This is a genomic window from Streptococcus sanguinis (assembly GCF_050222175.1).
Classification (GTDB): Bacteria; Bacillota; Bacilli; order Lactobacillales; family Streptococcaceae; genus Streptococcus; species Streptococcus sanguinis_M.
This window is the reverse complement of the sequence record NZ_CP071420.1, coordinates 2,015,563-2,130,905: the sequence shown is the minus strand read 5'-3', so window position 1 is coordinate 2,130,905 and position 115,343 is coordinate 2,015,563. Positions and strand designations below refer to the sequence as shown.

Below are 115,343 nucleotides of genomic sequence, written 5' to 3'. Positions count from 1 at the left end.
ACCATTAACATGGGGCATATCGGTGCCAATGAAGGCTTCTATGTTCGCTATCGTGTCAACTTCCCTACAGTTCCGGCTGATGGAACACTCTTCCCGAACGAAGCAATCATGCGAGCAGATAATATTGAAGAGCAAAAATCTTCGGTTGCTGTCCGCTACCAACGTGCAAACGGCTATGCACATGGAGATGTCTATGGTGTGCAGGTGACTAAAAAAGACGAAGCTGGTAAAGCCCTAGCAGGTGCTGAATTCACATTATACGATGAAGATGGTGTGACAATTGTTCAAAAAGCAACCAGTGATGCTAATGGGATTGCTTCTTTCAGCAACTTGATTAAGGAGCATTATCTGATTAAGGAAACCAAGGCACCAGAAGGTTACCAACTGTCAGATGAAGAGATTCAGGTCAATGCCGCTCAGCTCAAGAATTATGGTTCTGGTATTATTTACAAAGACTTTACCAACCGTAAGGCATTGATTACCGCTTCAGGTACCAAGACTTGGAATGATGACAATGATAAAGATGGCAAACGTCCAGACAAGATTACCGTTCGTCTCTATGCAAATGGCGCCGAAGTCGCTCATAAAGAAGTTGGTCCGAATGATAAGGGTGAGTGGAAGTATGAGTTCACTGACTTGCCAGCGACTGGTGAAGATGGAAAAGATATTGTCTACTCAGTTACTGAAGACCGTGTTTATGGTTATACAGCTACTGTTGATGGTATGAACATTACCAATACACCAGTTCCAGGAGTTCCGCAGCCGCCGAAACCTAGCTCGGACAATAGCTCTAAGAGCAGCAGTAGTAGTTCCAGCTCTAGCTCAAGTAGCAGTAGCACGACTTCTAGCTCAAGCAGCACTACAGGAAGCACTGTTGTGATCATCGAATCAGATAATGGTACTGGCGGAGGAAATGCCTCTAATGTTGGAACCAAGAAAGTTCTCCCTAAAGCGGGTGAGAATGCTAGCTGGATCATGATTGCTGCTGGAGTAGCTCTAGTAGGCTTGGTAGGCTTCATTGTCTTCCGTGCGAAGAAGAAATAAATTTCATCTCTGTTCCCTTAAGGGACAGAGATTTTTTACTCCAAACCCGGATTAGCAGTAGCCGTTTTTTAGAAAGCAAAAAAGTGCTTTTTTTACAATCAGTCACTATCTTGTATCCTTTTGTTAATCAAGACTGTGATGTTCCGTAATATAGTTGTTTTAAAATAAAAAGCAACTAAGATGTTTCCTAGAACAAATTAGTTGCTCAGAACTACGGGGAAGGCCGCTTTGATGTGCAAGCGTGAAGTACATCAAAACTTGATATATATAATCTTTCTTAATTCCTAAACCAAAAAAATTATAAGACATCCTTAGGAATATGCTCGGTGTGTGATCATCTTTATCAGGTTTTCGTCAAACTTATTTTGTTTTAGTCTTCTCTCGTAGTTTTTTCTATGTGATGCCCCTCCTTTCTTTTTATCTAAAGGAAGGGGATTTTTTGTGGAAATTTTCTAGAGGATTATATGTATGCGTTTTCAATTATCTTCTTTTCTGTTATACTTGTACTAGAAATCTGAGGAAAAGATTCACTCAATTTGAGGAACCAACATTTGGAATAAGGAGATATAAAAATGTCAGAGGAACTATTGAAAGAGACAGTTGTTGAACTGAGTATTGCGGATAATTGGGAAGAGGCAAAAATGGAGTGGACAAAAGCAGAACTTGTAAAAATTGATGCTGATAGAAAACAAAGTTGTTTATGTGGTCATAAAAGCCTCAAGAAAGTATTTGCTATTACTAGGAATGATGGCTCTGGTATAGAGCTTTCTCCAATCGGTTCTTCCTGTATTGAGAAGTTTGAAAATGAAGAACTAACTAAAAGTATAAAGAGAGCAGAAAAAACTTATAAATTAAAAAAGAATCTAAAGTTTGAAGATCTTCGTGAAGTGATGGATGAAGAGATGCTGGAAGATTTTTATAGTAAGGGTTATTTTAAAGAGGATAAAGAAAATGAGTTTAATCCATGGAACGATTATATTCTTTTTAAAATGGCTTTAAGCAGAAAAAATGAGGAACGTCAGTTGGCGTATAATAAGATTGAGCGTATCATTTATGTCATAAATGATTATCTTCATCCAGAACTCAATGAAATATTTGATATTGAAAGCTACAAAGAAAAATTGAAACAGTGGAGAGAGGAGGCGAAGCAAGAGGAGCAGGAGGCTGAGAAGAGGAATAGAATTGCTAAACAAAAAGAAGAGGATAGGCTTGCTCGGTTGCGGGAACAAGAGGAAATTGAACGGAAAAATAAGTTAGAAGAGGAAAGGAAATTAGAGGAGGAGCGGCTCCAAAGAGAAGAGGAAATGAAGCTGCTAAAACGGAAGAACCTTTATGAGAGCTATGAAGAATTAAAAAAATGGCTACAACAACAAGGAAACAATATAAGAAGCGAATATGAAGAAAAGCTGAGTAATTTAACAGATCTTGCTGAAAAAGTAAAGGTATTAAAGGATCTAAAACAATCAGAATTGAAGCAATCCCAAGAAGAAGCAAAGAAAGATGAAGAGCTGGTATTAGAGGCATTAGAAATGAGGGAAAAGGTAAAGGCTCTATATTCAGTCACTCCTAGAGCTAGGAAATGCTTGGAATACCTAGATGCTAATGTACATACAAATAAAGGACACTTGAACTATATGACAAGATTTTTAAAAGAGATAGAGGAAGGGAAGCTGTGATATACGTTTTAAAATTGAGAAAGATTCGAATAACCAATAAAAGTACAAACAAAAAAGCCCTGAAACCAAGGCTTTTTCTTATCTATTTCTATGCCCCCTGCAGGGATCGAACCTGCGACCCACGGATTAAGAGTCCGCTGCTCTGCCAGCTGAGCTAAGGAGGCAATAGAAAAAGCTGTATTGGTGCCGGACCTTCACGATTTGTATTGAACCCGCGCAATTAAGCAGGTGGGCAACTCGCTCTAACTGAAGCTGCTTCCGCGTGACACGGCTTGCATGCTGTTAGAAGTCTTTTGTTTCCCTAATAATACAAAAAATAGTCGGTCAACACTTAAGTGTGAAGTCGTACACCACAGCGTTTCTATAATTATAATACCATAAATTTTGAAAAATTCAAGAGAAAAATGTGATTTTTTGCAAACGATGTCATCATTTTTTTAAGTCGTCAATCTTATCCTTGGTCATTCCAAGGGCCCGCTCGTATTTGCCATTCTCAGTATAAGTGAAATAATTGGCGTCTTTTATCTTGTCGGGCAGATAGTCCTGCTTGACCCAATTGCCAGGATAGGAGTGAGGGTAGAGATAGTCCTGTGCGTTGCCCAATTCCTTGCTGCCGGCATAGTGTCCGTCGCGTAAGTGGCGGGGAATGGGGAGGTTTCCATTCTTTCGTAAGTCAGCTAAGGCCTTGTCCATGGCTAGGTAGGCTGAGTTGGACTTGGGCGATAGAGCCAGATCAATAACAATATTGGCAATAAGGATGCGAGCTTCAGGAAAGCCGATCCGCTGAGCTGCTTCTAGAGCTGTGACGGTATGGACTTGAGCGTTAGGATTTGCCAGACCAATATCTTCGTAAGCGATAACGGTCAAGCGTCGAGCTAGGCTAGGCAGGTCTCCTGCCTCAACGAGGCGGGCTGCGTAGTGGAGACTGGCATTGACATCGGAGCCGCGGATGGACTTCTGCAGGGCAGAGAGAACATCGTAATGGCCGTCTCCATCCTTATCCATGGTGATATAGCTCTTTTGCAGGCTGTTTTCCATCACATCGAGCGTGATGTGGCGAATACCCTTGCCATTTTCTGGGGTAGAGAGTACGGCTAGGTCCAGTGAATTATAAGCGGAGCGCAAGTCTCCGTTAGTAGAGATGGCAATAAAATCCAGAGCTTCATCATCTAGTTCCACTGGGAAATCAAATCCTCGTTCCTTATCCGTCAAGGCTAGCTGAATGGCCGTTCGGATGTCGTCATTGCTGAGGGGCTCTAGCTCAAATATCTGAACCCGGCTTCGGATAGCAGGGGTGACAGAAAAGAAAGGATTTTCTGTCGTCGCTCCAATCATGATGACTAGACCGCTTTCTAATAGCGGTAGCAGGAAGTCTTGCTTGGTCTTGTCCAAGCGGTGAATTTCATCTAGCAGGAGCACCAGTCCGCCGGAAAACTTAGCCTCCTCAGCGATTTCTTGCAGGCGCTTCTTGCTATCTACGGTGGCGTTAAAGGTCCGAAAGGCGAACTTGGTTGTGCCGGCAATAGCCGAGGCGATGGAGGTCTTGCCGATGCCGGGTGGCCCATACAGAATCATCGAGGACAGGCGGTTGGCTTCAACCATGCGGCGGATGATTTTTCCAGGTCCGACCAGATGTTGCTGGCCGATAATCTGATCAATGTCAGTAGGCCGCATGCGCAGGGCTAGGTTTTCTGGCATAAGATTTCCTTTCTGCAAGTGTTTTTCTTGGCTTTTTGTGTTACTATTGTAGATAGTAATATTTTATCACAATGAAAAGAGGAAATCATGGCTAAGTACGGTTTTTTGGAGATATTGGACGAGGAAATGGGAAAGAGCTTTCCTTTTGACTATGAGATAAACTGGGACAAGAAGAATCACGCAGTCGAGGTCGCCTTTCTCCTTGAGGTGCAAAATCCAGGCGGGATTGAGACGGTTGATGCTGAGGGCAATGCCTCGGCTGAGGATATTTACTTTGAGGAAGCCGTGCTTTTCTATAATCCGGTCAAGTCTCGTTTTGAGGCCGAGGACTATCTGGCTGCCCTGCCCTATGAGCCGAAGAAAGGGCTGTCACGGGAGTTTCTAGCTTATTTCGTGGATTTCCTAACCCAAACAGCTGAGTCTGGCCTCGATGCGCTCATGGACTTCTTAGCAGATCCAGAGGCAGCAGAGTTTGAGATGGCTTGGAATGCTGAGGCTTTTGAAAATGGCAGAGCTGACTTGACTGAGACAGACTTTTATCCTTATCCGAGGTACTAGGAGGCGCTTATGGAAAATGCAGAAGGACTAGATTTGCTGTACAAACAGATGGAATTTTCAGGCTGCAAGATCGCCTTGATCTGTGATGATAAGCTACTGACTATCTTGCGAGACGATATTTCAACCATTCCTTGGCCCGATATGTGGGAGTTGCCGGGCGGTGGCCGCGAGGGTGAGGAGACGCCTTTTGAATGCGTCCAACGAGAGGTTTTTGAAGAGCTTGGTTTGAAGCTTGAAGAAGCTGCCATTGTCTGGGCTAAGGAATATCAAGGAATGCTTGATCCTGACAAAACTTCTATTTTTATGGTGGGAACCATCACTCAGGAAGATTTTGCCAGTATTGCCTTTGGCGATGAGGGGCAGGCTTATCAAATGATGGATGTGAGCCAGTTTTTATCTGATGACAAGGTTATTCCGCAGCTGCAGAGCAGGTTGAGCGATTATTTGGAGGTGCGATCATGATTTATATTGAGCGGGCAGGAGCTGAGGATTTAGAGACCATTATTGCTATTCAGCGAGCGAGTTTTAAGGCCGTTTATGAGAAATATCAGGATCAATACGACCCCTATCTGGAGGAGCGTGAGCGGATTCGCTGGAAACTGGTTGAGCGGCCCAATAGTTTTTATTATTTTGTCAAAGACGGCGAGAAGATTCTGGGCTTTATTCGATTGAATACAAATGACGAACAGACAGCAGGCTGGATTGGAACAGTAGCGATTTTGCCACAGTATCAGAACAAAGGATATGGTTCTGAGGGGCTCGGTCTGATTGAGGAGGCATTCTCCACCATTACGCAATGGGATTTGTGTACGGTTTTCCAAGATAAAGGCATGGTCGCTTTTTATGAGAAAAACGGCTATCATCAGACCCATATTGAGCCCGAAAAAGAAGGCATGGATATGGTTTACATGACGAAGACAATGAAATAAACAAAGAAAGGATTGTTCAGTTAAATTTCTAAACTGAACCCGCCCTAAACACTGTGTCAAAAAAGATAAAGTTCTCTTATACGCAAGCGTCGTCAGAGAATTTCCTATTTTGGCTTTGTGTTTTACGGGCTTGGTATTTTAATGATGGATACTTGGCAGGAATTAACGATTGAAGTGAAGTGTGAGGCGGAGGAGGCGGCCTCGAATATTCTGATTGAACTGGGCAGTCAGGGTGTGGCTATCGATGACAGCGCAGATTATCTGGGGCAGGTTGACCACTATGGTGAGCTTTTTCCAGAAGTTGAGCAGAGCGAGCGAATCAAGATTACTGGCTACTATCCGGATTCTGTGGATATAGAGGCTGTTGCGGCCCAGGCCAATGAGCGACTGGCTGAGCTGGATGGTTTCGGATTGGAGACGGGAGATATTCAGCTGACTCGGCAGGAACTGGCTGAGGAAGACTGGGCGGATAACTGGAAGAAGTACTTTGAGCCGGCTCGGATCACCCATGACTTGACTATTGTGCCGTCCTGGACGGACTATGAGGGAACAGCTGGTGAGAAGATTATCAAGCTGGACCCCGGTATGGCCTTTGGTACAGGCACTCATCCGACGACCAAGATGAGCCTCTTTGCGCTGGAGCAGGTCTTGCGAGGCGGAGAAACGGTGTTGGATGTGGGTACAGGCAGCGGAGTTCTCTCTATTGCTAGCTCACTCTTGGGGGCCAAGGACATCTACGCCTATGATTTAGATGAGGTAGCAGTGCGCGTGGCGCAGGAAAATATCGAGCTCAATCCAGGTATGGAGAACATCCATGTGGCACCGGGTGATCTTCTCCGAGGCGTAGAAATCGAGGCGGATGTCATTGTTGCCAACATCTTGGCCGATATTCTCATCCATCTGACAGAGGATGCCTACCATCTGGTCAAGGATGAGGGTTATCTGATTATGAGTGGGATTATTTCTGAGAAGTGGGAAATGGTGCGCGAGTCAGCAGAAACGGCAGGATTTTTCTTGGAAACGCATATGATTCAGGGCGAATGGAATGCCTGTGTCTTTAAGAAAACGCAGGACATTTCAGGCGTGATAGGTGGTTAGATGCAGCAGTATTTTATAAAAGGAAATCCTCAGTCCCCTCTGGTGGTTACGGATAAGGACACGGCCAAACATATGTTTTCAGTCATGCGGCTCAAAGAGGGCGACCAAGTCACACTGGTCTTTGATGATGGCGTGAAACGACTGGCTCGGGTGCTAGACCCCAGTCAGCAGAGTTTGGAAATCTTGGAAGAGCTAGCAGACAATACCGAGCTGCCGGTTCAAGTGATCATTGCTTCAGGTTTTCCCAAGGGGGATAAGTTAGAGTTTATCACCCAGAAGGTAACGGAGCTAGGAGCCAGTGCTATCTGGGCTTTCCCAGCGGACTGGTCGGTGGCCAAGTGGGATGGCAAAAAGCTAGCTAAAAAGAGTGAAAAGCTAGAGAAAATTGCTCAGGGAGCAGCAGAGCAGAGCAAGCGCAATCTGATTCCTGAGATTCGGTTCTTTGATAAAAAGGCAGACTTTCTGGCAGCCTTGACAGACTTTGACCGCATCATCGTGGCCTATGAAGAATCGGCCAAAGAAGGAGAATCTACAGTTCTAGTCCGAGCTCTGTCGGGCTTGGCAGCCGGCGCAAAAGTGCTCTTTATCTTCGGACCGGAGGGCGGTCTCTCGCCAGATGAAATAGCAGCCTTTCGCCAAGCAGGGGCTGTGTCAGCTGGTCTAGGTCCACGTATCCTGCGAGCTGAAACCGCTCCGCTTTATGCCTTGACCGCAGTCAGTGTTTTGTTGGAATTGAGCAAGGACAGTCTTTAAAAAGTAAAATCAGCAGCCAAAATAGCTGCTGATTTTTTAATTATTGTCTTTCTCGTTTTTTGAAGGCGAAGATTCCTGCAAGTCCAGTCATGACAAGTCCCAAGAGTCCGAGAGAGGACGTCTTTTCTCCAGTCGCTGGGAGCCTTTCTGCTCCTGCCTGTCTGTGGGACGCTTGCTTGTTCGTGCTAGGGTCAACAGCAGTCAAGACAGGGAAGTCTACTTTGCTATGCTGCAGGTTGGTTGCTTCGACTGCGATAGTCGGAGAGCTTGGTTGCTCAATAGGAACCGCTTCAGTTTTCGGTGCGACGTAGACGAATTTGTATTCGCCGAATCCTTCTTGGGCTGATGCCGCTAGATAGACGATATCTCCGTCAGTACCAATCAAGTTCTTGGCCTTATCAGCTGTCAGGAAGCGCAGGTCCAGTCCCTTGATGGTATCAGCGAAATGCCAGTTCTGATCTGCACTTGGATTGATATTTTTGACAGCCAAGATATAGTTGATGATAGCTTGGCGGTTTTCCAGATTGAGGAGACGATTGAGGCTGGCTTCTCGAACACCAGGGAAGTTGCCGTTAGACCGGTAGTTGTTGGTCACGACGATAAATTCCTGATTGGGGTCAATCTCTTTGCCTTGGTATTTTAGATTACGGACCCGGCTGGCATTTGGGTTGGCCAGTTTGCCTTCGCGGTCGTATTTGTTCGGCTGGGTAATGTCAAACTCATAGGTAACACCGTCGATAACATCAAAGTTATAAGTCCGGTAGTCAGTATTGACCAGATTTTGCGGTTGGCTATTGTTAGGGTCAATGGTATTGAACTGGCCAGCTGACATTTCCAACCATTCTTTGAGCTGGGCACCGTTGACTTTGAGGATAGCAGTCACATTATCATAGAGATAGAGGTCTGCTACGTTCTTGATGGCAATAGGACCAGCTGGAATGTCTGTGTAGGCCGTTGCATCTCCGCGAGTTCCTGCCTTGAAAGGAGCTGCTGCAGACAGGATAGGAAGATTGGCTTCAGGCGTGCCAGCAAGCTCTTGCTTAGCATACCAAAGCTGAGCATTGTTGACGATTTGCACGGATGGATCGTCTTTGACCAGAGCGAAGTAACTAGTGATTGGTGCAGTCGTGGTGCCGACTTGCTGGCGGACATAGTTGATAGTTCCTTGGTGGGATTCTTTAGCAATATCAACGACGCGCTGATCTGCTACATTAGACTTGGTATCTACCTTGCGGATAGAGCCTTTGCTGTCAGTGACTTTCCATTTGCCGTCGGTATAGTTCAGCTTGAGGTCAATGACGCCCAGATGGTCGCCGTATTTTCCAGCCATGGTTACTGGAGTGCCGTTGATTTTACCGTTGACACCGTCTACGCCAGGGTATTTTTCGTAGAATCCAGTTCCATTTCCGCTTGGAAATTCTGCGTGAGAGTGGCCCGTTACAACAGCATCCACACCTGGCAGGCTGGCGATTTGATAGCCTTCATTTTCCTCGCCTTTTTCATACTTGTCATCTCCGATACCGGAGTGAGAAAGCACCAAAGTGATGTCTGCACCAGCCTTGCGCATCTCAGGAATGATGTCTCGAATGGCCTCAACAGAATCGCGAACGACCACTTTTCCTTCTAGGTTTGCCTTATCCCAGTTGAGAATCTGCGGCGGTACAATCCCAGTCACACCAATCTTGACGGTCGTCAAGCGTCCCTGAGTATCCGTAAAGGTCTTTTCGATGATTTTGTAAGGCTGATAGATGAATTTGCCAGTCGCTGGATCCAGCACATTGGCATTGACAATAGGCAAGCCAGCTGTCTCAATCACGCGGTTCAGATAGTCCAGGCCGTAGTTGAACTCATGATTGCCTAGCGTACCAGCTTCAAAGCCCAGAGCCTGTAGAGCAGCATACATAGGGTGCTGCTCGCCCTTCTCCACAGGATTCACAATGGCCTTGTAGGTTCCAAGCGGCGTTCCTTGGATGGTATCGCCATTGTCAACTAAGAGGACGTTCGGATTTTCTTTCTTGGCCTTCTCGATTAGCACGGCTGTTTTAGCCAGTCCTAAGGTCTCCACCGGCTTGTCCTGATAGTAGTCGTAGTTGACCAAGTTGGTATGGAGGTCGGTCGTTGCCAAGATACGAACATCGACAGTCTGTCCCTCCACGGGTTTAGTATCCTCAGTAGCCGCGACATTGCGAGCCATAGCCATCAGAGCATCAGCGTTTCCGCTGGCATTTTCTGGGGAAATAGCAGAGCTAGGATCCGTGCTCTCTGTTGTCGCAGTAGCTTCAGTAGGATTTGCAGCAGTCGTTGGTTTTGCTTCCGCTGCGCTGCTTTCTACTGGGGCAGGATTAGCAGTGACTGCTGGAGCATTCTCATCAGCCTGAACAGCATTTACAGCTGCCGCAAGAGCCGCTGCACTCAAAAGCACAACCGTTTTTTGAAGGGATGATTTAGACATAATATCTCCTTTGTTAAAATGAATTTCAGACTTATATTATACTATATTAAAGCGCTCTCATCAAGAAGGAATTTCCAGTTTAGAGCTTTCATTCTTTCTAATATTGGTTTGAAAATACTGAATGAAGACATTAGCAGATAAGCGAATGATTAGATGGAGGTAGAATAAAATAGAACTTTAAAAAATTATGGTACACTATACAGTGACTGAAATAAGTTACTTTGTTAAGCATAATAATCAAGGAGAATATCATGAAAAAGCGGATTTTTCTCAAAATATTACTTTTAGGGGGAGTCATGATAGGATTAATAGGATGTGGAGAAAAGAGGGGCAGCCGAGATTGGATTGAGAATAAGGTAGCGGAAGTGAGTCGCGTCTATCCAACTGAAAATCTATTTGATTTGTTTAAGCAATTTCCGGATGGGTTTAAAGTAGAGCAAGTGTATATCAAACGTGGGACTTATCTTATCGAAATGTCTTTACAAGGGGATAGTAGCAATCACACAATTTCTGGAGTGTTAACCAAGACACGGGCTTCTGATGATATTACTGAAAAGCCAGAAGAAACAATAAGGGTGGATTATATAGATGGGAAATTTATCTTTTCTGATAAGGAGAAAGCGAAAGAATTATGGCCTTTTGATGGATTCTTATTTCAAAAGTTAACGATTAATCAGTCTTTTCTATCTTCTTTATCTATGAAATCCCAAAGTTATAATGGCAACAACGGGGCCTTCGATATTGATTATTCGGTTCAAAATCAAACTATCAATCATTATTTTCACAAAAATGAAAGAGAGCAGGTAATTTTAGGTTTTGGAAGCTCAAACCGAAACGACAATTATTACTATTATTCAGTAACTGTCAACTACGACAATGTTTATTCATTTAGAGAAACTGTGTCAAATTAAGAGGAGATAAAAAATTGTTAACAGTGACATTCTTACGTTAGATGCTTCAAATTTAGCATGTTATCTATTTTGATAAAATCATTGTTAGGAACAACTGTCTCACTGCCTTGTATCCGCTTTCGTATTTTGGTATAATGGTGATGAACTCACTTAGGTAAGTCGGAAAGGAAAATAAAACGGAAAAAATCAGACTGCCTAAGCTGAGAAGCGTATCTGCATTCTTTGCCTGATAAGGAGAGGAGGTTCGCCATGACTATGTCTGCCTTATTTGAGTTGTTTGTTGCCCTTTTAGGTGTGGCATCTACTTGCTACCTTGTCTACGCTTATTGTCAATTTATCAAGGAAGAAGTTCATCACTTTCTTCACCACAACCCGCCCGTTTAAGGCGGGTTTTTGCTTTTGGTAAAATGGTTTATACTATATAATGAAACTGATAGAGATTGAGGAGTGTTTATATGTCTAAGAGAAGAAATAGGATTATGGGACTTATTGGCATAAGTGTACTGATATTGCTGGGAGTAGGCCTATACCTAGCTCATAAAACTCATGAATTTCAGAATGAGATGACAAGAATTGTCCACAGTAAGAAAGTGAAGAATCTAATAGAAAAGAAATTTAAAAAATTAGATTCTCATGCTTTAACGGATAAGGGGAAAATTCAATCCTATAAAATTGATGATAGAAGCATTCGTCATAATCCAATGGGAGGAATTATGTTTGATATTATCATTAATGATGACCCTGATATTGTTGGGTCAACAGGCCTTAGAAAATATGGAGAGAATGAGGACATACGAACTGTTGGTATGGATAGGTCAAAAGGTCTTCAGAAGTTGCTAGGGGAGTAATGGCCAAAGAGTCATAAGGAGATTTCTTTTTTTAGAGGTGAATACATGAAGAAAAAACATAAAATTATCTTATCGGTTATCAGCTTGTTTGTGGCTGTTTGCATTGGAGTAGGTCTCTACCTAGCTCATAAAAATCAAGAATTTCAAAATGAAATGTTCAGGATTGTTCACAGTGAGGAAGTGAGGGAGTTGATTGAAGAAGATTTAAAAAGAAAAGATCCTAATGCGTTAACAGACAAAGGGAAGATTCGCTCTTATAAAATTGATGATAGCTCCATTAAGCATAATCCGATGGGAGGAATTATGTTTCATATTATCATTAATGATAGTATAAGTATGGTTGGGAAGACTGGTCTTCGGATGGATGGTGAGAATGGGAAAATTCGTACGGATGGTATGACTGAATCAGCTGGTTTGCGGGCGTTGTTGGAAAGTGACGACAAGTGATTCAGTATTCTAGTTGTAGCGAAAACCTCTTGCTCTAATTGGAATTGCAAAACCTATACCACATACTAAATTATAATAGTCGTAGGAGTGTCTCATGAAGCAAAAACATAAAATTATCTTATCAGTTGTCAGTTTATTTTTAGCTCTTTGTCTGGGAGGAGGAATATACTTGACTCACAAAAATCAAGAATTCCATAATGAGATGACAAGGATTGTTCACAGTGAGGAAGTGAAGAATTTAATAGAAAAGAAATTAAAAAAATTAGACCCTCATGCTTTAACGGATAAGGGGAAGATTCGCTCTTATAAAATAGATGATAGCTCCATTAAACATAATCCGATGGGAGGAATTATGTTTAATATTATCATTAATGATAGTATGAGCATGGTTGGGAAAATGGGAATTCAAAAAGATGGCGGAAGTGAGCAACTAAGCTCAGTAGGTATGGATGAATCAGTAGGTTTGCAAGCTTTGGTAGGGGAATGATTCATAAATAGTTAAATGCTTAATTGGCTGAAACACGAGTTCACACTAAATATTAACTTTGACCATGAGAATGCTCTTCACCTCAAAAAGTAAATTTGAGATGATTTTATTAAAAGGAGACTTACAATTTTGAAACAAACGATTTTTAATGCTTCACTAGAAGAAAGTATGAACCTAGTAACGGACAAGTATATTAAAACTTCACTAGAGGATTTTAATGAAAAAGGTTATGGGAAAAAGATTTTGGGATTTTTTACAATGCAATTTTTTCTATTTTTATTCTTTCTTCTAAGTATTTCTCTTGGTTCTAAAAAATTGCAGTTTTTCTCATTGAATATAGGCTTAATAAACGGTATTGTATTTTGTTTAGGATTTATCATTCTTTTTTCCTACTTAAATGATGTGAGGAAAATAAAGAATCAGTCAGTTCTATCTTACTACTATTTCAATAAGTGGATGTATCTTATGATTACAATCCTCTATACGCAATTTTTAGTAATAGGAATATCAGGTGCAGGAATGATATTAGGTGGAATTTTATCTAGTGTGTTGTATACTTCCTTTTTCATCATCTTTTTTATTGGATTATTTCAAAGCTTCCAGAGAAACACACTTGAAATTTTGTATAAACAGCGAATTTATTCAAATCCAACGGCTGATTTCATCAATCGCTTTGTTTCATTTGCTAAAAAGTACGGCGGGCTCATTATGTTAATATCAATTATTTTACGTATTGTTTTTCCAAATTCTGATAGTATTCAACAAGATGAAATTATTAATTCAATTGGGAAGGCCATTATTCCAATATTTTTTCTTCCCTTTATTTATTTTGGGTATGCTTTAGCAGTTGACAATTTCCAAGGTTACTATCTTCAAAAATACTTAGAAGATTACCGACAACTATCAGGATACTCTGTTGAAGAATGGTATGGAAAAGATTCTCAGAGATATAAGAAATCACTGAATCAGAAAGATTAGTCTCTTCGTTTTTTAACAGAAAGCTATCGTTGGATAATTTTAGATTTCACCTCACCCCGCCCGTTTAAGGCGGGTTTTTATATGAACCGTCTTCTAGGTTTTCATATCGGGCTAAAAGTGATAAAATAGTAGGCAGGAATTGGAGAGACGAGATGCCAAAAGAAGTGAATTTGACGGGCGATCAGGTATTGGCCCTTACGAGAAAATATCTGGCTGCGGAGGATGTGGCCTTTATACAGAAAGCTTTGATCTATGCGATTGACTGTCACAGTGGGCAGTTTCGCAGGTCAGGTGAGCCTTATATCGTGCATCCTATTCAGGTGGCAGGGATTTTGGCCAAGCTCAAGCTGGACGCGGTAACGGTTGCTTGCGGCTTTCTACATGATGTGGTCGAGGATACCCGTGCGACGCTGGATGATTTGGAAAGAGAGTTTGGAACTGATGTGCGCGTGATCGTAGATGGGGTTACCAAGCTGGGTAAGGTCAAGTACAAATCCCACGAGGAGCAGCTGGCAGAAAATCACCGTAAGATGCTGATGGCCATGTCGGAGGATATCCGGGTTATTTTGGTCAAACTGGCAGACCGTCTCCACAATATGCGGACGCTCAAGCATCTGCGCAAGGATAAGCAGGAGCGGATTTCTCGAGAAACAATGGAAATTTACGCACCCTTGGCTCATCGCCTGGGGATTTCCAGTGTCAAGTGGGAGCTGGAAGATTTGTCTTTCCGTTATCTCAATGAAGTGGAATTTTACAAAATTTCCCACATGATGAAGGAGAAGCGTCGGGAGCGTGAAGCTCTGGTAGAAGAGGTGGTTCAGAAGATTGAGACCTATGCTGGCGAGCGCAATCTGCACGGTAAGATTTATGGCCGGCCCAAGCATATCTACTCGATCTATCGCAAGATGCAGGACAAGAAGAAGCGTTTTGATGAGATTTATGATTTAATCGCCATTCGCTGTATCTTGGATACTCAAAGTGATGTTTATGCTATGCTGGGCTACATTCATGAGCTTTGGCGGCCGATGCCGGGGCGGTTCAAGGATTATATTGCCAACCGCAAGGCCAATGGTTACCAGTCTATTCATACGACCGTTTATGGACCCAAAGGTCCGATTGAGTTTCAGATTCGGACTAAGGAAATGCATGAGGTCGCTGAGTATGGGGTTGCGGCTCACTGGGCTTACAAGAAAGGTGTCAAGGGACAGGTAGACAGCAAAGAATCAGCCATCGGGATGAACTGGATCAAGGAGTTGATGGAGCTGCAAGACCAGTCTAACAATGCTAAGGATTTCGTTGACTCAGTTAAGGAGAGCTATCTGGCTGAGGAAATTTACGTTTTCACACCAGATGGAGCGGTGCGTTCTCTGCCTAAGGACTCGGGTCCCATTGACTTTGCCTATGAGATCCATACCAAGGTCGGTGAGAAAGCCACAGGAGCCAAGGTCAATGGCCGCATGGTGCCCCTGACAACCAAGCTCAGGACAGGGGATCAGGTGGAAATCATCACCAATGCTAACTCCTTCGGACCGAGCCGCGACTGGCTCAATATTGTCAAGACCAGCAAGGCCAGAAATAAAATCCGTCAGTTCTTTAAGAATCAAGACAAGGAGCTGTCTATTTCCAAAGGCCGAGAGCTCTTGCAGGCTCAATTTCAGGAGCATGGCTATGTAGCTAATAAGTACATGGACAAGAAGCACATGGAAGAAGTGCTGCAGAAGACCAGCTATAAGACTGAAGAGGCGCTTTTTGCAGCGATTGGCTTCGGTGAGATTGGTGCCATTAGTATTTTCAACCGTTTGACAGAAAAAGAGCGCCGTGAGGAAGAACGGGCCAAGGCCAGAGCAGAAGCGGAGGAATTGGTTAAGGGCGGCGAGGTCAAGGTCGAAAACAAAAAAGACACCCTCAAGGTTAAGCACGAAGGTGGTGTGGTTATTCAGGGGGCGTCTGGTCTCCTCATCCGGATTGCCAAATGCTGTAACCCTGTACCGGGTGATGATATTGTTGGCTATATTACCAAAGGACGCGGTGTAGCCATTCACCGGCAGGACTGCATGAATCTCAAGGCTCAGGAAAATTACGAGCAGCGACTGATTGATGTGGAATGGGAAGACAACAACACGACCAAAGAGTACACGGCTCACATTGATATATACGGTCTCAACCGCTCTGGCCTCCTCAACGATGTGTTGCAGGTTCTGTCCAATACCACCAAAAATATCTCAACAGTCAATGCTCAGCCAACCAAGGATATGAAATTTGCTAATATCCACGTTTCTTTTGGTATTGCTAATCTGTCCATGCTGACGACGGTGGTGGATAAGATCAAGAGCGTGCCGGAGGTCTACTCGGTCAAGCGGACTAATGGCTGATTCTTTTCGGAAATCATTATCGAGCTGTAAGTTACCGTTAAATCAAAGGAAAAGATATGAAAATAGTGATTCAGCGCGTGAAGCGTGCTCAGGTCAGCATTGACCAGCAGCTGTACAGCAGTATTGGACAAGGTCTCCTGCTCCTAGTAGGCGTAGGGCCTGACGATAGTCAGGAGGATATGGATTATGCAGTCAGGAAGATTGTCAATATGCGGATTTTTTCCGATGCTGAGGGTAAAATGAACCTGTCTATCAAGGACATTGGCGGAGAGATTTTGTCGATTTCCCAGTTCACTCTGCATGCAGATACCAAAAAAGGTAATCGGCCAGCCTTTGTCAAGGCTGCTCCGCCAGAGATGGCTAGCAATTTTTATGATGCCTTTAATCTTGCCTTGCAGCAGGAGGTGGCAACTCGGACGGGGATTTTTGGGGCAGACATGCAGGTAGAACTAATCAATGATGGTCCAGTGACTATTATCTTGGATACAAAGAATCGCTGATAAAAAGCATGAAAAGGAGTTTGAACACTAGTGTTCAAACTCCTAATTTTTTTGCTTCTGTAGCAATGAATAGATAGTTTCCGACAACATTACTAAAAATCGCCAATAATTTCTTGAGGAATGACTTCTTTGATGGTCGTCACTAGCTGATTGATAAGCTTTATGGCTTCAGCGGGCTCAGTGTAGAGTTTTTGAAAATAGGTCTGTATATTTTCTTCGAAATGCTGAGGCAATAGCGAGCAGTTTGTTTTTGCAAACTCCAGCATTCTCTTTTCTCCAGGGTGCGTCTGTTCGTTTAGAGCGAAGAGCAAGTCAAAATAGGAAGCAAAAAATTCACTGCTGCGGTGATTGATGCTGAGCAAGTCCTGACGCTTGAGCGCTTTTTCTATTTGTTTGGAGAAAGCTGGCATGGCTTGATCGAGTAAGAGGAGCTGCTTCTTAATAATATTCTTTTTCAGCTCAGCTGGATAAGGCCGTCTGTACTTGTTCTGAAGTGTCTCGTAGCGACCATTTCGGTCGTAGATGATTTTGCTGTGAAGCAGATTGTGCCACATACAGGTAGTATAGGCATTCTGAGCTTGGTGATCTAGGACGACAGTCTGCAGATCTTTATCAAAGCTATCCAGTGTACGGTAAATGAGCTCAATTTCGATCTTGTTCTTTAACACACAGTCATCCTCTAGTTCCCAAAACTGATTGCCAATTTCCATGTAGGAGCAGTACTTGCTGAGGATATCGCGTCGAGTCGTGGGAGCAATGGAACCTGTCAAGTAGATATAAACATCATAGTCTGAGTCTTTGTCAAAATGCTGTCCAGCACGAGAGCCACCGAGAACGATAGCTTCCACTTGATCTAGCTGGGCAAATTCTTTAAAAAGTTGTTGTGGCATAATTTTTCCTTACTGATTTTTGACATCATTGTAGCAAAATGTAAGCGGGTTGGCAAGAAGGGAAAAACAGCTTTTGGCATGGCACTAAGCCTGTAAAATTGAAACCCCGAGGAGTAGGAAGTGGATGAGCAGGAGTTGGGAGTATTGGACTAAAAAGAAAATCATCTAGGATAGATAGGCTGAAACTTTTACTTTGTGTTATAAAGTTTTAGGTTTTTTCCTTCCTTGAACTCATCGCCTTATTTTTATCTGCAACTTTTCTTAGATTTTGAGATAGGCCTTTAAAGAGTTTTTTGACATCATTTAGTCCAAAAATGAGAAGCATAGTAAGCAAGTGGAAGTGGCAATAATCTTTGATTGTTTATGTTTATGATTTCTTTCATTCTTTAGAAATATTTTAGAATTACTTTATAAATTCTTGAAGTTTGTCTTGTATAATCATATTAAAGAAAAGAAAGGAGTCTCTTATCATGGAAAATCTAGTTCAACAGATGCTGAATGCTCTGATTCAAATTGCTTTGTTTGCTTTTCTTCCTTTTGTTTGGTGGTTGATAAGTGCTAGAAGAAAAAGTCCATTTTTAGAATGGCTTGGCTTAAAACCGCTAAAAGAAACTGGCAGCCGGAAGATCTGGCTATGGATTTTGCTGGGTTCGCTATTTTTCTTACTTCTTTCGTTTTTGCTAGTATATCCTGCTGTAAAAAATCTGGATACAGCGACTTCAAACTTCTCAGGCCTCGACTTCAAAGCCTTGCCAGCTGTTCTGATTTATGGTCTTTTTCAAACTTCTCTGCCAGAAGAACTGCTCTTCAGAGGTTTTCTTTTAAAGAGATTGGCTAGCCGCTTATCCTTTGTGGTAGCCAACACCATACAAGCTGCTCTTTTTGGTCTGCTCCATGGCTTGATGTTTATAACAGTGCTCTCTTGGCAGCAAACCCTGCTCATCATTTTGTGTACGGGTGGCATCGCGGCCTATATGGGTTTTGTCAATGAAAAGAAATCCGATGGCTCCATTTTATCCAGCTGGATCATGCATGCTTTAGCCAATGTAGTTGTGGGTAGTTTATCGGCTTTTATGCTGATTTGATAAATCGATAATTTCACTTCAAATCAAAAAGTTCCGTTTTTCCTTGAAAATCGGAACTTTAGATTTGATGACAGGTGGGTAAAGAGTTCGGTGTAAGTCAAACGAAGCTGCTTTTACTGATGTGCAGGGCTGTCTAATTTCATTTGCTCAAAAACATAAAGGAAGAAGTCTTTCGAAACTTCGAAATGTCCGTATCTTATCTGAGAAGCGTATTGGCGCCACTGAGGATGTTGTCGGACTAGGTCAATGGGGCAGTCTTTGACAGGCTGGTAGTAGCTGACATCTCGCCGAAATGGGACAAAGCCTTCAAACATCTCTACTTGGTAAGCTGTGTCATCTAGAATCTTGCCAACTGCTGTAAAGGCCTGCAATTTTTCCTGACTATTCAGCTGATACTTGGGGCTGTAGTACAGAAGATAGTCCCCCTTTTTCATTCGGTTCAGCGGTGCTTTCTTTCCATGGCAGACTTGGCAAAATCCACCTTCTACACCTCTTAGTACATGTTCTTTTGATACGACACCAATCCAAAATCTAGTCATTTTCTGCCTCCAGTTTGATTAAGAGTTGGTTTAATGTTTCTGTATTATTTTCTAATTTTCCAAAGAACGCCTGATCAATGCCTTCTACCAGAGGAAGGGCTTGGTTGACCTTTTGCAGCCCCATTTCCGTTAGAAGTATGATGTTGGCGCGGCTGTCCTTGGGATGAACTTCCCGCATGATCAAACCTTTCTTGACCAAGAGGCGGATGATTTGGGATATGGTCATAACATCCATGTCAGAAAATCGGGCAATATCGGTCTGACTAACCCATTCTTGCTGACGCAGGAGTGCAGCAAGAGTGGTCAGAACGACAAACTGGGGATGGGTCAAATCAATCGTTCTCAGTTTGTTTTTTATCATCCCATGCCACTTGTGGTAGGTACGGATAAAGAGCAGACCGGTTGATTTTTTGTATTCATCCTTGTAGATGGAGTTAAACTGAGATTTTTCCATTAGCTTTCCCTCTAGATGTTTTATAAGTATACTTATTATATTCCGACATCTTATTTTTGTCAATAAAAACCCAGTTTAGACTAAAAAGTCCGAACTGGGTTCTGTTTATAGTTTTTCCACATAAATCTGCTGGGCAATCATAGGATTGATTTGGATTTCTTGAGTTTCTGTCTTAAGAAGATAGACCTGAGCGAAAGAATCGTATTGGATGAAAGTGATGGTTTGGCCGATTTGCAGGTTGTATTTTTCCAAGTATTTGAGCAAGTCAAAGTCGTCATGCACCCGTTTGATGATATAGTCGCCAGGGGCAGAGGCCTCTTCCAGAGTTAGTTGGTTTTCTTCGTCCAGAAGCTCTCCCTTGGCTGGGATAGTGCCTCCGTGAGGACAGGTCTTGGGGTACTGGAGCATGGTATCCAGACGCTCAACGAAGCGCTCAGAAACAGTGTGCTCTAGGACTTCAGCTTCTTCATGGATTTCATCAGTCGAGTAGCCGAGATGGTTGACCAGAAAGACTTCAATCAGTCGGTGCTTACGGTAGAGGTCAGAAACTAGCCTTAGCCCCAAATCAGTCAGCAGGTAGCCGGCTTTTTTATCTTTGACCAGAAGTTCTTCCGCCAGCATTTTTTTCATCATTTCCGTCACAGCCGGAGGTGAAACATGCATGAGTTGGGCGATTTCTTTATTGGTGATTTTTTTGTGGCGGCTGCCAATCTCATAGATACACTTGAGATAGTCTTCTTTATTTGGGGTCATCTTGCATCCTCGCTGAACTTTCTATCATTAGTATAACAAAAATCGCTGTAAGAATACAGTGTCTAAGCCTTTCTTTGATGTTTAGATTTTCTTCATTGTGATGGTCGCTGGGGTGGCAGGAAGTATGGTCCTTACAGCGTGGATGCGACAGGATGCGTGCCGACAACGCTAGCCATGGTTATTTCTGGGATTACTGGGACAGAAGTGCTTCCGACAACTGTTGCGGATTACCTATATAACCATACCAATGAATTTAATAAAGGTGGATTTGGTACTAGCAGCCGTGGTATTGTCCGAGCTGCCCAGCACTGGGATTTGACGACTGAGACCCTGTTTACAGCTTCCGCAGTCAAAGAAGTGCTTTCGCAGGGGCATCATGTCCTAGGTGCCGTTGGTACTAGCATCTTTGCCCATTATCCAGTAACTCATGAGCTGGTTCTTAAAGGCTATGACAATGGAAAAACCTATGTCCGTGACCCTTATAATGCAGCTAATAATGGCTGGTATCCAGTAGACTATCTCTTTGGAGTCAAGAGCGTAGATCCGACGGATAATACAGAAGGATCCCCCTTTATTGCCATCGAAGGATAAGAAATTCGAGAATAAGAAGACCGCTCGTTGCTTGACGGGCGGTTTTCTGCATTCTATGACTAATATGTTTGTAATCTGTTAAGACTTTATCCTTGGCAAGGTCAGTAAGCGTAAAATTCATTATACAATTATAGCTAGACACACAGTTTTTTTGGAAGCGATTGAGACGAGATTCTATTTTTGGACATATTTGCGATAAAAGTTCTCAAAAAAACATGTAAATAGTTTGACAAACAAAGCTTTTCTCATTATACTATTAACATATCAGGAGGAAAACCATGAAAAAAATCCCAAAACATGTCATTCTAGGTGCAGCAGTTCTTGCTAGTACTGGCATTGCTCACACTGTAGCTGCAGATACAACTCCAGTGGATGCAAATGCCCCTGCAAACCAAGATAAGGCTCTATCTGCAAGCCCAGAAGCTCTTAAACAGCAAACTGAGCAGGTTAATCAAGCCCAAGCGGCTGTTGACCAAGCCAAAGAACAGGTTGCGGCAGCTGAGACTAAGGTTGAAACAGCTAAGAAAGATAATGCTGATACAAGTGCACAAAAAATTGCCGAAGCTCAAGCAGCTGTGACAGAAGCTGAGAAGAAAGTTGCTCCAGCAGAAAACGCGGCCAAGCAAGCCCAAGCAGCTCTTGATACAGCTAAAAAAGTAGAAAACACACAGGCAGCTGTAGCTCAGGATGCTCAAGCTCAAGCAGCTAAGGCACAAAACGAGACTCAAGCTGCTCAGGATGCTGTGAATGCAGCCCAAAAAGCTGTGGATAGCAAACTGGTGAGTGAAAAGGTAACGAAGGCAAAGGATGAGCTTGACAAGGCTAAAAACCACTTAGCTTCTTACGAAGATCAGTTGAAGACAGCTGAAGCTGAAGATGCGAAACGCCAAGCAGTGATTGATCAAGCCCAGGCAGATATCAAAGCAGCTCAAGCAGAAATCAAGGAAAAAGAAGCGAAACTTTCTTCCCAGGACCAAGTACACAATACCTTTACCCTATCGCAAGATTACATCAGGGCAGCAAGAACTATTGATAAAAAAGGATCGGGCCAGTTAACTCCTGAAGCGAAAGAAATGCTTGCAAAAGAAGCAGCGATTCTAAAATCAAGTAATAACTTCATTAGCAGTCAAAAGGATGCTCAACGTATAGTAGATATTAATGATATTCCTAAAGAGATCCTTTTGGAAATTAACTACTATGCTCAAGATTTAATCAACCAAATCCGTAAGCAAGTAGGCAATGCTCCTGTAACATTAACGCAAAATAGTATGGATTATGCGGCGGCCCTAAGCCAAGCAGCCCGTGAGCAAAAATATAGAGCCCAAGCAAAAGATCCTATAACTTCACAAGTGAATGTTCCAAAAGATGTGGTTGCTAAATTTGGGCTTGATCAGTTTGGATATAGAGTTACTGGTTTAAATGAGCTTGGTTTTTATCCTACGTTGGCCAGTCAAGAAAAAGTGTCCGTTGATTATTTGAAGAAGACTATCTATGACAATATTAAATTCCAATTATTTGACCTTGGAGATAGCTTTAGAGACCCCATTAGAACAACAATCTATGCTCAAAAAATAGTTGGCAGCCTAGATAGGCAGAAAAAGGGAGATTATGTAGCTGTTAACTTTAGCAACAACGGCATTATTAACCGAATTAACTTCCTTCTCTTCGCGAATAATGACGGTGATATTCAGGACCCTTCCAAAATAACACCAGCCTTAATCAATCCAAATGCCAATAATCAAGAGGCAGACGCTGCTCGTAAAGATTTGGCGGCTTCGCAAGCTAAGTTGGACGCTGCTCAACGTACGCTAACAAATGCTCAGAACAAGCAGGAGAAAGCCCCATTACTGCGTGAGGTTGTGAAAACTGCTAAGGACAAGTTGGCCAAGGCGGAACGTACTTACCAAGCTGAACTCGAAAATAGCAAGAATTCGGCTTCTGAAGAAACCAAGGCTAAACTTGCGGTTTTAGATAAAGCTCAAGCAAGCTTGAAAGAAAAAGAAGCAGCCCAAGCAAGTGCGCAAAAAACAGCTGAGGGAGCTAATGCCAAGCTTGCCGAATTGAAAGCAGCTACAGCGACCGCTCAAGAAAAGGCAACTGCTGCGGCTACAGCTCTGGAAGAGGCTCAACGTGCTGTTCAAGCTGCTAAAGACTATGTTACTCGCTTGCAAAACGCCCCTGCTCTTCTAAAAGAAGCAGAAGCGTCTCTCAATGATGCTAAAGCAAACTTGGCAAGTAAGGAAGAAACCTATAGAGTCGAAAATGCCAAACTTGAAGCTTTGAAAGCAGCTCTTGCAGCCCTTGAGACAGACGACCCAACCAACCTCGTTTCTAAGAATGAGCGAAAGGTTCTGAAAGTCACTACAACAGGAGTGAAGAACGGAAAGAAACCAGTTCAGACCTATCAGGCTCCAGCAGCTCTTCCAAAAACAGGATCTGCTGAATCTTCTCTAGCGCTTGCAGGATTGGGATTGCTCTCTATGCTGGGACTGGCTTTTGCAAAACGTCGTAAAGCTTAAGAGCATTTATTGATAAAATCGAATTCTAGATGAATTGTAGCAAAATCAAAGTTGGAACAGCTCATTTAAACAAAACTCATACTGAGAGAGGACCAGTTTGGTCTTCTCTTTATTTATTGAGTAATTTGTTAAGAACATCTTTATTGTTAGCACTCCAAGGGTTCATATTTTGTTCTTTGCTATCATGTGAGTTTGTGATAAAATCTAATTGTTCTATGTAGATTAGATTTTTTATTGTAATCTCTACAGTTTTGAACTATTATAGCTACAAGAAAGGAGGGGAGCCATGTATCCGAAAGAAGGGAAAGAGCAGCTTTTTCAGCAATTGCAATCAATCGGTTGGTCTCAGGTAGCACTGGAACGAGTTTTTGCAGAGTTCAATAACGAGCAAGGGAAAACATTGACAGAAGAAGGAGATTACATTCAGGAGGCTCAGCTTTTTGGCAGTCCCTTCTTTCAAGAACTCTGGCAGGCTGAGGAGGCTCAAATCAGCAGGTTAGGAGCTCAGGGGCTGCTGGTTTTGGCTATGAATCTTGTTAATATGCCTGAGGAGTTGAGCGGGGACAAGTCAGAGACAGATTTTTTGCTGGCTCGAATTGCTCCAGACCTAACACCACATGATTGCTTTTGGAAGATTTTTTCAAGGACCTTGCGCCAAGCTTTTCCGGCAGATGATTTTAGCCAAAGGGATGGCAATCAAAAGCTCAAGCGCCAGTTGCATCAATTTCGCTATGTCATTTCCTGCCAGCAGGCCCAGCGGGTCAGAGATCACTACCGTCAGGCTGGCATGACAGATGCAGAAGCCTTGGCTTCCTATCTAAAGGATTGGCCAGGGTTGTCTTATAGTTTTCATGAATCCTCGCGCTTGCATAATAAAGCCTATATTGACAAGATGTCTGGTCAGGCTGTCTATCCGGATGGTCAAGCTAGTCAGGCCAATATAAAAATACTGATTGATTTTCATACAGAGTTTATTCTGGATCAGAGAGGTCGCTTTCTCAATATTATCGATCCAGAGGGGTCTAGCCAAAATGGTATTGTGAATGGCGCCAGCTTTAACTATGGTGAGCATAACCGGCCGGGCAATCAGGCTTCTCATACTCGCTATGATGTCAAAACGCCTGCAGTCTGGGATCCTTGCTTTCGCAGGCTTGCCATTGAAAATGGCGGCCGCAAGTTCAAGTCACCTCAGAACAATCGTGGTTTGCTGGGCTATCGTTCGGCTAAGAGCCCTTATGCTCGAAAGGGGCGGAGTGCTTATAAACAGGTAAAGGCAGAGATTGCTCGGTTCAAGAAATTACTAGATCGACCATCCTTTCTCTTGCGTTCCTGGGCTTGGTTCCGTCTGTTTTGGCAGAAGTTTTTCGCACAAAAAAATACGGACTAGCAGGTCCGTATTTTTATCTCTTACAAGCTCTTAACTGCTGCAATCGCCGCATCATAGTCAGGCTCGGTATTGATATTGTCGACATATTCAGCGTAGGCTACAGTGTTGTTTTCGTCTAAGACAAGAACTGCGCGGGCCAAAAGGTGCCATTCATTGATGAGGACAGCATAGTCACGGCCGAAAGAATGGTCGAAGTAGTCGGAGAGCATGATAGCATTCTCAATGCCTTCAGCAGCACACCACTTGCCTTGAGCAAAAGGCAAATCAACTGAAACCGTGATAACAACGGTATTATCCAAGTCAGAGAGTTCTTGGTTGAAACGACGAGTCTGAGTCGAACAGACACCAGTATCGATAGATGGGATGATGCTCAGGACTTTCTTTTTGCCAGCAAAGTCAGCCAGAGTTTTCTTTGAAAGGTCAGTTGCTGTCAGGCTAAAATCGTGGGCGGTGTCGCCGACTTGCAGTTGCTTTCCAGTAAAGGTTACAGGATTTCCGAGAAAAGTTGTCATAGGAAGTCTCCATTCATGTTTGATAGCTTCATTGTACATCGAATAGTAATTTTTTTCGAATAATTTGACCGGAAATTTGAGAGCGACTCCATGTGAAGCTCCTTCTCCAAAAATAAAGAGGTTAGGGTTTTGTCTCCCTAACCTTTTATCGTTATTTGGCCAATCCTTCAGAAATTTTATCCAGATTGTATTTCATCATGCTATAGTAGCTGTCACCCTCTTCGCCTTGGTCAGCGATTGAGTCAGTGAAGATTTTAGCGTAGATTGGGATATTGGTGTCTTTAGAGACAGTCTTCATCGGACGGTCATCCACACTTGATTCGACAAAGAGGGACGGCACTTTGGTCTTGCGTAGTTTTTCAACCAAGCTTTTGATTTGGTCTGGAGTCCCTTCTTCTTCGGTGTTGATTTCCCAAATGTAGGCTGACGGCACATTGTAGGCTTTAGAGAAGTACTTGAAGCATCCTTCACTGGTCACAATCATTTTCTTTTCTTCTGGGATATTGTTGAATTTCTCCTTGGCTTCCTTATCCAGAGCGGTTAGCTTTTCCACATAGGCTTTGAGATTTTTCTCGTAAGTGGCCTTATTGTCAGGGTCTTTTTCAATCAAACGCTTGGCAATGTTTTGCGCATAGATAATACCGTTTTCCAAGTTGAGCCAAGCATGAGGGTCTTCTTTGCCCTTTTCACTTTGCCCTTCAAGGTAAATGACGTCAACGCCATCGCTGACAGCGTAGTAGTCCTTGTTTTCTTTCTTATTGGCATTTTTGACCAATTTTGTGAACCAAGCATTGCCGCCGGTTTCCAGGTTGATACCGTTGTAGAAGATGAGGTCTGCTTGAGAAGTCTTTTTGACATCTTCAGGCAGGGGCTCGTATTCGTGGGGGTCTTTGCCGACTGGTACAATGCTGTGCAGGTCAATCTTATCGCCAGCTATATTTTTGGTAATATCAGCGATAATTGAGTTGGTCGCAACAACCTTGAGCTTGGACGAGTCACTGGATGCACTCTTCTGACCGGAGCAGGCAAAGAGAGTGCAGACTGCTAGCAAAAGCAGGGATAAAAAACCTAATTTTTTCATGGGATTCCTCCATTAAATTTTATTTTAGTTTAGGTCGGTTTTTAAGTTTTAAATAGCGTTGCTTAGGTGCAATAAAGAAAGAGATGAGAAAGATGAGGGCCGAGGTCAGGACAATGCTGGATCCTGCAGCGACATTAAAGCTGTAGCCGATAAAGAGTCCCAGTACAGAAGCTAGAGCGCCCAGCCCTGAGGACAGCAGAATCATAGTTTTCAGACTGTTGGCATAGAGGTAGGCCGTTGCTGCTGGCGTTATCAAGAGAGCGACAATCAGAATGGTTCCCACGCTCTGCATAGCTGTCACAGAAACCAAGGTCAAGAGAATCATCAGCAGATAGTGGTAGAAGCTAACCGGCATGCCCATGGCTTGAGCCAGCAAGGGGTCAAAGGAAGTAATCAATAGCTGTTTGAAAAAGAGGGTGATGATTAAGAGCACAGCTATTCCGACTCCAATACTAATCCACATATCGATATCCTGCACAGCCAAGATATTCCCGAAGAGAATATGAAAGAGATCAGTGGAGCTATTGGCAACGCCAATCAGGATTACACCCAGAGCTAGGAAGGAAGAAAAGGTAATCCCAATGGCTGTATCGCTTTTGATAATGGAATTGCCCTTGATGTAGGTGATAATAATCGAGGCCAAAAGTCCGAAGGTGATGGCTCCGATAAAGAAATTAATCCCTAAAATGTAGGACAAGGCCACACCGGGCAGAACCGCATGAGAGATAGCGTCCCCCATGAGCGACATGCCGCGCAGAATGATAAAGCAGCCGACAGCTCCAGCAACAATCCCAATGACGATGGCTGTGATGAGGGCATTTTGCAGGAAGTGAAAGTCCCGCAGCCCTTGGAAAAATTCTAAAATCATCCTAGGCACCTCCATTCATAAAGAGCTGGGAGCCGTAAGTCTTTTTCATATTGTCCTTGGTAAAGCTGGTCTCGGTAGGACCAAAGGCAATCAGCTTACGATTGAGCAGGATAATTTGGTCGAAATAATCAACAACCTTGCTCAGGTCATGATGGACAATCAGGATGATCTTGCCTGCGGCTTTGAGACTGCGCAGCGTAGACATGATAATCTCTTCGCTGACAGAGTCAATCCCGACGAAGGGCTCGTCCAAAAAGATACAATCCGCCTCTTGAACCAAGCAGCGAGCAATCAAGACTCGCTGGAATTGGCCGCCGGACAGCTGGCTAATCTGACGCTCTGCCAAGTCTTCTAAACCGACAATTTTCAATGCCTCAGCCACCTTGTTCCAATGGGAACTCTTTAGCCCCTGAAAAAGCTTGAGCTGAGGGTAAAGCCCCAAAGAGACACACTCTTTGACTTTGATAGGAAAATGATAATCAATATTGATCTTTTGCTCCACATAGGCAACCCGTTGGAGAGAGTTCTGCAGTGGCTTTTGCTCCAGCAGAGTCTGGCCTTGGTGGTCAATAATCCCTAGCATACCCTTGAGCAGGGTGGATTTTCCGGCTCCGTTAGGACCAATAATCCCGGTAATGGTTGGCTCCTTAATGGTTAATGAAAGGGGCTCAAGAGCCAGCGTATCCTGATAGCTGACAGTCAAATCTTTAATCGTAATCATCTCATACACCTCTATGATCTTAATATACATTAAAACAAAAATTAAGTCAAGTTAATTTTTAGTAAATTTTTAAAATTAATATAAGAAATGTTTGAAAAAACAAGTAGATTTTGATAAGGTTATATCAAAAGCATGAAAGTGAGAAGAAGATGACACGACTACAAGATGATTTCTATGATGCAGTTAATGGTGAGTGGGCCAAGACAGCGGTCATTCCTGATGATAAGCCAGTGACGGGTGGCTTCATGGATTTGGCAGATGAGATTGAAGATCTTATGCTTGCCACGACAGACAAATGGCTGGCTGGCGATGGAGTGCCAGAAGATATCATTCTGCAGAACTTTGTTGCTTACCATCGCTTGGCAGCGGATTATGATAAACGGGAAGCGGCAGGGATTGAGCCAGCGCGTGCTTACATTGATGAAATTCGCAACCTAGCGTCTTTTGAAGACTATGCTTCTAAGATTGCTGATTTTGAACTGGCTGGTAAGCCGACTTATTTCCCCTTTGGTGTGGCGCCTGACTTTATGGACGCCCGTATCAATGTCCTCTGGGCAGACGGACCGGGAACGATTTTGCCTGATACGACCTACTACGCGGAGGACCATCCGCAGAAGGATGACCTGCTTGAAAAATGGCGCAAGGCTCAGGAAGATTTGCTAGCTAAATTTGACTTTACGGAAGAGGAAATCAAGGATCTTTTGGATAAGGTCTTGGAGCTGGATGCTGTTTTTGCTCAGTATGTTCTGTCTAGTGAAGAAAGCTCCGAGTATGCGAAACTCTACCATCCTTATCATTGGGAAGATTTCAAGGCCTTGGTACCAGAGTTGCCTATGGCGGATATTTTTACCAAGTTGATCGGTCAAGAACCCGACCAAGTCATTGTGCCAGAAGAGCGTTTTTGGCAGGCAGCTAAGGATATTTATACAGCAGCTAACTGGGATAAACTCCATGCTCTGCTGATTCTCTCTGCGGTCCGCAATACAACACCTTACCTAACGGATGACATCCGTGTCTTGGCAGGAGCTTATCATCGTGCTCTATCAGGGACTCCTCAGGCTCAAGACAAGAAAAAAGCGGCATTTTATCTGGCCCAAGGTCCCTTTAATCAAGCTGTTGGTCTCTGGTATGCCGGTCAGAAGTTCTCGCCAGAAGCTAAGGCTGATGTGGAGCAAAAAGTGGCGACGATGATTGAAGTTTATAAAAATCGCCTGGCCCAGAATGACTGGCTGACACCAGAAACTCGGGACAAGGCTATTGTCAAACTCAATGTCATCAAGCCTTATATTGGCTATCCTGACGAGCTGCCTGAGCGCTATTCCTGCAAGGTCGTGGATGAAAAGCTGACTCTCTTTGAAAATGCTCAGAAGCTGAGTCAGATTGATATTGCTTACAGCTGGAGCAAGTGGAATCAACCGGTGGATTACAAGGAATGGGGAATGCCAGCCCATATGGTCAATGCCTACTATAATCCGCAGAAAAACCTGATTGTCTTTCCAGCGGCTATCCTGCAGCCGCCTTTCTATGACTTGCACCAGTCCTCGTCAGCCAATTACGGTGGCATCGGAGCGGTCATCGCCCATGAGATTTCTCATGCTTTTGATACCAATGGTGCTTCCTTTGATGAAAATGGCAGCCTTAATAATTGGTGGACGGAGCATGACTACCAAGCCTTTACCGAACGGACTCAAAAGGTCATTGATCAGTTCGAAGGACAGGATTCCTATGGTGCTAAGGTCAATGGCAAGCTGACTGTTTCAGAAAATGTGGCAGATCTGGGCGGTATTGCAGCTGCCTTAGAAGCAGCCAAGAAAGAAGCGGATTTCTCTGCTGAGGAATTCTTTACCAACTTTGCCCGCATCTGGCGAATGAAGGGACGCGAAGAGTATATGAAGCTCTTGGCGAGTGTCGATGTCCATGCTCCAGCCAAGCTTCGGACCAATGTGCAGCTGCCTAACTTTGACGACTTCTTTACGACCTTTGATGTCCAAGAGGGAGACGGCATGTGGCGGAGTCCAGAAGAGCGGGTGGTCATCTGGTGATGCCGAGATAAGACGTTTATCGAATCTTGCTCAAATCAAAAATAATCGAGTTCATTTCAATAGTCTGCTTTTGGTTTTGAAAGCAGACTATTTTGTCAAAGAAAATATAAAGCGTTTACATTTTTCTGGCCTTGTGCTATACTGTAGTTGATAACAAAAAATAAACAAAACATCCAAATAGAATAGATTTCAAAGTGTTTATTAATGAATAATAAAGAAAAGAGATGTTCTTATGGTAAAACGATTCATTAGTTCAAATGCTTCAGAAATTTTAAATATGACTGCGCCGGAGCTGAAACAGAGCATCAAGGCCAGTGAGGGCCGCGTTATCCTGTCTGAAAACGTAGCTTTTAAAGAATCTTATATCGGTGATGTGACCAATGCAGAGATTGCTCGGTCTTTTGGTGCTGACTTGATTTTGCTGAATGGGATTGATATCTTCCAGCCTTTTGTAGCTGGTCTGGATGCCAAGGAAGATTTTGTTGAGGAGCTGCACCGCTTGGTGGGTCGTCCTATCGGTATCAATCTGGAACCGGTGGACAGTCAGGCCCAGATGGCAGGAGAACGCCTGATTATCGATGAGGGGCGTCAGGCTAGTCTAGCGACCATTCAGCGAGCAGAAGAGTTGGGCGTTGACTTTATCTGCCTGACAGGTAATCCAGGGACTGGTGTCACCAATCAGGCCATTATCGACACTATTCGAGTGGTCAAGGAGAATTTTTCAGGCCTGTTGATTGCAGGCAAAATGCATGCTTCAGGTGTGGATGAGCCGGTAGCAGACCTGGAAGCAATCGCTCAATTTATCGAAGCGGGTGTTGATATTGTCCTAGCACCGGCAGTCGGCAGTGTGCCAGGCTTTGATGAGCAGGACTTGAAGCAGATTGTCCGACTGGCTCATCAAAAGGGGGCTCTGGTTATGAGTGCGATTGGTACCAGTCAGGAGAGTGCTGATGAGGATATTGTCAAGCAAATGGCCATCCGCAACAAAATCTGCGGTGTAGATATCCAGCATATCGGAGATTCAGGCTACGGCTGTCTGGCTCCGGTTGAAAATATCTTTGCCATGAGTAAGGCTCTCAGAGGACAGCGTCACACCATTTCCATGATTTCACGTTCGATTAATCGATAGTAAAATGAGACAGACTTTTAGGGGGAAGCTCCTAGAAAGTCTGTCTCTTTTTTTGTAAAAAAAGACCGAGATTCTTGTCTAGGCCTTTATAGGTTTCCTTTTTTATCTAAAAATTCATGATAAACACAGAGGCTGACTGCAGAGCGGGCAATGCTGTATTTAGAGTAGGGGATAATGACAATCTCTGCTTGTTTTTGTTTTGGAAAGAGGGGTACTTCTTGCTCTAACTGAGCCAGAACCTGCTCGGCAATCACCGGATAGGAGAAGAGCTGGCCGTCCAGATAAATCCTTTCGCTATCAATAAGCTGGCAGAGATTGGAAATGGAAATGGCCAGATAGCGGCAGGCAGTATGAATCAACTCAATGCTGCCCAAGTCTCCTAAGCGATAGGCGGTCATCAGACTTGTCAAATCAATGTCATTGACGTCCTCTACAAGGGTCTTTAAGAGCGAGGTCTGGGAAGCCCGATACAGGATAGCTGCTTTATCAATCAGAGCACTCTCGCTGGCATAAACCTGCAGGCAGCCGTGCTTGCCACAAGGACAGCGCTCGCCTTCAGGATTGATGACGGTGTGCCCCACCTCCCCGATAAGATAATTTTCCTGACTGTAAATGCTGCCCTTGTACATGTAGGAGCAATGAATACCTCTGGCAACATGATAGACGATAAAATTACTGTCTGTAGGATGATAGCTAAAGAGGCGTTCAGCCAGCGTCAAACAGTGGGACTTATTGGCGAAGTAGACAGGAAGGTCAAATGCTTCTTGAATAGTCCGCAGGTTAATCTGTCCCCAGTGGGGGTTTTTAGAAATGATAAAATCACTCTCAGAGAGATTCACATGCCCCGGCAGCCCGAGGGCAATTGCTGAGATGAAGTATTGGCTGTTCTTTTTCAGAAAATCTTGAATCAGTCGGATGATTTCCTGGTCAGACGGGCCGCCTGTCACCTCGATCTGATAAGTCCGAATGCTGCTTTCTGCAATTTCACCGGTATTATCAGCGATGACCATAGCCAGCTGTTTTTCAGAAATCTCAAAGCCCAGATAGTAGCGGCTATGAGGCGCAATATCCAGTAGGGTTTTCTTGCGGCCTACACTCTCATCATTGAGCTCGCCCAGCTCCAGTACCAAGCCTTCCTTGATCAGTTCATTGATGATACTGCCAGTCGTGGCTGGTGTAATTTGAGTTTCTTTTGAAATATCAATCCGAGAAATCGGTCGTTTGGCATAGAGCTGATCCAGAACAGTTGCCCTTAGCTCGTTTTGTTTTCTAGTTCGTGTCATCTTGTTTCCTCTGCTGCTATACTATCAAAAAAAGCTATAAATCTCAAATGTAAGCGTTGACATAGTACAGAAAAATAGTTATAATGTTTATAGAATATTAATAACATAGTGAAAAATATTCTGTTTTTGGATTTTTGTTTATATATTGAAAACAAATAGCAAGCGTCGTTGCAGGCTAGGTCAGATTCATTAAGGAGGATGCCGATGGAAACAAAACAAATTATGTTAGTCTGTGCGGCTGGGATGAGTACCAGTCTCATGGTCAATAAAATGCAGAAAGCTGCAGAGGAGCGAGGCTTAGCTGCGACGATATTTGCGGTGCCAGTATCAGAAGCAGAAGACTATCTAAGCGAGAAAAAGGTTGATGTCCTTTTGCTGGGGCCTCAGGTCCGCTATCTGCTGGAGGATTTACAGGAAAAACTAGCTTCAAAAGGTATTCCGGTGGATGTTATCCCTATGACGGACTACGGAATGATGAAGGGGGATAAGGTCCTGGATTTGGCAGAGTCGCTCATGAAGTAGGTACTTTTATGGAAAATAAAGATTCCTTAGAGGTCGCTATGACCCTCATTATGTATGGCGGAGAGGCCAAGTCTTGTGCTATCGAAGCAATTGCTGCAGCTAAAAAGCAGGACTTTGACCGAGCTCAGGAGAGACTGAGTCAGGCTCAGAAGGCCCTGCTGCAAGCCCATCACGCTCAAGCTGAAATGCTGAGCAAGGAGGCACAAGGAGAGAAGACAGAACTTAGTTTATTTATGGTGCATGGGCAGGATCATCTCATGACCAGTATCGCCTTTGTTGATTTGGCAAAGGAGATTGTTGATTTGCATAAAAAATTTGATGAATAGGAGAAATGCAGATGAGTAGTTTGGTTGATAAATGGCAAGCGCGTCTCATGCCTATTGCCAATAAAATCGGCAACCAAAAATTTCTGGTTGCCCTGCGGGATTCCTTTATTGGAACCATGCCTGTGATTATGACGGGCTCTTTCGCCCTCATGGTAAATGCCTTTCTATCTGACTTGCCAGGACAGTTCGGCTGGACCTGGATTTCATCTACCTTCCAGTGGCTGATTGATATTAACTGGCTGGTATTTAAGGGCAGTATTCCTATCGTTACCCTCTTGTTCCTCTTTACCTTCGGGGTCAATATCGCTAAGATTTACAATACTGATAAGGTGTCTGCCGGTCTGGTAGCTGTTGCTTCCTATATCATTACCATTGGTGGATCAGTTACTAAAACCTTTGAGTTGGCTGGCAAAACACCAGGGCTGAGCAAGGCGATTTCAAAACTTCCAGAGCTAAAACTTGACGGCAGTAACTTGTCTGTGACGATTAACAGTGTCATTCCAGGTGACCAAATCAGTGCGCGTGGTTACTTTACTGCCATTCTGATTGGTTTTGTATCTGTTATCATCTTTTGTAAGGTCATGAATCGTAACTGGACCATCAAACTTCCAGATTCTGTTCCGCCAGCTATCATGAAGCCATTCCTGTCTATCATTCCGGCTGCAATTGCCATGTATGTCGTGGGAATTGCGACCTATCTCTTTAATCTGGTGACAGGCGAGCTGTTGATTGACTGGATTTACAAGATTCTTCAGGCGCCGCTTCTCAGCTTGTCTCAAAGCTTCTGGGCTGTGCTGCTCATCGTCTTTCTCAATAAGATTTTCTGGTTCTTCGGACTGCACGGTGGTAATGTGCTGGCGCCAGTTATGGCTAGTCTCTTTGGCGTGACCATGCTGGCCAATCTGGAAGCTTATCAGGCTGGGCATGCGATTCCTTATATGTGGACGGATAATTCTTTCGGTGCTTTTGTCTGGTTTGATGCGATTGGGGTTGCCATTGCCATTCTCTGGCAATCTCGGAACAAGCACTATCGCGAAGTGGCCAAGTTGGGAATTTTCCCAATGGTCTTCAACATCGGTGAGCCAGTCATGTACGGTCTGCCAATCGTTTTGAATCCAATTATGTTTATTCCATACGTCCTTACGCCAATGGTCATGGTAACAGTAGCCTACTTTGCAACCTCTATGGGCTTGGTTGCGCCGGTTACTCAAAACGTCACCTGGGTAATGCCGCCGATTCTCTACGGTTTCTTTGCGACAGCCTTCGACTGGCGGGCTATTATTCTTTCGCTGGTTAATATCGCTATTTCGACCGCTATATATCTGCCCTTTGTCAAGATGGCAGATAAACAGGAGGAGCTTGGATAGATGGCAAAATTTGAAATCAAAGAAGAATTTTACCTGGATGGCAAACCTTTTAAGATTTTATCGGGAGCTATTCAGTATTTCCGGCTTCATCCAGACCAGTGGCGAGATACCCTTTACAATCTTAAAGCTCTGGGCTTTAATACGGTAGAAACCTATATTCCTTGGGCGTTGCATGAGCCTCAGGAAGGTCAGTTTCAGGCAGAGGGTATGCTAGATTTTGAAGCATACTTCAAGTTGGTTGAGGAGATGGGGCTTTATCTCATTGTCCGGCCGACGCCCTACATCTGTGCAGAGTTTGACTTTGGCGGCCTGCCGGCTTGGCTCTTGAGATATCCTTCGATGCGCCTGCGGGTCAATCATCCGCTTTTTCTGGAAAAGGTCAGTCATTTCTATGACTGGCTATTTCCCAAGCTTTTGCCCTATCAGAGTGATCAAGGCGGTCCTATCCTCATGATGCAGGTGGAAAATGAATACGGTTCTTACGCCGAGGACAAGGCCTACATGCGCAGCATTGCGCAGATGATGAAGGTACGTGGTGTTACGGTTCCCCTCTTTACTTCTGATGGGACATGGATAGAGGCTTTGGAGTCTGGGACCTTGATTGAGGATGATATTTTTGTGACGGGGAATTTCGGATCTCAGCCCAAGGAAAATACAGACAATCTGCGAGCTTTCATGGAATGCTATGGCAAGAAATGGCCACTTATGTGTACAGAGTTTTGGGATGGCTGGTTCAGCCGCTGGAGCGAGGAAATCGTTCGGCGAGAGGCAGAAGATTTGGCCCAGGGTGTCAAAGAAATGCTGCAGCTGGGCAGCATGAACCTCTTCCTCTTGAGAGGTGGGACAAACTTTGGCTTTATCAGTGGCTGTTCAGCTCGAAAGACCAAGGATTTGCCACAGATTACCTCCTATGACTTTGATGCTCCTATTACTGAGTGGGGGCAGCCGACCGAGAAATACTACGCTGTTCAGCGGGTGACCCACGAGGTCTTTCCAGAGCTTGAGCAGATGGAGCCGATTAGCCGACAGGCCAAGGCCTATGGCAGTTTTCCGCTGCTTGGGACTGCAAACCTGCTGGATGTGGCAGCGGACATCACAGAGGAAATTCTGCTGGATTATCCGCAGCCTATGGAGCAGATTGGGCAGAATCATGGCTATATCCTCTACCGTTCCGATATCAAAAATCAATACCATGAGGAAAGGCTCAAGGCCTTGGAGACTCATGATCGCTGCCATTTCTATGTCAATCAGGAGCACCTAGCTACCCAGCATCGGGAAGAAATCGGTGATGAGATGCTCTTCTCAGCTGATACCGAGCGTATTCAGATTGATGTGCTGGTGGAAAATATGGGACGGGTCAACTATGGTTACAAGCTGGGCGCACCCAGCCAATCCAAGGGAGTCAAGGGTGGTATCATGATTAACCACCAGTTTCGCAAGGGCTGGAAGCATTATGCGCTCAAGTTTGACCAGGAAATGCTGGCCAAGCTAGACTGTTACTCAGCTCCACCTGAAAGTGTCAAAGCACCGACCTTCTATCGCTTTGAAGCAGAGTTGGATGATATCGCTGACACCTTCATTGATTGCTCCAAGTATGGGAAGGGCTGTATTTCGGTCAACGGCTTCAACCTAGGCCGCTACTGGAATGAAGGGCCGATTCACTATCTCTATGTGCCGTCTGGCCTACTTAAGGAAAAGAATGAATTTATCGTATTTGAAACTGAGAATGTCAAGATTGAAGAATTGACCTTGCTTGACCATCCAGTCTATAAGAAATGAGGTGCTGCGATGAAATATATGACAGTCGGAAATGAACTGGAGGGAGCTAGCCAGCTGGTTTTGGGCTGCATGCGACTGGCGGAGCACGATCCCGAAAAGGTCGTTTCCGTTCTTGAAACAGCATTAGAAGTGGGAATTAATTTCTTTGACCACTCAGATGTTTATGCTGGTGGCCAGTCTGAAACCAAGTTTGCGCAGGCTCTTCGCTCGGCTAAGATTCCCCGGGATCAAGTTTTCATCCAGTCCAAGTGCGGACTGCGGGATGTTCACACCAACTACCATTTTGACTTTTCTAAGGATTATATCATCATCTCGGTTGAAGGCAGCTTGGAGCGTTTGCAGACGGACTATCTGGATGTGCTCCTCCTGCACCGGCCTGATGCTCTTATGGAGCCGGAAGAGGTGGCTGAGGCTTTCTCACAGCTGCACCAAGCTGGGAAGGTCCGCTATTTCGGAGTCAGCAATCAAAATCCTTATCAGATCGAGCTGCTGCAGAAAAGTGTGGAGCAGCCACTGATTGCCAACCAACTGCAGTTTGGTCCTGCCCATACTCCGATGCTGGATGCTGGGCTCAATGCCAATATGCTCAATTCGTTAGCAATCGTCCGGGATGGTAGTGTGCTGGACTATTGTCGATTGCATCATATCACGATTCAGCCTTGGTCACCATTTCAGGTCGACTTGAATCAGGGACTTTTTATGGAGCATCCTAAATATGCTCAGCTTACAGAAACTCTGCATGCCTTTGCGTCAGACTATCAAGTTTCCTTTGAAGCCTTAGTTCTCGCCTGGATTTTGCGCCATCCGGCACAAATGCAGCCGATTGTTGGCTCCATGAATCCGCAGCGAATTCGCTCAATGGTGGCTGCTTTTGATATTGAGCTCTCTCGGGCTGACTGGTATAAGATATACAAGAGCGCAGGGAATCCTCTGCCCTAAGCTTGTTTTTGCAGGGAGATTATTTGTTATTCAGAGTCAATGAAGGCTAAGAGCAGTGAATCAGTCTGCTTGTTTCATTGATTAAGCTAGATTCTGTACCTTATGAAAGGAGAATGGTATGAATAATAAGTTTTCTTGGCAAGCCCTAGCAAAATCTGCTTCTGCTGCCAAGTATGGAAGTGGCTTGCTGCTATGTGTTTCCCTCTTGTCCTTAGCAGCTTTGACAGCTGTCTCAAGAGTTGAAGCAGAAGATGTTGCGCCTGCCCCTGCCGCAGTAGCTGAAACGCCGGCTTCTCCAACAGCGCAAGCAAGTCCCGAGGCTGAAAATCCAGCTGTGGCTGAACCCCAAGCAGTTCCTGCAAATCAGGCCGAATCAGCTGCCAGCGAGTTGCCAGCCAGCCAGGTCATGTCTGATGAGCAGAAGCAGCGCGCCATTGCTCAGATGGGAGCCAATCAAGGGGATGTCTGGGTTTGGTCGGAGGAAAATGTCGTTGAAGAAAATGGGGAGCGTCAAAAGCGCGGTCCTAATGGCGGCCCCGGCCAATTTAATGGCGGAGCTGTCGTGTTAGGCGGTCGACCGACTTATGACCCAGCAGCTGATTGGTACTACCTAGCTTATAAAGGCGAAGGGATGACTGACGAAGAAGCACAGGCTGTCTTTGACAAGGAACGCGGCAAATGGATGAATGAATTTGATCCTTGGGGCGTTGTGATGGAAATGACGGACAATAAGGCCAGCAATGCTTGGGCGGATATTCGGAACATGCAAGCTTTTGTGCTCCGGAAGGATTCCAATGTCTGGGAGAAAATTGTGGATCACCCTCAAGGGGTTCAATGGGTTTCTCAATTCAAGGGAAATATGTCCAGCAACGTAGGAGATGCCCGGCAGGAAGCCTTGGCTGGCGGGGGAACAGCTATTGAGGTATTACCTAAGCAGGATCGGGTTGCCCACTGGGGCTCTGATCAAGCCCGTGATATTCCGAATCCTCAAACCATTCGGGCTGTTTTAGTTTCTGTAGAAGCTCGTATTTCTGAAAAATCTGACCCAGATGCCAAGCTTGGTATTCAAGTTGGTGGTGACTGGAAATTTGCTGAAGAAGTGAGTAAGCCGCTCTGGTATCCAGGAGCTGGTCTGGCTGGTATTCAGCGACTGACCAAGGATTGGGCGCGTTACTATTTTGTCAGTCTTACTGGTATTCAAGATGCAGTCGAAGAAAGAGCTATTTCACAAGATGTATTTATGAAGAGTATCGTGCCGCTGGCCGATATGGAGCAAGCCGCCCAAAATCAAGCTCAGCAGCCAACCCCTGCAAAGCCTGATCCAAAGGGTAGCCAAGCAGAAAATCTGACCTACAAAGCAAGCGGCCAGACGGATTCTCAAGCAGCGTCTCAAGAGCCAACTCTTCAACAAGCTTCTTCCAAACAACTGCCTAAGACCGGCAGCCAAAGCAGTCCATTGACCAATCTGCTTGGACTCGGGCTCTTAGGGCTTGGTGCTGGCTTCCTTGGCTTGAAGAAAAAATCTTAGTTTTGCGAGCTAGAGGAAAAATAATCTACAAAAAAGCAACAGCAGTTTCTAGCTGTTGCTTTGTGTTTGAGTTAGGTTTTGCACGACAGGCTGTTCGAAATTAGGTACTTGCGCAACCTGCTCGGCAAGCGGACTGCAGACAGGCTCTTGGTATTTTTGAGTAAAGCGGCATCTTGGGAAATTGGAGCAGCCCCAAAATTGCTGACCGGCCTTAGAACCTTTGGCTGCTGTACGGAGCACCAATCCATGCTGGCAGCGAGGGCAGATCTTTTCTGCTTCTCTACGCTGTTTATTCTGAGCAATGCTGTTAATATGGCGTTCTTTGATGACCTGCTTTCGCTTGGTCAAGGGCAGGAGCATACGATAGAGGTCGTCAATCTGCTCGGGCGACAGGCAGACTTGACTTTGGCAGGCCTGCCTGTCAATTGCCCCTATCACTTGCCAGGTCTGAATAACCTTATGCCTGTCACTGTTTAGATGGATTTCCTTAAGCTGACAGTCATTGCCAAAGACGATATAGGAATATAGATTTGGCGTGTATTGGTTGAGATAGTAGCTGAGCCATTTGAGATGAACTTTATTTTGAATAATGGGATTGAAAAAAGAATGTTTGTAAGATTTTCCGCGGCCTCCAGAAAGAACCTGAGTCCAGTATTGCTGATTTTCTGAGCCGAAGATCCAGCCCTTGTAGTTTTTTGACTCAAAAATGTAAATTCCAGATGGATGAATCAGCAAGGCGTCAATCTCAGTGGTAGAGCCATCTTCTTTGAAGATATAGAGATTGTATAAAATCTTTTTATAGCCATAGAGCTGGTTCAAGACCTGACCAAGCTGGTACTCTCCCTGTTTTCCCTTGTTGTATTTGAGTTCCCAAGGGGCAGTCTGGGTTTGCTGGAAATAGTCAGGCTCTGGGCTTTGGCTGGAAGACCAATCTGAGTCAGTATCTTCCCTGTCTTCAAGTAGCTTATAACTGATAAAAAAGACGATGCCAAAGACAGCCACAAATGCGACGAAAAAGAATCCAATCATTTCCTAATCTCCCTTAAAATCCCTAATTCGAGTATAGCACAAAATAAAGAACGAAAGATTTTTATAAGTGTAAAAACAAAACAATTGAACGATGGATTAAAATGTGTCTAAAAATAGAAAGCTATCCTTTAAAAACTTATTTTCCAAAAACACCTCACAAACCTAAAAAATCATGTATAATAAAAAGACAGGAAAAGAATAGGAGTTATCATGTCTCAGGAATTAATCAGTGTTATCATCCCTGTTTACAATGTTGAGCAGTATTTAGCAGAATGTGTGAACAGCGTCTGTCGTCAGACCTATCAAAATCTGGAAATTATTCTAGTCAATGATGGTTCAACAGATGCTTCTGGTCAGATTTGCCAAGAGCTGGCTGACCAGGATACGAGGATTCGTCTTATTCATCAGGAAAATCAAGGCTTGTCCGGTGCCCGCAACACAGGGATTGAGCACTCTAGTGCAGACTATTTGATTTTTGTGGATTCGGATGACTGGCTGCCTGAGCAACATGTTGCCCGCCTTTATGAAAAGCTCAAGGAGTACGATGCGGATATTGCCATTGGTCACCACTGTAGCTTTCGTGCAGAGGATTCAGCCTTCCTCTACTATTCGACAGAGCATTTTGAAACCCTCTATACGCGAGAAGAGATAATCGAGGAGTATCCTAGACGGCGCATGCTAGACGGTGTCTTTCTCTGTGCCTGGGCCAAGCTCTATAAGCGTGAGCTCTTTGATACAGTGCGCTATCCAGTCGGCCGAGTGGCTGAAGATGCCTTCACGACTTATAAGCTTTACCTTCAGTCAGAAAAGATTATCTACCTCAATGAACCGCTCTATTACTATCGCTTGCGGCCAAATAGCATCTCCATGACTTGGAACGAGCAGTGGTTCCGAGACTTGATTATAGGTTTTGAGGAGCAGCTAGCCATTTTGGGTAAGCTGGGCTATGACCTGAGCTTCTACTACAAGTATTACACCTTCTTGCTCCAGTATTGTCGCGACAGCGCTGCAGCCGTCGGTATGCAGTCCAGTTTGGTCTATCAGGAAATTGAAAGCAAACTCAAACTATTTGGAGAATAAATAAAACAAGCCACCTTTCAACCATAGGGCTGAAAGCGTAGCTTGTTTTTTAGTGTTTGAAAATTAAAGACTAAAAATAACAATGAATGTCATGCTTCAAAAAGACATCTTGGTATTCAAATAAGTCTTCAGGGTGCAAGGCCTTGACATCTTCCATGGCATACTTTCGGCCAAGTAATTTGTATTTATTTTCGCCAAATTGATGGAAAGGCAGCAGCTGGACTTGATCGATGGATAGTTCATTAAACAGGGTCGCAAACTGCTCCGCGTCTTCTAAAGAGTCATTAAAATCTGGAATGACAGGAATGCGGAGAACAATCGTCTTTTGATGAGTAAAGGCGTAGTGGATATTCTGAACAATTAATTCGTTTTTTACTCCAGTCACCTTGCGGTGGTTGACAGAGTTATAATGTTTCAGGTCTGTATAGATAAAATCAACGTACTGGATGAGATCCACGAATTTTTCGTGTTCTACAAAGGCAGTTGTTTCGATAGCGGTATGAATCCCTTTTTCCTTAGCGGCTTTGAGAATGGCCTTGGCAAATTCAAACTGGGCGAAAATCTCTCCGCCAGATAAGGTTAGGCCACCGCCAGATTCTTCATAAAAATCTCTGTCCTTTAGGACTTCGTTGATAATCTCCTCTACACTTCTTTCCTCCCCCATAGTGATGCTTTTTTTGGTAGTAGCATCCAGCATAGGCTCGGGTCTGAATTGCTGTGATTCTGGATTGGAGCACCAAGGGCAGCGCAGAGGACAGCCCTTGAGGAAAACCGTTGTACGAATCCCTGGTCCATCATGAATACTGAAATGTTGGATGTTGAAAATAATTCCTTTTGTTGTTTCCATACTCAGGCCTCCTTTGGATACAATCATTATAACTTATTTTAGAAAGAAAAACAATTACGAATGAAAGTTATTTTTATTTTATTTTTAAGGCGTCTTTTGTTACAATAATAGCAGAGGTGATAGAATGGAACGTTTAGATGAAATTGTTAAATTAGTATCTGAATTTGAACGAATCGATGTCAATACTTTGTCTGACCGCTTAAAAGTGTCCAAAGTAACGATTCGCAAGGACTTGGATAAGCTGGAAACCAAAGGTCTACTGCGCAGAGAGCATGGCTATGCTGTTTTAAATAGCGGCGATGATCTGAATGTCAGGCTTTCCTTTCATTATGATACCAAGCGCCGAATTGCCCAGGAAGCAGCAAAAATTGTTCAGGATAATGAAACCATTATGATCGAATCAGGCTCGACCTGCGCCTTGCTAGCTGAGGAAATCTGCCGAACGAAGAAGAATGTCAAGATTATTACCAATTCTTATTTTATTGCGGATTATATAAAACAAACTGATTCTTGTAAAATTATCTTACTGGGCGGAGAATTTCAGAAAGATTCTCAAGTGACAGTAGGGCCTCTTCTCAAGGAAATGATTCGGTTTTTCCACGTAGAACATGCCTTTGTCGGAACAGATGGCTATGATGAAAATCTAGGCTTTACAGGCAAGGATTTGATGCGGAGTGAGGTTGTGCAGTATATGTCAGAGGCATCTGACCAGATGATTGTCTTGACGGACTCAAGTAAGTTTACCAGAAAAGGAACGGTTAAGAGATTTGGCTTCAAGCAGATTGCGCAAGTGGTGACTGACAAGGCGATTCCGAAAGAGGCTGTTGAGCGCTTGAAAGCTGCCGATATCAAGCTGACCCTAATCTAGCAGAGAGAAGGAGATAAGATGAAAAATGAAAGAAAAAAACTATTGGCAAAAATTGCTTATCTCTACTATATCGAAGAAAGAAGCCAGTCTGACATTGCGGCTGAGACAGGGATTTATCGCACCACTATCAGCCGAATGCTGGCAGAAGCGAAAAAAGAGGGCATTGTAAAGATTGAGATTGAAGACTTTGACACTCGCTTGTTCCATTTGGAAAACTATGTAAAAGAAAAATACGGGCTCAAGGGAATCGAAATTGTCAGTAACTTAGTAGATGAATCTCCAGCAGACTTGGAAGAAAGGCTTGCTCAAGCTGCTGCGGGTATGCTACGTAGCCTGATTAAAGACAATGATAAAGTGGGATTTTCTTGGGGAAAGAGCTTGAGCCTTTTAGTAGAGCACTCCAGCAGCAAGCATTTGACAAATGTCCATTTCTTTCCTTTGGCAGGTGGACCGAGTCATATCCATGCACGCTATCATGTGAACACCCTCATCTATAGCATGGCTGGAAAATACCATGGGGACTGCCGTTTTATGAATTCCACGATTATTCAGGAGAACGAGCAACTGACAAATGGAATATTGGCTTCTAAATATTTTGAAGATCTGAAAAGCAGCTGGCAGGAGCTGGATGTGGCTGTGGTTGGTATTGGAGGGCAGGTTGACACGGGAAATCGCCAATGGCTGGACATGCTGACCTCGGAGGATTTTCTTGCTCTAGAGAGTCAGGATGCTGTTGGAGAAATCTGCTGTCGCTTCTTTAATAAAAAAGGGGAGATGGTCTACCAGCATTTGCAAAATCGAACGATTGCCATCTCTTTGGAAAATTTGAAAAAGGTGCCGCTTAGTTTGGCTTTTGCCTATGGCAGTCAAAAATCTGCTGCTATCTTAGCGGTGTTGCGAGCTGGCTATGTCAATCATTTGGTTACGGATGAAGCGACGATTCTAAAAATGCTTGACTTGGACGGAGATAGGAGTTTCTTCACTTCTTGATGTCAGTGGAATCTCAGGTGCAAGAGATTTCCAAGACGGAATTTAGGGATTCTATTTTTTAATAGTGGATTAGCAGCTATGTATGGAGGTGGATTGTTGATTTGAAAAAGCCGATGAAACGAAAATTGACTAGTTTAGCCACAGGGGAGCTAGTCGCTGTGCTAGTATTTTGGATGAATTTTTTCCTGCTCAAAAAATGGATTCTTACTACTGGAGCTTTGATTTCTATTTTTTTCTCCTTGTTTGTACTGAGTTTTATTCTGATACAGGGCTCTGTTTTCTGGTTGATTTTGATAAAAAGGATTTCCAATCCAGGATTTGCTGAAAGATATACAGGCAAGATTTACAGGGTACTAAAGATCTTAGACCTTATTTTACTGGGTGTAGGAGCCCTGATAATTATGTTAAATTACAGTGAATTTCCCACATCCATAATCTCTTTAGCAATTTGGTTTTTTGCTGTCATCGAGTGGATTAATTATTTTAAATGGCAATTATCCTACAGTCTGAATCCTGCTGTTTTATTGAAATACATCTTCCAGAGGAAATTGCGGAAAAGTAAAATAGCAAAGGAAATTGAGAAAGTCGTTTAAAAAGATAAGTTTTTGTTTTTTAAAATAGCATATATGAGGAAGTAGAAGCAAATAGCTGCTGCTTCTTTTTTTGTGTCGAATCTGCTTATCGTTCTTATCTAATAGAATGCCTTTGAATCGCAGTTGCATAAAGCTGTACAGAACTGTCCTTTATGGGGGGAGTTTTTATTCTGCACAAATGTGCAAAATAATTTAAATAAGCTAATTTGTTCTATAATATATTGACGGACTGAGATAAAGGTGATACATTCTAGTTACAAACAAAAATAAATCACTTTCAAACAAAAGAACAAGTTTTTGTTAATCATAAAGATAGGAGCGGTTGTAACATATGGAAATGATTGTAGCAGATCAAATTATCATGGGCCTTATCTTAGACGCTGGTGATGCCAAGCAGCATATTTATCAAGCTTTATCACTAGCTAAAGATGGTAAGTTTTCAGAATGTGATGAGCAGATTGAGCTGGCTGATAAGGCGCTGTTAGAGGCCCATAATTTGCAGACCAAGTTCCTAGCTCAGGAAGCTGGAGGAACGAAAACAGAGATTACAGCGCTGTTTGTTCATTCTCAAGATCATTTGATGACTAGCATTACAGAGATTAACCTCATCAAAGAAATCATCGACTTGAGAAGAGAATTACAAGGGGAAAAATAAATCATCAGGAGGATGAAAAGATGGTTAAGATTGGTTTGTTTTGCGCGGCAGGTTTTTCAACAGGAATGTTGGTCAACAATATGAAAATAGCTGCAGCTGAAAAAGGGCTGGAAGCTGAGATTGAAGCCTACTCTCAGGCTAAGTTGGCTGATTATGCAGCGGATCTGGATGTCGCTTTATTGGGCCCGCAGGTAGCTTATACTCTGGACAAATCTACAGCTATTTGCGACAGCTGCCATACTCCGATTGCAGTTATTCCGATGGCTGATTACGGTATGCTAGATGGCGAAAAAGTGTTAAACCTCGCTTTGAGTTTGTTGGATAAACATTAAAATCAAGGAGCTTCGTTATGTCTAAAGTGGATACTCAAAAAATCATTGCGCCGATTATGAAGTTTGTCAATATGCGCGGGATTATCGCCTTAAAAGACGGTATGTTGGCAATTTTGCCTCTTACAGTTGTGGGAAGTCTATTCTTGATTGTAGGGCAATTACCATTTGAAGGTCTAAATCAAGCCATTGCTGGTGTGTTTGGGGCGGACTGGACAGAACCGTTTATGCAGGTTTATTCAGGAACCTTTGCCATTATGGGGCTGATTTCTTGTTTTTCAATCGGCTATTCTTATGCCAAGAACAGCGGTGTAGAGCCTCTGCCGGCAGGAGTGCTGTCTCTTTCTTCCTTCTTTATCCTTTTGAAATCCTCCTACATACCAGAAAAGGGTGAGGCGATTGCAGATGCGATTGCCAAGGTCTGGTTTGGCGGTCAAGGAATCATTGGGGCCATTCTCATTGGTCTGGCAGTTGGCAGTATCTATACGATTTTCATTCAAAAGCATATTGTCATCAAAATGCCAGAGCAGGTTCCTCAAGCGATTGCCAAGCAGTTTGAAGCCATGATTCCTGCTTTCGTTATTTTCTTGCTGTCAATGCTTGTTTATATTATTGCCAAGATAGCGACTGGTGGCGGTACCTTTATTGAGATGATTTACGATGTTATTCAGGTGCCTCTGCAAGGTCTGACGGGCTCTCTGTATGGAGCTATCGGTATTGCTTTCTTTATTTCTTTCTTATGGTGGTTTGGCGTCCACGGCCAGTCTGTTGTCAATGGTGTCGTAACAGCTTTGCTGCTGTCAAATCTGGATGCTAATAAGGCCCTGCTTGCTGCAGATAAGTTGTCTGTTAGTCAAGGCGCTCATATTGTGACCCAGCAATTTTTGGATAGTTTTCTTATCTTGTCGGGCTCCGGTATTACTTTCGGAGTGGTCGTGGCCATGCTCTTTGCTGCCAAGTCCAAACAGTATAAGGCTCTGGGGAAAGTTGCTGCTTTCCCGGCAATCTTTAATGTCAATGAGCCAGTTGTCTTTGGTTTTCCGATTGTGATGAATCCGGTCATGTTTCTGCCCTTTGTTTTGGTACCGGTTCTAGCCGCTTTGATTGTCTACATGGCGATTGCGGTCGGCTTTATGCAACCATTCGCAGGTGTGACTTTGCCTTGGAGTACGCCGGCTATCATTTCTGGCTTTATGGTCGCTGGCTGGCAAGGGGCAGTCATTCAAATTGTCATCTTAGCCATGTCCGCCTTTGTCTATTTCCCATTTGTGAAGTTTCAGGATAAGATTGCCTACAATAACGAATTGAAAAATGAAAAATAATCTGACTTTGATGGATAAAAACACAAAAGTTTCTTGGCTCAGATGGCACAAATGTGCAAAAAATCTTTAATTCTGTAATCGCCTATAAATGATTGAATTCTAGAATTTTGCATGTTACAATAGTTACGAAAGAAATAAATTAAATTTCATAAGAAAGGTCGTAGCCAAATGATCCAAGTAAAAGAAGTAGAAAAAACAACAATAAAAACAGACTATTTTGGCAGCTTAACAGAGCGGATGAATAAGTATCGGGAAGATGTTTTAAATAAAAAGCCCTATATTGATGCAGAGCGTGCTGTCCTAGCTACCAAGGCTTATGATAAGCATAAGGAAAAACCAAATGTGTTGAAGCGTGCTTACATGCTCAAAGAGATTTTGGAAAATATGACGCTTTATATCGAAGATGAAACGATGATTGTCGGTAATCAGGCTTCATCTAATAAAGACGCGCCTATTTTCCCAGAGTATACTTTAGAGTTTGTACTCAATGAACTAGATCTTTTTGAGAAGCGGGATGGAGACGTCTTCTATATCACAGAGGAAACCAAAGAGCAGCTCCGCAGCATCGCTCCTTTCTGGGAAAACAATAACCTCCGTGCGAGAGCTGGAGCTTTACTTCCAGAGGAAGTTCAGGTTTATATGGAAACTGGCTTCTTTGGTATGGAAGGAAAGATGAACTCTGGGGACGCCCACTTGGCGGTCAACTATCAAAAACTCTTGGCCTATGGACTGAAAGGTTTTGAAGAAAAAGCTCGCGCAGCTAAGGAAGCCTTGGATTTGACCGATCCGGCTAGTCTTGACAAATACCACTTCTATGATTCCATTTTCATCGTAGTAGATGCTGTGAAAGCTTATGCGGAGCGTTTTGTGGCCTTGGCCAATCAGCTTGCTGAAAAAGCAGAGCCTAAGCGCCGTCAAGAGCTCTTAGAAATCGCTAGAATCTGTTCTAAAGTGCCGTACGAGCCAGCATCAACCTTTGCTGAAGCTGTTCAGTCTGTTTGGTTTATCCAGTGTATCCTTCAGATTGAGTCCAACGGACATTCACTCTCTTATGGACGCTTTGACCAGTACATGTATCCTTATGTCAAGGCGGATTTGGAAGCTGGACGTGAGACAGAGGCTAGCATTGTAGAACGCTTAACCAATCTCTGGATTAAGACGATTACCATTAATAAAGTGCGCAGCCAGGCCCACACATTCTCATCTGCGGGCAGTCCCCTTTATCAAAATGTGACAATCGGTGGCCAAACGAGAGATAAGAGAGATGCAGTCAACCCGCTTTCCTACCTTGTGTTGAAATCTGTAGCTCAAACTCATCTTCCTCAGCCGAATCTGACTGTTCGCTATCATGCAGGTCTGGATGCTCGCTTTATGAATGAGTGTATTGAAGTCATGAAGCTTGGTTTCGGTATGCCGGCTTTCAATAATGATGAAATCATCATTCCGTCTTTTATCGCCAAAGGCGTTTTGGAAGAAGATGCATACGATTACAGTGCTATCGGCTGTGTGGAAACTGCTGTGCCTGGTAAATGGGGCTACCGTTGCACAGGTATGAGCTACATGAACTTCCCTAAGGTGCTCCTGATTACTATGAATGATGGGATTGATCCAGCATCTGGCAAGCGCTTTGCACCAAGCTTCGGTCATTTTAAAGATATGAAGAGCTTTGCTGAGCTGCAAACGGCTTGGGACAAGACCTTGCGCCATTTGACCCGCATGAGTGTCATCGTGGAAAATTCTATTGACCTGTCTCTTGAAAGAGAAGTGCCGGATATCCTCTGCTCAGCTTTGACAGATGACTGTATCGGACGCGGTAAGCATTTGAAAGAGGGCGGAGCTGTCTATGACTATATTTCCGGCCTTCAAGTCGGTATTGCCAATCTATCAGACTCATTGGCGGCCATCAAGAAGCTGGTCTTTGAAGAAGGCAGGCTGACTCCGGCTGAACTCTGGCATGCACTTGAAACAGACTATGCAGGTGAGCGTGGTAAAGAAATTCAAGAGATGATGATTCATGATGCACCAAAATATGGTAATGATGATGATTACGCAGATAAGCTAGTGACAGATGCTTACGATATTTATGTGGATGAAATCGCTAAATATCCAAATACCCGTTATGGCCGTGGTCCAATTGGCGGTATCCGCTACTCTGGAACATCTTCTATTTCAGCCAATGTCGGTCAAGGTCGCGGTACCTTGGCGACACCAGATGGCCGCAATGCTGGAACACCGCTCGCTGAAGGCTGCTCTCCATCCCACAATATGGACAAGAACGGCCCGACCTCTGTATTGAAATCTGTTTCCAAATTGCCGACAGATGAAATCGTAGGAGGCGTTCTGCTCAATCAAAAAGTGAATCCTCAGACCCTGTCTAAGGAAGAAGATAAAGTGAAACTTATTGCCTTGCTTCGTACATTCTTTAACCGTCTGCATGGCTATCATATCCAATACAATGTCGTTTCTCGGGAAACCTTGATTGATGCTCAGAAGCATCCTGAAAAACACCGCGATTTGATTGTTCGCGTTGCAGGCTACTCTGCTTTCTTCAATGTGCTTTCCAAGGCGACGCAAGATGATATTATCGGACGTACGGAGCACACGTTGTAAAAGAGGTCCAATTTATGGAATTCATGCTTGATACCTTAAATTTAGAGGAGATAAAAAAATGGTCGGAAGTCCTCCCCTTGGCGGGAGTGACTTCTAATCCGACCATCGCAAAAAAAGAAGGGAAAATAGATTTCTTCGAACGGATTCGCGCTGTTCGGGAAATCATAGGAGAGGGTCCATCTATCCATGTGCAGGTTGTTGCCAAGGATTATGAGGGAATCTTGAAAGATGCTACTGAAATTCGAAAAAAATGCGACGATGCTGTCTACATTAAAGTTCCGGTCACACCGGCTGGGCTAGCAGCTATCAAAACTCTCAAAGCAGAGGGCTACAAGATTACAGCGACAGCCATTTATACAACCTTTCAAGGGCTATTAGCCATTGAAGCGGGGGCTGACTATCTTGCTCCTTACTATAACCGCATGGAAAATCTCAATATTGATTCAGATGCTGTAATTAGCCAGCTGGCTCAAGCGATTGAGCGGGAACATTCCGCCAGCAAAATATTGGCAGCGTCCTTTAAGAATGTTAGCCAAATTAATAGTGCTTTTGCTGATGGGGCCCAAGCCATTACAGCAGGACCAGATATCTTTGCAGCAGCCTTTGCCATGCCGTCTATCTCTAAGGCAGTGGATGACTTTGCTGCTGACTGGTCAGCAATTCACAATCAGGAATACATTTAAAAGGCATATTTAATGCTCTATTTATGAATAAATGAAAGAGGTGTTCTATGAGAATTTTTGCAAGCCCGTCTCGTTATATTCAGGGAGAAAACGCTCTGTTTGAAAATGCAAAACAGATTCTTCAATTAGGAAGCCATCCAGTCTTGCTTTGTGATGATGTGGTTTACCAGATTGTTGGGGAAAAATTCAATGACTACCTTACTCGTTATGGTTTTCATGTGCTGCATGTCGCTTTTAACGGAGAAGCTTCAGATGCTGAAATTGATCGGGTCGTTGCTCTGGCTGAAAAAGACGGAGCAGACTTGGTTATTGGTCTAGGCGGTGGGAAAACGATTGACAGTGCGAAGGCGATTGCAGACATACTAGGTCGTCCCGTAGTCATTGCGCCAACCATTGCCTCTACGGATGCCCCAACTTCAGCACTTTCTGTTATCTATACAGAAGACGGCGCCTTTGAAAAGTACATTTTCTATAGTAAAAATCCTGAACTCGTCTTGGTGGATACGAAAGTGATTGCTGGAGCGCCAAAACGGCTTCTGGCTTCTGGGATTGCAGATGGTTTAGCGACTTGGGTAGAAGCGCGTGCTGTCCAGCAGAAAAATGGGACTACCATGTTGGGACAAAGACAGAGTCTGGCTGGTGTAGCGATTGCGAAGAAGTGTGAAGAAACACTGTTTGCAGATGGCCTGCAGGCTATTGCAGCCTGTGAAGCAAAAGTCGTGACTGCAGCTCTGGAAAATATCATTGAAGCCAATACCCTTCTCAGCGGCGTCGGCTTTGAGAGCGGCGGTTTAGCGGCAGCCCATGCTATCCACAACGGCTTTACAGCTCTCACAGGCGATATTCATCACTTGACCCACGGCGAAAAAGTTGCCTATGGAACCTTGACCCAACTCTTCTTAGAAAACCGACCTAAAGAAGAATTGGAAAAATATATTTGCTTCTATCAAAAGATCGGTATGCCGACCACTCTGAAAGAAATGCATTTAGAAAATGCTAGCTATGAAGACTTGCTCAAAGTTGGTCAACAAGCGACGATTGAGGGTGAAACCATCCATCAGATGCCATTTGAGATTTCAGCTTCTGACATTGCAGGTGCCATCCTAGCAGTCGACCAATATGTCAGGGATTTGGATAAATAAAAGCAAAATACAAAACAAGCCACCTTTCAACCGTAGGGCTGACAATGTGGCTTGTTTTTTGGTGGAGAGCTCCCTTGTCTGATGTGTCTGGCAGTCATGAAATTCCGTCTTTCAAAATCCCTTGAAAATGGTATAATAGAAACAGTACAAAAAATGGAGAAAAGAATGGCTTATTATAATCACAAAGAAATCGAGCCCAAGTGGCAGAAATATTGGGCGGAGCACCATACATTTAAGACAGGTACGGACAAGGACAAGCCTAACTTTTATGCGCTGGACATGTTTCCTTACCCATCAGGAGCGGGGCTTCATGTAGGGCATCCGGAGGGCTACACGGCGACAGATATCCTCAGTCGCTACAAGCGAGCTCAGGGCTATAACGTCCTTCATCCTATGGGCTGGGATGCCTTTGGTTTGCCAGCTGAGCAATACGCTATGGATACAGGGAATGACCCAGCTGACTTTACAGCGGAAAATATTGCCAACTTCAAACGCCAAATCAATGCGCTTGGTTTTTCTTATGACTGGGATCGGGAAGTTAACACGACTGACCCCAACTACTACAAGTGGACCCAGTGGATTTTCACCAAGCTTTATGAAAAAGGTCTGGCTTATGAAGCTGAAGTCCCAGTAAACTGGGTTGAAGAGTTGGGAACGGCTATCGCCAATGAGGAAGTTCTGCCAGACGGCACATCTGAGCGCGGTGGTTATCCAGTTGTTCGCAAGCCTATGCGTCAGTGGATGCTGAAAATCACAGCCTATGCAGAGCGTTTGCTCAATGACTTGGAGGAGCTGGACTGGCCAGAGTCTATCAAGGATATGCAGCGCAACTGGATCGGCAAGTCAACCGGTGCCAATGTAACTTTCAAGATTAAGGACACAGACAAGGACTTCACCGTCTTTACGACTCGTCCGGACACCCTTTTTGGTGCGACCTATGCTGTTTTGGCTCCTGAGCATGCTCTCGTCGATGCCATTACAAGTGCAGAACAAGCCCAAGCAGTAGCAGACTACAAACATGCAGCCAGCCTCAAATCCGACCTAGCTCGGACTGATTTGGCTAAGGAGAAGACCGGTGTCTGGACAGGAGCTTATGCCATCAATCCTGTCAATGGCAAGGAAATCCCCATCTGGATTGCCGACTATGTGCTTGCAAGCTACGGAACAGGTGCTATCATGGCTGTTCCTGCGCATGACGAGCGCGACTGGGACTTTGCTAAGCAGTTCAATTTAGAGATTATTCCGGTTCTAGAGGGTGGCAATGTTGCTGAAGCTGCTTACACAGAAGACGGTCCGCATATTAACTCTGGCTTCCTAGATGGCTTAGACAAGGCTGCCGCTATTGACAAGATGGTTTCTTGGCTGGAAGCAGAAGGTGTCGGAAACGAAAAAGTCACCTATCGCCTGCGCGACTGGCTCTTTAGCCGTCAGCGCTACTGGGGTGAGCCAATTCCAATCATTCATTGGGAAGATGGTACCTCAACGGCTGTTCCTGAAAATGAACTTCCACTTGTCTTGCCTGTAACCAAGGATATCCGTCCTTCTGGTACTGGTGAGAGCCCGCTGGCCAATCTGACTGACTGGCTAGAAGTCACTCGGGAAGATGGTGTCAAAGGACGCCGCGAAACCAACACCATGCCTCAATGGGCTGGTTCTAGCTGGTATTACCTGCGTTACATTGACCCGCACAACAATGAGAAATTAGCAGACGAAGAGCTGCTTAAGGCTTGGCTTCCAGTTGACATTTACATCGGTGGTGCAGAGCACGCTGTGCTCCATCTCCTCTACGCTCGTTTCTGGCACAAATTCCTCTATGATATCGGAGTGGTGCCAACCAAAGAGCCTTTCCAAAAACTCTTTAACCAAGGGATGATTCTGGGGACTAGCTACCGTGATAGTCGAGGTGCCCTAGTGGCGACAGACAAGGTGGAAAAACGCGATGGTTCTTTCTTCAACATCGAAACTGGAGAAGAGCTGGAGCAGGCGCCTGCTAAGATGTCTAAGTCTCTGAAGAATGTGGTCAACCCAGATGATGTAGTAGAGCAATACGGTGCCGATACACTGCGTGTCTATGAAATGTTCATGGGGCCACTGGATGCATCCATCGCTTGGAGCGAGGAAGGTCTGGAAGGCAGCCGCAAGTTCCTAGATCGAGTCTACCGTTTGATTACAAGTAAAGAAATCGTTGCGGATAACAATGGTGCTCTCGACAAGGTATACAACGAAACAGTCAAGTCTGTCACAGAGCAGATTGAGGAGCTCAAGTTTAACACAGCCATTGCCCAGCTCATGATCTTTGTCAATGCAGCCAACAAGGAAGAAAAACTCTATGTCGAATACGCTAAAGGTTTCATTCAATTGCTGGCGCCTTTCGCACCGCACTTGGCTGAAGAACTCTGGCAGGCAGTAGCTCAAACTGGCAAGAGCATTTCCTACGTAGCTTGGCCAACTTATGATGAAAGCAAACTAGTCGAGGCAGAGGTCGAAATCGTAGTTCAAATCAAGGGTAAAGTCCGTGCTAAGTTAGTCGTAGCTAAGGACCTGAGCCGTGAGGAACTGCAGAAAATTGCCCTTGCAGATGAGAAAATTAAATCTGAAATCGCTGGCAAAGAAGTCGTGAAAGTGATTAGCGTTCCAAATAAACTAGTTAATATCGTGGTGAAATAATCAGTTTGTTACAGCATTATAGTAATTATAAAGAAAGGAGTCGTTTAAAACGGCTCTTTTTTCAATGTCTTTCTTCTCTTAAATAGTAGAACTTTTCTCATTTTTCGATTTTCTCTTGTATTAGTTTTAGGTTTTATTTATAATCATTATAAATAAAAAGAAAGAGAAAATTTAAATAGTGGAAGAACATAAAATTGATACGAATTTTAGCGGTCGGCTGAATATCTTGCGGGCTGGGGTTTTAGGAGCTAATGACGGCATTATTTCCATAGCAGGTGTAGTTATTGGGGTGGCTAGTGCGACGGACGATGTCTGGATTATCTTTCTGTCTGGTTTGGCGGCAGTCTTTGCGGGCGCCTTTTCTATGGCTGGTGGAGAGTATGTTTCTGTTTCTACTCAAAAGGATACAGAAGAAGCTGCTGTTGCCAGAGAGCGAGAGCTTTTAGAGAAAAATCCGGATATTGCTAGGCAGTCTCTCTATGCTGCCTATGTTCAAAATGGCGAGTGTGAGACTTCTGCCCAGCTCATGACCAATCGGGCTTTTCTCCAAGATCCGTTGGAGGCTTTGGTAGAGGAAAAATATGGAATCGAGATTGAGGAGTTCACTAATCCCTGGCATGCTGCCGTATCAAGCTTTTTAGCCTTTGCTGTTGGTGCGCTTTTCCCTATGATTACCATTATCCTGCTTCCAGCCAGCGTCCGTATCTGGGCAACCGTTCTAATCGTGGCCTTGGCCCTTTTGGGAACAGGCTATACCAGCGCTAGATTGGGCAAAGCACCACTCAAAAATGCTATGATTCGCAACCTCGTGATCGGTCTTTTAACCATGGCTGTTACCTATGCTGTAGGGCAGGCTTTTGCCATATAAGAAAACGAAAAAATGGAGTCAGTGCTTTTACTGACTTTTTGAGTTGTCAAATCTAGAGAAAAATCCAGCTTTAACTATTGTCTGAATGAGTTTAGCGCCCTTTTTCCTATTTTCTAATTCCAAAGTTCGAGAGAAAGAAGTGCGTGGCACTTCTTTTTTGTGAAAATTTTCCTTATATCAAGAAAACTTTTGGGAAATATGATATAATAGTTGCGTATAAAATATGAAAAGGAGTTTTTGTAACATGGCAAAACTTACTGTTAAAGACGTTGATTTGAAAGGTAAAAAAGTCCTCGTTCGTGTAGACTTTAACGTACCATTGAAAGACGGAGTGATTACGAATGACAACCGTATCACTGCTGCTCTTCCAACTATTAAATACATCATTGAGCAAGGCGGTCGTGCAATTCTCTTCTCTCACCTTGGACGTGTCAAAGAAGAAGCAGACAAAGAAGGTAAATCACTTGCACCAGTAGCTGCAGATTTGGCTGCTAAATTGGGTCAAGACGTTGTTTTCCCAGGTGTCACTCGTGGTGCTGAATTGGAAGCAGCTATCAATGCTCTTGAAGATGGACAAGTTCTTTTGGTTGAAAACACTCGTTTTGAAGATGTTGACGGCAAGAAAGAATCTAAAAACGATCCAGAACTTGGTAAATACTGGGCATCTCTTGGAGACGGTATCTTTGTAAATGATGCCTTCGGTACAGCTCACCGTGCACACGCATCTAACGTAGGTATCTCAGCAAACGTTGAAAAAGCAGTGGCTGGTTTCCTTCTTGAAAATGAAATTGCCTACATCCAAGAAGCGGTTGAAACTCCAGAACGTCCATTCGTAGCTATTCTGGGTGGTTCAAAAGTATCTGACAAGATCGGTGTTATCGAAAACTTACTTGAAAAAGCTGATAAAGTCCTTATCGGTGGTGGTATGACTTACACATTCTACAAAGCACAAGGTATCGAAATCGGTAACTCACTTGTAGAAGAAGACAAATTGGATGTTGCGAAAGCTCTTCTTGAAAAAGCAAACGGCAAATTGATCTTGCCAGTTGACTCTAAAGAAGCAAATGCTTTTGCGGACTATACTGAAGTGAAAGACACTGAAGGTGAAGCAGTGGATCCAGGCTTCCTTGGTTTGGATATCGGTCCTAAATCTATCGCTAAATTTGATGAAGCTTTGACTGGTGCGAAAACTGTTGTCTGGAATGGCCCTATGGGTGTATTTGAAAACCCAGATTTCCAAGCTGGGACAATCGGTGTCATGGACGCTATCGTGAAACAACCTGGCGTAAAATCAATCATCGGTGGTGGTGACTCAGCTGCTGCAGCCATCAACCTTGGCCGTGCAGACAAGTTCTCATGGATTTCTACTGGTGGTGGTGCATCAATGGAACTCCTTGAAGGTAAAGTATTGCCAGGACTTGCAGCATTGACAGAGAAATAAGCGGTATACTCAGAATATTTAATATACCATAAAACTATAATAAGAGAAGGACTAGTAAAGACTGGTCCTTTCTTTTTTACGGGAAATCTGTGGAACAGAGAGGGAAGAGAAAATCAAAATAGACATTATATAATTAATGTCCAAAAAACAAAAAAGGTAAATAAACTGAGGAAAAAATGCTTGCAAAACGAGGGAAAACTTGATAGGATAAAGGTATGTATTCTGATGCTTACAGATAGTCAAAATGAGAATGGAGCTTCTGACAGGAGGTTCCCATTACTTTTTGATTTTCTGAAGGCATGAGAAAACTGCTGACTGTAAAAGTTAGCAGAGGGAGGAGAAAAATGAAGAAAAAAGAAGTTTTTGGTTTTCGGAAAAATAAGGCTGTTAAAACTTTATGCGGTGCTGTTCTGGGTGCGGCTTTTTTAACGTCAACGATGCAAGTAAGAGCAGATGAAGTGGTATCTGATACCAATAGTCCTATCAATACTGAAATGGTAGGTACTGGAAATGCAGCGACCAATCTACCTCAAGCTCAAGGGCCAGCCAGTCAGGCATCTCAAGAGAGTCAGGCGCGAGCAGGTCATGCAGATGGCGGTGTGATAGTGACTGTTCCAACAGCTGGTTTAGATGAAAGCGTCAAAAAGGCTCAAGAAGCTGGGCTGACAGTGGTCAAAGACCCAGCTGTTGACAAAGGAGTAGCTCAGACTGCTCAAGAAACTGCAGACAAAAAAGCGGAGATTGCAGAAGATTATGAAGCGCAAGTAACCGATATTGATGCCAAGGTCAAGGAGTACAAAGAAAAAGTATCAGCCTACGAGGCGGAAGTGGCTCGGATTACAGCAGAAAACAAAGCGACAGCGGAACAATACGCTAAAGATTTGGCTGCTCATCAAGCAGTAGTAGCTCGGATCACAGCAGAAAATGCTCAGCTGAAAGCAGATTATGAAGCGGCACTTAGTAAATACAAAACAGATTTAGCAGCGGTTCAAAAGACGAATGCGGATAACGCGGCGGCTTACCAAGCGGCAAAAGCGGCCTATGATGCAGAATTAGCTCGTGTTCAAAAACTGAATGCAGAAACAAAGGCTAATTATGATACGGCTCTGGCGGCTTATGCTAGTGAGCTGGACCGTGTTCAAAAGGCGAATGCGGCAGCTAAGGCCCGGTATGAAAAAGCTTTGGCTGACACTGAAGCTGCTAATGCTAAGATTGCTGCTGATAATGAAGCTATTAAACAGCGGAATGCGGCTGCAAAAGCGGCCTACGAGGCAGCACTTGCCCAATATCAAACAGATTTAGCTACTGTCCGAAAGACCAATGCTGATAATGAAGCGGCATATCAAGCTGCTCAGGCGAATTATCAGGCAGAATTGGCCCGTATCCAAAAGGAAAATCAAGATAAAAAAGCTCAATATGAAGCAGATTTAGCAGCTTATGAAGCTAAAAAGACTCAAATTGAAGCTGAAAATGCGGCAGCTCAAAAAGAATATGAGCAAAAGCTAGCAGAGAATCAAGCTAAGAATGCCACTATAGCAGCTGAAAATGAAGAAATTAAGAAGCGTAATGCTCAAGCCCAAGCAAATTATCAAGCTCAGTTGGCCCAGTATAATGCAGATTTGGCTGTCTATAATACAAAATTAGCCAAGTATCAGCAAGATAAGGCTAAATATGATGCTGAACAGGCCAAGATTAAGGCTGGACTGGCTCTTGCAGAAACAAAGAAGACTGAAGACGGGCATTTGAGCCGTCCAATTGCGCAAAGTCTGGTCTTTAAATCAGAGCCTAATGCTGATCTGTCACTGACTACAACTGGTGAGTTCGTCAGCTATGCTGGCATGGAAGCCGCTGTGAAGAATACTGCAGAATTTTCTAAGAAGCTCTTCCAATTGGATAACTTCAAAGTAACAGACATTCAAAATGCCAACTATCAGACTAACCAGCAGGAAAGCTTTGGTACGGTTGGCAAGTATGCAGACTATAGTTCTAACGTAACAAGTGGTAAAGGTCCGACTGAATGGTCTTCTGTTTTGCTGAGCCGCGGTCAGTCTGCTACAGCAACCTATACAAATCTTCAGGGAACTTATTATCGAGGGAAAAAAGTTTCTAAAATCGTTTATACTTATACCCTTGATCCAAGCTCTCAATTCCGCAATGATAAGGCTTGGTTAGGTATTTTTAAAGACCCGACCATGGGAGTTTTTGCTTCCGCTTATACAGGAAATTTTGAAGATGCAACCTCTCTCTTTGTGAAGACGGAATTTGTCTTTTATGATGATAAAGGCCAACCTATTAATTTTGATCAGGCTTTGATGTCCGTGGCTTCCCTCAACCGTGAAGCCAACTCTATCGAAATGGCCAAAGATTATACAGGAACTTTCAACAAGATTTCAGGTTCATCTATTGGTGAAAAGAACGGCCAAATTTATGCGACTGAGTCTGAAAACTTCAAAAAAGGAGTTGGCGGATCTCGCTTTACCATGTATAAGAATGCTCAGCCGGACTCAGGCTGGGACAATACAGATGCTCCTAACTCATGGTATGGAGCAGGAGCGGTAGAAATTTCTGGCACAACCAACAGTATGACGATTGGAACAATTTCCTCTTCTGAAGTGTTAGGCCAGCCAGAGGCTACTGATCCACGTAGGGCTGACAAACTAGCTCCTAAGAAGCCAAATATTTGGTTTGCGATTAATGGTGATGTCCGAGCGAATGATCTGCCAATCATCACAGTAGAAGAACCGGAAGCGCCAGTAGCTCCTACAGCTCCTGCAGCGCCAAGTGAAGAAGCGCTTAAGCCTTTGGAGCCAGCTCCAACTACACCAACACCGAAGGCTCTTCCAACACCTCCGGCAGCACCGACTTATGAAAAAGAACCGACGCCACCGACACGTACACCGGAAACACCAGAGCCTAGTAAGCCATCTGAGCCAAGCTATGAAGTAGAAAAAACTGTCCGGCCAGCAGTGGTAGAACCGACCTATGAAAAAGAGCCAACCCCTCCGGCAGCACCGACTTATGAGAAGGAGCCGGAAGCGCCAACTCCTACACCAGATACACCGGAGCCTAATAAGCCGGTAGAACCAACTTATAGCCCGCTGCCAACCTCACCAGCAGAGCCTGTTTATCAAAAAGAGCCAGCAGCGCCCGTAGCTCCGACTGTGCATTATCATTATCATCTCTTGCAATCTCAACCGCAGATTAATAAAGAGATTCAAAATGACCAAGGCACCAATATTGATAAGACTCTGGTGGCTAAGCAGTCCGTCGTTCAGTTTGCTCTAAAGACAGAAGCTCTTCCAGCTGGACGCAGTGAGACGACTTCATTTGTCATTACTGATCCGTTGCCAAGTGGTTATGAAGTTGACTTAGAAGCAACAAAAGCTGCTAGCGCAGGTTTTGACGTCAGCTATGATAGGGCTAGTCACACAGTGACATTCAAGGCAACTCCAGCAACCTTAGCTACTTATAACGCTGATACGACCAAAGAAGTTGCTACGCTCTTTCCAACTGTAGTCGGTCGAGTTCTCAATGATGGCGCGACTTATACCAATAATTTCACCATGACAGTCAATGATGCCTATGGTGTCCGCTCAAACGTAGTACGCGTGACTACGCCAGGCAAGCCTGATGATTCAGATAATCCTAGCAATAATTACATCAAGCCAACCAAGGTCAATAAAAATGAGGCAGGATTGGTGATTGATGGTAAGGAAGTCTTGGCTGGTTCGACCAATTACTACGAGCTGACTTGGGATTTGGATCAGTATAAGGGAGATAAGTCATCTAAGAGCACGATTCAAAAAGGTTTCTACTATGTAGATGACTATCCGGAAGAAGCACTTGAACTTCGTCCAGAATTAGTCAAGCTAGTAGATGCGGATGGCAAGGCTGTGGCAGGTGTGACAGTGACCCACTACGAGAGCCTTGAAACAGCCCCTGCAGCAGTTCGAGAGCTCCTTCAAAAGACCAATATCACTGTTAAAGACTCCTTCCAACTCTTTGCAGCAGACGATGCCCAAGCCTTTTATGACCAATATGTCGTAACAGGTAAATCTTTGACGATAACAAGCCCTATGGCTGTCAAAGAAGGAATGGGCCGCACAGGTGGCAAGTTTGAGAACCGAGCTTATCAGATTGACTTTGGAAATGGTTATGCGACTGAGGTAGTCGTGAACAACGTTCCAAAAATCAGCCCTGAAAAAGATATTACATTGAGTCTTGATCCAACAAGTGCAGAGAACTTGGATGGCAAGGAACTGACTTTGGGACGGCATTTTAACTATCGTCTCATCGGAGGCTTGATCCCTGCTAACCACTCTGAAGGTTTGACAGACTATAGCTTTGTGGATGATTATGATCAACGAGGAGATGAGTACATGGGTGCTTACAAAACCTTTGCCAAAGTGGACATCACGCTCAAAGATGGTAAGGTGATAAAGGCTGGTACAGATTTGACTGAGTATACAGCTGCGAATGTTGATCTTGAGAAAGGCTTGATTTCTATTCGTTTCAAGGAAGAATTCTTAGAGACTATTTCTCTGGATTCAGCTTTTCAGGCTGAAACCTATCTACAGATGAAGCGGATTGCTGCGGGTACTTTTGAAAATACCTACATTAATACTGTCAATCATGTAGTCTATGCTTCAAATACGGTTACAACAGTCACTCCTAAGGCACAGCATCTGCTTGTTTCAGATGTAAACGATCCAAGAAGAGCCAATCCAACTTCAGCAGCTAAAAAGATTCCTGTTTCTCTTCTGCCAGAAACGGGAGCCAAAGATACAGTCTATCTGCCATATCTAGGTTTAGCAGCCATTATTGGTGCTTTAGGTCTAGGAAAATTGAAGGGTAAAGAAGACTGATAATAGATGAGGCTAGGGAATCCCTAGCCTTTTATCTTTAAAAATACTGCTAAATCTCATGTAGCAAAAGTCTAAATCATTTGTAACATGACAAAAACATAACTCTAAAAAAACTGACATGTAAATATTGTATGATTTTTTTATCATCAAATTATACGGAGAAACACATTTATGAAAAAAACATTTGCTAAAGCGACTCTTGGTTTAACTTCCACAGCTTTTTTGGCGACAATCGGCGCTCAAGCTGTTCATGCAGATTCTTATGTTGTCCAGCAAGGGGACTCTTTTTTTGCCATTGCTAGTGCAAATGGAATGAATCCTTACGAACTTGCTGCCAATAATGGAAAATCAATTTTTGATACGATTAACCCAGGAGATGTGCTGCAAGTAAATGGTACAGCTTTGGCTCAGACTTACAATCCTTACAGTGCTCCAGCTTATGAAGCGACAAGCGATGCTGCTTTGATATCTGATACTGAAGATGTTGTCTTAAATACGCCAACTGACTATGGCAATTCTTACCCAATCGGCCAATGTACTTGGGGCGTAAAAGAAATGGCTCCTTGGGCAAGCAACTGGTGGGGTAATGCTAATACTTGGGCAATCAATGCTGGTGCTCAGGGTTATGCAACAGGAAATGTCCCAGTAGCAGGTGCTATTGCAGTTTGGGATGGTGGCGAATACGGACATGTTGCTTATGTGACAGATGTGCAAAGCGACAGCTCTATCCAAGTCTTGGAAGCGAACTATAATCGCCAAAAGCAGATTAACAACTATCGTGGCTACTTTAACCCAAATGAATTTATGGGTGGAGTTACTTACATTTATCCAAACTAAAGATAATAAAAACGAGGCTGGGACAGATAATGTCTCAGCTTTTTTTCAGAAGAGACCCTGCCGCGCTAGCTGATAGGGCTTTTTCTTTGTGTGGGAAATCTCCTAAGCAGAAAGAGTTTTTTTGAGGCGAAATATGTTAAAATGAAGAGAGGGAGGATTTCCTGGAAGGAGACTAATGAGTTATTTCAATAAGTACAAGTTTGATAAATCGAAATTTCGTCTGGGCATGCGTACCTTTAAAACCGGTCTGGCTGTTTTCATCATTCTACTGCTCTTTGGGCTTTTTGGTTGGAAAGGCCTGCAAATCGGTGCTTTGACTGCAGTCTTTAGTCTTCGTGAGGATTTTGATCAGAGTGTCCACTTCGGGACATCGCGAATCTTGGGAAACAGCATCGGTGGTTTTTACGCTCTGCTATTTTTCATTGTCAATAGTGTTTTTAAGGAGCAGTATTGGGTCACCCTCCTTTTGGTGCCGGTCTGTACCATGCTGACAATCATGACCAATGTCGCTATGAACAACAAGGCGGGAGTCATTGGTGGAGTATCTGCCATGCTGATTATTACTCTGTCCATTCGGTCGGAAGATACCATCCTGTATGTCTTTGCCAGAATCTTTGAAACCTTCATGGGAGTCTTTGTTGCGATTCTGGTAAATTCTGATATAGATCGGCTGCGAGCCATCTTTGAAAAGAAAAAATAAAATCCGTGTAAGAAAATCTGACATTATTTCTTGACATAAGATTTATTTCGTCCTATAATAGTGCGTAGAGAGGAATTTGAATGAAGGAAAAAGAGTTTCGCCGAAACATGGCAGTCTTTCCCATCGGCAGTGTTATGAAACTGACGGACCTATCTGCCCGTCAGATCCGTTATTATGAAGACCAGAATCTGATTACCCCTGCTCGGAATGAGGGCAATCGTCGGATGTATTCTTTGAATGATATGGACCGCCTTTTAGAAATTAAGGATTATATTTCGGAAGGCCATAATATCGCTGCGATTAAGAGGAAATATGCTGAGCGTGAAGCCAAGTCCCGAAAGACCGTTAGTGACAAAGATGTCCGCCGTGCCCTGCATCATGACATCTTGCAGCAAGGCCGTTTTGCTTCTTCTCTGCCAACCTTTGGTCAGATGCGTCGACCATAGCTATTTTGTTTGAATTACAAGGAGAAATTTAATGTCTATTACAGCAGCTGATATCCGTCGCGAAGTAAAAGAGAAAAATGTTACCTTTATTCGTCTTATGTTCTCTGATATTTTAGGGACTATGAAGAATGTGGAAATTCCTGCCACGGATGAACAGCTTGACAAGGTCTTATCCAATAAAGCCATGTTTGATGGTTCTTCCATTGAAGGTTTTGTCCGTATCAATGAATCAGATATGTATCTTTATCCTGATCTGGATACTTGGACGGTCTTTCCTTGGGGAGATGAAAACGGCAGTGTAGCGGGTCTGATTTGTGATGTTTATACGACGGATCATGTACCGTTTCTAGGGGATCCTCGCAGCAACCTCAAGCGTGCCCTCAAGCATATGGAAGAGCTGGGATTCAAGTCCTTTAACCTTGGCCCAGAGCCAGAGTTTTTCCTCTTTAAGCTGGATGAAAATGGCGATCCGACGCTGGAAGTAAATGACAAGGGCGGTTATTTTGACTTGGCGCCGACAGATTTGGCAGACAATACCCGCCGGGAAATCGTCAATGTCCTGACCAAGATGGGCTTTGAAGTAGAAGCTAGTCACCATGAGGTAGCGGTCGGCCAGCACGAGATTGACTTTAAGTATGATGAAGTGCTCCGTGCTTGTGATAAAATTCAGATTTTTAAGCTGGTTGTGAAAACTATTGCTCGTAAGCACGGTTTGTATGCAACCTTTATGGCTAAGCCGAAGTTTGGTATTGCGGGATCTGGTATGCACTGTAACATGTCTCTCTTTGATCAAGACGGAAATAATGCCTTCTTCAATCCAGAAGATCCAAAGGGTATGCAGCTGTCAGAAACAGCCTACCATTTCTTGGGTGGTTTGATTAACCATGCCTATAATTACACAGCTATCATGAATCCAACGGTTAACTCATACAAACGTCTGGTTCCTGGCTATGAGGCACCGGTTTATATCGCTTGGGCAGGACGCAATCGTTCACCGTTGGTGCGCGTGCCAGCTTCTCGTGGTATGGGTACTCGCTTGGAGTTGCGCTCCGTTGACCCGATGGCCAATCCATATATTGCTATGGCTGTTCTCTTGGAAGTTGGACTGCACGGTGTTGAAAATAAAATCGAAGCTCCAGCCCCAATCGAAGAGAATATCTATATCATGACTCCAGAGGAGCGGAAGGAAGCAGGAATTACAGACCTGCCATCAACTCTTCACAATGCCTTGAAAGCCTTGACAGAAGACGAAGTCGTTAAAGCAGCACTTGGCGAGCATATCTATACAAGCTTCTTAGAAGCTAAGCGTATCGAGTGGGCTAGCTATGCAACCTTTGTCTCTCAATGGGAAGTGGATAATTATTTAGATTTATACTAAACTTAGAGCAGGAGGATTGGCATATCCCCTGCTTTTTCGTGGAGGAGGAAAAAGATGGAAAAATTTCATGATTTTATAAAGCGTGTTTTTGATGAGCAATATGAAACTAATTTTGGTTCAGGTATGCTTGAAAAACTTGAACCTCAAGACTATTATCTAAGGCGGGAGGAAGATGGCCGGTTAATTGCCTTGCTCCATGCCCAACAGGTGTTGGAAAATATTCATATCAAGGCTTTGGTGGTGGATAAAGAACATCAGAAAAAAGGTTTGGGAGCCAGTCTGCTGGCAGAATTAGAAGAAAAGGCTGCAGAAGTTGGAGTAACTAGCATTACTTTGTCCACTAAATCTTATCAGGCCAGGGATTTTTACATCAAGCAAGGCTATGAAATCTACGCCAGTCTATCAGATGTCCCACAAAAGGGCATTACCAAATATCATTTTATCAAGCGATTGAGCTGAGCTAGTCTCAATAGATGGAAGTCAATTTGGCTTCTTTTTTTTGTGCTATAATAATAGCAATGACTGTTAAAAGGAATAAGAAATGAAAAGGCAGAAAACAATAGGCATAGCTTTAGTAAGTCTAGGAATTATCGGTGGAGCTTTTTTCCTTGGAAATCAGGAGAGCTTAAATAAAATTATAACCAAAAAGCCAGACTTGCAAACGATAAAAGAAAAGCAGTTGGATGAATTGAAAAAGCATGAGGAAGAAATCAAAGCTTTTATCAAGTCACAAAATCCTAAGATTGAATCTGTTCAGGTAGATTGGAACCAGACAAACTGGGAAGAAGTAGGCAATGCTACTCCGTGGGGAGGAGGAGAAGTGATAAGAATTTTTGGAGGATTTAACCATATCGAAGACTCGAGTTGGAGTGTTTTAGTTGATGTAGAAGATGGGAAAGTAGATATTGATTCTATCATGCAAGGTAGTCCGCTACGAGCAGGAGGAGACATTTTTGAGTGAAAGCAATTTAACAATCATTTATAATTTCTATGTAGATTTTATACGTCTTTTTATGTAATTTGGTGTTATAATATGTAACTTCTATTGTCTAAGAGGAAGAAAATGAGGAAACATAAAATCATTTGGTTGGTATTAATTGCCCTTGTTATTGGAGTAGGTAGTCTACATATGTTAAAACAGAGTAATTTGTTTTCAGATGGCAAAGCTCATTTGCAATCCAGAAAAGAGAAACAGCTAGATTATTTAAAGTCACAAGAGGAAGAGATTAAAAAATTTGTGAAGTCACAAAACGCGAAAATTGAGTCAGTGGAGATTAATTGGGAGGAAACAAACTGGGAAGAAGTAGGCAACGGAACACCGTGGGGCGCTGGAGAAATTGTTAATTTATATGGGAGATTCAATCATATTGAGGATTCTTCTTGGAATGTCACCTTTTTAGTAAAAGATAATGAGGTAGTTCCAAATTCAATGTCTTTAGCAAATGATTTATATGTAGGAGGTAGGATTTTTGAGTAATAGTAATTTAAAATCCTTTGATAATTTTTATGTAGATTTAGCAGAGAAAGAGGAAGAAGCAGAAGTTAGAAAAGCAGTGAGAAGTCTGTTAAGGGGATTTAGAAATTATGGCGAAAAAGGTTAAAGATTATTATGATTTGGTTTATGCGGAGGACTTGAGCCGTCGTTTGCAAGAAGCCACAGATAAATTTGATGCTCAGCATTTTATGTCTCTAGTTGAAAGCGACTTAGAGGCTTTGGAATTTACTCAGCGTCAGGAGCTGCTGGCAAGGAGTATCAAAGAATGCTTGCCGCTTTCTTATGCTGATTCTCTGAAGGTTTTTGAGCAGATACTTGGTCCGGAGTTAGAGGGCGGCTTGGGGATGTTCTCAGAAGGGTACTGGTTGTGGCCGATTGGCAAATACGTAGAACTTTACGGAAGTCAGGAATTCGAGCTGAGTGCAGCCTTCAGCAAGGAATTAACCAAGCGATTTACTGGAGAATTTTCCATGCGGCCCTTGCTGTCTAATTATCCTAAAGCTACGATGGATTTACTGCTAGAGTGGAGCCGAGATGAGAATATGCGCGTCCGCAGATTAGCCAGCGAGTGTATGCGTATCCGACTGCCCTGGGCTAAGAAGCAGACTGTGGTCTTAGATTATTTTGATGAATTTACCGCTATTTTAAGGAATCTAAAGGATGATAGGGATAAATCAATCCAAAAAAGTGTCGCTAATAATCTGAATGATTTATATAAAGAAGCTCCTGAAAAGTTTGAGTGTATCATTCAAGCTTGGCAAAAGGAAGAATTGAGTCCGAGTTGCGCTTGGATTATTAAGCATGCTTCGCGAACAAAAAATAAAGCAGAAAAATAAGCTTTGCTAAATCTAGCAAAGCTTATTTTTCAGTTGTCTTCATCTGGTGTAAGCACCATCGGAATGATAATAGGTTCGCGCTCAGTGCTTTCGTAGAGGAAAGGACGCAAGGCGTTGACGATAGCGCCGCTGACAGATTGAACGCTGGCATCTTTATTCTTGAGTGCAATGCGAATGGCATTGAAAAGGATACGCTGGCTTTGGCGAATGAGGTCGCCTGATTCGCGCATGTAGATAAAACCGCGGCTGAGAATGTCTGGACCGGCTAAGATCATCTTGGACTCAAAGTCAACTGTTGCGACAGCCAGAACCACACCGTCCTCTGACAGGTCTTTACGGTCGCGCAGGACTGCAGCTCCGATTTCACCAATGCGGTTCCCATCAACATAAATATCCTGAGCGTTGAAGCTGCCGGCAATACGGGCTGAGTCAGCTGTCAGAGCCAAAACGTCACCATTGCTCATGATGAAGATATTGTCTTTTGGTACTCCAGTATCAACGGCTAGGCCTGCATGGACTTTCTGCATACGGTATTCACCATGGACTGGCATGAAATATTTAGGTTTGATCAAGCGAAGCATGAGTTTCTGCTCTTGCTGGCCACCATGTCCAGAGGTGTGGATGTTGTTAATCTTACCGTGAATCACTTCTACACCGGCCTCGGAAATGATGTTAATCAGCTTGTTAACGCTGGTCGTATTACCAGGGATAGGGCTAGAGGAAAAGATGACTGTATCTCCAGGTTGCAGCTGCACCTGACGGTGGGTACCATTGGCAATCCGAGACAGGGCTGCCATCGGCTCACCCTGACTTCCGGTACACATAATCAGCACTTCACCAGCTGGGTAGTCCTTGAGTTCATTTGGTTCAATGAAGGTATCTTTAGGAACCTTGATATAGCCCAGCTCAATCCCGTTGACAATAGCCTTTTCCATGGATCGGCCAAAGACCGCAATCTTACGGCCGGTCTTGACAGCAGCATCTGCTGCCTGCTGGAGCCGGAAGATGTTTGAAGCAAAGGAGGCGAAAATAATCCGTCCATGAATGCCTTCAATGATCTTCATAATAGACTGGCCGACAACTTTTTCGGAATTAGTAAAGGTCGGAACTTCAGCATTGGTCGAGTCTGATAAGAGGCAGAGAACGCCTTCCTCGCCTAGAGCAGCCATGCGGTGCAGGTCGGCCGGCTCACCGACTGGTGTAAAGTCAAACTTGAAGTCACCGGTACAGACAATCTTACCCTGCGGCGTATGGATGACAATTCCTAAAGGCTCTGGAATAGAGTGGGTTGTCCGGAAGAAAGTAGCTTTCAGATGCTTGAACTGCAGTTCTGTGTTTTGATTGATTTCATAGAGCTTGGCATCGCGCAAAAGTCCATGCTCTTCTAGCTTGCCGCGAATGAGGGCCAGGGCCAGAGGACCAGCATAGATAGGAACATTGGCTTGCTTGAGCAGGAAAGGAATACCGCCGATATGGTCCTCGTGCCCGTGGGTGATGAGGACAGCTTTTACGCGGTCAATATTTTCCACGATATAAGAGTAGTCAGGAATGACATAGTCAATTCCTAGCAGGTCGTCTTCTGGGAATTTGATACCGGCATCCACGATGATGATTTCATTTTGGTATTCAATCCCGTAGGTGTTTTTACCGATTTCGCCTAACCCACCAATCGCAAAAACGCCAACTTCTTTGGGTTTTAAGGTATATGCCATGGGTTAGAACTCCGTCAATTCAAAAGTGCCTGACTCTTTTTCATATTCGAGGTGTTTGTCAGACAAGAGCTCGATAAATTCAATATTGTAAGGGGTATTTTCTTCGATGAGCTTACGAGCCTGAATGCGACCTTCCAACTCGCTGTCAGCTTGAATATCCAAATAGAGGGCGCGTGTCTTTTCACGGCGCGGACTGCGCTCTTTTGTTTCCTGATAAAAAACTTTGTAAATCATAAGATTCCTTTCTGTGATAAGGTCTAAAAAATAAAAGAAGGCAGGCGTTAGCGCATTTCTTCACATGATAAATTAAAAATGATAAATGGAAAGTGAGCGATTGCTGTGACTTCTGATAGGGCTTACTCAAATGAAGAGGCTAAAATGCTGTTTTAGCCTTGTATCTTATGGAAAAGTAAGAGTAATGAAATTGACCTGATGTTTAATTATTATTGTAATTATACCATAGAATGAGCTTAGGAAGCAAGTCGGGACGGTGAATTTCAGAGACGGTTTTTCAGCCAAAGCGGCTTGACAAAAAGAAAAATCAAGCGATGAACATTTGGTCACTTGATTTTGAGGGCTGCTTATTTGGCGAAATAGCCGTGCTTGCGGTACCAATCTACCACGTCAGCTAAGCTTTCTTCGAGAGGGCGATGCTGTCCGCCTAGCTCGCTCTCGGTTTTGGCAAAGCTAAAATTACTTTTGAGATATTCTTCGGCCATGAGATGAGCGAGCTCATTGGTAACCAAAATTGGTTTTTTGGTGAGCCGGTGGTAGAGCTCACTTGCTTGGGCATAGATTTTGACGAAAAGAGGGGAGATCTTGCGCTTGGGGGCGGGAACGCCAGTGATTTTTTCCAGTATTTGGTACAATTCTGTCATGGTCACTTGCCGTCCAACTGCCAGATAGCGCTCCTTTGAGCGTCCGTATTTCATGGCGCGGAGATGAATATCTGCTACATCTCTAGCATCCACCATATTATAGCTAGCCTTTAAGATACCTGGAAGTTTTTGCTCTACAAAATTGATAATCAGCTGCCCACTGGAGGTCGGACCGAGGTCTCTAGGACCCAACATTACACTCGGCAAGATAAAGCAACCGAAAACATCTGAATGCTTGTCCAAGAAATCACGAACGGCCTCTTCACTCAAAATCTTGCTGCGATAGTAATCAAAAGGAGTATCTTTTGAGCGAGACATGCTTTCATCGATTAGCTGATTGGCCTCACCTTCCAGTACGACACAGGAGGAAGTATGGACAAATTGGCGGATACCAGCCTCGTAAGCAGCTTCTAGGAGGTTATTTGTGCCTATAATATTAGTGTCGTAGAGCTCCTGCCAGTGCTTGCCGCCTTTATAATTATCGCGGAAAAAAGCAGCGGTATGAAAGAGGCTGTCGCAGCCTGCTAGATAGTCACGATAGCTTTCGGGCTCTAAAATATCCCCCTTGACAATCTGGATAGGCAGGTCGGCAAATTGTTTGCGCGCTTTTTCCTCGGAGCGAACGAGAGCGGTCACTTGAATGTTTTCTTTTAGCAGAGCACGCACGAGATTATTTCCTAAAAGACCGGTCGCACCAGTCACAAAAGCGTGGGTCATTGTTCTAGCTGGTTTTTGATTTGTAGGGTTTGGGGTCATCCGTTATTCCTCCTTTCGCAAATAGATGATATATCATCTATTTAAGATTTTATATTTTTTAACTAAAATTGTCAACAATTTACCTAATCTAGTGTAAAATAGTATAGAAGTGATTTTTGAAAGGAGAGCAGCGTGGTAGCAGAAGGAATTCGATTTGGCTATTTGTTTAGAAGTGCAGAGAGCTTAGCGACGAGAGAATATGGGAAGTTGCTAGAGCCTTTGGGAATTACGCCCAATCAAAGCGAGGTCTTGCTCGTTTTGGGCGAACATGCTCCGCTGTCTCTCAAGGGCTTGGGGGAATCCCTGATTTGTGAGGAAAAAAGCCCTAGTCGCTTGGTGCAGGCTTTGATTAAAAAAGGCTTGGTCAAGAAGGAAATTTCTAGCAAGGACAAGCGCAGTTCTCGCTTGAGCTTGACTGCTGCTGGAGCGGATTTGCTGCCCAAGATTGCTGAGCAAGAAGCGATTTTTGGAAAACACTTGGCGCAGCAAGTGCCTAATTTGGAGGCTTTTAGCCAGATTTTAGAGGAATTTTTGGTAGATAGTTTCTACGAAGACAAATTAAAACGCCGCTCACTTTGGCGGCAAGAGGAAAAATAGAGGATAAGCATGAAGATTGCAGCTTTTGATACGTCAAGTAAGGCGCTGACGCTCGCGATTTTAGAGGACGAGACCTTGCTGGCGCAGATGACTTTAAATATAAAGAAAAACCACAGCATTACCCTGATGCCGGCTATTGATTTTCTGATGAATAGTCTGGACATGAAGCCGACGGATTTGGATCGTATCGTAGTTGCTCAGGGTCCGGGCAGCTACACAGGTCTGAGAATTGCGGTGGCGACAGCCAAGACTCTGGCTCATACCCTCAAGATTGAGCTGGTCGGTGTGTCTAGTCTGCTGGCTTTAGTCCCAGAGCAGGCGGAAGGCTTGGTCATTCCTGTCATGGATGCCCGCCGCAATAATGTCTATGCTGGCTTTTACCAGTCTGGTCAGGCTGTACGGCCGGAAGCTCATCTACCTTTGGCAGAGGTTTTGGAAATAGCTGTCGCTGCTAACCAGCCGGTCACCTTTGTCGGAGAAACGATAGCTTTTGTGGAGCAGATTGAAGCGGCTCTTCCTCAGGCTGCCATTCAGCCGACCTTACCAGACGCAGCAGCTGTTGGTCGTCTCGGTCTAGACCTGCCAGCCCAGTCCATTCATGACTTTGTTCCTAACTACCTCAAACGGGTAGAGGCTGAGGAAAATTGGCTCAAGACCCATCAGGAATCCAGTGATTCTTACATTCAGCGCCTATGATTGAGATGAGAAAATGGAGCGCTAACTCGGATGTGGACGCGGCAGTTCTGGCAGAAGAGCTGGAACAGCTCTTACTTGCTGTCTATGAGGTCAGCCCTTGGACCGCAGGCCAAGTGGAAGAGGTTCTGCGTTCGGATGTGAACAGTTGTGCGCTAGCAGCAGATGAGAATCAGCTTGTCGGCTTTTTAGTCTGGCAGGAGACAGACTTTGAAGCGGAAGTCCTGCAGATTGCTGTATTGCCTAGCTATCAGGGGCAGAAAATCGCAACAGCCTTGTTTGACTTTTTGCCAGCAGACAAAGAGATTTTCCTTGAAGTTAGGGAGTCCAACAAGCCAGCTCTGCTATTTTACAAAAAAGAAAAATTTGAAGAAATCGCGCGGCGGAAGGCCTACTACCATGCGCCGGTGGAAGATGCGATTGTCATGAAAAGAGAGATCCATGAAAGATAGATATATTTTAGCTTTTGAGACGTCTTGTGACGAGACCAGTGTGGCAGTTCTGAAGAATGAGACTGAGCTTTTGAGCAATGTCATTGCCAGCCAGATTGAGAGCCACAAGCGTTTTGGCGGAGTGGTACCAGAAGTGGCCAGCCGTCACCATGTAGAGGTCATTACGGTTTGCATTGAGGAGGCTTTGGCAGAAGCAGGGATTAGTGAGGAGCAAGTCACAGCGGTGGCTGTCACCTACGGTCCTGGTCTGGTTGGGGCACTTTTGGTCGGCTTGGCAGCGGCCAAGTCTTTTGCCTGGGCTCACGGTATTCCCTTGATTCCAGTCAATCATATGGCTGGGCACCTGATGGCAGCCCAGAGCGTGGAGCCTTTGGAGTTTCCCTTGCTGGCTCTCTTGGTCAGTGGCGGTCATACTGAGCTGGTCTATGTCAGTCAGGCTGGTGACTATAAGATTGTGGGGGAAACTCGCGATGATGCGGTCGGTGAAGCCTATGATAAGGTCGGTCGAGTCATGGGCCTGACCTATCCAGCAGGCCGGGAGATTGATCAGCTGGCTCATGAGGGACAGGATATTTATGATTTTCCGCGGGCCATGATTAAGGAAGACAATCTGGAATTTTCTTTTTCCGGTCTCAAGTCGGCCTTTATCAACCTGCACCACAATGCCCAGCAAAAAGGAGAGGTCTTATCTAATCAAGACTTGTCAGCAAGCTTTCAGGCGGCGGTCATGGATATTCTCATGGCCAAGACTAAGAAAGCGCTGGAAAAATATCCAGTCAAGACTCTGGTCGTGGCGGGCGGTGTTGCGGCCAATCAAGGACTGAGAGAACTCTTGGCAGCTGAGATTCAGGATGTTAAGGTGATTATTCCACCGCTTCGCCTCTGCGGTGACAATGCTGGTATGATTGCCTATGCCAGTGTCAGTGAGTGGAACAAGGAGAATTTTGCCAGTTTGGACCTGAATGCAAAACCTAGCCTAGCATTTGAAACCATGGAGTAAAGGAGAAGAATGCGCGGACAGACATTTAAACAAGGGGCACAAGCTGCAGTGCCAACGGCTCTGGGCTATATTGGGATTGGCCTAGCCTGCGGCATCATGGCGGCGCCTTATATGAATCCCTTGGAGATGGGGCTGATGAGTGTTCTGGTTTATGCTGGCAGTGCCCAGTTTGCCATGATTGGTTTATTTGCCCAGCAGGCGCCGGTTTTAGCCATCGCACTGACCGTTTTTCTTATTAATATCCGGAATCTTCTGCTCGGCTTACATGCATCAACTCTTTTTCGTAAGTCTAGCTTGACTCAGAATATTGTCATTGGCTCTTTTTTGACGGATGAATCTTATGGAGTCTTGATGGGAGAGCGGGCACATACAGAGGAAATCGCTGCTCGTTGGATGATGGGCAATAATTTTATGGGTTATACTTCTTGGATTTTGGGTACTATTTTAGGAACTGCCCTCGGCGCCCTTCTGCCCAATCCTGAGAGCTTTGGCCTAGACTTTGCCCTAGTCGCCATGTTTATTGGTATCTTCTCCTCTCAATTTACAATCATGCTGCGACGGGTCAAGATAAAGAAGCTCTTTTTAGTTCTGGGGGTGGTTGGCATTGCCTACTTAGTCCTAACTATGCTACTTCAAAATTCGCTGGCGGTGCTTTTTGCAACCTTGCTAGGCTGTACGGTGGGGGTGATCTTGGATGATAAGTAAGTATATTTTGCTGGCCATTCTTTTGTCAGCCCTGGTCACTTGGATTCCGCGGATTTTGCCCTTTATCCTAGTCAAGTACAAGGGGCTTCCGCTCATGGTAGAGCGTTTTCTCAAATATCTGCCAGTTTCCATTATCTTTGCCCTTATCCTGTCTAGTGTCACCAATGCTAAAACAGGTCAGCTGCCGAGTTTTAAATGGCTAGATTTAATAGCCATTTTTCCGACTAGCTATGTAGCTTTTAAGTATAAGAACTTAATTGCAACTGTTGTATTTGGCGTAGTCTTGGTGGCCTTGCTGCGCTATCTGGCTGGATTTCTTGGGCTGTAAAGAGATACAAGACAGATTGAATCGGTCGATTCGGTCTGTTTTTTTGCTGAATTCTAAGAATTATCTGAAAATATAATATTTTGTGCTATAATGGAAGCAATCAAAATTATGGAGGTTCGGAAATGGCAGAAGCAGGTCATAAATTTTTAGCAAAATTAGGAAAGAAACGCCTTCGTCCCGGTGGTAAGCTGGCAACCGACTGGCTGATTGAGCAGGGGCAGTTTTCCAGCGATAAGAAAGTTCTAGAAGTTGCCTGCAATATGGGGACCACAACAATCGAGCTGGCTAAAAGATATGGCTGCCAGATTACTGCAGTTGATTTGGATAAGGCTGCGCTGGCTCAGGCTAAGCTTAATGGAGACAAGGCTGGTGTTGGTGAACTCGTCACATTTGAGCAGGCTAATGCCATGAAGCTGCCTTATGAGGACAATTCATTTGATATCATTATCAATGAAGCCATGCTGACCATGCAGACGGATAAGGGGAAGGCCAAATGTATGGATGAGTACTACCGGGTGCTGAAGCCAGGTGGAGTGCTCCTCACCCACGACGTCATGCTCAAGCAAAAAGATGAGAATGTCCGGGAAGAGCTGTCGCGTGCGATTAATGTCAATGTGGGGCCTCTAACCGAGGGATCTTGGATTCAGCTAGCACGTTCTCACGCTTTTGACCGTGTGGACACCTTTGTTGGCGAAATGACCTTGATGAGCCTTCGAGGAATGATATATGACGAAGGGCTGGGTGGCACACTGAAAATCTGCTTCAATGCCCTTAAAAAAGAGAACTACGGCCAGTTTATGAAGATGTTTAAGATGTTCCAAAAGAATCAAGAAAAACTGGGCTTTATTGCGATGGTTTCTCGTAAATAACTGCTAGACGCTTTGGGAACTTTAAATAGGTTTAAAAAAATTTCATAAAAGGCTTGACTCTACCCTTAGGTCAGGGTTTATACTATAGTGGTAAGGAGGTCTATCATGTACCATATCAAAGAAGCGGCGCAGCTGTCAGGTGTCTCTGTAAAAACCCTGCATCATTATGATAAAATCGGACTGTTAGTCCCAGCCAAATCAGAAAATGGCTATCGGACATACAGCCAAGCTGATTTAGAGAGGCTGCAGGTCATCCTTTACTATAAGTATCTTGGTTTTTCTTTGGAGAAAATAGCAGAGCTGCTGAGTCAGGATGAACAGGGTTTATTGCCGCATCTGGTTAGGCAGTTAGAGTATTTGCAGCAGGAAAGAGACCGCTTGGATACCTTGATTTCCACCTTGCAAAAAACCATCCAAGAAGAAAAGGGAGAAAGAAAGATGACAATGAAAGAAAAATTCGCAGGCTTTGCCTACGAAGACAATCACAAATACCATCAAGAAGCCGTCGAAGAATACGGTCAAGAAGTCATGGCAGAAGCATTGACTCGTCAAAATGGACGAGAAGAAGAATCTGCCGCAGCCTTCAATCAAGTTTTTCAAAGTCTGGCAGAGAATATGCAACAAGGCTTGCCAGTTGAAGCAGCGGAAAATCAAGAGCAGGCAGCGCGTCTCTTACAAGCCATTCGCACTTACGGTTTTGACTGCTCACTGCAAGTCTTTGCCCATATCGGTCAGGGCTATGTTCATAATCCAGAATTCAAGAAAAATATCGATCAATTTGGACCAGGCACTGCCCAGTACACAGCAGATGTGATTGCTGCTTATGTGCGGACAAATGCAGAATAAAAACTGGTGAGAATGTTCTGCACTAATCCCAAAAGTTAAACACAAAAAATCTAACTTTTAGGGTGCAGTGCAATGTTCCTCGACCAGTTTTTTCAATTACTTTAAAATATTTTTCTAATCACTCATAATGCAAGCTCCCTGCCACCCAGCCGGTGCAGAGGGCAGATGTGATGTTGAAGCCGCCCGTGTGGGCATTGATGTCTAGGACCTCTCCAGCGAAGTGGAGGCCGGGAACCAGTTTGCTTTCCAGAGTTTTGGGATTAATTTCTTTGAGGCTGACGCCGCCCTTGGTTACAAAGGACTTGGCCAGGGACATTTTGCCAGTGACAGGGATGGCTAGTTCTTTGATTTGCTTGATGAGGGCTTCTTTTTCACTGAGATTGAGTTGTTTGACTTTCTCGGGAAAGGTCTGGACAAAAAAGTCTGCCATTCGCTCGGGTAGGAGGATTTTCAGGCAGTTCTTCAGGGATTTTTCCCGATGTTCTTCTAAAAAGTCCGCCAGATCCTGCTGACTCATCTGAGGAAGGACATCCAGAAAGATGGTTTCTCCACCCTTGACAAAGCTAGACAAGCGCAGGGCTGCCGGGCCTGATAGGCCAAAGTGAGTAAAGAGCAGGTCGTGGGTAATGACATGCTTGCCATAGCTGAGGGTCACATCGTCCAGCGAAATCCCCTGAAGCGCTTTGTGAGGAAAGTCAGTCAGAAGAGGACTTTCAGCAGCTTCCAGGTCAGTCACCGTGTGCTTGAAGTGTCGGGCAATATCGTGACCAAAGCCTGTCGAGCCTGTTGAAGGGTAGGACTTGCCGCCAGTCGTCACAATCAATTTCTGGCAGGTCCAAGTCTGGTCGCTGGATCTGACAGTGAAAAGTCCATCGGATTTTTTGACGGAGACGATTTCGGTATTGGTGATGACAGTGCCACCCAGCTCTGCAATTTTCTTTTCCAAAGCTTCGATAATGGTGCGGGACTTGTCTGTCGCTGGGAAAACACGGCCGTGGTCCTCAACCTTGAGTTTGACACCGTTCTCTGTAAAGAAGTTGATGATATCATGGTTGTCAAACTGGGAAAAAACGCTGTAAAGAAAGCGTCCGTTGCCCGGAATACCGGCCATGAGGTCATCTAGGTTTCCGTTATTGGTCACATTGCAGCGGCCACCACCCGTTCCGGCTAGTTTCTTGCCCAATCGTTTATTTTTCTCAAGGAGCAAGGTCTTCTGCCCGTAGAAAGAACTGGAAATGGCTGCCATCATGCCAGCCGGTCCTCCGCCGATGATGATTGTATCGAAATGGTTCATTGGTCTTTTCCTTTCGTAGAGAGTGGCTTCTATCAGTTAGTCAGAAATCTTGTGCTTCCTTGGTGAGCAGGATTTTGCTATCTTGCAGATGTTCTTGGAAGACTATAGCTGAACATCTCTAGTTTTCTAAATTCATTCGATTTTTTCATTTCTTTTACTAGACTAATCTGTCTCATTGTATCATAAAAAAGTGCTAAAAAGATAGGAGTCAGGCTCAAAAAATATTGTGAAATTTGACAGTTAAGGCTTGATATGATAAGATTTAGGTATCTACAAACTAGAAAAAGTTTTTGAGGAAATTATGGCAATTGAAAAGACAGTCAGCGAGTTAGCCGAGATTCTTGGAGTTAGCCGCCAGGCGATTAACAATCGTGTCAAGGCACTGCCGCCAGAAGATACGGAAAAGAACGAAAAAGGAGTCACGGTGGTGACCCGCAGCGGCTTGATTAAGCTGGAAGAGATTTATAAGAAAACTATTTTTGAAGATGAACCTGTTAGCGAAGATGTGAAGCAACGCGAGCTGATGGAAATCTTGGTGGATGAAAAAAATGCTGAGATTGTGCGTCTCTATGAGCAGCTTAAGGCCAAGGACAGCCAACTGGCTAAGAAAGATGAGCAGCTGCGCATAAAGGATGTTCAGATTGCTGAAAAGGACAAGCAGCTGGACCAACAGCAGCAGCTGACAGCTAAGGCTATGAATGAGCGTGAAACCTTGCTGTTGGAGTTGGATGAAGCTAAGGAAAAGGTGCAGGAGCAGGAAAGCAAGGGCTTCTGGGCACGTTTATTTGGAAAATAAAAATAAGGTTGGGACATCTGTCTCAACCTTGTTTTAAATAAGAATCGCTTTTTAGCAAGTTTTGTATTGTTCACAACATAAAGGAGGAAAATGAAATCACAAAGACTGGGACTTTTACGTCTCTATCGCAATCTTGATAAAATTTTATTGCTCTTTTTCACAGTCTTTATGCTCATGGAGCTGGCTTGGGTGCCTTTCAACTCCTTTGCAGCAGAGACTCTGCTCAAGCAGACAGGCTACCTCTTCTTATCTTATACGAATGCCTTTAAAGTTCTGACTTCAAATGTCTGGGTTGGCTTAGCCTTTCTAGCGCTTTTTGCGGCCAATCTCTTTGTCGCTTATTTTCAGATTGGACTGATATTTATGGGGCTCCGCAATCTTTTAGATGAGGAAGAGCGAAGCGCTTTTCAGTTTATCAAGAAAAGTTTCAAAGACAGCGGCTCGCTGATTCGCTACGCTAGGCCCAGCAAGGTCCTCTTTATTGCACTGTATATGGGCTTTATCTTTCCCTTTCTGCGGCAAATTCTCAAAATCTACTACTTAAATAAAATTCTGATTCCAGAATTTATCGTGACCTATCTTAAGACGGCCTTATGGATGAGATTATCAATCTATGCTTTAGGTTTTCTGCTTTTTTTGATAGCTGTCCGACTAATGTTTGCCCTGCCCAAGCTCTTTTTTGAGCATTTCCGCCTACGAGACGCGATTAGGTATAGTTTGGAGAAGACCAAGGGGCACTTGATTCGCTATACTTGGCAGCTCTTTTGGATACTGGCCAAGAGCTTTCTCTTCTTTCTTTTAAGCAGCATTCCGATTTTAGTGTTGCAGCAGTATGCGGATGGCCAGTCCAATCAGATAGCCTTGACAGCAGCGGTTGTCAATTACTGCCTCATCAAGCTGGCTTATTACTTCATGGTAGCCTACTTTCTGATTAAGTTTGTGGCTTTTCTGACAGACAGCAGACTGTCTGAGTATCGCTACAGGAAAGGCTTGCCTCTCATGCGCTGGTTTATCCTTTTGGTCACTAGTTCTGTCTTTGCCCTTGAAGGATTTGTCTATCTCAATCTGCCCTTGGAAAACGTCCCTCTGACCATCTCGCATCGTGGCGTTTCGCAGGGAAATGGTGTCCAGAATACGGTTGAGTCGCTAGAGAAAACCGCCCTGCTCAAGCCAGATTATATCGAAATGGATGTACAGGAGACCAAGGATGGCCAGTTTGTCATGATGCACGATGCCAATCTAAAAGCCTTGGCCGGCGTCGATGCCAGACCGCAAGAGCTGACTCTGCAAGAGCTGACGGCTTTAGATATTTCAGAAAATGGACACACTGCCAAAATTTCCAGTTTTGATGCTTATCTCAAACGAGCCAATCAGATGGGCCAGAGACTCTTGATAGAAATCAAGACCAGCAGCTTGGACTCAGACGATATGATGGACCGTTTCCTTAGCCAATACGGAGCCAACATCAAGGTTTATGGCCATCAGATTCAGTCTTTGGATTATCAGGTTATTGACAAGACAGTCCAGTATGATGAGAGCATACCGACCTTCTTTATCCTGCCCTACAATACTATTTTCCCACGGACACAGGCTTCTGGCTATACGATGGAGTACTCGACCCTCGATGAAAACTTTGTCGATAAGCTTTGGACGACGGATAAGCAACTCTATGACTGGACCATCAATGATGCAGACAGCATTGGCAAATCCTTCCGCTTGGGTGTTGACGGCATGATTACCGACGATTTGGAGCTGGTGCAGAGCTCTATCAAGGAACTGCAAAACAATCCCGATTATGCCCTACTTTTGATGAGTAAGGCAGCGGATTTGCTTAATTTTGTGTAGTGGACTGGTGAGGGAACGACTATAAATCAAAAAAGACTGAGATTCTTCAGTCTTTTTTGCTGGTTCGAGTATTGCTTGACTTATGTTTAGTCAAGTTGGAAGGTTATTTCTCTTGCTTAAAATGGCAATTTGCCTGCGAAAGCGCCCATTTTCTTCTGAGTAGCATCATCAATCTGAGCCAGCGCGTGATTCAGGGCCTGCGCAGTCATCTCTGACAGAGTTTCCAAATCTTCAGGATCCACAACGGCTGGATTGAAGTCAATGCTGACTACTTTTTTATCACCAGTCAGTTTAGCAACGACTAAATCTTGGGCTGATTTGCCGGTAAATTCTGTTGCAGCTAGTTCTGCCTGTCCTTTTTCCATTTGTTTTTGAAGCTTTTGTGCTTGCTTCATCATGCTTTGCATGTTCATCATAAGATTTTCTTTCCTTTCTCTCGCAAGGGCTGAGCCCTTGGTAATCTTCACTCTTCAAATTATATCATTTTTTGGAAAAGTGGCAAGAAGAAGATTTCTAAGAGGTTTGACAAAAATTTAGCATTTATAGTAGAATGGTCATGAATCTATATACCAAGGAGAAGACAACTTGAAAAACAAGAAGATAAAATCTTTGCTGTTGGTAGTGCTCTCATCCCTTTTTATCCTAATTGGCTGCAGCGGCAGCCCCAAAATTCAGGGAAAATGGAATGTACAGGATGCTAGCGGTGAACAAAAGACCATTGAAATAAAAGACAAGACCATTATTGTCAACGAAGAAGAGTATGAGTATACTCAAAATGCAGTTGGTTTTAAGAATGGAGTGAGTTATTATGGCCTGACTCGGAAAGATAATGGCGGAACATTTTCTATCGTCTTTCCTGAGAAAGATAAAAACATTGCTATTATGCTAATTCCTGACTCAGACGATGACTATCTCACAGGCAGTATGCTCTTTGCTATGAACCGCAAGGAAAAGCCAGATTATAAAAAATATGCAGAGGAATATCTCAATCTACAATAAAAGAAAAGCCCTTAGAAACTTCTGTTCTTAGGACTTTGTCTTCAATCTGAAGCGCTGAATTTCAGCGTCTTTTTCTTTTATTAATGTGATGTCATGGTTGGCAAATCCAAACTAGATTGCTCCAAATCTACAGTCAGCTGATAATTGGTCTTATCACGGACGGTATGCTCAAAGTCTGTAGTGTAGAGGACGAGGCGCAGTTGGTCGCCTTTTTTCATCTTATAGATAGTTGGTTGCAGTTCAAAGGAAAATTCCAGCCATTGGTCAGGAGTGACTTCTTCGACTGTCAGTAGATTGGTTCGATTTTGCAGATTGAGAAAACCTTTGGTGATGACGCGATGAGGCGTTTCAGTATGGGGGAGTTCAACCAGATTGTCCAGCATATAGTAGCGGCCGTTGTCCATGACTCTAGGCTCAATAGGTGTAGGAATCGGTGTGAGGCGTTTAGCTGGTCCGAAGTCCAGCAATTGGGCAGAAATCAATCCCTTATCGGTGCTGGATTTGAGTAGAAGATTGAGCTGGGTCGCTCCGTTGAGAAAGAGGTCCTTTTCCAAGGTCCAGTCCAGAGTAATCTGGTTGACCTTACCTTCAAAAAGCTCAGTTTTAAAGCTTTGGTAGTTTTTGGCAAAACGATTATAGTCTTCTTCTGGATATTGATTTTGGATAGATTGGCAGTCTTGGCCTAGTTGGAGATGAAGGTTCTGCTCTTGTCCACCGAAGTCTTCCAAGGTCAGCCAGTTTTGAGCTTGGCTGTTGTCCTGCCAGATGACTGTTGGCAGTTCGAAATCTGATTCACAACCCAGCAGTTTTTTGCTCAGCAGAGCATTGATAGACTCACGGAAGTCGATGGACTGCCAGTTGTTCATGTAAACATGGGCACCGTTATGGAAGAAAAGATGCTTTTTGATGTGGGGCGGTAAGGCTCGAAACATATTATAGACATGGAGAGGCTTGACATTCCAGTCTTGAGAGCCGTGGGTGAAGACGACTTCGGCCTTGACCTTATCTGCGTGGAGCAGGTAGTTGCGGTCATGCCAAAATTGATTGTAATCTCCGGTTTGCCGGTCTAGGTCTTTGCGCTGCTGCTCTAGGCTTCTCTGATAAGCATCATTATGACGCAGGTAGTCACCAGCCCTCAGGTTGCGGGAGTAGGTCAGTTCGGTCAAGGATTCAAAATCCTCTCCTGGATAGCCGCCAGGACTTGTGACAAGGCCGTTTTCGCGATAGTAGTTGTACCAAGAAGAAATCCCAGCTTCGGCGATGATGACCTCCAGTCCATCTACGCCAGTCGTTGCCAGTCCGTTGGACATGGTGCCCAGATAGGAGATACCGGTCGTAGCCACTTTTCCGTTGGACCAAGTGGCCTTGATTTCCCGTTGGCGAGTGTGGTCGGTGAAGGCTCGGCAGCGGCCGTTGAGCCAATCAATAACGTTCTTATAGGCTTCGATCTGCTGATAGTCGCCGCTGGTCATCAGTCCTTCAGAGTCTTTAGTTCCCACGCCAGACACATAGAGATTAGCAAAGCCGCGGGGCAGTAAGTAATCATTGAGCGTGTAGGTGCCGATATGGCCTAATTTTTCCTCGGCTTCAGAGACTTCTTGGGTCGGAGCTGGCAAATCCAGCTGGAGCAATTTTAGTTCAGGATCTTGTACTGTGATTTGATGGGGTTCTTTTTTTGCTAAGTCCACATTCATGTCGTGGAGAGCCTTGTCGCTGGCGGGGTCATTGGTTCCTTGATGATAAGGAGAAGCAGTCATGACGGCCGGAATTTTCCCTTGGTAACGAGGACGGATAATGCTGACCTTTATGAGGTCCGGACGGCCGTCTTGATCAGTATCCACGCGTGATTCCACGTAAACCACCTCTCGGATAGCATCATGGCTGGAAAAGGTTGCCAGGCTCTTGCCGTTGAAGTAGTGGTGGGTATTGTCCTCAGGAATCAAACCCTCGCTGACTAGCTTATCAACTAAGAGGTTGCCATTTTTTGTCCGAGTGTTGAGCAGCTGGTAGAGATTTTCCAATAAGTCTCCAAATGTAATGGGAAAGCCCGTTTCTTTGCGAAAGGCCTCAACATCCGTAAAATCAATAAATGGTGAGAATTCAAGCAGCTGAAAGGCCACAGTGTAAAAGACAGACGCCGTCAGTTCTCTGTTAGACTGGAAAAAGCTCAGCAGGTCTGTTTGGCTGTCAGCAGCCCAGGATTTCAAGGGATAATCTGTATTCTTATAAGTGAAAAAGCTGGTGCGAAGAAAATCTTCAAGATTTTCCTTATCAGAGCGATTGCTGTCATAAAAAAAGCCTAATTCAGCTAATTCTATCAACATATTTTCCCGTTTCGTTTTTGCATAACTATACTGATTAAAACGCATATTCTTCCCTCTTTTTCTTATTTTTATAAAAAATGACCTTTACATTATCCATTATACTTGATAAAATAGACTTTGTCTAAAAAATATTTAAGGAGTATCACTAAATGGATTTCGAATGGGTCGTTAAATACGCCACAGAATTTTTAGGAACAGCTATCCTCATTGTCTTGGGGAACGGAGCTGTTGCCAACGTTGAATTAAAAGGAACTAAGGGACATCAGAGCGGTTGGTTAGTCATCGCTGTCGGTTACGGTATGGGGGTTATGATTCCAGCTTTGATGTTTGGTAATGTGTCCGGTAACCATATCAACCCTGCCTTTACTTTGGGACTTGCTGTCAGTGGTTATTTCCCTTGGGCACAGGTTGCACCATACATTGCAGCCCAGCTTTTAGGAGCTATTTTCGGACAGGCCTTGGTCGTTGCGACTCATCGCCCTTACTATTTGGGAACAGAAAATCCTAATAATATTTTGGGTACTTTCTCTACCATCTCTAGTCTAGACCATGGCACGCCTGAATCACGTAAAGCAGCCTTGTTCAATGGTTTTATAAATGAATTTGTTGGTTCTTTTGTTCTTTTCTTTGCTGCTATGGGCTTGACCAAGAACTTCTTTGGAGCAGAATTGTTGAGCAAAGCTGAAGCAACTATCAATTCGCAAGCTGCTCAGATGGCAGCACAAGGGACTTCAGTTCCTAAAGAACAGATTGCTGCTGCAATATCTCAGGCTAAAGATCAAGTTGCACCATTCCAAGTTGGTAGCCTTTCAGTCGCTCACTTGGCACTTGGTTTCTTAGTAATGGCTTTGGTAACCTCTCTGGGAGGCCCTACTGGACCTGGGCTGAACCCAGCTCGTGACCTCGGACCTCGTATCCTCCACTTCATCCTGCCAGAATCTGTTTTGGGTAAACACAAGGGTGATTCAAAATGGTGGTATTCTTGGGTTCCAGTTGTGGCACCGATTCTTGCAGGTATCACAGCAGTCCTCTTGTTTAAAACAATCTACGGATAAGCACATAAGATCAGAGTTGGGGGATTTCCCCAGCTCTTTTTTCGAGCGATAGAGAAGGTAAAGATGGAGATGCAAGTATCAAAATATCATAAGATCAGTGGCCGCAGAACCTTACTCTTTGGCTTTTTAGCCCTTGTTTTTGGCCTGATTATCATTTTCAATGGCTTCAGATTTACCAAGCTGGCCTTCGATTTTATTTCGTTTTATCTGACGGTTGTTGGCTTGGTAAATATTGTTCTTCATGTTTTTACGCATAAGAAAGAAGGGGCTGTCTGGCATAGTCTGCTTCAGATTGCAGTCGCTATGGGTATCAGCTGGCTCAACCGAATCAGTGATGTGCCTGTCAATATTGTGATTATCAGTTTGGGTAGCTACCAGCTCTTAACCGCAGGTATTTACGGAGTGACCTATCTGCTTTATCGGCAAAATCATGTCAAGGGAGGTTTGCGCTATCTATTTGATACCATTCTCTATGGTGGGATTGGGCTGACCAGTATTCTTTCGCCTGCGACCGACGGACACTTACAGTTTTTGATTTTGGGAATCTATTTGATGATGCTGGGAATGTCCAATATCCGGGATGGCCTCTTTTTCGACAATGACCGTGAAAAACATCGGCTGCGTAGGCAAATTCGTATTAACCTACCTATTATTTTTGCAGCCTTTATTCCAGTAGAAAATCTGGAGCGCTTTAATCGACTGATTCAGGGAGATACAGCTTCTGATCGTAAAAATGTTTATAGTCTTGTTAAGAATAGAGATAAAAAGGCGGACTTAGAGGTCTTGGTCCATACTTCAAAGACAAGTTTATTAGGGGCCATTGGCCATGTAGATATTTGCTATCAGGGACAAGTGATTTCTTATGGCAGTTATGATGTTTTTTCTGAGCGATGCAAGGGCATGATTGGAGATGGTGTTCTCTTCAAGGTTCCTAAAGACGCCTATATTGAGCTTTGCAAAAAAGAAAGCAAGAAAACACTTTTTGGTTATTCTTTGGCTTTGACGGATAAGGAGAAGGAGGCGGTTGAGAAGCGCCTGGCTGAAATTGATCAGCTGTTGGTAGAATGGGAGCCGCCAGCAGAACTGAAAAATGGTCAGCCAACATACTCCTACAAGTTTAAGCATGAACTAGGAGCGCAGCTATATAAGTTTAAAACCAGTCGTTTCAAGACGTATTTTGTCCTGTCGACCAACTGTTGCCTGCTAGCAGATTCGATTATTGGACAGGCTGGGACAGATATTCTGGATATTCGTGGTATTATCGCGCCCGGTACCTACCAGTCCTATCTGCAGTACGAGTTTGAGTCCGCTAGGGGTTTGGTCATTGCTCAGACCATTTACCAATAAATCCAAGGACTTCTTGTTTTAAAAATTGTTTATTTGCGCATAATTTCTTGTCAAAAAGATGAAAATCCATTACAATAAAATGGTTTGGAGGAATTATGAGCGCGAATCATATTATTAGAATTATCCCTGTATTAAAGATAAATAATCGTCATTTAAATCAAGAGTTTTTTGTAAATCAGCTGGGCATGAAGGCTCTTTTAGAGGAAGCTGCTTTTCTGTCTTTAGGAGATCAGACCAAGACAGAGAAACTGCAACTGGAAGAATCACCCAGTATGCGGTCGCGGCGAGTCAAAGGTCCTAAAAAATTAGCCAGAATCGTTGTCAAGGTTGCAGATGCTAAAGAAATCGAGTCTCTATTGGCTCAACAGCCTGCTTGGACAAAGCTGTATCAAGGAGAGAAAGGCTATGCTTTTGAAGCTCTGTCACCAGAGGGTGACCTAGTTCTCCTACATGCAGAAGAGAATAGAGCAAATCTGCAAGCAGTCACGGCGGCTCCTGAATTTGAAAAGCAAGAGGACTTCATCGGTCTTAGTCAATTTGAGATAGAGACGGTAGAAATTCGTGTACCTAATGCCAATGAAGCCCAAGAATTTTACAGCAAGATTGAAAATGCGCTGGACTTTCTGACCTTTATAGAAGCAGAGGGTCAAGACTTGCAGGCAGACAATGCCCTAACTTGGGACTTGACTATGTTCAAAGCTCAGGTCAATCGTTTAGAAACCGCTGCGCTGCGTCCTATCTTTGAAGGACACGAGGTCTTTGTACCCAAGTCAGATAAGTTCCTGCTGAGTCAGGATTCGAGCAAGATTGAATTGTGGTTTGAAGCATGACTCTAGAAAAAATCATCAATAAAATCAAAGAACAGCTGAAAGACGGTATATATCCCGGTGCTAGTCTGGCCTTGTATCAAGTTGGCCAGTGGCAGGAATTCTACTTTGGTCTAGCTGATCCGCAAGAAGGGAAGACCACTCAAGCGGGTTTGGTCTATGACTTGGCTAGCGTCAGCAAGGTGGTCGGAGTTGGTACTCTGGCAGCCTTTTTGTATGAGCAGGGCAAGCTGGAACTGGATTTGCCCTTACAGCATTATTATCCGGCCTTCCATCGAGAAGATGTGACCTTGCGTCAGCTCTTGACCCACACATCTGGGCTGGATCCCTTTATTCCCAATCGTGACCAGCTGGCAGCTCCTGAGTTGAAAGCAGCGCTCAATCATTTGATGGTGCTTGAAGGTAAGACCTTCCGCTATACGGACGTGAATTTTCTGCTCTTGGGCTTTATGTTGGAAGAAATCTATGGTCAGGCATTGGATCAGATTTTTCAAAGTCAGATTTTCCAGCCTTGGGGTTTGACTGAGACAGGTTTTGGGCCAGTTCCAGGAGCTGTGCCGACCGTTCGTGGTGTCAAGGATGGTCAGGTTCATGATCCCAAGGCGCGTGTACTGGGCATCCATGCTGGCAGTGCTGGCTTATTTTCAACTCTCAGGGATTTGCAAATATTTCTGGAACATTATCTGCAGGATGACTTTGCGGCCAATCTGACCCAGAATTTTTCCAAGGAGCCAGGCAAAAGACGTAGTCTAGCCTGGAATCTAGAGGGCTGCTGGCTGGAACACACTGGCTACACAGGAACCTTTATCATGTATAATCGTAAAGAGCAAAAGGCGGCTATTTTCCTATCCAACCGGACCTATGAAAAAGACGAGCGGGCTCAATGGATCTTAGACCGTAACCAGCTGATGGACCTGATAAGAAGAGAACTTTAAAAGACTCCGGCTGCAAGCCCCGGAGTTTTATCGTGTCTGCCTATATAAATATCGGTCTCTAGCCCCAGTGATTTTCTCTTAATAAAAATCGCTTTTTTTGCCAAAGTATATTAAAATAAGATAGAGAGAATCTACAGACAAGAGAATAGTATGACAAAAGAAATCGGTGTCGGAAAGGCACACAGTAAAATTATTTTAATGGGAGAGCATTCGGTGGTCTACGGCTATCCGGCCATTTCCCTGCCTCTTAATCGTATTGAAGTGACCTGTCAGGTCTTTCCGTCTGAGCGGGCCTGGACCCTCTACGCCGAGGATACGCTGTCTATGGCTGTTTTTGCCTGTCTAGAACATCTCGGTCGGCAAGGGTCTAAGATTCGCTGTCAGGTGGAGTCCATGGTCCCTGAGAAGAGGGGAATGGGGTCTTCAGCCGCGGTTAGTATTGCAGCTATTCGGGCGGTCTTTGACTACTTTGAGGAAGAACTGGATGACCAAACACTGGAGATTCTGGCCAATCGGGCAGAGATGATTGCCCATATGAATCCCAGCGGCCTCGATGCCAAGACCTGCCTTAGCGATGTAGCTATTAAGTTTATCCGCAATTTCGGTTTCAGCGAAATTGAGCTGGATCTGGATGCCTTTTTAGTGATTGCAGATACGGGCATTCACGGTCATACCCGCGAAGCTATCCGTGCTGTAGAAAGTCAGGGCCAAAAGGCTCTGCCTTTGCTGCAGGAATTAGGGAATTTAACGAAAATCCTTGAGAAAGCCATTTCTATCAAGGACCTGATGACAATGGGACAAGCTATGACCAAGGCTCATGAGAAGTTAGCCAAGCTAGGGGTTTCTTGCCAGAAAGCAGATGAGCTAGTAGCGGCAGCTCTTGAAAACGGAGCTTTGGGAGCTAAAATGAGCGGCGGTGGTCTGGGTGGCTGTGTCATTGCTCTTGTAGGAGAAAGAAATCAGGCGGAGGCCTTAGCCGCCTTATTGAGAGAGAAAGGGGCCATTAACACATGGATCGAAAGCCTGTAAGTGTCAAATCCTATGCCAATATTGCAATTGTCAAATATTGGGGGAAGAAAGATGCAGAAAAGATGATTCCGTCTACCAGCAGTATCTCGCTGACACTGGAAAATATGTATACCGAGACGCAGCTGAGTCCTTTGCCGGATTCAGCGACTGGAGATGAGTTTTATATTGACGGTCAGCTGCAAAGCCCGGCAGAACATGCCAAAATCAGTAAGATTATTGACCGTTTCCGCTCTCCAGAAGATGGTTTTGTCCGCGTTGATACCAGCAATAATATGCCAACTGCAGCAGGGCTGTCTTCCAGCTCCAGCGGTCTATCTGCTCTAGTCAAGGCCTGCAATGCTTATTTTCAGACGGGCTATCAGACGCAAGAGCTGGCCCAGCTGGCTAAGTTTGCTTCAGGATCATCTGCTCGGTCTTTCTTTGGTCCGCTAGCGGCCTGGGATAAGGACAGTGGGGCCATTTATCCAGTCAAGACGGATTTGAAACTAGCCATGATTATGCTGGTTCTGCACGATGAGAAAAAGCCCATTTCCAGCCGCGACGGTATGGAGCTCTGTGCCAAAACTTCCACGATTTTCCCAGATTGGATTGCCCAGTCTACCTTGGATTATCAGGCCATGCTAGGCTATTTGCAGGACAATGATTTCACCAAGGTTGGTCAGCTGACGGAAGAAAATGCTCTTCGGATGCATGCTACGACAGAGAAAGCTTATCCGCCGTTTTCTTATCTGACAGAGGAGTCTTACCAGGCTATGGATGCTGTCAGAAAGCTGCGGGACCAGGGCGAGCGTTGCTACTTTACCATGGACGCAGGGCCAAATGTCAAGGTCCTCTGCTTGGAGGAAGACCTAGACCATCTGGTTGCTATATTTGAGAAAGACTACCGGCTTATCATCTCCAAAACAAAGGACTTGTCAGATGAAGACTAGTGCAAGAGTTCAAACCTGCGGCAAGCTTTATCTGGCGGGTGAATATGCAGTGCTGACGACCGGTCAGCCGTCCATTATCAAGGCCATTCCTATCTATATGATGGGAGAAATACAGGCAGCGCCTGCCTATCGCTTGACATCAGATATGTTTGAACACAGCGCTAGCCTAGAGCCAGACCCTGATTATGCCTTGATTCAGGAGACAGTAGCAGTTATGAATGATTATTTGCAGGTCTTAGGCTACCAACTTCAGCCTTTTTCTCTGAAGATTAGTGGCAAGATGGAAAGGGACGGCAAGAAGTTCGGGATTGGCTCCAGCGGTAGTGTTGTTATTCTGACCATTAAGGCCATGGCAGCACTTTATGAGCTAGACTTAGAGCCAGAACTACTCTTTAAGCTGGCTTCTTACGTTCTCCTCAAGCGCGGAGACAATGGCTCCATGGGAGATCTAGCCTGCATTGCTTTTGAAGACCTGATTTACTACCGGTCTTTTGATAGAGAGCTGGTCCGCAAGCGTATGGGCAAAGTTTATTTACAGCAATTACTAGCAGAGGATTGGGGTTTTGAAATTCGTAGTATTAAGCCTTGCTTAGCCATGGATTTTCTGGTTGGCTGGACCAAGCAGCCAGCGATTTCTAAGGACTTGGTCAATCAGGTCAAGTCAGCTATTTCAGAGTCCTTTTTGACAGGCAGTAGGACACAGGTTGATGCTTTGGAGAGAGCCTTATTAGCAGGAGATAAGCTTGCTATTCAGTCTAGTCTGGAAAAGGCTAGCCAGCTCTTAGAAACACTCAGTCCAGCTATTTATACAGACAGGCTGAAAATCTTAAAAGAAGCGGCAGAGGGACTGAACTGTGTGGCTAAGAGCAGTGGTGCCGGTGGTGGCGACTGCGGGATTGCTCTCAGCTTTGATGCTGCATCTAGCAACCAACTGATTCAAGCCTGGCAAGAAGCTGGCATTGAACTATTATACAGAGAAAGGATGGGCCATGATGAGCCAGAATCGTAAGGATGACCATATCAAATACGCCTTAGAGCAGCGTCTGGGTTACAACAGTTTTGATGAAATGGAGCTGATTCACCGTTCTCTGCCCAAGTACGATTTGGCAGAGATTGACCTATCTACTCACTTTGCTGGCCGTGATTGGGCGTTTCCCTTTTACATCAATGCCATGACTGGCGGCAGCCACAAAGGCGGTCAAATCAATGAGAAACTGGCTCAAGTAGCTGAAAGTTGTGGCCTTCTTTTTGTGACTGGTTCTTACAGCGCAGCCTTGAAGAATCCTTCTGATCCTTCCTATCGGGTGGCGGCTGGTCGGCCTAATTTATTACTGGCTACCAATATCGGCTTGGACAAGCCTTATCAAGCAGCCCAACAGGCAGTAGCAGATTTGCATCCCCTCTTTTTGCAGGTCCATGTCAATCTCATGCAGGAATTGCTGATGCCAGAGGGTGAGCGGGAGTTTCGTTCTTGGCGCCAGCACTTGACTGATTATAGTCAGCGACTGGATCTTCCCCTAATTCTTAAAGAAGTTGGCTTTGGCATGGATCGCTCTACTGTTGAAGAAGCGCGCTCCTTGGGGATTCAGACTTTTGATATTTCCGGCCGGGGTGGCACTAGCTTTGCCTATATTGAAAATCAGCGGGGTGGTAATCGTGACTACCTCAATGATTGGGGACAATCTACTCTGCAGAGCCTGTTGGTGCTTCAGCCATTGCGCGATGAGGTCGATCTCTTGGCTAGTGGAGGTGTCCGTCATCCTTTGGATATGATCAAATCCCTTGTTTTAGGAGCCAAGGCGGTTGGCCTCTCTCGTACAATGCTGGACTTGGTGGAAAATCACTCAGTGGAAGAGGTTATTGATATTGTAGAAGGCTGGAAATCAGATCTGCGCCTCATCATGTGCGCCCTGTCCTGCCGAAACTTGCAAGAATTAAAGAATGTTCCCTATCTACTCTACGGTCGGCTAAAAGAAGCTCAGGAACAGATTGACTAAAAAGCATAAAGACATACAAAAAAGGCCATCAAGGCCTTTTTACTTGTCCTGTTTTCGTAAGTCTGCTAGTACTTCCTGAGCAGCAGCGAGATTGAAAGTCTTCTTGGCTGTTAAGCGACTGGCTACAGCAGCAATTTCTTCGTCTTGGGCTCCAGCTTGCAATGCTAAAGATTTGGCTTGCAATTTCATATGACCGGCTTGGATGCCAGTGCTGACTAGGGCTTTGAGGGCGGCGAAGTTTTGTGCCAATCCGACTGAAACGATGAGGGAAGCCAATTCCTTGGCCTGAGGCTGCCCCAGCAAGTCAAAGCTGGCTGCCACTGCGGGATTGAGGCCAATGGAACCTCCTTTAGTTGCAATGGGCATGGGCAGGGTCATCTGACCATGAAGCTGGCGTTTGTCTGGGTCTGCCGTCCAAGTAGAGAGGCCGCGGTAGCTTCCTTCTCGGCTGGCATAGGCATGGGCACCGGCTTCTACAGCCCTCCAGTCATTTCCAGTAGCCAGCACCAAAGCATCAATACCATTAAAGATACCTTTATTGTGGGTAGCTGCCCGGTAAGGGTCAACCTGGGCTAATTTGCTGGCCAGCTGAAACTTATCCGCAAGAAGTTCCGCCTCGGCCGTATCCCGGCTGAGAAAGCGATAGCCGATGACACAGCGGGCTGTTACGAGACTATCTGTTGCATAGTTTGATAGGATAGCCATCAGACTTTTACCGCCAGTCAGCTCTTCCAGAGAAAGGGTGAGGGCCTCCAGCATGGTGTTGAGCATATTGGCACCCATGGCTTCCTGTGTATCCACAGAAAGATAAAAAATGAGGAAGTCATCCTTTGGCTCCAGCCAGAGATCTCTAGCACCTCCACCACGAGCAACAATCGATGGATAGGCTTGGTTGGCCTGTTCCAGCAACTCTTTCTTTTTCCTGAGAACATCTTTGATGGCTTGGTCTGCCTTATCAACCTGATAGAGGGCAATTTGCCCAATCATCTGGCGTTTGTGAACCTCGGTTTCAAATCCGCCTGAACGTTTGATAATTTTAGCCGCAAAGCTAGCCGCTGCTACCACAGATGGCTCTTCTGTCACAAATGGAACTTGATAGCTTTTGCCATCCACCAGAAAGTCTGGCACCAGAGAGTAGGGCAGGGCTAGAGTGGCCAGCACATTTTCACTCATCTGGTTGGCCGTTTCCAGAGGCAAAGTCTGCTGACTGTCTAGCAGCTGCCAATGTTCATCTTGTAAAAGTCCCTTTTCTTTCAGCATCTGCAGCCGTTCAGCAGGATTTTTTTTAGAAAATCCAGTCCAGTTTACTTTCATGATGATTTCTCAACTTTGATGTACTTGCGCTGGTGCTCTGCAATTTCTGCCAGAGCAAAGCTTTGGTTTTCATAGTCAGAGAAGCGGGCATTGCCTTCCGCATCCAGCTCAGCTTCTTCAAAAAAGATGCGCTCGTAATCCGCGATGGAAAGAGCCTGACGCTGGTCTAATTCCTCTAGACGTGTCTGGGATAGATGCTTTTCATAGCCCTCTACCAAATTGGCACTGAAGATTTCAGAGACAGCTCCGCTGCCATAGCCAAAGAGAGCAATCCGATCGCCGGCCTTGAGGTTGTCAGAGTTTTCTAAAAGAGACAGAAGACCTAGGAAGAGGGAGCCTGTATAGATATTTCCAACTTTTTGGCTGTAGAGAATAGAGGCTTCAAAGTTCTTTCTAAGTTGGTCTTGCTGCTCTTGAGGAAGGCTTTTATCCATAATTTTGTTGAGGCCTTTAAGGGCCAGTTTTGGATAAGGCAGGTGGAAGCAGTAGGCCTCAAAGTCTTTGAGAGCCAGCTTGTGGCGTTTTTGGTACTCTGTCCAAGTTGTCTTTAAGCTATCCAGATATTGCTGGGTTGAATAGAGGCCGTTGACATAAGGCGTTGTCGAGTAATTTGGGCGCCAAAAATCCATGACATCGCGTGTCTGAGCTACATTATCATCATTGAAAGCGAGGATACGAGGATTGCTGCTAATCAGCATAGAAATGGCTCCCGCTCCCTGCGTTGGCTCGCCAGGTGTGTTAATGCCATACTTGGCAATGTCGCTAGCTAGCACCAAAACTTTGCTGTCTGGATGTTTTTCGATATGGAGCTTGGCATAGTCCAGTGCAGCAGTAGCTCCATAGCAGGCTTCCTTGATTTCAAAGCTGCGGGCAAAAGGCTGGATGCCCAAAAGGCCGTGGACAAAAACGGCTGCCGCCTTGCTCTGGTCGATCCCTGACTCAGTAGCCACGATGACCATATCAATCTTTTCTTTGTCCTCTATTGTCAGGATGGGTTCTGCTGCCGCCGCTCCCAAGGTAACAATATCCTCAGTCAAAGGAGCAATGCTTAGTTCCTTGAGCAAGAGCCCCTTGCTAAGCTTGTCTGGGTCAGTCCCACGGGCTGCCGCTAAATCATTTAATTTTAAGACATAATTACTGGTCGCAAAACCGATTTTGTCGATTCCGATTGTCATTATAAGACCTCTTTAAATCCTTTTATTCTAGTATATTCCGAAAACTATTTTACCATACTTAGGAATAAAACTCTTACAAAAAACATCTAATCTCAGCTAAATCAGGCTTAAGATGTATTTTCCAAAATAAAAACAGCAGATGGCTCTACTGTTTATTTGCTGTGAGTTTGCTTTGACGCTTTTTCAAGTAGTGATAGAGCTTGAGTACGACGGTGCCGCTGGCCATGCCAATCGAGATGACCAAGGCTAGAATGACTACCAGAGTGGCGTGAATCATGGCCTGGCTGTAATCACCAGTGACAAAGAAGGCAGTCGTCCGATAGGAAATATAGCCTGGGACCAAGGGGGCTAGAATGGCCAAAATAAAAACAACAGCAGGCGTTTTGTAGATGATGCTGAGGATTTGGCTGATGCAGGAACCAAGGATAGCAGCCACAAAGGTTGCTATGATGACATTGGTCGGTCCTTTGAGCAGGAGATAGAGCAGCCAAATGGCCATGCCCAGCACTCCTCCGGGAATTAGCATACTGCGCTGGACGTTTAGAACGATTAAAAAAGTAATGATGGCCAGCAGGCTGGCAACTGCTTGCAGTAAGAAAGTCAAGATTGTCATAGGCTTATTTCATAATAAGGAGGGCAACAGAGGTACCTGCACCGAGAGCAAGAGTGATGAGGAGCGATTCAAAAAGCTTGCTCATCCCAGAGTTGATATGGTTGGTCATAATGTCACGCACAGAGTTGGTCAGAGCAATGCCGGGCACAAAAGGCATGACAGAACCTGCAATAATTAAATCATCTGTGGAGTTAAAACCAGAATAGCGTGTCCAGATATGAGCCAGCAGTCCGAAGACAAAGGCTCCAGCAAAAGCTGTCACAAAAGGAATGCGGATATATTTGTCAACGTACAAAGAGAAGGCAAAGCCAAAGAAGGTGGCAATGGCCGCGCCTAAAGCATCGTAGAAGTTTCCGCCAAACATGATGGAGAAGAAGGGAGCACTGAGTGTTGCGGCAGCAATCAACTGCTTGTTGTTATAGGGCATCTCTTTCACTTTGAGGCGATTTAGCTCATCAAAAGCCTCCTGAAGGCTGATTTCTCCTGTTACCAACTGACGGGAGACCTGATTGACATCGCAGACTTTCTCAATGTTGTAGTTGGTCTTGAGATTGCGCTTCATCCGTGAGACATTTGTATTTTCAATCGAAAAGAAAATAGCTACAGGCATTGCTAAGGCATTGCAGTCGATTATCCCTTGCGAATGAGCGATACGAATCATGGTGTCTTCCACCCGATAAGTCTCGGAACCGCTCTGCAGCAGCAGTGTCCCAGCCATCATGATGACATCTACCGCCAGATTGAAATCTTTGGCTTCTTCCCTGATACCTTTCTCTGTCATTTCCCCAGTCCTTTTCCTAGTATAGCAATAGAACCATTATACCATAAAGCCTCTTAAAAATATCATCAAGTTGGCAGCCATTTGGACTCATAGATATAAAAAAGAAGATTGGAGATTTCCAATCTTCTTTCAAATGGTTTGTAAGTCCTTAGTCGTTTATTAGCTCAAAGCATCGTCCATAGAAAGTACTTCGTGGAAGACACGTTGAGTCAATTCAGTCTTTTGCTCTGGAGTCAAGTACTTAGTGTTTACACAGTAACCTGAGATACGAACGATAACATCTTCGCCAGACATAATCTTATCGTAAACATCCTTCAAGTCCATTACGTTCAAGTTAACGTGCTGACCACCGTTTTCGAAGTAGCCATCCAGGATAGTAACCAAGTTGTCTACTTGTTCGTCGTGAGTCTTACCAAGCGCACGAGGTGATACTTGAGTTGTCAATGAGATACCGTCAGCTGCGTAACTGAAGTCCAAGCTAGCAAGTGAGTTCAAGTTTTGCAACCAGCCACCTTTTGCCTTGTTAGATGGGTTAGCACCTGGTGAGAAGAATTCCAATTTAGACAAGTTTACGCTACCATCTTCGTTGAGGTACACTCCTTTATGGACTGGTGAGTTACCAGTTTGTTTAGAGTAAGCAACATTAGATGTGATAGTCAAGAGTGATACTGTTGCTTCAGCGTTCTTGTAAAGTTTGTGGCTGCGAAGACGAGTTGTGTAAGCTTCTACCAACCATTCAGCCAATTCGTTTGAGCGAGGATCATCTTCACCCCAACGTGGGTATTCTCCGATTGTTTCATAGTCGTAGATATAGCCGTTTTCGTCGCGGATTGGCTTAACAGTTGCATACTTGATAGCAGACAAGGTATCAACAGTGTTGGCAAATCCACAGATACCGAATCCCATGTTAGCGCGTTGGTAAGTTGGCAAGAAGGCCATTTGAACAGCTTCGTAGTTGTACTTGTCAGTCATGTAGTGGATGATGTTCAAGGCATCTACGTAAGTGTCAGTCAACCAGTCCAGAGATTTTTCAAAGTTCGCTTTAACAGATTCAAATTCAAGAACTTCGTCACGGATAGGCTCGATGTCAAATACCTTGTAGTCTTTATGAACATCATCGTAACCACCGTTGAGACCTGTCAGAAGGGCTTTCAGCACGTTTACACGGGCACCAAAGTATTGGATGTTGTGGCGTTGTTCTTCGTTTTCAGGGTCAAGTGGAGACACACAGCAAGAGATACAGCTCATTTCACCGTAGCCGTCTTTAGCCATTGTTGTTACACCTTCGTATTGGATAGAAGAGTGCTTGTGGCTCATGTGCATACAGTAGCGACGGAATGAGTATGGAAGCTTGTCAGTCCAGAGAACGGTCAAGTTTGGCTCTGGAGAGTTCCCAATGTTGTCAAGTGTGTTAAGGAAACGGTAGTCCATCTTTGTAACACGGTGACGGCCATCGTTCCCCATACCAGCCATAGAAGTAGTGATGAAGGTTGGGTCACCAGAGTAAAGTTGGTCGTAAGCTTTCGTACGAGCAAACTTCACTGTACGAAGTTTCATAACGAAATCATCAACAAATTCTTGGATTTCTGATTCAGTGTAAGTACCGCGAGCCAAGTCACGTTCTGCGTAGATGTCAAGAACGATAGGCACACGTCCGAGAGAAGTAGCAGCACCATTGATGACACGGCAGACAGCCATGAAGGCGATGTTAGTCCATTGGATAGCTTCTTTAACATCAAAGGCAGGACGGCGAACATCTACTCCGTAAAGGTCACCCAATTTTACAACTTCACCGAGTGCTTGGTATTGCAGGTTGATTTCTTCGCGCAGACGGATTGTTTCTTCGTCAATATCAGTCAAACCATTCCAGTCGCGAACTTTTTCAGCCATGAGGTAGTCAGCTCCATAAAGAGCAAGACGTGCGTAAACCCCGATGATACGTCCACGTGAGTAAGCATCTGGAAGACCAGTTACAGTGTGGGCGTGACGAGCACGGCGGATGTTAGAAGTGTAAGCACGGAAGATACCGTCATTTACTGTAGTAACATATTTAGTAAAGATTTCATGAACAGCAGGATCTGGTTCGTATCCATTTTCTTTCAAAGTAGTTTCAGCCATGCGGATACCGCCTTTTGGCATGAAGTTCAATTTGAAGAGTTCGTCGTTTTGGATACCGTAAATCAGTTCGTTGTCCTTGTCAATGTAACCTGCGTCAATATCAGCGATAGATGCTGGACGAGTGTCCATTGGGAAACGAGTTTCTTCGTAGTGAGCTTTTGTTTCTTCTACGATTTTCTTGATGTGGAGTGAGCGCTCAGTAGGACCTGCCAAGAAGCTTTCATCTCCATCATAAGGTGTGTAGTTAGCCTGAACGAAGCGAGAAACACTTGCTTTCTCTTTCCAGTCTTCACCTTTGAAGCCTTCCCAAGCTTTGTCAAAGATATCTTGAGCTTCAACAACTGTTTTTACAACCATTTGATTTTCCTCTTTATTCTAGCAACATAAACTGTTACATTTATAAGTAAAGTATATCATACGGTAATCGGTTTCACAAACCATTTTTGGCAGAAAGAAAGACTTTCTTTTATAATACAGAAAGTAAAAAGTCGCGGATGTGTACTATAGATTTGAAAAACATAACTCTTTTCAAATATTTTGGAAAAATGGGTAAAAAAGTTATAATAAAAGTAATTAAAATGTCATACAAAAATTACTGACTAAGAATCTCACGTTTAAAATACTTTTTACAAGAATGAAAAACTGTTTCAGATTTATTTGAGCAAAATGGGCTGACTTTGTGAAAGCCTGTAAGCTGAGATTGATGGCAGGAGAAAGGAGGAGAGCATGCTAATTTTTCCACTGATTAACGATACATCTCGGAAAATTATCCACATTGATATGGATGCTTTTTTTGCTTCAGTGGAAGAGCGGGATAATCCTAAGCTAAAGGGACATCCGGTCATTATCGGCAGCGATCCCCGCTTGACTGGCGGTCGTGGTGTCGTCTCTACCTGCAATTATGAGGCCAGAAAGTTCGGAGTTCATTCGGCTATGAGCTCCAAAGAAGCCTATGAGCGTTGCCCCCAGGGGATTTTTATCTCTGGGAATTACGAAAAATATCAGGCGGTCGGATTGCAGATCCGAGAAATTTTCAAACGCTATACGGACTTGATTGAGCCAATGAGCATCGACGAGGCTTATCTGGATGTAACGGAAAACAAGCTTGGGATTAAATCCGCAGTCAAAATAGCCAAGCTGATTCAGCATGATATCTGGAATGAACTCCATCTGACAGCTTCGGCAGGCGTTTCTTATAATAAGTTTCTGGCCAAGATTGCCAGTGACTATGAGAAGCCTCATGGTCTGACTGTTATTCTGCCTGAGGAAGCAGAGGCCTTTCTGGCGCCTATGGATATTGCCAAGTTTCATGGGGTTGGTAAGAAGAGCGTTGAAAAACTGCATGAAATGGGAGTTTATACTGGTGGAGATCTGCTCAAGATACCAGAAATGACCCTGATTGATAAGTTTGGTCGCTTTGGTTTTGATCTTTATCGTAAAGCGCGTGGTATCAGCAATAGTCCGGTCAAGTCCAATCGCATCCGTAAGTCGATTGGGAAGGAGCGGACCTATGCCAAACTGCTCTATAGTGAGGAGGATATTAAGAAAGAGATGACCCTGCTGGCTCAGAAGGTAGAAAATAGCTTGACTAAGCATGACAAGAAAGGACGAACTATCGTTCTGAAAATCCGTTATGCCGATTTCTCAACCTTGACTAAAAGAAAAAGTTTGGCTCTAGCCACTCAAGACAAGGAGCAAATCGAGCGAACTGCGCATGAGATATACGATAGCTTGGAAGAACAACCACGAGGTATCCGGCTGCTAGGACTGACAGTGACGGGGTTTGAATAAAGATAAAGGCTTGGTTCATTACCGGGCTTTTTTAGATATAGTTTTTAGTATGAGAGAGTTGCTTGTGACGAGTTTCTAAGTTGTCTGATAATTTTCATTGACTAAAAATAATCTTTTTTGAAAAAATACTGGACAAAGTTTTTTGTGTCTGTTATACTGAGTTTATAAAATAAAAACCGTCTGGTCGGTTTTTAAAAAGAAAGGAGCAGAAATGAAGAAATCTGTAGTAGAAAAAACAAGCGAGCACATCCTCAAGTTGAATCAGGAGATGGATCGGCAGCTGGAAGGTCAGAAAGAGTTTTTGCAGCAGCATGCAGAAAAGCTGAAAAAGATGTCACAGGGTGAGAATGGCATACGCTATTCTAAGTGGGGAGTCAAAGCTGGATATGCTGCCCTTGCTGGTGGCTTGCTGACTTCTGTCTTTAGCCCATGGCGAGGACTAGGTATTATGGCAGTAGGCGGTCTGAGCCTTGCCTCCAATCTCTGGCAAATTCGGCGATTGCAAAATAAAGAAAGGAGCAAGTAGCAGAGAGATGACCTGTTTTAAGCATCAGAGTCAGGACAACTTAGAAACTAAAAGCAGCAGGCAGCAGCTAGACGTTGTTGACATAGCTTTTAGCATCATTTAGTCTATCTTTGCTTTTTATTTTAGGCAAGGACTAAAAGACTATGTTTTCTATTTGGTGCAGGTCTTTATTTTTTATAATAAAACAAACCGAATGGTCGGATTTTAAAATCTGCGTTTCAAAACAGGAAATCATCTGAAAGACTGAGAGTAAAGGATGCCTTTGTCCAGTTTTCGGATGACTTTTCACTATTCTACATTTGATAAGGAGTAATCATATGAAAACACAAATGAAAACACAAACACATGTAGAGCCAGAGACAAGGCATATCCTGCCCTTTCTGGCCTGGACTTTTGGCATTACCTGGGGAGCCTGGCTGCTTCAGTATATTTTAACCGCCCTGAAGCTGACCAGCGGGGCTGAGCCTTTGGGCCTTGCTCTCAATTTCATCGGGGGCTTCGGACTGGCCTTGGGAACTTTTATCAGCCTCAAAATTTCTCATCCTAAGAAGATGCTGGACTTTATCTTTTCTCATGCTAAGGGCTGGTGGATTTATATGCTGGCCTTCTGTCTGGTTCGGGTTTTGACCCTTTTTATCGCCAATCCAGTCCTGCCGCCTCTGAATGCCGTTCTGATGTTTCCTCTGGGCTGGACCTTTGTCACGTTTGCTGGGGGCGGGAACGAAGAGCTGGGCTGGCGGGGCCTCCTGCAGCCGGCTTTGGAGAAAAAATTCTCCTTCCCTCTGGCAACTGTCATCACGGCTCTGGTCTGGGTGGCCTGGCATCTGCCCCTCTGGCTGATTCCGGGAACGAGTCAAAGTCAGATTTCTTTGCCCTTCTATCTCTCCTTTGGTATCTTGCTCTGTTTCTGTCAGGCGGTTCTCTACAAGCAGACGGCCTCTGTCTTTGCCTGCATGGTCTTTCACGGCTGCATTAACTTTGCTCAGGCGACGATTGTCGGCAGTGCTACAAATGGCGGAAGGTATCTCAGCTTCCAGGCTGCTAATCTGGTCATGACCGCCCTGCTGGTCGGCTGGTGGTATTGGAAGGGCAACCGGAAAGGAGTTCAGAAAGATGCAGGCTAAAAATCTTGGCAATCGCTCTTCTTCCAAAGAAAAAGGAGTAATCATATGAAAACACAAACACATGTAGAGCCAGAGACAAGGCATATCCTGCCCTTTCTGGCCTGGACCTTTGGTATCAGCTGGTCTGCCTGGCTGGCTTCGGCTTTCCTGAGGATTCCTATTATTTCCCAGGTCCTAACCATCGCTGGTGTTTTTGGCCCGGCCATTGGAGCCAAACTGGTCTTAGGAAAATCGTTCAAGGAGCTCTTGGCTTCTATCGGATCGGCCCGAAAAAGGACTTGGGTCCATCTCTTGATTTTTACAATTCTTTACACCCTTTCCATAGTCTTTTGGAGCCCGCTCCTGCCTGGTTTTAGCCCCCTCAGGATTGCTCTGCTTTTTCTCATGACGACTCTTCTGACAGGCGGCAATGAAGAGATTGGCTGGCAGGGCTTCCTGCAGCCGACTCTGGAAAAGCTTCTGCCCTTTCCCTTAGCAACTGTAACAACTGGGTTAATCTGGGCTGTCTGGCATCTGCCCCTCTTCTTTATGCCCGGCAGCAGTCAGGCAGGGACTTCTTTTCTAGCCTTTACTGCCGCCTGCCTGCTCGCCCGTTTCTGGCTGGCAGCCCTTTACAAGACCAGTCAGTCTGTCCTCTATTGTGTCCTCTTTCATGGGCTCATTAATACTATTGGCGAAGGCATCTTTGTAGGCAAGGGAACGAAAAATCCCCTCTTTTTCCTAGGCTATATCTTGATGGCGGCTTACAGTATCTATCTTTGGTATCAAAGGGATCAGCAAGACAAGGCTTAAAGATATTTTTATGGTTTTGTATTTCCCCGAATTTTTTGGTAGAATAAAGCTATATTAGAAACAAAGGGGAACAGAATGGCGCAGCGAAAAGACAAATCCCAGGCCATGAGAGAAAAAATTTTAAATACAGCAACCCAGCTCTTTATCCAAAAGGGGTCCGAAAAGACCAGTATGCAGGATATTGCTCAGACGGCGGGCATCTCCAAGGGGGCTATCTATCATCATTTCAAGTCAAAAGATGAGATTGTCTTTGCGGTGATGAGGAGCCGGCAGGAGCTGATGGAAGAAGAGATGAAGCAGTGGCTCAAGGATACGGAAAATCTGACTGGCAGAGAGCAACTGCAGACCATCCTCAAGTCTAATCTGGGAAGTCAGACAGCCCGGGCCATAGATGGCATTTTGGGTGAGTATGAGAAGGACGCGGGCTTTATTTTGACCATGATGCGGGACAATCTGCGGATAGGCGCCTCTGTGGTCAGTGACATTATCAAAAAAGGGATGGCAGATGGCTCCCTTCAGACCGAGTATCCGGACCAGGCTGCAGAAGTTTTTCTGCTGCTGGTGAATTTTTGGATGCATGGGGCCGTTTTTGAAAGCGATCCTGAAAAACTGCCAGAACGCTTCCATTTTCTGCAGTTTATGATGACCTCGGTCGGCATGGATATCTTTGATGATGAGCTCTTGCAGCTCTTTAGCCAGAAAAATAAGCATTAAAAAAGGCGATAGGACAGAACTAAAAAATTTAATTCTGTCCCAGCCTTTTTATTTATGTGCTGAATATACTGTGGATATCTTCCTCGGTCAGGCCGATTAGGGGGTCGATTTTCAGGAAGTTTTCCTCAGTCAGGACATAGTTTTCCACAGGTGCTTTCATTTTATCCACAGGATTGTGGATATTGCTTTCGGCTTGCGGGAGGTCTCCAAAGCGCTCGATGAGATAGGTTTTACGGGCGGTGCCAGTGTTTTTTGCTGCATAGTCAAAGGCTACTTTTTCCCCAAGTAAGATCAACTTGCTCTTGGCGCGGGTGATAGCGGTGTAGATGAGGTTGCGCTGCAGCATCCGGTGACTGCTCTTGGTGATGGGCAAGATAACCACCGGAAATTCACTGCCCTGAGACTTGTGGATACTCATGGCGTAGGCCAGGCGGATCTTGTACCATTCGCTGCGCGGGTAGATGATTTCATTGCCGTCAAAGTTGATGGTCAGCTCGTCCTGCTTGGAGTCAGTGTACTTAGCAGGCAGCAGGTCGCTGATATAGCCTAAGTCACCGTTAAAGACATTGCTTTCAGCATCATTGACCAAGTGAATAACCCTGTCTCCTTGGCGATACTGACAGTCGGGAGTTTCAAAGGTCAATTCATCTTTCTCGACAGGATTGATGAGATTTTGCATGAGATTGTTAATCTGGTCGATACCGGCTGGCCCCCGATACATAGGTGCTAATACCTGAACATCTTGAGCTGGGATACCGCTGCGAATGGCAGCGCTAGCGATTTTTTCAATCATAGGTGGGATATGCTCATTTCTAGCTTCAAAATATGAGCGGTCCGCTTTTTTGTCTGTAAAATCTGCTGGTAGAATGCCCTTCTGAATCTGGCTGGCCAGTGTGACGATTGTGGACTCTTCGCTCTGCCGATAGATGGTTTCCAGCTTAGTCTGTGGAATAGTTGGTATCTGCAGCAAGTCCGCCAGTACCTGACCTGGACTGACAGAGGGCAGCTGGTCCGCATCTCCGACAATCAAGAGCTTGGTCTGAGAGGAGATATTGCTGAGCAGCTGATTAGCCAGCCAAGTGTCCACCATGGAAAATTCATCCACAATGATAAAATCAGCATCCAGATAATCATCCAAATGACTGGTATCATCATCGCCAGTCATTCCCAAATGGCGGTGGATAGTGGCGCTAGGAAGACCAGTCAATTCGTTCATGCGCCGAGCAGCACGTCCAGTGGGAGCCGCTAGCAGAATAGGCAGATCATTGACCTTTCGCAGATCCAAACCGCGAAGCTGGGCGTAGACTGCGATGATACAGTTGATAACGGTAGTTTTTCCAGTACCCGGTCCGCCGGTTAGGATAAAGACCTTTTGATTGATAGCCTGACGGATGGCTTCTTTTTGGATACTGTCATAGGAGATGCCGGAGCTTTCCTCCACTTGCTGGATAGCTGTAGTAATCTTATCTGGATCGAAAGAATCTTGCTCTCCTTTTTCCAGCAGACGGACTAGATTACTCCTTATTCCTTCTTCAGCAAAGAAGAGGCTGTTTTCAAAGATTTTAGTATCGACATTCTGGACCTTATCTTCCTCAATCAGATGGGCCAGCTCATCAGCGACTAGACTAGGATCCAGCTCCACTTGACGTGAGCTTTCTAAGAGTTCGATGGTATGCTCTAGTAAATCACGAGCTTCGACATAGGTATCTCCCCGCTCCATGGACTGGGTCAGCAAGGTGTGGATAAGGCCAGCCCGAAAACGCTCAGGGGCATCACTTTCGATGCCCAGTTCTTTTGCCAGATGGTCAGCGATTTTAAAGCCGATTCCCTGAATATCCTCTACCAGCTGATAGGGATATTTTTCGACAATATCCAGCGTTTCTTCCTTGTAGGTATCCTGGATTTGAAAAGCCAGCTTATTGGGAATGCCGTAGGCTGCTAGCTTGGCCAGTACCATCTCAGTTCCGTAGTTGAGTCTGAGCTTGGCGACAAAGACCTCGCGGTTCTTAGCTGCTAAGCCGTTTATCTGAGTCAGCTTTTCCGGCTCTGCTAAAATCTTGTCAATGGTGTCTTCGGTATCTTCTCCGTAGAGTTGGACGATTTTTTGAGCAGTCTTGACCCCGATGCCCTTGAAATGGTCACTGGAGAAGTATTTTACTAGGCCTTTACTGCTGGGTTTGGCTCGCTCATAGCGGGAGATTTTCAGCTGTTGGCCATATTTGGGGTGCTGGACAAGACTGCCCCAGAAGCTGTAGTCTTCGCCTTCCATGACATCTGCCATGGAGCCGGTGACAATGATTTCAAAATCTTCAAAATCCTCGGCATCCGTATCCTCAATATCTAAGAGCAGAATACGGAAAAAGTTGCTGGGATTTTCAAAAATAATCCGTTCAATCGTTCCTGAAAAGTAAAATTCCATAGTTTATAGGTTCTTCTTTTAAAACGAACTCAGCTGACGTTCAACTGAGTTCGGTATGCTTAATAGGTCTTAAAAGGAAGCAGTGGCCAGAAGCGGAACTTGGCTTCGCCCTGGATTTGTTCTTTTTGGAAGGTACCGACTTGGCGACTATCCTTGGAAACAATCCGGTCGTCACCCAGAAGTAGGTATTCATCATCCAGAAGCTTGATGGTGAAGACAGGGCTGCCTTCACTATCAACAGTGAAAGCTTGAGCCTGGGCAGCGAGTTTTCTGAAAAACTCACCATTGTCATCATAATCATCCCCAGTATAAGTGGATTGGAGCTTGTCTTCTTTGAATTTTTTGATGTAGTCTGTCAGGTAAGGCTCGTCTGTTTTTTTACCGTTGATGTAAAGAGTATCATTTTCATACTGAATAGTATCACCCGGCATACCGATAACCCGCTTGACAATCTCCTTGGTCGTTCCGTCTTTATCTGTTTCAGTGGCGACAACGATATCAAAGCGGTCAATAGACTGATATTTAAGCACAAGCAGGTATTCCCCATTGGCCAGCGTAGGGTCCATAGAGTGGCCATCTACCTTTACAGGGGACCAGAGATAGAGCCGTGATAGGATAATGATAGAGATAAAGATGATAAAGAGCCCCCATTCTTTGAGAATGACAACGGCAGTATTTGATTTTTTCATAGGTTACCTTTCTAGAAGTTTTTGTGCTTTTTCAGTATTTTTAAAGTGGAGTTTAGCAGAATGCTGCAGGCCGGCCATTCCATAGGCTTGAAGAATCTGGCTGGCAACATGATCGCTCTTGCTTCCGGCTCCGCTAGGCAGGGTATAGCCTAACTCTTGACTGAGATTTTCTAGATTTTCCAGAAAGAGATCTCTAGCAATAATAGAGCTGACCGCAACAGCTAGGAACTTTCCTTCAGCCTTTTCAATCAGACTTATTGGATTTGGAAAATGATTTTTTTCCTGCTTTAGGTATTTATTGTAGTTTTGCTGGCTGGTAAATGCATCGATGACGATTTTTTCGGGATTGATGCCTTTCTGCAGCAGTAGGTAGATAGCTTGATTATGTAAGGCTACCTTGACAGAGACGGCGTTGTAGCCAGAAGCGATGACTTCGTTGTACTTCTCTGGCGATAGGAGCAGAGCTTGATGAGCAATCTTTTCTTTCAAGACCGTCGCTAGTTGGCGAATCTTGCTATCGTTCAAGGTTTTAGAATCACCAACGCCCAGTTTTCTCAGAAAGTCGTGCTGGTTTGGAGTGACAAAAGAAGCTACGACGGCTAGACCTCCAAAGTAGGAGCCGTTGCCGACCTCATCTGTCCCAATGAGGGCAAAATTCTGAGAAGCAGGACTAGAACTGGATTTGTCTGCTTGATGGCCAAAAAAGCCAGCGTAGTGAGCAGCCTTTGCCCCTTGAAAGAGAACTTTTCCGGAGCTAAAGACACTGACCGTCGCCTGATCCAGCCGGAAGAAATATTGAATATGCGGGTTCTTGCTGGGAGCCAGCTGGCTCTGATATTTCTCAACAAAAGCCTGAATTTCTTGCTGTTTGGGACTGAGGGTGATAGTTTCCATACCCCCTATTGTACCATAAAAAGGAAAAGTCGAAAGCCATAAGATTGAAAATCCTACAAAAATTTTGTAGGAGAGCACCGCTGTTTACAATGTCAAAAAAGATGAAAAAGAAAGTCCCTGTCTAGTTCCAAGTGTTTTAATAACTGACAAAGGGCTTCTTTTTTGATATAATACAATGAGGTGATTTTATGGCAAATTTGAATCGATATAAATTTACATTTGGAAACAAGACCTTAACTCTAACAACAGAACACGATAATCTCTTTATGGAAGAAGTGGAACGGGTAGCAAAGGAAAAATACAAGGCTATCAAAGAGCAGATGCCTGCGGCAGATGATGAAGTTCTGGCGATTTTGCTGGCGGTCAATAGTCTATCTACCCAGCTCAGCCGCGAGATTGAGTTTGACGACAAGGAAAAAGAACTAGAAGATTTTCGTCACAAAATGCTCAGTGAGCTGAGAGAAAAGTCGGGTAAATAGAGGAGAAATAATGTTTTCTATTATTATTTTACTAATATTGGCCTGGAGCTTTTATATTGGCTACTCGCGTGGTATTGTTCTGCAGGGCTATTATGCTGCTGCAACCATGGTTTCTATGCTGGTGGCTGGATCTTTTTATAAGAGCTTGGCTAAGTTTATCAGCCTTTGGGTACCTTATGCCAGCGCAATTCAGGGCTCTTCGACCTACTTTTTCCCTAGCTCCCAGCTTTTTCAGTTGGACCAGGTTTTTTATGCTGGTTTGGCCTATCTCATTATCTTTACGGCTGTCTACATCCTTGGGCGCTTTTTCGGGATTTTTGCGAATCTGATTCCCTACCCCAATAAGCTGGATACCAAATGGTACAATGTGACCAGCGGAGCCATCGCTGTTTGCATCTCTATTTTTGTTTTGGGAATGTGCCTGACTATTTTAGCGACGGTGCCGATGGAGATGGTTCAGGAGCGGCTCAACAGCAGCTTCATGATTCGCTTTATTGTCAAGTATACCCCTATCACATCCAATATCCTCAAAGATCTCTGGGTGAATCAAGTTATCGGATAAAAGACGACTCAGTTGGCCTGCTAGCTGAGTTCTTTTTTACTAGAAAAGAAAGTTATGAACACAAAAATTTTAGAAACCTTAGAATTTAGCAAGATTAAAGAACTTTTTGCTCCCTATCTTTTGACTGAGCAGGGGCAGCTGGAGCTGGGTCTGCTTTTGCCTACCAGCAAGAAGGAGACGGTGGCCTCAGCTTTTCTGGAAATGACAGATATGCAGCAGATTTTTGTGCAGCATCCCCACTTTAGTCTGGCTGCGACTCAGGATATCACTGCCTTGACCAAGCGCTTGGAGCTGGAAAGCGACTTGAATATTGAGGAGTTTTTAGCCCTCAAGCGCGTCTTGGCTGTGACTCAGGAGCTGGAGTCCTTTTATGAGGACTTGGAAAATGTGCACTTGGAAAAGCTGGACCGTCTGTTTGAGAATCTAGCTGTTTTCCCTAAGCTACAAGGAAGTCTGCAGGCTGTGAATGATGGCGGATTTATCGAAAGTTTTGCCAGCGAAAGTTTGAGCCGCATCCGCCGAAAAATTCAAGAAAATGAAAACCAGGTGCGGGAAATCCTGCAGGAGATTCTCAAAAACAAGGGAGAGATGCTGGCGGATCAGGTAGTGGCCAGTCGGAATGGCCGCAATGTGCTACCTGTGAAAAATACCTATCGTAACCGCATTTCTGGTGTGGTTCACGATATTTCAGCCAGCGGCAATACCGTCTATATCGAGCCTAGAGCAGTTGTCAATCTCAACGAAGAAATCGCCAGCAGTCGGGCGGATGAACGATATGAAATTCAGCGGATTTTGCAGGAATTATCAGACCTATTCCGTCCCCATGCAGCTGAAATTGCCAACAATGCTTGGATTATCGGACATCTGGATCTGGTGCGTGCCAAGGTCCGCTTCATGCAAGAGACGGGAGCGGTGGTGCCAGACCTGTCAGAAGAGCAGGATATCCAACTGCTCAGTGTTCGTCATCCCCTGATTGAAAATGCAGTGGCTAATGATTTGCATTTCGGGCCAGACTTGACAGAGATTGTTATTACCGGACCTAATACGGGTGGTAAGACCATCATGCTGAAGACCTTGGGTTTGGCTCAGATCATGGCCCAGTCAGGTCTGCCGATTCTGGCGGACAAGGGGAGTCGCGTCGGGATTTTTAGTCAGATTTTTGCAGACATTGGTGATGAGCAGTCCATTGAGCAGAGTTTGTCGACTTTCTCCAGTCACATGACTAATATCGTCTCTATTTTAGAGCAGGTTGATAGCGAGAGTCTGGTTCTGCTGGATGAGCTGGGAGCTGGAACTGATCCGCAAGAGGGTGCAGCTCTGGCTATTGCTATCTTGGAAGATTTGCGGCTAAGGCAGATTAAAACAATGGCGACGACCCACTATCCTGAGCTCAAAGCCTATGGGATTGAGACGGACTGGGTGGAAAATGCCAGCATGGAGTTTGATACAGATAGTTTAAGGCCGACCTATCGCTTTATGCAGGGAGTGCCTGGACGATCCAATGCCTTTGAAATCGCTCGGCGTTTGGGCTTGGCGGAAGTTATCGTTGGTCATGCCCAAGAGCAGACTGACACAGACAGCGATGTCAATCGGATCATTGAGCGCCTAGAGGAACAGACGCTGGAAAGCCGCAAGCGCTTGGATAATATCCGCGAGGTTGAGCAGGAAAATCTCAAATTTAACCGAGCCCTCAAAAAGCTATATAATGAGTTTAACCGAGAAAAGGAAACCGAGCTCAATAAGGCGCGGGTGGAAGCCCAGGAAATCGTTGATTTGGCTTTGTCAGAGAGTGAGAGCATTCTCAAAAATCTCCATGATAAGTCCAGTCTCAAACCGCATGAGATTATTGAAGCCAAGACTCAGCTTAAAAAGTTGGCACCAGAAACGGTTGATTTATCAAAGAATAAGGTGCTCAAGCAGGCCAAGAAAAATCGGGCGCCCAAGGTGGGAGATGATATCCTAGTCACCAGCTATGGTCAGCGGGGAACCTTGGTCAAGCAGCTCAAGGACGGCCGTTGGGAAGCTCAGGTCGGTCTTATCAAGATGACTCTAGAAGAGCAAGAATTCAACTTACTCAAGGCTGAAAAGGAGCAGCAACCTAAGCGCAAGCAGGTCAATGTGGTCAAGCGGGCCAATACTGCTGGACCGAAAGCCAGACTGGATCTGCGTGGCAAACGCTATGAAGAGGCTATGGAAGAGCTTGATGCCTTTATCGATCAGGCCCTCCTCAATAACATGGCTCAGGTGGATATTATCCACGGTATCGGGACCGGGGTCATCCGTGAAGGGGTGACAAAATACCTCCGCCGCAACAAGCACGTCAAGTCCTTTGGCTATGCTCCGCAAAATGCTGGCGGCAGCGGTGCAACGATTGTGATCTTTAAGTAAGAGGCCAGAAATGAAAATACAAACCTATGATTCGACTTATGAGAAAAGTTGGGTTTATACAAAGGCTTTGAGTTATCTCTTTTCGCCTTTCTTTGATGATATGAGCCGTCGCAAGGATGAGTTTACTGAAGAGCCTTACCAAGATTCGGTTGAGCTTATAGCAGTGGAAGATGATCAGGTTGTGGGGCTTCTAGATATTGGGATTTACACCGAAGAATCAAGTCGTTCTTATGCATATTATCCGGGAGAAAAGATAGCTTACTTCGCTAATCTGGCTGTCCATCCTGATTTTCAGAATCAAGGGATAGCCAGTCAACTCTTTCAAACTGCTCGAGAGCAGCTGCATGAAAAGAAAGTTGAGGCCTTGATCATCTTCACCCGAGATGGAGAACAAGCAAATCATCTCTATCAGAAGTGGGGCGGCAAGCTGATTTGTCAAGATTATTTAGTTGTCGGGCGACCCAAAGGTCAAATACCGTTTTCTTTCAGCGTTGATACTAAGCAGCAGACAATCTGTCTGACAGATAAGTCAGGAAATTCCTTAGGCTATTATCAAAGAGAAGGGCATTATATTGTCTCAAGGAAAGAAGATTTAGAGCATTTTGATATTGATGAGCTTTACAAAGAGCATACCTATGTCTTGAAAATTGAATAGGGCATTGGAAGTTTCAGCGAAGAGATAACAGCAGGTTCTTTTATGAGGGCCTGCTTTTTGCTATAATGTAAGCAGCATAAAGTGTTTCGGAGGGAAAGTAATGAGAATAAAACATGCATCAGATTCTTGCACGACTATTTTGGTAGGCAAGAAGGCCAGTTACGACGGTTCAACCATTGTGGCTCGTACAGAGGATTCACAAAATGGGGTTTTTACGCCCAAGAAATTTGTCGTAGTGGAGCCACAAGACCAGCCCCGCCATTATCAGTCTGTTTTGACGTCTTTTGAGATGGATTTGCCGGACAATCCAGTCCGCTATACGGCAGTGCCAGATGCAGTTCCTAAAGATGGAATTTGGGGAGCAGCCGGGATTAACAGCTACAATGTTGCTGTCAGCGCAACGGAAACGATTACAACTAATAGCCGCGTGCTGGGGGCTGACCCTCTAGTAGAATCAGGTATCAGCGAGGAAGATATCCTTACGCTGGTTCTGCCCTATATCAAAACAGCTCGCGAAGGGGTTCTACGCTTAGGGAAAATCCTAGAGGAGTACGGCACTTATGAGTCCAATGGGATTGCTATCTCAGATGTTAATGAAATCTGGTGGCTGGAAACCATTGGCGGCCACCATTGGATGGCGCGGCGCGTGCCGGATGACGCCTATGTGACCAATCCCAATCAGCTGGGCAGTGATTATTTTGAATTTGACAATCCTGAGCACTTCCTCTGTCATCCAAATCTCAAAAACTTTATCGAGGAAAACCATCTCAATCTGAATTACTCGGATGAGGGCTTCAATCCGCGCTATGCTTTTGGCAGTCAGAAGGATAAGGACCGCCATTACAATACACCGCGAGCTTGGGATATCCAGCGTTTTCTCAATCCAGAAACGGAGCAAGATCCAAGAAGTTTCTTCATTCCTTGGTGTCGTAAGCCTTACCGAAAGATCACGATCGAAGATGTCAAGTATGTCCTGAGCAGTCACTATCAGGATTCGCCTTATGATCCTTACGGAGCAGAGGGGGACCACCACAGCAGACGGGCCTTTCGGACTATTGGGATCAATCGGACCAGTCAGACAGCCATCTTGCAGCTGCGCCCTAATCAACCGCAGGAAACGACTGGGATCCAGTGGCTATCCTACGGCTCCATGCCTTACAATACAGCCGTTCCTTTCTTTACTCAAGTCTCAACAACGCCAGCCTACTTTGCCAATACTACGGACAAGGTTTCGACAGATTCCTTCTACTGGGCCAATCGACTGATTGCTGGGTTGGCTGACGCTCATTTTAGCAGTCATGTCGGAGACTTGGATGATTATCAGGAAAAGACCATGGCCTGGGGTCATGAGATGATCGGTCGGGTAGACCGAGCTCTGGCCAAGGGCGAGGATGTGGACTTTGAAGCTGAAAATCAAGCCATGAGCGATAAGGTGCAAGAAGCGACAGACCAGCTCTTGGAGAAAGTTCTCTTGGATGCCAGCAATCTCATGACCAACCATTTCTCACTGAGTGACTAAGAACCTACCCGTAGCAAATATTTTTCTTTCTCCTACTTTTGTTGTAAAATGTTATCAAAAGTAAGTTATTAAAGGAGAAGATTTATGGTAGCAGCAGTTACAGATGCAACATTCGCAGAAGAAACAAAAGACGGACTGGTTCTGATTGACTTTTGGGCAACTTGGTGCGGTCCATGCCGTATGCAGGCGCCTATCTTGGAGCAGTTGGCAGGAGAAGTTCATGAGGACGAACTGAAAATCCTTAAAATGGATGTGGATGAAAATCCAAATACTGCCCGTGAATTTGGTATTATGTCCATTCCGACCCTTCTGTTCAAGAAAGACGGTCAAGTCGTTAAGCAAGTCGCAGGTGTTCACACCAAAGACCAGCTCAAGGCTATTATTGCCGAATTAAGCTAAGTAAGAAGCCTCTGGGCTTCTTTTTTGCATCAAAAAACGTTTACATACTCAAAAATTTTCACAAAATATTGACAAAAGGCGAATGTTCTTTTAGAATAATAGAAAATTAATAATCAACACCGAACGAAGTTTTTCAGAAAGAGGCGGGGGCCTCTGACTGTGAAATGGACGGAACTCTGGAGAGACCATGAATGGCACCGAAGGGGCAAGGCGGTTTAGAACCGCTCAAACTCTCAGGTAAAAGGACAGAGCGAAGAGGCAGGGATTTCCCTACTCCAGCACATCCAGAGTACATGTTTTGCATGTGCTCTTTCTTTTTTTCGGTGTGAAAAGGAGCTTATATCATGTTGGAAATATTGAATCGTCTAGATTCTTTTGTTTGGGGTCCGCCCCTGCTCATTTTGCTGGTTGGTACCGGTATCTATCTCAGTTTACGTCTAGGTTTGCTGCAGATTTTTCGTCTTCCGCGTGCCTTTCGGCTAATCTTTGTATCAGACGAGGAGCATCAGGGCGATGTCTCTAGCTTTGCGGCTCTCTGTACAGCTCTAGCTGCGACTGTGGGAACGGGAAATATCATCGGAGTGGCAACTGCCATTAAAACCGGTGGACCAGGCGCCCTCTTCTGGATGTGGGTGGCTGCTTTCTTTGGAATGGCGACGAAGTATGCCGAGGGCCTCTTAGCTATCAAGTACCGCCGCAAGGATGCTCATGGTGCTATGGCGGGCGGTCCCATGCACTATATCTTACTAGGGATGGGCGATAAGTGGCGCCCGCTGGCTATCTTTTTTGCGATAGCTGGTATCTTGGTGGCTCTCTTGGGGATTGGGACCTTTACGCAGGTCAATTCCATCACAGAGGCTATGCAGAATACCATTCAGCTGCCTCCAGCTGTGACAGCTTCTATCTTGGCTATTTTGGTGGCTCTGGTTATTTTCAGCGGCATCCAGTCTATCGCTCGAGTGTCGACCAAGGTTGTGCCCTTTATGGCAGCTATTTATATCTTGGGGACTGTGACTGTCTTAGCGGTCAATCTCGATCGATTGCTGCCCACACTCCAGCTGGTCTTTAGCTCAGCTTTTAGTCAGACGGCTGCTGTCGGTGGCTTTGCCGGTGCGACCATCCAGATGGCAATTCAAAACGGGGTCGCGCGTGGAGTTTTCTCCAATGAATCTGGCTTGGGATCAGCACCCATTGCAGCGGCGGCAGCTCGGACTAAGGAACCGGTAGAACAAGGCTTGATTTCTATGACCGGAACATTTATCGACACTCTGATTATCTGTAGTTTGACAGGATTGACGATTTTAATCACAGGAGTCTGGGATGGCAATCTCAATGGTGTGTCCCTGACCCAGGCAGCCTTTGCGAGTGTTTTTGCTAATTTTGGTCCGGTCCTGCTTTCAGTCTTTCTAGTTCTGTTTGCCTTTACGACTATTTTAGGTTGGAACTACTATGGTGAGCGCTGTTTTGAATTTCTCTTTGGGGTTCGCTATATCCGCGTTTATCGTCTGCTCTTTGTCCTGATGATTGTACTCGGTGGCTTTGTGGGTCTAGAGGCGGTATGGATTCTTGCAGATATTGTCAATGCTCTCATGGCCTTGCCAAACTTAATCGCTCTTCTGGTGCTTTCTCCTATTGTCATCAGTGAAACGAAGAAATACTTTGACAAGCATCGAAAGAACTAATTTTCGTACAGAAAAAAGCCTCTAGCTTTCCGTAATGGTGGAAGTCTAGAGGTTTTTTGTTGAAATTAATAGCGTTTTTCTTTTGGCCAGCTGCTCATCTCGGCCACAGCTGTAAAGAGAACGTCAGTAGAAGAGTTGAGGGCTGTCTCGCAGGAGTCCTGAATGACACCGATGACAAAGCCAACGCTGACTACCTGCATGGCCAAATCATTGGAAATTCCAAAGAGGCTGCAGGCGACTGGAATGAGCAGGAGAGAACCGCCAGCTACGCTGGAAGCCCCGCAGGCAGAAATTGCCGCTACAATACTGAGAACTAGAGCTGTGCCAAAGTCAACCCGGATACCCAGCGTGTTGACAGCAGCTAAAGTCAAGGTATTGATAGTGATGGCAGCCCCTGCCATATTGCTAGTGGCTCCTAGTGGAATAGAGACTGAGTAGGTCTCTGGATTGAGCCCCAGATCCCGACAGAGTTTCATGTTGACGGGGATGTTAGCCGCTGAACTGCGCGTGAAAAAGGCAGTCACACCACTGACTCGCAAGCAGTGCCAGACCAAGGGATAGGGATTTTTCCGTAGCATGATGAAGCTAATCAAAGGATTGATAATCAGAACCACAATCAGCATGCTGGCTATCAAGACCAGCAGCAGGATGCCATAGCTTTTTAGAGCCTGGAAGCCCTTGCCGGAAATGGTTGTGTAGACCAGGCCTAAAATACCCAGAGGGGCTAGATTGATAATCCACTCGACAATCTTAGAAGTGATATCTGCCAAGGTCTGCAGCAGTTCCTTGCTGTGGTGGCTAGCTTCTCGCATGGCAATTCCAAAGATGACAGCCCAGGACAGGATACCAATGTAGTTAGCGGTGATGAGGGCGTTGACGGGATTGTCCACCAGCTGAAGCAGAAGATTGCTGAGGACTTGTCCGATTCCATCTGGCGGAGAAACCTTTTGGGAGGACGAAGCCAACTCTATACTAATGGGAAAGAAGAAGTTGACTAGGACCGCTACCAAGGCCGCCGCAAAGGTTCCCAGGAGGTAGAGCAAGATGACTGTCTTCATATTGCTCTTTTGCCCTTTCTGCTGTTGAGACAGGGCGTTTGCCACCAGAGCGAAGACTAGGAGCGGAGCAATGGCCTTGAGGCCGCCAACGAAGATTTAGCCCAGAAGTCCGATGGCCTGTGCTTGGGGGAAGATGATAGCCAGCAGGACAACAATGCCAATACCGATGGAAATCTGCTTGATTAGATTGGTTTTATTCCAAATAGTGATGAAGCGATGGACCATGTATGTTCCTTTCTTGTCTTAGATACTTATTTTATTATACGATAGAAAGGGGGTGAAAGCAATGCTAGGTCGTGCTAACCATTCTATGTCCGCGCTGATTGGTCTTTGTGGTATAATGGTAGTAATCTTTTTGGAGGTAGCCTATGTCTAAGACCGGAAATGTCTTTTCCCGCTATATCCAGCAGTTTGACTGGAGCAAGATTGCAGATGACCTTTTTTCCAAGCTGGTCTCTTTACTTCTGCTTTTTATCTTATTTTACATCGTTAAGAAAATCCTGCATTTGTCAGTGACCAAGATCATTGCCCCCTCTCTCAAGCTATCCAAGCAGGATGTAGCCAGACAGAAAACTATTACCCGTCTGATTGAGAATCTGCTTAATTATGTCTTGTATTTCCTCTTGATTTACTGGGTTTTATCCATCTTGGGTCTGCCAGTTTCCAGCCTTTTAGCTGGTGCCGGAATTGC

107 protein-coding genes, 1 tRNA gene, 2 pseudogenes and 1 riboswitch (2 of these 111 only partly in view) are annotated in these 115,343 nt (G+C 44.6%); of the genes and pseudogenes, 81 read left to right on the top strand and 29 right to left on the bottom strand.

From position 1 onward, the window contains the following. Together J1C91_RS10440 and J1C91_RS10435 are read left to right on the top strand one after the other, a co-directional pair. Positions 1-1,044: the 3' portion of a Cna B-type domain-containing protein gene (locus J1C91_RS10440; RefSeq protein ID WP_032912551.1), read on the top strand. Its footprint begins 810 nt before the window's first position; only the last 1,044 of its 1,854 coding nucleotides appear in the window; its start codon lies off the left edge, out of view; the stop codon is at positions 1,042-1,044. Between the two features lie 572 nt (positions 1,045-1,616). Then, the gene (locus J1C91_RS10435) at positions 1,617-2,720 is read left to right on the top strand and encodes a hypothetical protein (protein ID WP_002910804.1); all 1,104 of its coding nucleotides are present in this window, start codon (positions 1,617-1,619) and stop codon (positions 2,718-2,720) included. A gap of 91 nt (positions 2,721-2,811) precedes the next feature. Here the strand turns inward: J1C91_RS10435 and J1C91_RS10430 are convergent. Both J1C91_RS10430 and J1C91_RS10425 read right to left on the bottom strand, forming a co-directional pair. Continuing rightward, positions 2,812-2,884, bottom strand: a tRNA-Lys gene (locus tag J1C91_RS10430). A gap of 265 nt (positions 2,885-3,149) precedes the next feature. Beyond that, a complete protein-coding gene (locus J1C91_RS10425; RefSeq protein WP_002910802.1) occupies positions 3,150-4,418 on the bottom strand; it encodes a replication-associated recombination protein A in 1,269 nt (422 codons plus the stop codon). A gap of 87 nt (positions 4,419-4,505) precedes the next feature. Here J1C91_RS10425 and J1C91_RS10420 point away from each other — a divergent pair, with 87 nt between their 5' ends. From J1C91_RS10420 to J1C91_RS10400, 5 genes are all read left to right on the top strand, one after another. Next, positions 4,506-4,976, top strand: coding sequence for a DUF3013 family protein (locus tag J1C91_RS10420; protein WP_002910801.1), 471 nt, complete (start codon positions 4,506-4,508; stop codon positions 4,974-4,976). Between the two features lie 9 nt (positions 4,977-4,985). Next, the gene (locus J1C91_RS10415; RefSeq protein ID WP_002910800.1) at positions 4,986-5,438 is read left to right on the top strand and encodes an NUDIX hydrolase; all 453 of its coding nucleotides are present in this window, start codon (positions 4,986-4,988) and stop codon (positions 5,436-5,438) included. Continuing rightward, positions 5,435-5,905 carry a GNAT family N-acetyltransferase gene (locus J1C91_RS10410; RefSeq protein ID WP_002910799.1) on the top strand — a complete coding sequence of 157 codons (471 nt, stop codon included), beginning with the start codon at positions 5,435-5,437 and terminating at the stop codon, positions 5,903-5,905. Before J1C91_RS10415 ends, J1C91_RS10410 begins: the two co-directional genes overlap by 4 nt. Positions 5,906-6,049: 144 nt before the next feature. After that, complete coding sequence (gene prmA / locus J1C91_RS10405) at positions 6,050-7,003, top strand: 50S ribosomal protein L11 methyltransferase (RefSeq protein WP_032912652.1); 954 nt, start codon at positions 6,050-6,052, stop codon at positions 7,001-7,003. Then, the gene (locus J1C91_RS10400) at positions 7,004-7,756 is read left to right on the top strand and encodes a 16S rRNA (uracil(1498)-N(3))-methyltransferase (protein WP_002910796.1); all 753 of its coding nucleotides are present in this window, start codon (positions 7,004-7,006) and stop codon (positions 7,754-7,756) included. A gap of 40 nt (positions 7,757-7,796) precedes the next feature. Here the strand turns inward: J1C91_RS10400 and J1C91_RS10395 are convergent, their stop codons facing one another. After that, positions 7,797-10,208 carry a bifunctional 2',3'-cyclic-nucleotide 2'-phosphodiesterase/3'-nucleotidase gene (locus tag J1C91_RS10395; RefSeq protein ID WP_002910795.1) on the bottom strand — a complete coding sequence of 804 codons (2,412 nt, stop codon included), beginning with the start codon at positions 10,206-10,208 and terminating at the stop codon, positions 7,797-7,799. A gap of 251 nt (positions 10,209-10,459) precedes the next feature. Here J1C91_RS10395 and J1C91_RS10390 point away from each other — a divergent pair, with 251 nt between their 5' ends. From J1C91_RS10390 to dtd, 7 genes are all read left to right on the top strand, one after another. Beyond that, positions 10,460-11,119, top strand: a complete 660-nt coding sequence (locus J1C91_RS10390) for a hypothetical protein (RefSeq protein ID WP_125438529.1) — start codon at positions 10,460-10,462, stop codon at positions 11,117-11,119. Between the two features lie 455 nt (positions 11,120-11,574). After that, positions 11,575-11,967, top strand: coding sequence for a DUF1310 family protein (locus tag J1C91_RS10385; RefSeq protein ID WP_002907405.1), 393 nt, complete (start codon positions 11,575-11,577; stop codon positions 11,965-11,967). Between the two features lie 45 nt (positions 11,968-12,012). Beyond that, entirely contained in the window at positions 12,013-12,414 is a 402-nt protein-coding gene (locus J1C91_RS10380; RefSeq protein ID WP_002907404.1) for a DUF1310 family protein, read from the top strand. Between the two features lie 94 nt (positions 12,415-12,508). After that, positions 12,509-12,901: a DUF1310 family protein gene (locus J1C91_RS10375; protein WP_125438526.1), complete on the top strand. Its 393-nt coding sequence runs from the start codon at positions 12,509-12,511 to the stop codon at positions 12,899-12,901. 129 nt (positions 12,902-13,030) lie between these two features. Continuing rightward, complete coding sequence (locus J1C91_RS10370) at positions 13,031-13,879, top strand: hypothetical protein (protein WP_032912550.1); 849 nt, start codon at positions 13,031-13,033, stop codon at positions 13,877-13,879. 152 nt (positions 13,880-14,031) lie between these two features. Then, positions 14,032-16,251 (top strand): RelA/SpoT family protein, encoded by a 2,220-nt coding sequence (locus J1C91_RS10365; protein ID WP_002901641.1) that lies wholly within the window; start codon positions 14,032-14,034, stop codon positions 16,249-16,251. Between the two features lie 56 nt (positions 16,252-16,307). Continuing rightward, positions 16,308-16,751, top strand: a complete 444-nt coding sequence (gene dtd, locus J1C91_RS10360) for a D-aminoacyl-tRNA deacylase (RefSeq protein ID WP_002901639.1) — start codon at positions 16,308-16,310, stop codon at positions 16,749-16,751. Positions 16,752-16,843: 92 nt separating this feature from the next. Here dtd and J1C91_RS10355 read toward each other — a convergent pair whose 3' ends face one another. Beyond that, positions 16,844-17,641, bottom strand: a complete 798-nt coding sequence (locus tag J1C91_RS10355) for a nucleotidyltransferase domain-containing protein (protein WP_125438521.1) — start codon at positions 17,639-17,641, stop codon at positions 16,844-16,846. 470 nt (positions 17,642-18,111) lie between these two features. On the opposite strand from J1C91_RS10355, the gene J1C91_RS10350 reads away from it, so the two are divergent. After that, positions 18,112-18,726 (top strand): CPBP family intramembrane glutamic endopeptidase, encoded by a 615-nt coding sequence (locus J1C91_RS10350; RefSeq protein ID WP_002910785.1) that lies wholly within the window; start codon positions 18,112-18,114, stop codon positions 18,724-18,726. Between the two features lie 113 nt (positions 18,727-18,839). Here J1C91_RS10350 and J1C91_RS10345 read toward each other — a convergent pair whose 3' ends face one another. From J1C91_RS10345 to J1C91_RS10335, 3 genes are all read right to left on the bottom strand, one after another. Then, positions 18,840-19,265, bottom strand: a complete 426-nt coding sequence (locus J1C91_RS10345; RefSeq protein WP_002910784.1) for an EVE domain-containing protein — start codon at positions 19,263-19,265, stop codon at positions 18,840-18,842. Next, positions 19,258-19,719: a MarR family winged helix-turn-helix transcriptional regulator gene (locus J1C91_RS10340; protein WP_002910782.1), complete on the bottom strand. Its 462-nt coding sequence runs from the start codon at positions 19,717-19,719 to the stop codon at positions 19,258-19,260. Before J1C91_RS10340 ends, J1C91_RS10345 begins: the two co-directional genes overlap by 8 nt. Before the next feature lie 105 nt (positions 19,720-19,824). Next, complete coding sequence (locus J1C91_RS10335; protein WP_002910780.1) at positions 19,825-20,472, bottom strand: metal-dependent transcriptional regulator; 648 nt, start codon at positions 20,470-20,472, stop codon at positions 19,825-19,827. Between the two features lie 138 nt (positions 20,473-20,610). Here J1C91_RS10335 and J1C91_RS10330 point away from each other — a divergent pair, with 138 nt between their 5' ends. From J1C91_RS10330 to J1C91_RS10320, 3 genes are all read left to right on the top strand, one after another. Beyond that, a complete protein-coding gene (locus J1C91_RS10330) occupies positions 20,611-21,063 on the top strand; it encodes a C39 family peptidase (RefSeq protein WP_032912548.1) in 453 nt (150 codons plus the stop codon). A gap of 278 nt (positions 21,064-21,341) precedes the next feature. Beyond that, positions 21,342-23,582 carry an SEC10/PgrA surface exclusion domain-containing protein gene (locus J1C91_RS10325; protein WP_002910778.1) on the top strand — a complete coding sequence of 747 codons (2,241 nt, stop codon included), beginning with the start codon at positions 21,342-21,344 and terminating at the stop codon, positions 23,580-23,582. A gap of 286 nt (positions 23,583-23,868) precedes the next feature. Further along, positions 23,869-24,969: a DUF3114 domain-containing protein gene (locus J1C91_RS10320; protein ID WP_125438518.1), complete on the top strand. Its 1,101-nt coding sequence runs from the start codon at positions 23,869-23,871 to the stop codon at positions 24,967-24,969. A 20-nt stretch (positions 24,970-24,989) separates the two neighbouring features. Here J1C91_RS10320 and tpx read toward each other — a convergent pair whose 3' ends face one another. From tpx to J1C91_RS10300, 4 genes are all read right to left on the bottom strand, one after another. Beyond that, positions 24,990-25,481, bottom strand: a complete 492-nt coding sequence (tpx, locus tag J1C91_RS10315; RefSeq protein ID WP_032913511.1) for a thiol peroxidase — start codon at positions 25,479-25,481, stop codon at positions 24,990-24,992. A gap of 151 nt (positions 25,482-25,632) precedes the next feature. Further along, on the bottom strand, positions 25,633-26,562 hold the full coding sequence (gene ssaB / locus J1C91_RS10310; protein WP_125438515.1) for a metal ABC transporter substrate-binding lipoprotein/adhesin SsaB: 930 nt from the start codon (positions 26,560-26,562) through the stop codon (positions 25,633-25,635). A gap of 19 nt (positions 26,563-26,581) precedes the next feature. Further along, a complete protein-coding gene (locus J1C91_RS10305; RefSeq protein WP_032909779.1) occupies positions 26,582-27,430 on the bottom strand; it encodes a metal ABC transporter permease in 849 nt (282 codons plus the stop codon). Between the two features lies 1 nt (position 27,431). Next, positions 27,432-28,151, bottom strand: coding sequence for a metal ABC transporter ATP-binding protein (locus J1C91_RS10300; protein WP_312023174.1), 720 nt, complete (start codon positions 28,149-28,151; stop codon positions 27,432-27,434). A gap of 149 nt (positions 28,152-28,300) precedes the next feature. On the opposite strand from J1C91_RS10300, the gene J1C91_RS10295 reads away from it, so the two are divergent. Continuing rightward, positions 28,301-30,193, top strand: coding sequence for a M13 family metallopeptidase (locus J1C91_RS10295; protein WP_125438508.1), 1,893 nt, complete (start codon positions 28,301-28,303; stop codon positions 30,191-30,193). Between the two features lie 232 nt (positions 30,194-30,425). Continuing rightward, positions 30,426-31,322, top strand: a complete 897-nt coding sequence (locus tag J1C91_RS10290; protein ID WP_002910768.1) for a hypothetical protein — start codon at positions 30,426-30,428, stop codon at positions 31,320-31,322. A gap of 86 nt (positions 31,323-31,408) precedes the next feature. Here J1C91_RS10290 and J1C91_RS10285 read toward each other — a convergent pair whose 3' ends face one another. Then, positions 31,409-32,605 carry an ROK family protein gene (locus tag J1C91_RS10285; RefSeq protein WP_002910765.1) on the bottom strand — a complete coding sequence of 399 codons (1,197 nt, stop codon included), beginning with the start codon at positions 32,603-32,605 and terminating at the stop codon, positions 31,409-31,411. A 204-nt stretch (positions 32,606-32,809) separates the two neighbouring features. Here J1C91_RS10285 and J1C91_RS10280 point away from each other — a divergent pair, with 204 nt between their 5' ends. The 6 genes from J1C91_RS10280 (at position 32,810) to J1C91_RS10255 (ending at position 39,066) form a co-directional block, all read left to right on the top strand. Next, positions 32,810-33,127: a PTS sugar transporter subunit IIB gene (locus J1C91_RS10280; protein ID WP_004188921.1), complete on the top strand. Its 318-nt coding sequence runs from the start codon at positions 32,810-32,812 to the stop codon at positions 33,125-33,127. Between the two features lie 8 nt (positions 33,128-33,135). Further along, entirely contained in the window at positions 33,136-33,453 is a 318-nt protein-coding gene (locus J1C91_RS10275; RefSeq protein ID WP_002898520.1) for a PTS lactose/cellobiose transporter subunit IIA, read from the top strand. 5 nt (positions 33,454-33,458) lie between these two features. Then, positions 33,459-34,820, top strand: coding sequence for a PTS sugar transporter subunit IIC (locus J1C91_RS10270; RefSeq protein ID WP_002896670.1), 1,362 nt, complete (start codon positions 33,459-33,461; stop codon positions 34,818-34,820). Further along, complete coding sequence (locus J1C91_RS10265) at positions 34,821-36,599, top strand: glycoside hydrolase family 35 protein (protein WP_002910763.1); 1,779 nt, start codon at positions 34,821-34,823, stop codon at positions 36,597-36,599. It abuts the gene before it with no gap. A gap of 9 nt (positions 36,600-36,608) precedes the next feature. Beyond that, the gene (locus tag J1C91_RS10260; protein WP_002910761.1) at positions 36,609-37,538 is read left to right on the top strand and encodes an aldo/keto reductase; all 930 of its coding nucleotides are present in this window, start codon (positions 36,609-36,611) and stop codon (positions 37,536-37,538) included. A 118-nt stretch (positions 37,539-37,656) separates the two neighbouring features. Continuing rightward, a complete protein-coding gene (locus J1C91_RS10255) occupies positions 37,657-39,066 on the top strand; it encodes an LPXTG cell wall anchor domain-containing protein (RefSeq protein ID WP_002910760.1) in 1,410 nt (469 codons plus the stop codon). 48 nt (positions 39,067-39,114) lie between these two features. Here J1C91_RS10255 and J1C91_RS10250 read toward each other — a convergent pair whose 3' ends face one another. Beyond that, positions 39,115-40,095, bottom strand: coding sequence for a nuclease-related domain-containing protein (locus J1C91_RS10250; protein ID WP_002910758.1), 981 nt, complete (start codon positions 40,093-40,095; stop codon positions 39,115-39,117). Between the two features lie 210 nt (positions 40,096-40,305). Between J1C91_RS10250 and J1C91_RS10245 the strand changes: the two genes are divergently transcribed. After that, positions 40,306-41,175: a glycosyltransferase family 2 protein gene (locus J1C91_RS10245; protein ID WP_125406288.1), complete on the top strand. Its 870-nt coding sequence runs from the start codon at positions 40,306-40,308 to the stop codon at positions 41,173-41,175. A 70-nt stretch (positions 41,176-41,245) separates the two neighbouring features. Here the strand turns inward: J1C91_RS10245 and J1C91_RS10240 are convergent, their stop codons facing one another. Further along, a complete protein-coding gene (locus J1C91_RS10240) occupies positions 41,246-42,022 on the bottom strand; it encodes a glycyl-radical enzyme activating protein (RefSeq protein ID WP_185755747.1) in 777 nt (258 codons plus the stop codon). A 124-nt stretch (positions 42,023-42,146) separates the two neighbouring features. Here J1C91_RS10240 and J1C91_RS10235 point away from each other — a divergent pair, with 124 nt between their 5' ends. The 22 genes and pseudogenes from J1C91_RS10235 to J1C91_RS10130 all read left to right on the top strand — a co-directional run bounded on the left by J1C91_RS10235 (position 42,147) and on the right by J1C91_RS10130 (position 66,747). Beyond that, positions 42,147-42,890 (top strand): DeoR/GlpR family DNA-binding transcription regulator, encoded by a 744-nt coding sequence (locus J1C91_RS10235; RefSeq protein WP_002896662.1) that lies wholly within the window; start codon positions 42,147-42,149, stop codon positions 42,888-42,890. 18 nt (positions 42,891-42,908) lie between these two features. Then, positions 42,909-43,880, top strand: coding sequence for a sugar-binding transcriptional regulator (locus tag J1C91_RS10230; RefSeq protein ID WP_125438505.1), 972 nt, complete (start codon positions 42,909-42,911; stop codon positions 43,878-43,880). Positions 43,881-43,993: 113 nt separating this feature from the next. Next, a complete protein-coding gene (locus J1C91_RS10225) occupies positions 43,994-44,473 on the top strand; it encodes a hypothetical protein (RefSeq protein WP_125438565.1) in 480 nt (159 codons plus the stop codon). Between the two features lie 331 nt (positions 44,474-44,804). Continuing rightward, positions 44,805-45,128, top strand: a complete 324-nt coding sequence (locus J1C91_RS10220) for a PTS lactose/cellobiose transporter subunit IIA (protein ID WP_002896659.1) — start codon at positions 44,805-44,807, stop codon at positions 45,126-45,128. Between the two features lie 20 nt (positions 45,129-45,148). Then, entirely contained in the window at positions 45,149-45,460 is a 312-nt protein-coding gene (locus J1C91_RS10215) for a PTS sugar transporter subunit IIB (RefSeq protein ID WP_002896658.1), read from the top strand. Positions 45,461-45,477: 17 nt separating this feature from the next. After that, on the top strand, positions 45,478-46,779 hold the full coding sequence (locus J1C91_RS10210) for a PTS sugar transporter subunit IIC (RefSeq protein WP_125433858.1): 1,302 nt from the start codon (positions 45,478-45,480) through the stop codon (positions 46,777-46,779). Between the two features lie 168 nt (positions 46,780-46,947). After that, complete coding sequence (locus tag J1C91_RS10205) at positions 46,948-49,389, top strand: glycyl radical protein (protein ID WP_002910747.1); 2,442 nt, start codon at positions 46,948-46,950, stop codon at positions 49,387-49,389. Between the two features lie 14 nt (positions 49,390-49,403). Continuing rightward, positions 49,404-50,072, top strand: a complete 669-nt coding sequence (locus J1C91_RS10200) for a fructose-6-phosphate aldolase (RefSeq protein ID WP_002910746.1) — start codon at positions 49,404-49,406, stop codon at positions 50,070-50,072. 47 nt (positions 50,073-50,119) lie between these two features. Next, positions 50,120-51,214, top strand: a complete 1,095-nt coding sequence (locus tag J1C91_RS10195; protein WP_002910745.1) for a glycerol dehydrogenase — start codon at positions 50,120-50,122, stop codon at positions 51,212-51,214. A gap of 165 nt (positions 51,215-51,379) precedes the next feature. After that, positions 51,380-53,881 (top strand): leucine--tRNA ligase, encoded by a 2,502-nt coding sequence (gene leuS, locus J1C91_RS10190; protein ID WP_125438502.1) that lies wholly within the window; start codon positions 51,380-51,382, stop codon positions 53,879-53,881. A gap of 178 nt (positions 53,882-54,059) precedes the next feature. Next, positions 54,060-54,749 carry a VIT1/CCC1 transporter family protein gene (locus tag J1C91_RS10185; RefSeq protein WP_125438499.1) on the top strand — a complete coding sequence of 230 codons (690 nt, stop codon included), beginning with the start codon at positions 54,060-54,062 and terminating at the stop codon, positions 54,747-54,749. A 244-nt stretch (positions 54,750-54,993) separates the two neighbouring features. Continuing rightward, complete coding sequence (locus tag J1C91_RS10180) at positions 54,994-56,190, top strand: phosphoglycerate kinase (protein ID WP_002910741.1); 1,197 nt, start codon at positions 54,994-54,996, stop codon at positions 56,188-56,190. Positions 56,191-56,489: 299 nt separating this feature from the next. Continuing rightward, positions 56,490-61,055, top strand: a complete 4,566-nt coding sequence (locus tag J1C91_RS10175; protein ID WP_312023173.1) for an antigen I/II family LPXTG-anchored adhesin — start codon at positions 56,490-56,492, stop codon at positions 61,053-61,055. Between the two features lie 171 nt (positions 61,056-61,226). Next, positions 61,227-61,892, top strand: a complete 666-nt coding sequence (locus tag J1C91_RS10170) for a COG3942 and LysM peptidoglycan-binding domain-containing protein (RefSeq protein ID WP_125438493.1) — start codon at positions 61,227-61,229, stop codon at positions 61,890-61,892. A gap of 175 nt (positions 61,893-62,067) precedes the next feature. Next, entirely contained in the window at positions 62,068-62,592 is a 525-nt protein-coding gene (locus tag J1C91_RS10165; RefSeq protein WP_125438490.1) for an FUSC family protein, read from the top strand. An 80-nt stretch (positions 62,593-62,672) separates the two neighbouring features. Further along, on the top strand, positions 62,673-63,038 hold the full coding sequence (locus tag J1C91_RS10160; protein WP_125351030.1) for a MerR family transcriptional regulator: 366 nt from the start codon (positions 62,673-62,675) through the stop codon (positions 63,036-63,038). Between the two features lie 31 nt (positions 63,039-63,069). Then, positions 63,070-64,416 (top strand): type I glutamate--ammonia ligase, encoded by a 1,347-nt coding sequence (gene glnA / locus J1C91_RS10155; RefSeq protein WP_125438487.1) that lies wholly within the window; start codon positions 63,070-63,072, stop codon positions 64,414-64,416. 54 nt (positions 64,417-64,470) lie between these two features. Beyond that, positions 64,471-64,875 carry a GNAT family N-acetyltransferase gene (locus J1C91_RS10150; protein WP_002910736.1) on the top strand — a complete coding sequence of 135 codons (405 nt, stop codon included), beginning with the start codon at positions 64,471-64,473 and terminating at the stop codon, positions 64,873-64,875. A gap of 82 nt (positions 64,876-64,957) precedes the next feature. Continuing rightward, a complete protein-coding gene (locus J1C91_RS10145; RefSeq protein ID WP_002910735.1) occupies positions 64,958-65,377 on the top strand; it encodes a hypothetical protein in 420 nt (139 codons plus the stop codon). A 102-nt stretch (positions 65,378-65,479) separates the two neighbouring features. After that, the gene (locus J1C91_RS10140) at positions 65,480-65,893 is read left to right on the top strand and encodes a hypothetical protein (RefSeq protein WP_002910733.1); all 414 of its coding nucleotides are present in this window, start codon (positions 65,480-65,482) and stop codon (positions 65,891-65,893) included. 37 nt (positions 65,894-65,930) lie between these two features. Next, positions 65,931-66,017 (top strand): annotated as a pseudogene (locus J1C91_RS10135) (TetR/AcrR family transcriptional regulator); the annotation flags it as partial. Continuing rightward, a complete protein-coding gene (locus J1C91_RS10130) occupies positions 66,001-66,747 on the top strand; it encodes a DNA alkylation repair protein (protein WP_002910731.1) in 747 nt (248 codons plus the stop codon). The pseudogene J1C91_RS10135 and the gene J1C91_RS10130, both read left to right, overlap by 17 nt. Before the next feature lie 29 nt (positions 66,748-66,776). Here the strand turns inward: J1C91_RS10130 and rnjA are convergent, their stop codons facing one another. The 3 genes from rnjA to J1C91_RS10115 form a co-directional block, all read right to left on the bottom strand. Continuing rightward, entirely contained in the window at positions 66,777-68,459 is a 1,683-nt protein-coding gene (gene rnjA / locus J1C91_RS10125) for a ribonuclease J1 (RefSeq protein ID WP_002898451.1), read from the bottom strand. A gap of 3 nt (positions 68,460-68,462) precedes the next feature. After that, positions 68,463-68,693 carry a DNA-dependent RNA polymerase subunit epsilon gene (locus tag J1C91_RS10120; protein WP_002896634.1) on the bottom strand — a complete coding sequence of 77 codons (231 nt, stop codon included), beginning with the start codon at positions 68,691-68,693 and terminating at the stop codon, positions 68,463-68,465. A 347-nt stretch (positions 68,694-69,040) separates the two neighbouring features. Next, the gene (locus J1C91_RS10115) at positions 69,041-70,093 is read right to left on the bottom strand and encodes an SDR family oxidoreductase (RefSeq protein WP_002903702.1); all 1,053 of its coding nucleotides are present in this window, start codon (positions 70,091-70,093) and stop codon (positions 69,041-69,043) included. A 132-nt stretch (positions 70,094-70,225) separates the two neighbouring features. On the opposite strand from J1C91_RS10115, the gene J1C91_RS10110 reads away from it, so the two are divergent. The 8 genes from J1C91_RS10110 to J1C91_RS10075 all read left to right on the top strand — a co-directional run bounded on the left by J1C91_RS10110 (position 70,226) and on the right by J1C91_RS10075 (position 75,583). Beyond that, entirely contained in the window at positions 70,226-70,690 is a 465-nt protein-coding gene (locus tag J1C91_RS10110) for a MarR family winged helix-turn-helix transcriptional regulator (protein WP_000225125.1), read from the top strand. Between the two features lie 9 nt (positions 70,691-70,699). Further along, positions 70,700-71,386, top strand: coding sequence for a tRNA (adenosine(37)-N6)-threonylcarbamoyltransferase complex dimerization subunit type 1 TsaB (tsaB, locus tag J1C91_RS10105; protein WP_002910728.1), 687 nt, complete (start codon positions 70,700-70,702; stop codon positions 71,384-71,386). Further along, complete coding sequence (rimI, locus tag J1C91_RS10100) at positions 71,383-71,835, top strand: ribosomal protein S18-alanine N-acetyltransferase (protein ID WP_002910726.1); 453 nt, start codon at positions 71,383-71,385, stop codon at positions 71,833-71,835. Before tsaB ends, rimI begins: the two co-directional genes overlap by 4 nt. After that, a complete protein-coding gene (gene tsaD, locus J1C91_RS10095; RefSeq protein ID WP_002910724.1) occupies positions 71,825-72,835 on the top strand; it encodes a tRNA (adenosine(37)-N6)-threonylcarbamoyltransferase complex transferase subunit TsaD in 1,011 nt (336 codons plus the stop codon). Before rimI ends, tsaD begins: the two co-directional genes overlap by 11 nt. 9 nt (positions 72,836-72,844) lie before the next feature. Beyond that, positions 72,845-73,540, top strand: coding sequence for an AzlC family ABC transporter permease (locus J1C91_RS10090; RefSeq protein ID WP_002910718.1), 696 nt, complete (start codon positions 72,845-72,847; stop codon positions 73,538-73,540). Next, a complete protein-coding gene (locus J1C91_RS10085; protein ID WP_002910716.1) occupies positions 73,530-73,868 on the top strand; it encodes an AzlD domain-containing protein in 339 nt (112 codons plus the stop codon). Before J1C91_RS10090 ends, J1C91_RS10085 begins: the two co-directional genes overlap by 11 nt. 122 nt (positions 73,869-73,990) lie before the next feature. Then, a complete protein-coding gene (locus tag J1C91_RS10080) occupies positions 73,991-74,737 on the top strand; it encodes a class I SAM-dependent methyltransferase (RefSeq protein ID WP_048772170.1) in 747 nt (248 codons plus the stop codon). Between the two features lie 105 nt (positions 74,738-74,842). After that, positions 74,843-75,583, top strand: a complete 741-nt coding sequence (locus J1C91_RS10075; RefSeq protein WP_125438484.1) for a MerR family transcriptional regulator — start codon at positions 74,843-74,845, stop codon at positions 75,581-75,583. Between the two features lie 118 nt (positions 75,584-75,701). Here the strand turns inward: J1C91_RS10075 and J1C91_RS10070 are convergent, their stop codons facing one another. Further along, positions 75,702-76,877 carry an NAD(P)/FAD-dependent oxidoreductase gene (locus J1C91_RS10070; protein WP_125438481.1) on the bottom strand — a complete coding sequence of 392 codons (1,176 nt, stop codon included), beginning with the start codon at positions 76,875-76,877 and terminating at the stop codon, positions 75,702-75,704. A gap of 301 nt (positions 76,878-77,178) precedes the next feature. Between J1C91_RS10070 and J1C91_RS10065 the strand changes: the two genes are divergently transcribed. Next, entirely contained in the window at positions 77,179-77,673 is a 495-nt protein-coding gene (locus tag J1C91_RS10065) for a DUF536 domain-containing protein (protein WP_002896624.1), read from the top strand. A 90-nt stretch (positions 77,674-77,763) separates the two neighbouring features. Continuing rightward, positions 77,764-79,518 carry a glycerophosphoryl diester phosphodiesterase membrane domain-containing protein gene (locus tag J1C91_RS10060; protein ID WP_125438478.1) on the top strand — a complete coding sequence of 585 codons (1,755 nt, stop codon included), beginning with the start codon at positions 77,764-77,766 and terminating at the stop codon, positions 79,516-79,518. A 116-nt stretch (positions 79,519-79,634) separates the two neighbouring features. Here the strand turns inward: J1C91_RS10060 and J1C91_RS10055 are convergent, their stop codons facing one another. Then, positions 79,635-79,934: a YbaB/EbfC family nucleoid-associated protein gene (locus J1C91_RS10055; protein WP_002919734.1), complete on the bottom strand. Its 300-nt coding sequence runs from the start codon at positions 79,932-79,934 to the stop codon at positions 79,635-79,637. A gap of 169 nt (positions 79,935-80,103) precedes the next feature. On the opposite strand from J1C91_RS10055, the gene J1C91_RS10050 reads away from it, so the two are divergent. Continuing rightward, a complete protein-coding gene (locus J1C91_RS10050) occupies positions 80,104-80,517 on the top strand; it encodes a hypothetical protein (RefSeq protein WP_002910709.1) in 414 nt (137 codons plus the stop codon). A gap of 80 nt (positions 80,518-80,597) precedes the next feature. On the opposite strand, the gene J1C91_RS10045 is transcribed toward J1C91_RS10050, so the two are convergent. Continuing rightward, positions 80,598-82,886, bottom strand: a complete 2,289-nt coding sequence (locus J1C91_RS10045) for a Xaa-Pro dipeptidyl-peptidase (RefSeq protein ID WP_002910708.1) — start codon at positions 82,884-82,886, stop codon at positions 80,598-80,600. Positions 82,887-82,990: 104 nt separating this feature from the next. On the opposite strand from J1C91_RS10045, the gene gla reads away from it, so the two are divergent. The 8 genes from gla (at position 82,991) to fni (ending at position 90,960) form a co-directional block, all read left to right on the top strand. Then, the gene (gene gla, locus J1C91_RS10040; RefSeq protein ID WP_002910706.1) at positions 82,991-83,896 is read left to right on the top strand and encodes an aquaglyceroporin Gla; all 906 of its coding nucleotides are present in this window, start codon (positions 82,991-82,993) and stop codon (positions 83,894-83,896) included. Positions 83,897-83,959: 63 nt separating this feature from the next. Then, positions 83,960-85,243: a hypothetical protein gene (locus J1C91_RS10035; protein ID WP_002910705.1), complete on the top strand. Its 1,284-nt coding sequence runs from the start codon at positions 83,960-83,962 to the stop codon at positions 85,241-85,243. A gap of 95 nt (positions 85,244-85,338) precedes the next feature. Further along, positions 85,339-86,073 (top strand): CppA N-terminal domain-containing protein, encoded by a 735-nt coding sequence (locus J1C91_RS10030; protein ID WP_002910704.1) that lies wholly within the window; start codon positions 85,339-85,341, stop codon positions 86,071-86,073. Next, on the top strand, positions 86,070-87,005 hold the full coding sequence (locus tag J1C91_RS10025) for a serine hydrolase domain-containing protein (RefSeq protein WP_002910703.1): 936 nt from the start codon (positions 86,070-86,072) through the stop codon (positions 87,003-87,005). Before J1C91_RS10030 ends, J1C91_RS10025 begins: the two co-directional genes overlap by 4 nt. 150 nt (positions 87,006-87,155) lie before the next feature. Next, a complete protein-coding gene (gene mvk, locus J1C91_RS10020) occupies positions 87,156-88,034 on the top strand; it encodes a mevalonate kinase (RefSeq protein WP_002910702.1) in 879 nt (292 codons plus the stop codon). Beyond that, positions 88,016-88,963 (top strand): diphosphomevalonate decarboxylase, encoded by a 948-nt coding sequence (gene mvaD, locus J1C91_RS10015; RefSeq protein WP_125438475.1) that lies wholly within the window; start codon positions 88,016-88,018, stop codon positions 88,961-88,963. The genes mvk and mvaD overlap by 19 nt, the downstream gene beginning before the upstream one ends. Then, positions 88,953-89,972, top strand: a complete 1,020-nt coding sequence (locus tag J1C91_RS10010) for a phosphomevalonate kinase (protein WP_125438472.1) — start codon at positions 88,953-88,955, stop codon at positions 89,970-89,972. Before mvaD ends, J1C91_RS10010 begins: the two co-directional genes overlap by 11 nt. Continuing rightward, positions 89,953-90,960: a type 2 isopentenyl-diphosphate Delta-isomerase gene (gene fni, locus J1C91_RS10005; RefSeq protein WP_125438562.1), complete on the top strand. Its 1,008-nt coding sequence runs from the start codon at positions 89,953-89,955 to the stop codon at positions 90,958-90,960. Before J1C91_RS10010 ends, fni begins: the two co-directional genes overlap by 20 nt. Positions 90,961-90,999: 39 nt before the next feature. Here the strand turns inward: fni and J1C91_RS10000 are convergent, their stop codons facing one another. From J1C91_RS10000 to pflB, 5 genes are all read right to left on the bottom strand, one after another. After that, complete coding sequence (locus tag J1C91_RS10000) at positions 91,000-92,274, bottom strand: hydroxymethylglutaryl-CoA reductase, degradative (protein WP_125438469.1); 1,275 nt, start codon at positions 92,272-92,274, stop codon at positions 91,000-91,002. Continuing rightward, positions 92,271-93,449 (bottom strand): hydroxymethylglutaryl-CoA synthase, encoded by a 1,179-nt coding sequence (locus J1C91_RS09995; RefSeq protein WP_002910696.1) that lies wholly within the window; start codon positions 93,447-93,449, stop codon positions 92,271-92,273. Before J1C91_RS09995 ends, J1C91_RS10000 begins: the two co-directional genes overlap by 4 nt. A 145-nt stretch (positions 93,450-93,594) precedes the next feature. Continuing rightward, positions 93,595-94,062 carry a threonine/serine exporter family protein gene (locus J1C91_RS09990; RefSeq protein ID WP_002910695.1) on the bottom strand — a complete coding sequence of 156 codons (468 nt, stop codon included), beginning with the start codon at positions 94,060-94,062 and terminating at the stop codon, positions 93,595-93,597. Positions 94,063-94,066: 4 nt separating this feature from the next. Then, a complete protein-coding gene (locus J1C91_RS09985) occupies positions 94,067-94,843 on the bottom strand; it encodes a threonine/serine exporter family protein (RefSeq protein WP_002910694.1) in 777 nt (258 codons plus the stop codon). Positions 94,844-95,002: 159 nt separating this feature from the next. After that, positions 95,003-97,318 carry a formate C-acetyltransferase gene (pflB, locus tag J1C91_RS09980; protein WP_002896602.1) on the bottom strand — a complete coding sequence of 772 codons (2,316 nt, stop codon included), beginning with the start codon at positions 97,316-97,318 and terminating at the stop codon, positions 95,003-95,005. Between the two features lie 369 nt (positions 97,319-97,687). On the opposite strand from pflB, the gene dinB reads away from it, so the two are divergent. From dinB to J1C91_RS09955, 5 genes are all read left to right on the top strand, one after another. After that, positions 97,688-98,752, top strand: a complete 1,065-nt coding sequence (dinB, locus tag J1C91_RS09975) for a DNA polymerase IV (RefSeq protein ID WP_125438466.1) — start codon at positions 97,688-97,690, stop codon at positions 98,750-98,752. A 211-nt stretch (positions 98,753-98,963) separates the two neighbouring features. Next, positions 98,964-99,278 (top strand): hypothetical protein, encoded by a 315-nt coding sequence (locus J1C91_RS09970; protein ID WP_002910691.1) that lies wholly within the window; start codon positions 98,964-98,966, stop codon positions 99,276-99,278. 329 nt (positions 99,279-99,607) lie between these two features. Next, the gene (locus tag J1C91_RS09965) at positions 99,608-100,402 is read left to right on the top strand and encodes a CPBP family intramembrane glutamic endopeptidase (RefSeq protein WP_032912648.1); all 795 of its coding nucleotides are present in this window, start codon (positions 99,608-99,610) and stop codon (positions 100,400-100,402) included. A 45-nt stretch (positions 100,403-100,447) separates the two neighbouring features. Beyond that, on the top strand, positions 100,448-101,194 hold the full coding sequence (locus tag J1C91_RS09960) for a CPBP family intramembrane glutamic endopeptidase (RefSeq protein WP_125438463.1): 747 nt from the start codon (positions 100,448-100,450) through the stop codon (positions 101,192-101,194). Positions 101,195-101,269: 75 nt separating this feature from the next. Further along, the gene (locus J1C91_RS09955; RefSeq protein WP_002926785.1) at positions 101,270-101,908 is read left to right on the top strand and encodes a TetR/AcrR family transcriptional regulator; all 639 of its coding nucleotides are present in this window, start codon (positions 101,270-101,272) and stop codon (positions 101,906-101,908) included. Between the two features lie 52 nt (positions 101,909-101,960). Here J1C91_RS09955 and recD2 read toward each other — a convergent pair whose 3' ends face one another. The 3 genes from recD2 to rnhC are packed head-to-tail and all read right to left on the bottom strand — an operon-like array spanning position 101,961 to position 105,910. Continuing rightward, the gene (gene recD2, locus J1C91_RS09950; RefSeq protein WP_125438460.1) at positions 101,961-104,327 is read right to left on the bottom strand and encodes an SF1B family DNA helicase RecD2; all 2,367 of its coding nucleotides are present in this window, start codon (positions 104,325-104,327) and stop codon (positions 101,961-101,963) included. Positions 104,328-104,386: 59 nt separating this feature from the next. Continuing rightward, positions 104,387-105,016 carry a signal peptidase I gene (gene lepB, locus J1C91_RS09945; RefSeq protein WP_125438457.1) on the bottom strand — a complete coding sequence of 210 codons (630 nt, stop codon included), beginning with the start codon at positions 105,014-105,016 and terminating at the stop codon, positions 104,387-104,389. Between the two features lie 3 nt (positions 105,017-105,019). Next, the gene (gene rnhC, locus J1C91_RS09940) at positions 105,020-105,910 is read right to left on the bottom strand and encodes a ribonuclease HIII (RefSeq protein WP_185761314.1); all 891 of its coding nucleotides are present in this window, start codon (positions 105,908-105,910) and stop codon (positions 105,020-105,022) included. Between the two features lie 188 nt (positions 105,911-106,098). Here rnhC and J1C91_RS09935 point away from each other — a divergent pair, with 188 nt between their 5' ends. The 7 genes from J1C91_RS09935 to J1C91_RS09905 all read left to right on the top strand — a co-directional run bounded on the left by J1C91_RS09935 (position 106,099) and on the right by J1C91_RS09905 (position 113,594). Continuing rightward, a complete protein-coding gene (locus tag J1C91_RS09935; protein WP_002919703.1) occupies positions 106,099-106,389 on the top strand; it encodes a hypothetical protein in 291 nt (96 codons plus the stop codon). A 10-nt stretch (positions 106,390-106,399) separates the two neighbouring features. After that, positions 106,400-106,951 (top strand): CvpA family protein, encoded by a 552-nt coding sequence (locus J1C91_RS09930; protein WP_125438451.1) that lies wholly within the window; start codon positions 106,400-106,402, stop codon positions 106,949-106,951. A 54-nt stretch (positions 106,952-107,005) separates the two neighbouring features. Further along, positions 107,006-109,339, top strand: a complete 2,334-nt coding sequence (locus J1C91_RS09925) for an endonuclease MutS2 (protein WP_002910683.1) — start codon at positions 107,006-107,008, stop codon at positions 109,337-109,339. 10 nt (positions 109,340-109,349) lie between these two features. Beyond that, complete coding sequence (locus J1C91_RS09920; protein ID WP_002910682.1) at positions 109,350-109,994, top strand: GNAT family N-acetyltransferase; 645 nt, start codon at positions 109,350-109,352, stop codon at positions 109,992-109,994. A 100-nt stretch (positions 109,995-110,094) separates the two neighbouring features. Continuing rightward, positions 110,095-111,513, top strand: a complete 1,419-nt coding sequence (locus J1C91_RS09915; protein ID WP_002910681.1) for a C69 family dipeptidase — start codon at positions 110,095-110,097, stop codon at positions 111,511-111,513. A gap of 84 nt (positions 111,514-111,597) precedes the next feature. After that, a complete protein-coding gene (trxA, locus tag J1C91_RS09910) occupies positions 111,598-111,912 on the top strand; it encodes a thioredoxin (protein WP_002898369.1) in 315 nt (104 codons plus the stop codon). A gap of 166 nt (positions 111,913-112,078) precedes the next feature. Then, a riboswitch (glycine riboswitch) is annotated at positions 112,079-112,171 on the top strand. Between the two features lie 85 nt (positions 112,172-112,256). Further along, positions 112,257-113,594 carry an alanine/glycine:cation symporter family protein gene (locus tag J1C91_RS09905; RefSeq protein WP_002910680.1) on the top strand — a complete coding sequence of 446 codons (1,338 nt, stop codon included), beginning with the start codon at positions 112,257-112,259 and terminating at the stop codon, positions 113,592-113,594. A 65-nt stretch (positions 113,595-113,659) separates the two neighbouring features. Here the strand turns inward: J1C91_RS09905 and sstT are convergent. Continuing rightward, positions 113,660-114,877: pseudogene (gene sstT / locus J1C91_RS09900) on the bottom strand (serine/threonine transporter SstT). 143 nt (positions 114,878-115,020) lie between these two features. Here sstT and J1C91_RS09895 point away from each other — a divergent pair. Continuing rightward, on the top strand, positions 115,021-115,343 hold the 5' end (the start) of the coding sequence (locus tag J1C91_RS09895) for a mechanosensitive ion channel family protein (RefSeq protein WP_002910677.1). 541 nt of this gene lie beyond the right edge of the window; the window shows 323 of its 864 coding nt (coding positions 1-323); it begins with the start codon at positions 115,021-115,023; its stop codon lies off the right edge, out of view.

Coding starts and splice junctions, on each gene's coding strand:
- J1C91_RS10435 (WP_002910804.1), top strand. CDS start 1,617: ATGTCAGAGGAACTATTGAAAGAGACAGTTGTTGAACTGAGTATTGCG.
- J1C91_RS10425 (WP_002910802.1), bottom strand. CDS start 4,418: ATGCCAGAAAACCTAGCCCTGCGCATGCGGCCTACTGACATTGATCAG.
- J1C91_RS10420 (WP_002910801.1), top strand. CDS start 4,506: ATGGCTAAGTACGGTTTTTTGGAGATATTGGACGAGGAAATGGGAAAG.
- J1C91_RS10415 (WP_002910800.1), top strand. CDS start 4,986: ATGGAAAATGCAGAAGGACTAGATTTGCTGTACAAACAGATGGAATTT.
- J1C91_RS10410 (WP_002910799.1), top strand. CDS start 5,435: ATGATTTATATTGAGCGGGCAGGAGCTGAGGATTTAGAGACCATTATT.
- prmA (WP_032912652.1), top strand. CDS start 6,050: ATGGATACTTGGCAGGAATTAACGATTGAAGTGAAGTGTGAGGCGGAG.
- J1C91_RS10400 (WP_002910796.1), top strand. CDS start 7,004: ATGCAGCAGTATTTTATAAAAGGAAATCCTCAGTCCCCTCTGGTGGTT.
- J1C91_RS10395 (WP_002910795.1), bottom strand. CDS start 10,208: ATGTCTAAATCATCCCTTCAAAAAACGGTTGTGCTTTTGAGTGCAGCG.
- J1C91_RS10390 (WP_125438529.1), top strand. CDS start 10,460: ATGAAAAAGCGGATTTTTCTCAAAATATTACTTTTAGGGGGAGTCATG.
- J1C91_RS10385 (WP_002907405.1), top strand. CDS start 11,575: ATGTCTAAGAGAAGAAATAGGATTATGGGACTTATTGGCATAAGTGTA.
- J1C91_RS10380 (WP_002907404.1), top strand. CDS start 12,013: ATGAAGAAAAAACATAAAATTATCTTATCGGTTATCAGCTTGTTTGTG.
- J1C91_RS10375 (WP_125438526.1), top strand. CDS start 12,509: ATGAAGCAAAAACATAAAATTATCTTATCAGTTGTCAGTTTATTTTTA.
- J1C91_RS10365 (WP_002901641.1), top strand. CDS start 14,032: ATGCCAAAAGAAGTGAATTTGACGGGCGATCAGGTATTGGCCCTTACG.
- dtd (WP_002901639.1), top strand. CDS start 16,308: ATGAAAATAGTGATTCAGCGCGTGAAGCGTGCTCAGGTCAGCATTGAC.
- J1C91_RS10355 (WP_125438521.1), bottom strand. CDS start 17,641: ATGCCACAACAACTTTTTAAAGAATTTGCCCAGCTAGATCAAGTGGAA.
- J1C91_RS10350 (WP_002910785.1), top strand. CDS start 18,112: ATGGAAAATCTAGTTCAACAGATGCTGAATGCTCTGATTCAAATTGCT.
- J1C91_RS10345 (WP_002910784.1), bottom strand. CDS start 19,265: ATGACTAGATTTTGGATTGGTGTCGTATCAAAAGAACATGTACTAAGA.
- J1C91_RS10340 (WP_002910782.1), bottom strand. CDS start 19,719: ATGGAAAAATCTCAGTTTAACTCCATCTACAAGGATGAATACAAAAAA.
- J1C91_RS10335 (WP_002910780.1), bottom strand. CDS start 20,472: ATGACCCCAAATAAAGAAGACTATCTCAAGTGTATCTATGAGATTGGC.
- J1C91_RS10325 (WP_002910778.1), top strand. CDS start 21,342: ATGAAAAAAATCCCAAAACATGTCATTCTAGGTGCAGCAGTTCTTGCT.
- J1C91_RS10320 (WP_125438518.1), top strand. CDS start 23,869: ATGTATCCGAAAGAAGGGAAAGAGCAGCTTTTTCAGCAATTGCAATCA.
- tpx (WP_032913511.1), bottom strand. CDS start 25,481: ATGACAACTTTTCTCGGAAATCCTGTAACCTTTACTGGAAAGCAACTG.
- ssaB (WP_125438515.1), bottom strand. CDS start 26,562: ATGAAAAAATTAGGTTTTTTATCCCTGCTTTTGCTAGCAGTCTGCACT.
- J1C91_RS10305 (WP_032909779.1), bottom strand. CDS start 27,430: ATGATTTTAGAATTTTTCCAAGGGCTGCGGGACTTTCACTTCCTGCAA.
- J1C91_RS10300 (WP_312023174.1), bottom strand. CDS start 28,151: ATGATTACGATTAAAGATTTGACTGTCAGCTATCAGGATACGCTGGCT.
- J1C91_RS10295 (WP_125438508.1), top strand. CDS start 28,301: ATGACACGACTACAAGATGATTTCTATGATGCAGTTAATGGTGAGTGG.
- J1C91_RS10290 (WP_002910768.1), top strand. CDS start 30,426: ATGGTAAAACGATTCATTAGTTCAAATGCTTCAGAAATTTTAAATATG.
- J1C91_RS10285 (WP_002910765.1), bottom strand. CDS start 32,605: ATGACACGAACTAGAAAACAAAACGAGCTAAGGGCAACTGTTCTGGAT.
- J1C91_RS10280 (WP_004188921.1), top strand. CDS start 32,810: ATGGAAACAAAACAAATTATGTTAGTCTGTGCGGCTGGGATGAGTACC.
- J1C91_RS10275 (WP_002898520.1), top strand. CDS start 33,136: ATGGAAAATAAAGATTCCTTAGAGGTCGCTATGACCCTCATTATGTAT.
- J1C91_RS10270 (WP_002896670.1), top strand. CDS start 33,459: ATGCAGATGAGTAGTTTGGTTGATAAATGGCAAGCGCGTCTCATGCCT.
- J1C91_RS10265 (WP_002910763.1), top strand. CDS start 34,821: ATGGCAAAATTTGAAATCAAAGAAGAATTTTACCTGGATGGCAAACCT.
- J1C91_RS10260 (WP_002910761.1), top strand. CDS start 36,609: ATGAAATATATGACAGTCGGAAATGAACTGGAGGGAGCTAGCCAGCTG.
- J1C91_RS10255 (WP_002910760.1), top strand. CDS start 37,657: ATGAATAATAAGTTTTCTTGGCAAGCCCTAGCAAAATCTGCTTCTGCT.
- J1C91_RS10250 (WP_002910758.1), bottom strand. CDS start 40,095: ATGATTGGATTCTTTTTCGTCGCATTTGTGGCTGTCTTTGGCATCGTC.
- J1C91_RS10245 (WP_125406288.1), top strand. CDS start 40,306: ATGTCTCAGGAATTAATCAGTGTTATCATCCCTGTTTACAATGTTGAG.
- J1C91_RS10240 (WP_185755747.1), bottom strand. CDS start 42,022: ATGGAAACAACAAAAGGAATTATTTTCAACATCCAACATTTCAGTATT.
- J1C91_RS10235 (WP_002896662.1), top strand. CDS start 42,147: ATGGAACGTTTAGATGAAATTGTTAAATTAGTATCTGAATTTGAACGA.
- J1C91_RS10230 (WP_125438505.1), top strand. CDS start 42,909: ATGAAAAATGAAAGAAAAAAACTATTGGCAAAAATTGCTTATCTCTAC.
- J1C91_RS10225 (WP_125438565.1), top strand. CDS start 43,994: ATGAAACGAAAATTGACTAGTTTAGCCACAGGGGAGCTAGTCGCTGTG.
- J1C91_RS10220 (WP_002896659.1), top strand. CDS start 44,805: ATGGAAATGATTGTAGCAGATCAAATTATCATGGGCCTTATCTTAGAC.
- J1C91_RS10215 (WP_002896658.1), top strand. CDS start 45,149: ATGGTTAAGATTGGTTTGTTTTGCGCGGCAGGTTTTTCAACAGGAATG.
- J1C91_RS10210 (WP_125433858.1), top strand. CDS start 45,478: ATGTCTAAAGTGGATACTCAAAAAATCATTGCGCCGATTATGAAGTTT.
- J1C91_RS10205 (WP_002910747.1), top strand. CDS start 46,948: ATGATCCAAGTAAAAGAAGTAGAAAAAACAACAATAAAAACAGACTAT.
- J1C91_RS10200 (WP_002910746.1), top strand. CDS start 49,404: ATGGAATTCATGCTTGATACCTTAAATTTAGAGGAGATAAAAAAATGG.
- J1C91_RS10195 (WP_002910745.1), top strand. CDS start 50,120: ATGAGAATTTTTGCAAGCCCGTCTCGTTATATTCAGGGAGAAAACGCT.
- leuS (WP_125438502.1), top strand. CDS start 51,380: ATGGCTTATTATAATCACAAAGAAATCGAGCCCAAGTGGCAGAAATAT.
- J1C91_RS10180 (WP_002910741.1), top strand. CDS start 54,994: ATGGCAAAACTTACTGTTAAAGACGTTGATTTGAAAGGTAAAAAAGTC.
- J1C91_RS10175 (WP_312023173.1), top strand. CDS start 56,490: ATGAGAAAACTGCTGACTGTAAAAGTTAGCAGAGGGAGGAGAAAAATG.
- J1C91_RS10170 (WP_125438493.1), top strand. CDS start 61,227: ATGAAAAAAACATTTGCTAAAGCGACTCTTGGTTTAACTTCCACAGCT.
- J1C91_RS10165 (WP_125438490.1), top strand. CDS start 62,068: ATGAGTTATTTCAATAAGTACAAGTTTGATAAATCGAAATTTCGTCTG.
- J1C91_RS10160 (WP_125351030.1), top strand. CDS start 62,673: ATGAAGGAAAAAGAGTTTCGCCGAAACATGGCAGTCTTTCCCATCGGC.
- glnA (WP_125438487.1), top strand. CDS start 63,070: ATGTCTATTACAGCAGCTGATATCCGTCGCGAAGTAAAAGAGAAAAAT.
- J1C91_RS10150 (WP_002910736.1), top strand. CDS start 64,471: ATGGAAAAATTTCATGATTTTATAAAGCGTGTTTTTGATGAGCAATAT.
- J1C91_RS10145 (WP_002910735.1), top strand. CDS start 64,958: ATGAAAAGGCAGAAAACAATAGGCATAGCTTTAGTAAGTCTAGGAATT.
- J1C91_RS10140 (WP_002910733.1), top strand. CDS start 65,480: ATGAGGAAACATAAAATCATTTGGTTGGTATTAATTGCCCTTGTTATT.
- J1C91_RS10130 (WP_002910731.1), top strand. CDS start 66,001: ATGGCGAAAAAGGTTAAAGATTATTATGATTTGGTTTATGCGGAGGAC.
- rnjA (WP_002898451.1), bottom strand. CDS start 68,459: ATGGCATATACCTTAAAACCCAAAGAAGTTGGCGTTTTTGCGATTGGT.
- J1C91_RS10120 (WP_002896634.1), bottom strand. CDS start 68,693: ATGATTTACAAAGTTTTTTATCAGGAAACAAAAGAGCGCAGTCCGCGC.
- J1C91_RS10115 (WP_002903702.1), bottom strand. CDS start 70,093: ATGACCCCAAACCCTACAAATCAAAAACCAGCTAGAACAATGACCCAC.
- tsaB (WP_002910728.1), top strand. CDS start 70,700: ATGAAGATTGCAGCTTTTGATACGTCAAGTAAGGCGCTGACGCTCGCG.
- rimI (WP_002910726.1), top strand. CDS start 71,383: ATGATTGAGATGAGAAAATGGAGCGCTAACTCGGATGTGGACGCGGCA.
- tsaD (WP_002910724.1), top strand. CDS start 71,825: ATGAAAGATAGATATATTTTAGCTTTTGAGACGTCTTGTGACGAGACC.
- J1C91_RS10090 (WP_002910718.1), top strand. CDS start 72,845: ATGCGCGGACAGACATTTAAACAAGGGGCACAAGCTGCAGTGCCAACG.
- J1C91_RS10085 (WP_002910716.1), top strand. CDS start 73,530: ATGATAAGTAAGTATATTTTGCTGGCCATTCTTTTGTCAGCCCTGGTC.
- J1C91_RS10080 (WP_048772170.1), top strand. CDS start 73,991: ATGGCAGAAGCAGGTCATAAATTTTTAGCAAAATTAGGAAAGAAACGC.
- J1C91_RS10075 (WP_125438484.1), top strand. CDS start 74,843: ATGTACCATATCAAAGAAGCGGCGCAGCTGTCAGGTGTCTCTGTAAAA.
- J1C91_RS10070 (WP_125438481.1), bottom strand. CDS start 76,877: ATGAACCATTTCGATACAATCATCATCGGCGGAGGACCGGCTGGCATG.
- J1C91_RS10065 (WP_002896624.1), top strand. CDS start 77,179: ATGGCAATTGAAAAGACAGTCAGCGAGTTAGCCGAGATTCTTGGAGTT.
- J1C91_RS10060 (WP_125438478.1), top strand. CDS start 77,764: ATGAAATCACAAAGACTGGGACTTTTACGTCTCTATCGCAATCTTGAT.
- J1C91_RS10055 (WP_002919734.1), bottom strand. CDS start 79,934: ATGATGAACATGCAAAGCATGATGAAGCAAGCACAAAAGCTTCAAAAA.
- J1C91_RS10045 (WP_002910708.1), bottom strand. CDS start 82,886: ATGCGTTTTAATCAGTATAGTTATGCAAAAACGAAACGGGAAAATATG.
- gla (WP_002910706.1), top strand. CDS start 82,991: ATGGATTTCGAATGGGTCGTTAAATACGCCACAGAATTTTTAGGAACA.
- J1C91_RS10035 (WP_002910705.1), top strand. CDS start 83,960: ATGGAGATGCAAGTATCAAAATATCATAAGATCAGTGGCCGCAGAACC.
- J1C91_RS10030 (WP_002910704.1), top strand. CDS start 85,339: ATGAGCGCGAATCATATTATTAGAATTATCCCTGTATTAAAGATAAAT.
- J1C91_RS10025 (WP_002910703.1), top strand. CDS start 86,070: ATGACTCTAGAAAAAATCATCAATAAAATCAAAGAACAGCTGAAAGAC.
- mvk (WP_002910702.1), top strand. CDS start 87,156: ATGACAAAAGAAATCGGTGTCGGAAAGGCACACAGTAAAATTATTTTA.
- mvaD (WP_125438475.1), top strand. CDS start 88,016: ATGGATCGAAAGCCTGTAAGTGTCAAATCCTATGCCAATATTGCAATT.
- J1C91_RS10010 (WP_125438472.1), top strand. CDS start 88,953: ATGAAGACTAGTGCAAGAGTTCAAACCTGCGGCAAGCTTTATCTGGCG.
- fni (WP_125438562.1), top strand. CDS start 89,953: ATGATGAGCCAGAATCGTAAGGATGACCATATCAAATACGCCTTAGAG.
- J1C91_RS10000 (WP_125438469.1), bottom strand. CDS start 92,274: ATGAAAGTAAACTGGACTGGATTTTCTAAAAAAAATCCTGCTGAACGG.
- J1C91_RS09995 (WP_002910696.1), bottom strand. CDS start 93,449: ATGACAATCGGAATCGACAAAATCGGTTTTGCGACCAGTAATTATGTC.
- J1C91_RS09990 (WP_002910695.1), bottom strand. CDS start 94,062: ATGACAATCTTGACTTTCTTACTGCAAGCAGTTGCCAGCCTGCTGGCC.
- J1C91_RS09985 (WP_002910694.1), bottom strand. CDS start 94,843: ATGACAGAGAAAGGTATCAGGGAAGAAGCCAAAGATTTCAATCTGGCG.
- pflB (WP_002896602.1), bottom strand. CDS start 97,318: ATGGTTGTAAAAACAGTTGTTGAAGCTCAAGATATCTTTGACAAAGCT.
- dinB (WP_125438466.1), top strand. CDS start 97,688: ATGCTAATTTTTCCACTGATTAACGATACATCTCGGAAAATTATCCAC.
- J1C91_RS09970 (WP_002910691.1), top strand. CDS start 98,964: ATGAAGAAATCTGTAGTAGAAAAAACAAGCGAGCACATCCTCAAGTTG.
- J1C91_RS09965 (WP_032912648.1), top strand. CDS start 99,608: ATGAAAACACAAACACATGTAGAGCCAGAGACAAGGCATATCCTGCCC.
- J1C91_RS09960 (WP_125438463.1), top strand. CDS start 100,448: ATGAAAACACAAACACATGTAGAGCCAGAGACAAGGCATATCCTGCCC.
- J1C91_RS09955 (WP_002926785.1), top strand. CDS start 101,270: ATGGCGCAGCGAAAAGACAAATCCCAGGCCATGAGAGAAAAAATTTTA.
- recD2 (WP_125438460.1), bottom strand. CDS start 104,327: ATGGAATTTTACTTTTCAGGAACGATTGAACGGATTATTTTTGAAAAT.
- lepB (WP_125438457.1), bottom strand. CDS start 105,016: ATGAAAAAATCAAATACTGCCGTTGTCATTCTCAAAGAATGGGGGCTC.
- rnhC (WP_185761314.1), bottom strand. CDS start 105,910: ATGGAAACTATCACCCTCAGTCCCAAACAGCAAGAAATTCAGGCTTTT.
- J1C91_RS09935 (WP_002919703.1), top strand. CDS start 106,099: ATGGCAAATTTGAATCGATATAAATTTACATTTGGAAACAAGACCTTA.
- J1C91_RS09930 (WP_125438451.1), top strand. CDS start 106,400: ATGTTTTCTATTATTATTTTACTAATATTGGCCTGGAGCTTTTATATT.
- J1C91_RS09925 (WP_002910683.1), top strand. CDS start 107,006: ATGAACACAAAAATTTTAGAAACCTTAGAATTTAGCAAGATTAAAGAA.
- J1C91_RS09920 (WP_002910682.1), top strand. CDS start 109,350: ATGAAAATACAAACCTATGATTCGACTTATGAGAAAAGTTGGGTTTAT.
- J1C91_RS09915 (WP_002910681.1), top strand. CDS start 110,095: ATGAGAATAAAACATGCATCAGATTCTTGCACGACTATTTTGGTAGGC.
- trxA (WP_002898369.1), top strand. CDS start 111,598: ATGGTAGCAGCAGTTACAGATGCAACATTCGCAGAAGAAACAAAAGAC.
- J1C91_RS09905 (WP_002910680.1), top strand. CDS start 112,257: ATGTTGGAAATATTGAATCGTCTAGATTCTTTTGTTTGGGGTCCGCCC.